The sequence below is a fragment of the Pseudomonas sp. Fl5BN2 genome (assembly GCF_009908205.1).
Taxonomy (GTDB): domain Bacteria; phylum Pseudomonadota; class Gammaproteobacteria; order Pseudomonadales; family Pseudomonadaceae; genus Aquipseudomonas.
Genome location: NZ_JAAARL010000008.1, coordinates 1 through 115343 on the forward strand (window position 1 = coordinate 1; position 115343 = coordinate 115343).

Annotated in this window: 101 protein-coding genes and 1 pseudogene (1 of these 102 running past the window's edge); 48 read left to right on the forward strand and 54 right to left on the reverse strand. The window is 61.1% G+C overall.

Going from position 1 to position 115343, the window contains the following annotated elements; translation table 11 throughout:
• Positions 1–162: 162 nt before the first annotated feature.
• Positions 163–432, forward strand: a complete 270-nt coding sequence (locus tag GV819_RS12655) for a PA4570 family protein (protein ID WP_025129186.1) — start codon at positions 163–165, stop codon at positions 430–432.
• A 90-nt stretch (positions 433–522) separates the two neighbouring features.
• Here GV819_RS12655 and GV819_RS12660 read toward each other — a convergent pair whose 3' ends face one another.
• The 3 genes from GV819_RS12660 to GV819_RS12670 form a co-directional block, all read right to left on the reverse strand.
• Positions 523–1140, reverse strand: coding sequence for an FKBP-type peptidyl-prolyl cis-trans isomerase (locus GV819_RS12660; RefSeq protein ID WP_161756428.1), 618 nt, complete (start codon positions 1138–1140; stop codon positions 523–525).
• A gap of 127 nt (positions 1141–1267) precedes the next feature.
• Positions 1268–1573 (reverse strand): DUF6482 family protein, encoded by a 306-nt coding sequence (locus GV819_RS12665; protein ID WP_161756429.1) that lies wholly within the window; start codon positions 1571–1573, stop codon positions 1268–1270.
• Between the two features lie 133 nt (positions 1574–1706).
• On the reverse strand, positions 1707–2195 hold the full coding sequence (locus GV819_RS12670; RefSeq protein WP_015637095.1) for a TIGR00645 family protein: 489 nt from the start codon (positions 2193–2195) through the stop codon (positions 1707–1709).
• A gap of 162 nt (positions 2196–2357) precedes the next feature.
• Here GV819_RS12670 and GV819_RS12675 point away from each other — a divergent pair, with 162 nt between their 5' ends.
• Positions 2358–4190 carry a hypothetical protein gene (locus tag GV819_RS12675; RefSeq protein WP_161756430.1) on the forward strand — a complete coding sequence of 611 codons (1833 nt, stop codon included), beginning with the start codon at positions 2358–2360 and terminating at the stop codon, positions 4188–4190.
• Between the two features lie 59 nt (positions 4191–4249).
• Here GV819_RS12675 and GV819_RS12680 read toward each other — a convergent pair whose 3' ends face one another.
• Positions 4250–4582, reverse strand: coding sequence for a hypothetical protein (locus GV819_RS12680; protein ID WP_161756431.1), 333 nt, complete (start codon positions 4580–4582; stop codon positions 4250–4252).
• A gap of 213 nt (positions 4583–4795) precedes the next feature.
• Complete coding sequence (locus tag GV819_RS12685; RefSeq protein ID WP_161756432.1) at positions 4796–7234, reverse strand: Lon protease family protein; 2439 nt, start codon at positions 7232–7234, stop codon at positions 4796–4798.
• 276 nt (positions 7235–7510) lie between these two features.
• Between GV819_RS12685 and GV819_RS12690 the strand changes: the two genes are divergently transcribed.
• The 4 genes from GV819_RS12690 to GV819_RS12705 all read left to right on the forward strand — a co-directional run bounded on the left by GV819_RS12690 (position 7511) and on the right by GV819_RS12705 (position 10999).
• Positions 7511–7999, forward strand: coding sequence for a DUF3015 domain-containing protein (locus GV819_RS12690; protein WP_161756433.1), 489 nt, complete (start codon positions 7511–7513; stop codon positions 7997–7999).
• Between the two features lie 92 nt (positions 8000–8091).
• A complete protein-coding gene (locus GV819_RS12695) occupies positions 8092–9945 on the forward strand; it encodes an Lnb N-terminal periplasmic domain-containing protein (RefSeq protein WP_161756434.1) in 1854 nt (617 codons plus the stop codon).
• A gap of 131 nt (positions 9946–10076) precedes the next feature.
• Positions 10077–10433, forward strand: coding sequence for a hypothetical protein (locus tag GV819_RS12700; protein ID WP_161756436.1), 357 nt, complete (start codon positions 10077–10079; stop codon positions 10431–10433).
• A 71-nt stretch (positions 10434–10504) separates the two neighbouring features.
• Positions 10505–10999, forward strand: coding sequence for a GreA/GreB family elongation factor (locus GV819_RS12705; RefSeq protein ID WP_161756437.1), 495 nt, complete (start codon positions 10505–10507; stop codon positions 10997–10999).
• A gap of 6 nt (positions 11000–11005) precedes the next feature.
• Here GV819_RS12705 and gdhA read toward each other — a convergent pair whose 3' ends face one another.
• Both gdhA and ettA read right to left on the reverse strand, forming a co-directional pair.
• Positions 11006–12343 (reverse strand): NADP-specific glutamate dehydrogenase, encoded by a 1338-nt coding sequence (gdhA, locus tag GV819_RS12710; RefSeq protein ID WP_161756439.1) that lies wholly within the window; start codon positions 12341–12343, stop codon positions 11006–11008.
• A gap of 287 nt (positions 12344–12630) precedes the next feature.
• A complete protein-coding gene (gene ettA / locus GV819_RS12715) occupies positions 12631–14295 on the reverse strand; it encodes an energy-dependent translational throttle protein EttA (protein WP_161756440.1) in 1665 nt (554 codons plus the stop codon).
• A gap of 282 nt (positions 14296–14577) precedes the next feature.
• On the opposite strand from ettA, the gene GV819_RS12720 reads away from it, so the two are divergent.
• The 5 genes from GV819_RS12720 to GV819_RS12740 all read left to right on the forward strand — a co-directional run bounded on the left by GV819_RS12720 (position 14578) and on the right by GV819_RS12740 (position 23005).
• The gene (locus tag GV819_RS12720) at positions 14578–18426 is read left to right on the forward strand and encodes a sensor domain-containing protein (RefSeq protein WP_161756441.1); all 3849 of its coding nucleotides are present in this window, start codon (positions 14578–14580) and stop codon (positions 18424–18426) included.
• Between the two features lie 195 nt (positions 18427–18621).
• Complete coding sequence (glyA, locus tag GV819_RS12725) at positions 18622–19875, forward strand: serine hydroxymethyltransferase (protein ID WP_161756442.1); 1254 nt, start codon at positions 18622–18624, stop codon at positions 19873–19875.
• A 290-nt stretch (positions 19876–20165) separates the two neighbouring features.
• A complete protein-coding gene (locus GV819_RS12730; RefSeq protein ID WP_161756443.1) occupies positions 20166–21479 on the forward strand; it encodes a C4-dicarboxylate transporter DctA in 1314 nt (437 codons plus the stop codon).
• 79 nt (positions 21480–21558) lie between these two features.
• Positions 21559–22272 (forward strand): FadR/GntR family transcriptional regulator, encoded by a 714-nt coding sequence (locus GV819_RS12735; protein ID WP_161756444.1) that lies wholly within the window; start codon positions 21559–21561, stop codon positions 22270–22272.
• A 37-nt stretch (positions 22273–22309) separates the two neighbouring features.
• Complete coding sequence (locus GV819_RS12740; RefSeq protein WP_161756445.1) at positions 22310–23005, forward strand: GntR family transcriptional regulator; 696 nt, start codon at positions 22310–22312, stop codon at positions 23003–23005.
• 32 nt (positions 23006–23037) lie between these two features.
• Here GV819_RS12740 and yjiA read toward each other — a convergent pair whose 3' ends face one another.
• The 3 genes from yjiA to GV819_RS12755 all read right to left on the reverse strand — a co-directional run bounded on the left by yjiA (position 23038) and on the right by GV819_RS12755 (position 26403).
• On the reverse strand, positions 23038–24009 hold the full coding sequence (gene yjiA, locus GV819_RS12745; RefSeq protein WP_161756446.1) for a GTPase: 972 nt from the start codon (positions 24007–24009) through the stop codon (positions 23038–23040).
• 114 nt (positions 24010–24123) lie between these two features.
• A complete protein-coding gene (locus GV819_RS12750) occupies positions 24124–24321 on the reverse strand; it encodes a YbdD/YjiX family protein (protein ID WP_007937254.1) in 198 nt (65 codons plus the stop codon).
• 15 nt (positions 24322–24336) lie between these two features.
• A complete protein-coding gene (locus tag GV819_RS12755; RefSeq protein WP_161756447.1) occupies positions 24337–26403 on the reverse strand; it encodes a carbon starvation CstA family protein in 2067 nt (688 codons plus the stop codon).
• Between the two features lie 286 nt (positions 26404–26689).
• Between GV819_RS12755 and GV819_RS12760 the strand changes: the two genes are divergently transcribed.
• Complete coding sequence (locus GV819_RS12760) at positions 26690–27058, forward strand: PilZ domain-containing protein (protein WP_161756636.1); 369 nt, start codon at positions 26690–26692, stop codon at positions 27056–27058.
• Positions 27059–27072: 14 nt separating this feature from the next.
• On the opposite strand, the gene GV819_RS12765 is transcribed toward GV819_RS12760, so the two are convergent.
• The 4 genes from GV819_RS12765 to katB all read right to left on the reverse strand — a co-directional run bounded on the left by GV819_RS12765 (position 27073) and on the right by katB (position 31446).
• The gene (locus tag GV819_RS12765; RefSeq protein WP_434738428.1) at positions 27073–27801 is read right to left on the reverse strand and encodes a hypothetical protein; all 729 of its coding nucleotides are present in this window, start codon (positions 27799–27801) and stop codon (positions 27073–27075) included.
• A 35-nt stretch (positions 27802–27836) separates the two neighbouring features.
• Entirely contained in the window at positions 27837–29204 is a 1368-nt protein-coding gene (radA, locus tag GV819_RS12770) for a DNA repair protein RadA (RefSeq protein ID WP_161756448.1), read from the reverse strand.
• 45 nt (positions 29205–29249) lie between these two features.
• On the reverse strand, positions 29250–29789 hold the full coding sequence (locus GV819_RS12775) for an ankyrin repeat domain-containing protein (protein WP_161756449.1): 540 nt from the start codon (positions 29787–29789) through the stop codon (positions 29250–29252).
• Positions 29790–29904: 115 nt separating this feature from the next.
• The gene (gene katB / locus GV819_RS12780) at positions 29905–31446 is read right to left on the reverse strand and encodes a catalase KatB (RefSeq protein WP_161756450.1); all 1542 of its coding nucleotides are present in this window, start codon (positions 31444–31446) and stop codon (positions 29905–29907) included.
• Between the two features lie 286 nt (positions 31447–31732).
• Between katB and mscL the strand changes: the two genes are divergently transcribed.
• On the forward strand, positions 31733–32146 hold the full coding sequence (gene mscL / locus GV819_RS12785) for a large-conductance mechanosensitive channel protein MscL (RefSeq protein WP_161756451.1): 414 nt from the start codon (positions 31733–31735) through the stop codon (positions 32144–32146).
• A gap of 48 nt (positions 32147–32194) precedes the next feature.
• On the opposite strand, the gene GV819_RS12790 is transcribed toward mscL, so the two are convergent.
• On the reverse strand, positions 32195–32971 hold the full coding sequence (locus GV819_RS12790; RefSeq protein WP_161756452.1) for a ferredoxin--NADP reductase: 777 nt from the start codon (positions 32969–32971) through the stop codon (positions 32195–32197).
• 224 nt (positions 32972–33195) lie between these two features.
• Here GV819_RS12790 and GV819_RS12795 point away from each other — a divergent pair, with 224 nt between their 5' ends.
• Positions 33196–34320: a methyltransferase gene (locus GV819_RS12795; RefSeq protein ID WP_161756453.1), complete on the forward strand. Its 1125-nt coding sequence runs from the start codon at positions 33196–33198 to the stop codon at positions 34318–34320.
• A gap of 153 nt (positions 34321–34473) precedes the next feature.
• Here GV819_RS12795 and GV819_RS12800 read toward each other — a convergent pair whose 3' ends face one another.
• The 3 genes from GV819_RS12800 to GV819_RS12810 all read right to left on the reverse strand — a co-directional run bounded on the left by GV819_RS12800 (position 34474) and on the right by GV819_RS12810 (position 37207).
• A complete protein-coding gene (locus tag GV819_RS12800) occupies positions 34474–34641 on the reverse strand; it encodes a DUF2474 domain-containing protein (protein ID WP_011063586.1) in 168 nt (55 codons plus the stop codon).
• A gap of 112 nt (positions 34642–34753) precedes the next feature.
• Positions 34754–35761, reverse strand: coding sequence for a cytochrome d ubiquinol oxidase subunit II (cydB, locus tag GV819_RS12805; RefSeq protein WP_161756454.1), 1008 nt, complete (start codon positions 35759–35761; stop codon positions 34754–34756).
• 3 nt (positions 35762–35764) lie between these two features.
• Complete coding sequence (locus GV819_RS12810) at positions 35765–37207, reverse strand: cytochrome ubiquinol oxidase subunit I (protein ID WP_161756455.1); 1443 nt, start codon at positions 37205–37207, stop codon at positions 35765–35767.
• Between the two features lie 513 nt (positions 37208–37720).
• Here GV819_RS12810 and GV819_RS12815 point away from each other — a divergent pair.
• A complete protein-coding gene (locus GV819_RS12815) occupies positions 37721–38959 on the forward strand; it encodes an MFS transporter (RefSeq protein WP_161756456.1) in 1239 nt (412 codons plus the stop codon).
• A 34-nt stretch (positions 38960–38993) separates the two neighbouring features.
• Here the strand turns inward: GV819_RS12815 and GV819_RS12820 are convergent, their stop codons facing one another.
• Positions 38994–39290: a hypothetical protein gene (locus GV819_RS12820; RefSeq protein ID WP_178125039.1), complete on the reverse strand. Its 297-nt coding sequence runs from the start codon at positions 39288–39290 to the stop codon at positions 38994–38996.
• Positions 39291–39727: 437 nt separating this feature from the next.
• On the opposite strand from GV819_RS12820, the gene GV819_RS12825 reads away from it, so the two are divergent.
• Complete coding sequence (locus tag GV819_RS12825) at positions 39728–40006, forward strand: type II toxin-antitoxin system RelE/ParE family toxin (RefSeq protein WP_025129224.1); 279 nt, start codon at positions 39728–39730, stop codon at positions 40004–40006.
• 15 nt (positions 40007–40021) lie between these two features.
• Positions 40022–40312: a HigA family addiction module antitoxin gene (locus GV819_RS12830; protein WP_161756458.1), complete on the forward strand. Its 291-nt coding sequence runs from the start codon at positions 40022–40024 to the stop codon at positions 40310–40312.
• 3 nt (positions 40313–40315) lie between these two features.
• On the opposite strand, the gene GV819_RS12835 is transcribed toward GV819_RS12830, so the two are convergent.
• Both GV819_RS12835 and GV819_RS12840 read right to left on the reverse strand, forming a co-directional pair.
• Entirely contained in the window at positions 40316–40867 is a 552-nt protein-coding gene (locus tag GV819_RS12835; protein ID WP_161756459.1) for a DJ-1 family glyoxalase III, read from the reverse strand.
• 63 nt (positions 40868–40930) lie between these two features.
• The gene (locus GV819_RS12840) at positions 40931–41380 is read right to left on the reverse strand and encodes a DUF4879 domain-containing protein (RefSeq protein ID WP_161756460.1); all 450 of its coding nucleotides are present in this window, start codon (positions 41378–41380) and stop codon (positions 40931–40933) included.
• 207 nt (positions 41381–41587) lie between these two features.
• Here GV819_RS12840 and GV819_RS12845 point away from each other — a divergent pair, with 207 nt between their 5' ends.
• Positions 41588–42880, forward strand: a complete 1293-nt coding sequence (locus GV819_RS12845; protein WP_161756461.1) for an NCS2 family permease — start codon at positions 41588–41590, stop codon at positions 42878–42880.
• The gene (gene trmA, locus GV819_RS12850; RefSeq protein WP_161756462.1) at positions 42877–43956 is read left to right on the forward strand and encodes a tRNA (uridine(54)-C5)-methyltransferase TrmA; all 1080 of its coding nucleotides are present in this window, start codon (positions 42877–42879) and stop codon (positions 43954–43956) included. The genes GV819_RS12845 and trmA overlap by 4 nt, the downstream gene beginning before the upstream one ends.
• 713 nt (positions 43957–44669) lie before the next feature.
• Here the strand turns inward: trmA and GV819_RS12855 are convergent.
• From GV819_RS12855 to GV819_RS12885, 7 genes are all read right to left on the reverse strand, one after another.
• Complete coding sequence (locus GV819_RS12855) at positions 44670–45992, reverse strand: TolC family outer membrane protein (RefSeq protein WP_161756463.1); 1323 nt, start codon at positions 45990–45992, stop codon at positions 44670–44672.
• Positions 45989–47335 (reverse strand): HlyD family type I secretion periplasmic adaptor subunit, encoded by a 1347-nt coding sequence (locus tag GV819_RS12860; RefSeq protein WP_161756464.1) that lies wholly within the window; start codon positions 47333–47335, stop codon positions 45989–45991. Before GV819_RS12860 ends, GV819_RS12855 begins: the two co-directional genes overlap by 4 nt.
• A complete protein-coding gene (locus GV819_RS12865; protein ID WP_161756465.1) occupies positions 47332–49110 on the reverse strand; it encodes a type I secretion system permease/ATPase in 1779 nt (592 codons plus the stop codon). The genes GV819_RS12860 and GV819_RS12865 overlap by 4 nt, the downstream gene beginning before the upstream one ends.
• 217 nt (positions 49111–49327) lie before the next feature.
• A complete protein-coding gene (locus GV819_RS12870; protein ID WP_161756466.1) occupies positions 49328–49951 on the reverse strand; it encodes a heme acquisition protein HasA in 624 nt (207 codons plus the stop codon).
• 107 nt (positions 49952–50058) lie between these two features.
• On the reverse strand, positions 50059–52830 hold the full coding sequence (locus GV819_RS12875; protein WP_161756467.1) for a TonB-dependent receptor: 2772 nt from the start codon (positions 52828–52830) through the stop codon (positions 50059–50061).
• A 142-nt stretch (positions 52831–52972) separates the two neighbouring features.
• Positions 52973–53989 (reverse strand): FecR family protein, encoded by a 1017-nt coding sequence (locus tag GV819_RS12880; protein ID WP_161756468.1) that lies wholly within the window; start codon positions 53987–53989, stop codon positions 52973–52975.
• Between the two features lie 63 nt (positions 53990–54052).
• On the reverse strand, positions 54053–54574 hold the full coding sequence (locus tag GV819_RS12885; RefSeq protein WP_161756469.1) for an RNA polymerase sigma factor: 522 nt from the start codon (positions 54572–54574) through the stop codon (positions 54053–54055).
• A gap of 303 nt (positions 54575–54877) precedes the next feature.
• On the opposite strand from GV819_RS12885, the gene aroQ reads away from it, so the two are divergent.
• Positions 54878–55327 carry a type II 3-dehydroquinate dehydratase gene (aroQ, locus tag GV819_RS12890; RefSeq protein WP_161756470.1) on the forward strand — a complete coding sequence of 150 codons (450 nt, stop codon included), beginning with the start codon at positions 54878–54880 and terminating at the stop codon, positions 55325–55327.
• Positions 55324–56178: a shikimate dehydrogenase gene (locus GV819_RS12895; protein WP_161756471.1), complete on the forward strand. Its 855-nt coding sequence runs from the start codon at positions 55324–55326 to the stop codon at positions 56176–56178. Before aroQ ends, GV819_RS12895 begins: the two co-directional genes overlap by 4 nt.
• 51 nt (positions 56179–56229) lie before the next feature.
• Here GV819_RS12895 and GV819_RS12900 read toward each other — a convergent pair whose 3' ends face one another.
• The 3 genes from GV819_RS12900 to quiC all read right to left on the reverse strand — a co-directional run bounded on the left by GV819_RS12900 (position 56230) and on the right by quiC (position 59260).
• The gene (locus GV819_RS12900) at positions 56230–56454 is read right to left on the reverse strand and encodes a hypothetical protein (RefSeq protein WP_161756472.1); all 225 of its coding nucleotides are present in this window, start codon (positions 56452–56454) and stop codon (positions 56230–56232) included.
• Positions 56455–56567: 113 nt separating this feature from the next.
• Positions 56568–57245: a TetR/AcrR family transcriptional regulator gene (locus GV819_RS12905; RefSeq protein WP_161756473.1), complete on the reverse strand. Its 678-nt coding sequence runs from the start codon at positions 57243–57245 to the stop codon at positions 56568–56570.
• A 104-nt stretch (positions 57246–57349) separates the two neighbouring features.
• Positions 57350–59260, reverse strand: coding sequence for a 3-dehydroshikimate dehydratase QuiC (quiC, locus tag GV819_RS12910; RefSeq protein ID WP_161756474.1), 1911 nt, complete (start codon positions 59258–59260; stop codon positions 57350–57352).
• Between quiC and GV819_RS12915 the strand changes: the two genes are divergently transcribed.
• Together GV819_RS12915 and GV819_RS12920 are read left to right on the forward strand one after the other, a co-directional pair.
• Positions 59259–59402, forward strand: coding sequence for a hypothetical protein (locus tag GV819_RS12915; protein ID WP_161756475.1), 144 nt, complete (start codon positions 59259–59261; stop codon positions 59400–59402). The two genes, quiC and GV819_RS12915, sit on opposite strands and share 2 nt — an antisense overlap.
• Before the next feature lie 385 nt (positions 59403–59787).
• The gene (locus tag GV819_RS12920) at positions 59788–61122 is read left to right on the forward strand and encodes an MFS transporter (protein WP_161756476.1); all 1335 of its coding nucleotides are present in this window, start codon (positions 59788–59790) and stop codon (positions 61120–61122) included.
• Between the two features lie 57 nt (positions 61123–61179).
• Here GV819_RS12920 and GV819_RS12925 read toward each other — a convergent pair whose 3' ends face one another.
• From GV819_RS12925 to GV819_RS12940, 4 genes are all read right to left on the reverse strand, one after another.
• The gene (locus GV819_RS12925) at positions 61180–62058 is read right to left on the reverse strand and encodes a DMT family transporter (RefSeq protein WP_161756477.1); all 879 of its coding nucleotides are present in this window, start codon (positions 62056–62058) and stop codon (positions 61180–61182) included.
• Positions 62059–62169: 111 nt separating this feature from the next.
• On the reverse strand, positions 62170–62985 hold the full coding sequence (locus tag GV819_RS12930; RefSeq protein WP_161756478.1) for a sugar phosphate isomerase/epimerase family protein: 816 nt from the start codon (positions 62983–62985) through the stop codon (positions 62170–62172).
• A 7-nt stretch (positions 62986–62992) separates the two neighbouring features.
• Positions 62993–64045: a Gfo/Idh/MocA family protein gene (locus GV819_RS12935; RefSeq protein ID WP_161756479.1), complete on the reverse strand. Its 1053-nt coding sequence runs from the start codon at positions 64043–64045 to the stop codon at positions 62993–62995.
• Between the two features lie 282 nt (positions 64046–64327).
• A complete protein-coding gene (locus tag GV819_RS12940) occupies positions 64328–65104 on the reverse strand; it encodes an IclR family transcriptional regulator (protein WP_161756480.1) in 777 nt (258 codons plus the stop codon).
• Positions 65105–65410: 306 nt separating this feature from the next.
• On the opposite strand from GV819_RS12940, the gene GV819_RS12945 reads away from it, so the two are divergent.
• Positions 65411–66259 (forward strand): aldo/keto reductase, encoded by an 849-nt coding sequence (locus GV819_RS12945; protein ID WP_161756481.1) that lies wholly within the window; start codon positions 65411–65413, stop codon positions 66257–66259.
• Positions 66260–66407: 148 nt separating this feature from the next.
• On the opposite strand, the gene pcaG is transcribed toward GV819_RS12945, so the two are convergent.
• From pcaG to pcaQ, 3 genes are all read right to left on the reverse strand, one after another.
• On the reverse strand, positions 66408–67013 hold the full coding sequence (gene pcaG, locus GV819_RS12950) for a protocatechuate 3,4-dioxygenase subunit alpha (protein WP_161756482.1): 606 nt from the start codon (positions 67011–67013) through the stop codon (positions 66408–66410).
• Between the two features lie 10 nt (positions 67014–67023).
• Positions 67024–67743, reverse strand: a complete 720-nt coding sequence (gene pcaH / locus GV819_RS12955; RefSeq protein ID WP_161756483.1) for a protocatechuate 3,4-dioxygenase subunit beta — start codon at positions 67741–67743, stop codon at positions 67024–67026.
• Positions 67744–67846: 103 nt separating this feature from the next.
• Positions 67847–68776: a pca operon transcription factor PcaQ gene (gene pcaQ / locus GV819_RS12960; RefSeq protein ID WP_161756484.1), complete on the reverse strand. Its 930-nt coding sequence runs from the start codon at positions 68774–68776 to the stop codon at positions 67847–67849.
• A 138-nt stretch (positions 68777–68914) separates the two neighbouring features.
• On the opposite strand from pcaQ, the gene ypfJ reads away from it, so the two are divergent.
• Positions 68915–69814 carry a KPN_02809 family neutral zinc metallopeptidase gene (gene ypfJ / locus GV819_RS12965; protein ID WP_161756485.1) on the forward strand — a complete coding sequence of 300 codons (900 nt, stop codon included), beginning with the start codon at positions 68915–68917 and terminating at the stop codon, positions 69812–69814.
• On the forward strand, positions 69815–70786 hold the full coding sequence (locus tag GV819_RS12970; protein ID WP_161756486.1) for an alpha/beta hydrolase: 972 nt from the start codon (positions 69815–69817) through the stop codon (positions 70784–70786). It begins immediately after the preceding gene.
• A gap of 24 nt (positions 70787–70810) precedes the next feature.
• Here GV819_RS12970 and GV819_RS12975 read toward each other — a convergent pair whose 3' ends face one another.
• The 3 genes from GV819_RS12975 to GV819_RS12985 form a co-directional block, all read right to left on the reverse strand.
• Positions 70811–71404 (reverse strand): HAD family hydrolase, encoded by a 594-nt coding sequence (locus GV819_RS12975; RefSeq protein ID WP_161756487.1) that lies wholly within the window; start codon positions 71402–71404, stop codon positions 70811–70813.
• Complete coding sequence (gene tesB / locus GV819_RS12980; protein ID WP_161756488.1) at positions 71401–72270, reverse strand: acyl-CoA thioesterase II; 870 nt, start codon at positions 72268–72270, stop codon at positions 71401–71403. The genes GV819_RS12975 and tesB overlap by 4 nt, the downstream gene beginning before the upstream one ends.
• A gap of 103 nt (positions 72271–72373) precedes the next feature.
• A complete protein-coding gene (locus GV819_RS12985; protein WP_161756489.1) occupies positions 72374–72943 on the reverse strand; it encodes a GNAT family N-acetyltransferase in 570 nt (189 codons plus the stop codon).
• Positions 72944–73018: 75 nt separating this feature from the next.
• On the opposite strand from GV819_RS12985, the gene GV819_RS12990 reads away from it, so the two are divergent.
• From GV819_RS12990 to GV819_RS13005, 5 genes and pseudogenes are all read left to right on the forward strand, one after another.
• A complete protein-coding gene (locus tag GV819_RS12990) occupies positions 73019–73939 on the forward strand; it encodes a histone deacetylase family protein (RefSeq protein WP_161756490.1) in 921 nt (306 codons plus the stop codon).
• 303 nt (positions 73940–74242) lie between these two features.
• A pseudogene (locus GV819_RS33180) lies at positions 74243–74694 on the forward strand (hypothetical protein); the annotation flags it as partial.
• Positions 74695–75206: 512 nt separating this feature from the next.
• Positions 75207–76220, forward strand: a complete 1014-nt coding sequence (gene galE, locus GV819_RS12995; RefSeq protein WP_161756491.1) for a UDP-glucose 4-epimerase GalE — start codon at positions 75207–75209, stop codon at positions 76218–76220.
• 17 nt (positions 76221–76237) lie between these two features.
• Positions 76238–76480, forward strand: coding sequence for a glycosyltransferase family 4 protein (locus GV819_RS13000; protein ID WP_161756492.1), 243 nt, complete (start codon positions 76238–76240; stop codon positions 76478–76480).
• A 111-nt stretch (positions 76481–76591) separates the two neighbouring features.
• Positions 76592–77824: a TIGR03862 family flavoprotein gene (locus GV819_RS13005; RefSeq protein ID WP_161756493.1), complete on the forward strand. Its 1233-nt coding sequence runs from the start codon at positions 76592–76594 to the stop codon at positions 77822–77824.
• 45 nt (positions 77825–77869) lie between these two features.
• On the opposite strand, the gene GV819_RS13010 is transcribed toward GV819_RS13005, so the two are convergent.
• Entirely contained in the window at positions 77870–79201 is a 1332-nt protein-coding gene (locus GV819_RS13010; protein WP_161756494.1) for a DEAD/DEAH box helicase, read from the reverse strand.
• A 309-nt stretch (positions 79202–79510) separates the two neighbouring features.
• Here GV819_RS13010 and GV819_RS13015 point away from each other — a divergent pair, with 309 nt between their 5' ends.
• Together GV819_RS13015 and GV819_RS13020 are read left to right on the forward strand one after the other, a co-directional pair.
• The gene (locus GV819_RS13015; protein ID WP_256667481.1) at positions 79511–82732 is read left to right on the forward strand and encodes a discoidin domain-containing protein; all 3222 of its coding nucleotides are present in this window, start codon (positions 79511–79513) and stop codon (positions 82730–82732) included.
• Between the two features lie 287 nt (positions 82733–83019).
• Positions 83020–84060, forward strand: coding sequence for an alpha/beta hydrolase family protein (locus tag GV819_RS13020; protein ID WP_161756495.1), 1041 nt, complete (start codon positions 83020–83022; stop codon positions 84058–84060).
• A 26-nt stretch (positions 84061–84086) separates the two neighbouring features.
• On the opposite strand, the gene yedA is transcribed toward GV819_RS13020, so the two are convergent.
• Entirely contained in the window at positions 84087–84998 is a 912-nt protein-coding gene (gene yedA, locus GV819_RS13025) for a drug/metabolite exporter YedA (protein ID WP_161756496.1), read from the reverse strand.
• A 164-nt stretch (positions 84999–85162) separates the two neighbouring features.
• Here yedA and GV819_RS13030 point away from each other — a divergent pair, with 164 nt between their 5' ends.
• Positions 85163–85615, forward strand: a complete 453-nt coding sequence (locus GV819_RS13030; RefSeq protein ID WP_161756497.1) for an Lrp/AsnC family transcriptional regulator — start codon at positions 85163–85165, stop codon at positions 85613–85615.
• 237 nt (positions 85616–85852) lie between these two features.
• Here GV819_RS13030 and GV819_RS13035 read toward each other — a convergent pair whose 3' ends face one another.
• The 3 genes from GV819_RS13035 to GV819_RS13045 form a co-directional block, all read right to left on the reverse strand.
• On the reverse strand, positions 85853–86464 hold the full coding sequence (locus GV819_RS13035) for a 3'-5' exonuclease (protein ID WP_161756498.1): 612 nt from the start codon (positions 86462–86464) through the stop codon (positions 85853–85855).
• A 27-nt stretch (positions 86465–86491) separates the two neighbouring features.
• Positions 86492–86971 (reverse strand): NYN domain-containing protein, encoded by a 480-nt coding sequence (locus GV819_RS13040; RefSeq protein WP_060841231.1) that lies wholly within the window; start codon positions 86969–86971, stop codon positions 86492–86494.
• A gap of 137 nt (positions 86972–87108) precedes the next feature.
• Positions 87109–87891 (reverse strand): DUF2076 domain-containing protein, encoded by a 783-nt coding sequence (locus GV819_RS13045; protein ID WP_161756499.1) that lies wholly within the window; start codon positions 87889–87891, stop codon positions 87109–87111.
• 179 nt (positions 87892–88070) lie between these two features.
• On the opposite strand from GV819_RS13045, the gene GV819_RS13050 reads away from it, so the two are divergent.
• Together GV819_RS13050 and GV819_RS13055 are read left to right on the forward strand one after the other, a co-directional pair.
• Positions 88071–88733 (forward strand): YciC family protein, encoded by a 663-nt coding sequence (locus GV819_RS13050; RefSeq protein WP_161756500.1) that lies wholly within the window; start codon positions 88071–88073, stop codon positions 88731–88733.
• Positions 88734–88821: 88 nt separating this feature from the next.
• Positions 88822–89898 carry an endonuclease/exonuclease/phosphatase family protein gene (locus tag GV819_RS13055; protein ID WP_161756501.1) on the forward strand — a complete coding sequence of 359 codons (1077 nt, stop codon included), beginning with the start codon at positions 88822–88824 and terminating at the stop codon, positions 89896–89898.
• 213 nt (positions 89899–90111) lie between these two features.
• On the opposite strand, the gene GV819_RS13060 is transcribed toward GV819_RS13055, so the two are convergent.
• On the reverse strand, positions 90112–92157 hold the full coding sequence (locus GV819_RS13060) for a sensor histidine kinase (RefSeq protein WP_161756502.1): 2046 nt from the start codon (positions 92155–92157) through the stop codon (positions 90112–90114).
• Between the two features lie 77 nt (positions 92158–92234).
• Between GV819_RS13060 and GV819_RS13065 the strand changes: the two genes are divergently transcribed.
• The 3 genes from GV819_RS13065 to GV819_RS13075 all read left to right on the forward strand — a co-directional run bounded on the left by GV819_RS13065 (position 92235) and on the right by GV819_RS13075 (position 97137).
• Complete coding sequence (locus tag GV819_RS13065) at positions 92235–92915, forward strand: response regulator transcription factor (protein WP_161756503.1); 681 nt, start codon at positions 92235–92237, stop codon at positions 92913–92915.
• Positions 92916–93180: 265 nt separating this feature from the next.
• Entirely contained in the window at positions 93181–96060 is a 2880-nt protein-coding gene (locus GV819_RS13070; protein WP_161756638.1) for an autotransporter domain-containing protein, read from the forward strand.
• Between the two features lie 234 nt (positions 96061–96294).
• The gene (locus tag GV819_RS13075; RefSeq protein ID WP_256667482.1) at positions 96295–97137 is read left to right on the forward strand and encodes an alpha/beta hydrolase; all 843 of its coding nucleotides are present in this window, start codon (positions 96295–96297) and stop codon (positions 97135–97137) included.
• 89 nt (positions 97138–97226) lie between these two features.
• Here the strand turns inward: GV819_RS13075 and hrpB are convergent, their stop codons facing one another.
• Positions 97227–99749: an ATP-dependent helicase HrpB gene (gene hrpB / locus GV819_RS13080; protein ID WP_161756504.1), complete on the reverse strand. Its 2523-nt coding sequence runs from the start codon at positions 99747–99749 to the stop codon at positions 97227–97229.
• Between the two features lie 130 nt (positions 99750–99879).
• On the opposite strand from hrpB, the gene GV819_RS13085 reads away from it, so the two are divergent.
• Both GV819_RS13085 and GV819_RS13090 read left to right on the forward strand, forming a co-directional pair.
• Positions 99880–100299 carry a polyribonucleotide nucleotidyltransferase gene (locus GV819_RS13085; RefSeq protein ID WP_161756505.1) on the forward strand — a complete coding sequence of 140 codons (420 nt, stop codon included), beginning with the start codon at positions 99880–99882 and terminating at the stop codon, positions 100297–100299.
• 27 nt (positions 100300–100326) lie between these two features.
• A complete protein-coding gene (locus GV819_RS13090; protein ID WP_161756506.1) occupies positions 100327–101223 on the forward strand; it encodes a cation diffusion facilitator family transporter in 897 nt (298 codons plus the stop codon).
• On the opposite strand, the gene GV819_RS13095 is transcribed toward GV819_RS13090, so the two are convergent.
• Positions 101217–102305 (reverse strand): DUF6515 family protein, encoded by a 1089-nt coding sequence (locus GV819_RS13095; protein ID WP_161756507.1) that lies wholly within the window; start codon positions 102303–102305, stop codon positions 101217–101219. The two genes, GV819_RS13090 and GV819_RS13095, sit on opposite strands and share 7 nt — an antisense overlap.
• A 413-nt stretch (positions 102306–102718) precedes the next feature.
• On the opposite strand from GV819_RS13095, the gene GV819_RS13100 reads away from it, so the two are divergent.
• Both GV819_RS13100 and GV819_RS13105 read left to right on the forward strand, forming a co-directional pair.
• Positions 102719–103198, forward strand: a complete 480-nt coding sequence (locus GV819_RS13100; RefSeq protein ID WP_161756508.1) for an Lrp/AsnC family transcriptional regulator — start codon at positions 102719–102721, stop codon at positions 103196–103198.
• 193 nt (positions 103199–103391) lie between these two features.
• On the forward strand, positions 103392–103601 hold the full coding sequence (locus GV819_RS13105) for a DUF2788 domain-containing protein (RefSeq protein ID WP_161756509.1): 210 nt from the start codon (positions 103392–103394) through the stop codon (positions 103599–103601).
• On the opposite strand, the gene GV819_RS13110 is transcribed toward GV819_RS13105, so the two are convergent.
• The 4 genes from GV819_RS13110 to GV819_RS13125 form a co-directional block, all read right to left on the reverse strand.
• Positions 103596–104162 (reverse strand): pseudouridine synthase, encoded by a 567-nt coding sequence (locus GV819_RS13110; protein WP_368668895.1) that lies wholly within the window; start codon positions 104160–104162, stop codon positions 103596–103598. The genes GV819_RS13105 and GV819_RS13110 overlap by 6 nt on opposite strands.
• A 147-nt stretch (positions 104163–104309) precedes the next feature.
• Positions 104310–105782, reverse strand: coding sequence for an AMP nucleosidase (gene amn, locus GV819_RS13115; RefSeq protein ID WP_178124864.1), 1473 nt, complete (start codon positions 105780–105782; stop codon positions 104310–104312).
• Positions 105783–105855: 73 nt separating this feature from the next.
• Complete coding sequence (locus GV819_RS13120) at positions 105856–107508, reverse strand: acyl-CoA dehydrogenase family protein (RefSeq protein WP_161756512.1); 1653 nt, start codon at positions 107506–107508, stop codon at positions 105856–105858.
• 74 nt (positions 107509–107582) lie between these two features.
• Positions 107583–109949 (reverse strand): hybrid sensor histidine kinase/response regulator, encoded by a 2367-nt coding sequence (locus tag GV819_RS13125; protein WP_161756640.1) that lies wholly within the window; start codon positions 109947–109949, stop codon positions 107583–107585.
• A 290-nt stretch (positions 109950–110239) separates the two neighbouring features.
• Between GV819_RS13125 and GV819_RS13130 the strand changes: the two genes are divergently transcribed.
• The 4 genes from GV819_RS13130 (at position 110240) to GV819_RS13145 (ending at position 113772) form a co-directional block, all read left to right on the forward strand.
• Entirely contained in the window at positions 110240–111037 is a 798-nt protein-coding gene (locus GV819_RS13130) for a hydroxymethylpyrimidine/phosphomethylpyrimidine kinase (RefSeq protein WP_161756513.1), read from the forward strand.
• An 18-nt stretch (positions 111038–111055) separates the two neighbouring features.
• Positions 111056–111679, forward strand: a complete 624-nt coding sequence (thiE, locus tag GV819_RS13135; protein WP_161756514.1) for a thiamine phosphate synthase — start codon at positions 111056–111058, stop codon at positions 111677–111679.
• Between the two features lie 33 nt (positions 111680–111712).
• Complete coding sequence (gene hemL, locus GV819_RS13140; protein WP_161756515.1) at positions 111713–112996, forward strand: glutamate-1-semialdehyde 2,1-aminomutase; 1284 nt, start codon at positions 111713–111715, stop codon at positions 112994–112996.
• Between the two features lie 221 nt (positions 112997–113217).
• A complete protein-coding gene (locus tag GV819_RS13145; protein WP_161756516.1) occupies positions 113218–113772 on the forward strand; it encodes a tetratricopeptide repeat protein in 555 nt (184 codons plus the stop codon).
• A gap of 57 nt (positions 113773–113829) precedes the next feature.
• On the opposite strand, the gene GV819_RS13150 is transcribed toward GV819_RS13145, so the two are convergent.
• Positions 113830–114156 (reverse strand): DUF1820 family protein, encoded by a 327-nt coding sequence (locus GV819_RS13150; protein WP_007927079.1) that lies wholly within the window; start codon positions 114154–114156, stop codon positions 113830–113832.
• A 134-nt stretch (positions 114157–114290) separates the two neighbouring features.
• Here GV819_RS13150 and miaB point away from each other — a divergent pair, with 134 nt between their 5' ends.
• Positions 114291–115343, forward strand: partial view of a tRNA (N6-isopentenyl adenosine(37)-C2)-methylthiotransferase MiaB gene (miaB, locus tag GV819_RS13155; RefSeq protein WP_178125994.1) — the 5' portion only. The gene runs 276 nt beyond the window's last position; the window shows 1053 of its 1329 coding nt (coding positions 1–1053); its start codon is at positions 114291–114293; its stop codon lies off the right edge, out of view.

Below are 115343 nucleotides of genomic sequence, written 5' to 3' on the forward strand. Positions count from 1 at the left end.
TCGCTGCCCCCCCCGCCTGATCCGAACACTTGCTAGCAAAAAGCCAGTCGGTTTGACCAAAAACAATTTCTGCACAGAAAAAAGCAGAAACCGCCAATAGGCACTTGCTATTCATTGAATAAGAATTATTCTCATTGAATCCCATTCAAGGAGACGAGAACCATGACTTATTTGATTGATGCCTGGCTGGACCGCCCACACCCTTACCTGCGAATCCTGCATCGGGAAACCGGGGAAGTCTGTGCGGTATTGGAAGAAGAAGCCCTGAGCGAGCTGCAGGACCAGGGAGATCTGGACCTGAATGGTTTGAGCTCCAGCGAGCCGCTGGTACTCAAGGAATTGGTGCGCAACCTGTTTTTGTTCTGCTACGCCAGAGCCTTACGGCCGACCGGCACCGATGGCCAAGGCCTGAGCGCAAAAATCCGTCTATGAAACCTAAACCGATCAAGGGGCAAGCTTGCTTGCGATGAACAGACCGCCGATGCGGCCTCCTCACCACCAGCAAGCTGGCTCCTGCACCGGTTACAGAACGTCCAGCAGCTCGACGTCGAACACCAGAACGCTGTGCGGCGGGATGCTGCCCACACCTTGTGCGCCGTAAGCCAGTTCGCTCGGCACGTACAGACGCCATTTGCTACCGGCGTTCATCAGTTGCAGCGCTTCGGTCCAGCCAGCGATCACGCCACCTACCGGGAACTCAGCAGGTTGGCCGCGCTCGTAGGAGCTGTCGAACACAGTGCCGTCGATCAGAGTGCCGTGGTAGTGAGTGCGCACACTGTCTTCACGGGATGGCTTGGCGCCGTCGCCCTGAGTCAGTACTTCGAATTGCAAGCCGGAAGCCAGAGTAGTGATGCCTTCACGCTTGGCGTTATCAGCCAGGAATGCCAGGCCGGCACCTGCTGCCGCTTCGGCCTTGGCAGCTGCTTCAGCCTGCATGATTTCGCGGATGACTTTAAAGCTGGCGGACATTTCTTCCTGATCCACACGGCTTGGCTTGCCGGCGAAAGCGTCGGTCAGACCAGCCAGGATCGCATCCAGGCTCACACCCGGTGGCGGGTTGTCGCGCAGTTGGTCGCCCAACTGACGGCCAATGCCGTAGCTGACGCGGGTTTCGTCGGTGGACAGATTTACTTCGGACATGACACTGCTCCGCTGTGCGGACGGCTCGGGAAAGGCCGTGGAAACACAGGGCCTTCCGGAGCGCCCGGAACCAAAAGGGCGAGCAGACTAGCACAGAAGTTCGGCGATAATCAGCGCAACCCCGGCACTACCAGCCGGAGCGCAGGGTGATCGGTACCTTCAGGCTTTCTTCGGCGCTGGCGGACAAACCACACATCTCGTCATGCACCGAAGTGTGAATCAGGTTGAACGGCAGCTTGGGGAAGGACTGCAGCACTTCACGGGCATGCTCCACCGAACGCAGATGAAACATTTGTCCACGAGCATCACTCAGCGGGTACGCCGCCCCGTGCATGCGTGCCTCAAGCAGATAGATCCCGCCTTCAAGGGAGATCAGGTTCAACTCGTCGACTTTTCCAGCAATGGCGTAGGCATTCATTTCCTGCAGGTTCATGAGTGCACCTCGTGCAATTGGAGCCCGTGACAGCTACAGGGATATGCCCCGCCCAGGAAAAGCACAAGCCGTAAACAACGCCGCCCGTCCGTTTTGCAACGGCCGGGCGGCGCTCGCTTCATCAAAAAAGCAATCAGTGCTTGGTCAGTTTATCCAGGTAACCCATGGCGAACGCCGAAATCACAAAAGTCATGTGAATCACCACGTACCACAACAGGTACTCGGTGGGGGTGTTCTTGGCGTCCATGAACACTCGCAACAGGTGGATCGAGGAGATTGCCACGATAGAGGCCGCCACCTTCATCTTCAACGAAGAGGAATCCATCTTGCCCAGCCAGCTGAGTTTTTCCTTGTCTTCATCGATGTCCAGTTGCGACACGAAATTCTCGTAGCCGGAAATCATCACCATCACCAGCAAACCGCCGACCAGCGCCATGTCGATCAACGACAACAGAACCAGGATCAGGTCGGACTCGGCCATGGAGAACACATTGGGGATAACGTGGAAGACTTCCTGGAAGAACTTCAGTGCCAATGCCAACAGCCCCAGGGACAAACCGAAGTAGATCGGCGCCAGCAGCCAGCGCGAGGCATACATCGCATTCTCGATAAAACGTTCCATTGAATCTCGTACCAGGATAAAAAACGGCAGCGAGTATATCAGCGCTCCAAAAGGCCATAAACCACAGATAAGCGCCTGATCCACGGGTTTTTCCCAGCGTTTTTTCTGCTAGTGTCGAAGTCATTCATACCGCTCACTGACATTGGACAGGAAGACTGGAAAATGGATTTGCGATTGCCTTTGGCGAGCCTCGCCCTTTGTGTGGCGCTGCTGAGCAGCAGCGGCTGTTCGCCCAGCGACGAAAAGAAACAGGCCAGCCTAGAAGAACGCACCACGCAATTTGAAAAATCCCTGGATGCCATCCAGGACCCCAAGCTCAAAGAAGCCATTACCGACCTTGGCGGCTCGCTGCTGCTGCTTGAGCGTGCACAGGTCAAGCTTGCCAACAAGCCGATCGACACCGAATACGGCGACGACAGCCTGGTCCTGCTCAAGCACTACCCCACGCCACAAGCCCTGGTGGACACCTACGTCAATGGCCTGTTCGTGCTGCGCAAGCCTTCCAGCTCGGACTACCTGACCGATCTGCAGCCGGTGTTTCCCTTCAGTTTCGAAATGCCGGCACAGTTTCCCTTCCCTCACGGGCTGGAGTGGCAATCAGTCACCCTGAGCAACAAGAAGGTCATCCCGTTCCAACCTGAGTGGTCAGAGACCGACCCCGGAATTCAACTGAGCCCTTCAAGCTCCAACCTGACCAATCCGGATGACCTGACCATAACCTACCCCTTCATCGAGGGCCTGGAGGTCGACAACAAGAACCAGCCGCAACCAGTCTCCTTGCTCGGCAAGCTCGAAGTGATTGCCCCCAGTCGCGTGCTCAACTTCGAACTGACCAAGGCCGATATCGGCAAACCTCGCCAAGACGGCAACATCAGCCTGACCCTGCTGTCGCTGGAGAAAAACGTCGCTGAAATCGAACTGAACAACAGCACTCCGCTGCCTGAAGAGGCCAATGACGCTTCGCTCAATCCTTTTTTGGCACAGGCCCGTGACAGCACTGGGCAGATCCTCTCCCGCGCGGGCTCGATCAACGAAAGCGCCCCGCAAATCGCCTTCTACAGACAGCAACTGGCCGAGATGCAAAAGCAGAAAAGCTGGAGCAATGAATTCGAGAAACAATTGGAGGACGAGCAAAAAGCCTTCGATCAACAACACACCACTCATTACGCCAAGGTGTATTTCAACGGCCTGGTGGACAAACTGGAGGTTGCCGTACTCGACTTTGCCCAGGCCAGCGTAACGCTCAAGGACTTGGACCTGCCGGTACATCGCTTTGACCGGAGCACCACCGACAAGACGATCCAGCCGCTACCCATGCCAGTGATGGTCTATGACGATCAAGCCGCCAACTACCTCAAAGGGGCGGAGCTTGACGAAGATACATTGAAAAAAACCGTGACCATCAGCCAATCGGTGGAAGACGCCAGTGCCGCGCGTATCGAGTTCAGTCACCCACGGACCTTCAATGACGAACTGCTGGGATCGGAGTTCAGTGCCGGCGACACCCCGCTGACTTTCTTCACCGAGAACGACAAGGGCCAACGCGGCGAACCTATCGAACTACCGGACGAGGCGTTCGAAATCGACCCCATACGTGGCGTCATCACCTACGACCTGAACCTGTTCCCGGAAACCCCAGCGTACGCCGTTGGCTCCATTCCGCTGTTCCTGGCCAGCATCGAGAAAAAAACCATCAGCACCCAACAGCTGCCCAAAGGCCTGGAGTTCAAGGGCAACGCGCTGATTGTCGACCAGAAACTTTTTCCCGCGGACGCGTGGCGCTTTTACGCCAAGGATGACAGCGGCCAGTATCTGAAGGAGATTCTTGCGGTCAGCCATGGCGCCCCGAACAACGGCCACGCACTGTTCGACGTGCACTACTTCTACGGTCAGCCCAGCCAACTGGAAAGCTACGAACGCAGCGAACTCAATACCGTCGAATACGGCTTCGAAGTCAAACTGGACAAGACCGAATCGACGCCCCCTGCCCCTTAAGGACGGTGATGACCCGCGGTGCTGCTGGCCACACATCAACAGCCCATAGGGGTCAGCGTTCAAGGGAACTGGAAGTCACCGGCGCTGCGTCCGCGCTCGCCGTTGATCTGACGCAGCTGGGCCTGCAAATGCAGGCACCAGATCTGTGGATCATCGGCTAACCGGTAACCGTGAGTCGTCAGGCTTTCAACGATCGAATCAAGAATGGACTCCGCCACCACAGGACCGCAGAACGGGCCCTGTGACTTGATTGCTGAGGGTTGTTCACCGGCCATTCCGGCGGCGAAGAGCAGGGTCCACATACCGTTGTCTCCCGCCAGCGGGCGGACGATGCATTCGATACGAGTAACCAGGCCAAGACATTGGCGAGTGAGACAAAGGTTGCGCGACATGGCGGCGACCCTCGGTAGATCCACTATTCAGCCTTCAGCAGAAGGCTGTTTCGATCCAGCGACGACTGTCGTTCTCCTTGCCCTGAGAATAGAAGAAAAGCCTGATAAGCAAAGTTGACCGATTCAACAGGCGCCGAATGGTCTATCTTGAAAAATTGACGTCATCCGGCTGACACCAATGGCGAGGTTCAACGTCCTCGCCAATGGCTGGCGTCATGCCGGCTTGATTTCCGTTAGCGCCTCTTGTGCCAGCTCCTTTTCCGCCTCTTTCAAGTCCTCTTCACTGATCATCTCGGCAATCACCCGCAGGCGCTCCACCACCCGTGCGTTGACGCTGCCCTCTGGGAACTGTCCTTCGGCATCCGGTTCTCCGGCCGGCTCCCCCACCAGCAGGCTCAGGGCCTCATCGGCCTGACGCACCGCATACACGTGGAACTTCCCGGCACGCACTGCCTGCAGCACCTTCTCGTCGAGCATCAAGGTGGCGACGTTGGCCTGGGGAATGATCGCGCCCTGCTCTCCGGTCAAGCCACGAGCTTCGCACAGACGGAAGAAGCCCTCGATTTTCTCGTTGACCCCACCCACAGCCTGCACCTCACCGAACTGATTGATCGAGCCGGTGATGGCGAAACACTGCTTGAGCGGCGTCTTCGACAGCGCCGAAATCAAAGTACAGGCTTCACCCAGCGAAGCACTGTCGCCGTCCACATAACCGTAGGACTGCTCCAGGGCGATACTTGCGGAGATCGCCAGGGGGAATTCCTGGGCATAACGACTGCCCAGGTAACCGGTGAGGATCATCACCCCCTTGGAGTGAATCGGCTGGCCAAGATTGACCTCACGCTCAATGTCGACAATGCCGCTGCCACCGGGATAGACCGTGGCGGAGATCCGCGCCGGCACGCCAAACGCCGAGTCCCCCACTTCCAGCACCGTCAGGCCGTTGCACTTGCCCACGGCCGCACCGTCGGTGTCGATCAGGATGATACCCGCCAGCATGTCATCGAGAATCCGTGCCGAGACCCGCCCGGTACGAGTGGCCTTGGCCTTCAGCGCACGCTCGATATGCCCGGCGTCGGTCATCTCGTCCGAAGCCAGATGACGGATGAAGTCAGCCTCGCTGACCAACTGGAACAGATCGCCGATCCGAGCCGACAGACGTCCCTGGTGCTCCGCCAAGCGCGCACTGTAGGTGGCCAACCGCGCAACCGCATCAGCAGTCAACGGAGCCATGCCCTCCTCCGAGGTCCGGGTTTTCAGCAACTGAGCAAACTGCTCCAGGCTCTCATCCACCATCGGGATGTCTTCGTCGAAATCCACCAGCACCCGGAACATCTCCTGGAAGTCCGGATCCAGGTCCTGCAGCGTGTAATACAGCTGGCGGGCGCCAATGATGACCACCTTGACCTGCAACGGGATCATCTGCGGCGTCAAGGTCACGGTGGCCAGGCGTCCCATCTCGCCCAGGGGCGACTCCATCTTCAGCTTGCGCGACTGCAAGGCGCGTTTGAGGGCGTCCCAGACAAAAGGCTCACTGAGCATCTTCTCGGCTTCCAGGATCAGGAAGCCGCCATTGGCCCGGTGTAGCGCGCCCGGACGCAGTTGCCGATAAGTGGTGTAGAGCGCGCCCTGGTCGGTGCTGTACTCGATCCGACCGAACAGGTTGTCATAGGTCGGATGGGGCTCAAATACCACCGGAGCGCCGCCGTTGGCCGGGTGACCGACCACCAGGCTCGGGCAGTACTGCTCCTCCAGCAGCTTGCGCGCCACCGCGTCGGTCTTGCTGTCATCCACCAGTTGCTCGACCACGGTTTTCAGCAAGTAGACCTGCATGGCCTGCAAATACCCGCAGACCGCGGCGTTCTCTGCGTACTTCTCCGACAAAGGCGCCAGCAATGGCTGCAAGGCCAAGGTGATGGTTTCCTCGTTGAGCTGACGCAACTGATTGCTCGACTCGCGCTTCCACTGTGGCAGGCTTGCCAGCTCTTCGTTGAGGCGCTCTTCCAGGACAGAAATGTCCTCATGGAAGCGCTCGCGATCAACCTCCGGCAACTGGGCGAACTCGGCCTCGTCCAGGGCCTTGCCTTCGAACATAGGGGTAAAGGCGATGTTGCTGCTGTCGCGGTACAGCGCCACATCCTTTTCCAGGGCCAAACGTTCGATCACATCCAGAGCACGGTCGTAACGCTGGTTGAAGGCTCGATCAATGGCGCTCTTCTTCTGCTGATAGGACGGGTGCTCGAACACCGCCGGAAAGGTCGCCAGCAGGTTATCGATCAGCCCGTTGATGTCGGTGATGAAACTCCCCGCGGCAGCGGCCGGCAGTTCCAGCGCCCGAGGCTCCCGAGGCTCGTCGAAGTTGTTGACGTAGACCCAGTCCGATGGGGTCTGCAGGCGTTTGCCTTCGGCCTTCAAATAGCGTTTGACGAAGGAGAAGCGACCGGTTCCCGGCTCGCCCATGACAAATACGTTGTAACCGGGGCGCGGCATCGCCACGCCGAACTGCAAGGCTTCAACCGCACGCTCTTGGCCAAGCACACCGCGAAAGGGCTCCAAATCATTGGTTGTCGAGAAGCTGAACTGTTCAGCAGAGAAAGGACGGGTCAGCGCTTCAGGCGCTAGACGCAAGCTGGCAGCAACAGGATCAGGCATCGGGCTTCCTTACATCAGGCGGGGCAGATGGCGGCATTCTGGCGCCGGGTATGCCCGGCTGGCAAGGCGCGCCTCAGGGGAAAGCATAGCCAAGCCATGCACCGCCACTCAAGCCAAGTAAAACCTGCTGTGTCAGGCATTGTTTTGTAAAAAAGTACGGAACCCAGCGAACCTGCCTAAACTCCAAACTGCGAGGCTGGATAGATAACCGGCCCACTGGTGCCTGCACGGACCAGTCTCCCTGTCCATTGGTATGCACACAAAGAGATCAACGCTATGAAACGGATTCTTCTCGGTACTCTTTTCACCGCTGTGTCCCTCAACGCCATGGCTCAAGCGCCAGGCGGCCCGGATTGCGGCTGGGGCAACATGCTGTTCCAAGGCCAGCGCGGCACTCCAGCGCACTTCATGGCCTCCACCACCAACGGCACCTCCGGCAACGCGACATTTGGCATGACCTCCGGCACCAACGGTTGCGCCACCAATGCCTCCCTGACTTACGGTGGCAAGTCCTGGTTCGCCATGAACGGCATGATGAACGAACTCTCCGAAGACATGGCCAAGGGGCAAGGCGAAGCCCTGACCACCTACGCCGTGGTACTCGGTGTAGCCCCTGAAGACCGTGCGCACTTTGCTGCGGTCACCCATGAACACTTCCAACAGATCTTCAGCAAGGCTGACGTGACCGCGGAAGACGTGCATACCAATACCCTGGCGGTACTGAAGAACGACCCACGCCTGGCCAAATACGCAACCCAAGCTTAAGCTCGACCCACCCGCTCCTTCCGGGGAGCGGGTTTTATCTTCTGGACCTTGCCCATCTTGGGTCTTTGTATTTCCGACTTAAGTTGCTCACCATGCTCAAACGCCTTGCCTACCTGGCGCTCTGTGTCTGCGCCCCGCTGTATGCCGCGCCCCACATCGACCAACAACGTTTGCAGCAACTGGCCAATGATCCGTTCTGGATTTCCATTGGCCACTATGAAACCGCCAAGCTTGGCGGCTGGCGCAGTTACGTCAGTGATCCGAAGTTCTTTCTCGACCGCGACGGTGCCCACCATCCCGACGCCGAGCTGGCCGCGACCCTGAACGCGCTTTATGCACCGGCCAGCACCAGCGAACGACATGCCCAATGCGTCTACCCGGCCCGCGCCCGCTGGCTCAAGGCACAGCTGGGCCTGAACGACTTGCCCCAGATCGAGTGCGCCGAGTTCAAACAGTGGTTCAAGGATGTGTCGCCGCACAGCACTGTGATGATCTTCCCCGCGGCCTATCTGAACAGCCCGTCATCGATGTTCGGCCATACCTTGCTGCGCATCGACCAAGCCGATGTACAAAGCAACCACACCGCCCTGCTCAGCTACGCAATCAACTTCGGCGCCTACATCGAAGGTTCGGACAACAGCATCCTCTACGCCTGGAAAGGCCTGATGGGCGGCTATCCCGGACTTTTCGCCCTGGTGCCCTACCAGGAAAAGCTCGCGGAATACCGTAGCCTGGAAAACCGTGACTTGTGGGAATACCGGCTGAACCTGACGCAAGTTGAAACCGAGCGCATGGTCGAGCATGTCTGGGAGCTGAAGCAGATCAAGTTCGACTACTTCTTCTTCGATGAAAACTGCTCCTACCGGCTGCTGGAGCTGCTACAAGTGGCTCGTCCCAGCTTGCGTCTGACCGAGCAATTCCCTCTGACCGCCATCCCCACCGACACGGTCAAGGCGGTCAAGGATGCCGGATTGGTGGAGAGGATCGACTATCGCCCGTCCAGAGAGCGCGAGCTGCTCAGCCGCGCCCAGCCCCTGAGCCACGAAGAGCAGCAGTGGGTACTCAACGTCAGCACCGATCAGAAACAGTTGCAGACTGCCGGGTTCAAAGCCCTGCCCCGGGATCGCCAGGCCTTGATCGTCGATGCCGCCTACCGTCTTGAGCGTTATCGAGCCAACGGCCTGGAGCGCGATACCGAGCGCTCCCAGCGCAGCTTCGAACTGCTACGGGCAATCAACCAGAATCCCCCACCGGAACTGCAGATCGAACGCCCTAGCCTACCGGAAGACGGCCACCAGTCCCGTACCTGGCAACTGGGCGTCGGTACCCGGGATGACAAGGCTTTTGCCGAGTATGGCCTGCGCATGGCCTATCACGACTTGAATGACAACGCCGAGGGTTTCCCCCTGGGTGCACAAATCGAGATCCTGCAGATGAAGCTACGCCAGTACGAGGGCAATCACTGGCAGCTGCAACAGCTGGACCTGGCGACCATTCGCTCCCTGACACCGCGCAACGAACTGCTACAGCCCTGGTCCTGGCAAGTCACCGGCGGCCTGGAACGGGTGCCGGGCAAGCATGACGATGAAACCCTGGTCAGCCACGTCAACGGCGGTGCCGGTGGCACCTGGCAACTGGGCCAAGATACCCTGGGCTTTGTCCTGGGCACCGTACGGGTTGAGCACAATGCCGACTTTGCCGGCTTCATCGCCCCGGCTGCGGGCTTCAATTCCGGGCTATTGTGGAAAAATCCACTGGGCAATTTCAGCCTCGAAGCCAAGGGCGACTACTTCACCAATGGCGAAGTCCGCCGCAGCCTGAGCCTTAACCAACAGTGGGAGCTGTCGCGCAACCTGGGCCTGCGCCTGAGTGCACAGCGGGAGTTCAGCCAACTGGCCACTCCGGTCAACGAAGTCATGCTCGAACTCAAGTGGTATCACTATTAGACGTAGCGGCGAGTATCAAGCCTGATCCACTCTTGAGGCCCGATGGCAATCACGCAAGGCTTATCCGTCTTTCACAGATCGCTGACAAACACCCTTCTAGACTTCACTCACACCAAGCTTGGGAGTCGAAAATGTGGCGTTACGGGTGGGCATTGCCGTTGCTGGTGCTGATCAGCGGTTGTGAATCGACCCACGAGCATTTGCTCAGGCTGGGCTATCCGCCGGCGTTTGCCGACGGCTTCGATGATGGCTGCATCAGTGGTCGCCAGGCGGCAGGGGCCATGACCGGAGAGTTTCGCAAGGACGTTCTCCGCGACCTCAAGGATCGTCAATACGCGACAGGCTGGAGCGATGGCTTTCGGCAATGCCAGGCCATGCTGGAGAACCAGGACCGCAACGACTACCGGGATCACCATTGGGATGAGCGCGAGCGTGCCTGGCAACAGGAAAAGGAGCGCGACGCAGCCCGGGCCTATCGCTCGCAGTAAGTCGTTTTCAGGTAACCGTCGAAGTCAAAAGCCTGCAACCATGGCCCAACCCTCCACTCAAGGAGAAAACCATGAGCCGCGCTTTCGTCAATGAAGATCAGGCCGCCGCCCAGGCCGAGCAGCCGGTGGAGCGCCAGATTAGCACTCAACCCAATTACGTCACGCCTCAGGGGCTCGCCGAGCTGCAGGCCAGAGTTGCCCACCTGCATAGCCAGCACATAGAGCAAACCGACTCGGGTGATGCCGCCGATCCACAACGACTGGCAGAGTTGGAGCGCGACCTGCGCTACTTCTCCCAACGCCTGCACAGCGCCATGGTGGTCACTGCAGCAACCTCCACCGACAAGGTGCAGATCGGCAGCCGGGTCACCTTCGCCGATGATCAGAATCACCAGCAAAGCGTGCAATTGGTCGGAGAGGATCAAGCGGATGCGGCCAGGGGCCTGATCAACTGGGCGTCGCCCCTGGGTCGTGCCCTGCTGGGGGCACAACCCGGTGACGAAGTCCTGTGGCAGCGACCGGTGGGGGATCAGGTGATCGAAATCATCCGCATCGAACCGGCCTGAGGCAACTCAAACCACGCCTTGGGCGAGCATGGCATCGGCAACTTTGACAAAACCGGCGATGTTCGCGCCCTTGACGTAGTTGATCCGGCCATTCTCTTCACCGTAGTGCACGCATGCATGGTGGATCGACTGCATGATGTTGTGCAGCTTGCTGTCCACCTCACCGGCGGTCCACAGCAAGCGCATGGCGTTCTGCGACATCTCCAGCCCACTCACGGCCACGCCGCCAGCGTTGGACGCCTTGCCCGGGGCGAACAGGATGCCCGCGTCGATAAAGATATCCACAGCCTCCAGGGTGGTAGGCATGTTGGCGCCTTCGGCGACACAGGTACAACCATTGCGCAACAAGGTATGGGCGGCGGCGGCGTCCAGCTCGTTCTGCGTGGCACAAGGCAGCGCAATGTCGCAGACCAGGTCCCACGGCGTCTTGCCGGCGCGGAACTCCAGGCCGAAGCGACTCGCCAGTTCGCTGATGCGCCCACGCGTGATGTTTTTCAACTCCAGTACCGCCAGCCACTGCTCTTCGCTCAGGCCAGACTCGCAGTACAGGGTGCCTTCGGAGTCCGACAAGGAAATCACCTTGCCTCCCAGATCCATGACCTTGCGAGCCGCGTACTGCGCCACATTGCCGGAACCGGAAATCGCCACGCGCTTGCCTTCGACACGATCACCGCGACGCTTAAGCATTTCCTCAGCGAAGTACACACAGCCAAAACCTGTGGCTTCCGGACGAATCAGGCTGCCGCCATAGCTCATGCCCTTGCCGGTCAGCACCGACGTGAACTGGTTGCTCAGGCGTTTGTATTGGCCGAAAAGGAAACCGATCTCCCGGGCACCGACGCCGATATCACCCGCCGGAACGTCCACATCGGCACCAATATGGCGATACAGCTCGGTCATGAAAGCCTGGCAGAAGCGCATGACTTCGGCGTCGCTCTTACCTTTGGGGTTGAAGTCAGAGCCGCCTTTGCCGCCGCCCATGGGCAGGGAGGTCAGGGAGTTCTTGAACGTCTGCTCGAAGGCGAGGAATTTCAGCACCCCCATGTTGACCGATGGATGGAAGCGCAGGCCGCCCTTGTAGGGACCAATGGCGCTGTTCATCTGGATGCGGAAGCCACGATTGACCCGGACCTTGCCCTGATCGTCGACCCAGGAAACGCGAAACACCACGGTGCGTTCCGGCTCACAAATGCGCTCGAGAATGCCGGAGCTCAGATAGTGCGGATTGGCTTCGAGAAAGGGCCAGAGGCTACGCAGCACCTCTTCCACTGCCTGGTGAAACTCAGGCTGGTCCGGGTCGCGCTTTTTCAGGCGGGCGAGGAAGTCTTCGACGGATTCGATCATGGGAAGTCTCGGCAAATTTATTGTCGTTAAGGGGAGATTTGCCCGGGACTTTATCAACTCAGTCCGCACCGCGACAGCGCAAAATGTCGCAGTTCTGAATTTAAATGGTGCAATAAATATAAATACGCTGGTTTTTCAGGTTTTTTACGCACCGAATTGGTGACAAAAATTGACGGATTTGCACCCACTTTGTACGCCAACAACCCATGGAGAATAGATCGGAAACTGTTGTACCGGGCATAAAAAACGGAGCCCGAAGGCTCCGTTCTTTTCAAGCAGCGACCCGATCAGGCCAGCTTCTTGTGACGCACACGATGCGGTTGTGCCGCGGCTTCGCCCAGGCGCTTCTTGCGATCGGCTTCGTACTCGGTGTAGTTGCCTTCGAAGAACACCGCTTGGGAGTCATCTTCGTACGCCAGGATGTGAGTGGCCACCCGGTCCAGGAACCACCGATCGTGAGAGATCACAATGGCAGCGCCCGGGAAGTCCAGCAGGGCTTCTTCCAGGGAACGCAGGGTTTCAACGTCGAGGTCGTTGGACGGTTCGTCGAGCAGCAGGACGTTGCCGCCCTCTTTCAGGGTCAGGGCCAAGTGCAGACGACCGCGCTCACCACCGGACAGGTCCTTGACGAACTTCTGCTGGTCGCCGCCCTTGAAGTTGAAACGACCAACGTAAGTGCGCGACGGGATCTCGTAGTTACCGATACGGATCTGGTCGGAACCGTCGGAGATCTGCTGGAACACGGTCTTGCTGCCGTCCAGGTCTTCGCGGCTCTGATCCACACAGGCTAGCTGCACGGTTTCGCCGACTTCGATGGTGCCGGAGTCCGGTGTTTCCTTGCCCATCAGCATGCGGAACAGGGTCGACTTACCGGCACCGTTACCGCCGATCACGCCAACGATGGCGCCTTTAGGCATGGAGAACGACAGGTTGTCGATCAATACGCGATCGCCGTAGCCCTTGGTGACGTTCTTGAACTCGATGACCTTGTCACCCAGGCGCGGACCAGCCGGGATGTAGATCTCGTTGGTTTCGCTGCGCTTCTGGAATTCCTGCGATTGCATTTCTTCGAAGCGTTGCAGACGAGCCTTGGACTTCGACTGGCGGGCCTTGGCGCCTTTGCGCACCCACTCCAGTTCTTCCTTCATGGCTTTTTCGTGGGCCGACTGCTGCTTGGACTCGGCAGCCAGACGATCGGACTTGGCTTCCAGCCAACCCGAGTAGTTGCCCTCGTAAGGAATACCGGCGCCGCGGTCGAGTTCGAGAATCCAGCCAGCAACGTTGTCCAGGAAGTAACGGTCGTGCGTGATCGCAACCACAGTGCCCGGGAAGTCGTGCAGGAAGTGCTCCAGCCAAGCGACGGAGTCGGCGTCCAAGTGGTTGGTTGGTTCGTCGAGCAGCAGCATGTCGGGGGCGGACAGCAGCAGGCGGCACAGGGCCACACGACGCTTTTCACCACCGGACAGGAATTCGACCTTGGCGTCCCAGGCCGGCAGACGCAGCGCATCGGCAGCGACTTCCAGCTGACGCTCCAGATTATGACCATCGCTGGCTTGCAGAATCGCTTCCAGCTTGGCCTGCTCGGCCGCCAGCTTGTCGAAGTCGGCATCCGGCTCGGCGTAGGCCGCGTAGACCTCGTCCAGGCGCGCTTGGGCGTCCTTGATCACGCTGACCGCTTCCTCGACCACTTCACGCACGGTCTTGGTCGGATCCAACTGCGGCTCCTGGGGCAGATAGCCGATGTTCAGATCCGGCATCGGACGGGCTTCGCCTTCGAATTCGGTGTCGACGCCTGCCATGATTTTCAGCAGCGTGGACTTACCCGAACCGTTGAGGCCCAATACGCCGATCTTGGCGCCGGGAAAGAATGACAGGGAGATATTTTTCAGGATTTCCCGCTTCGGCGGAACAACTTTGCCCAGCCGATGCATGGTGAAGACGTATTGAGCCATGGTGAACCTAGCGTCAGTGACTGATGAATAGAACGGGCGAGGCCCGTGCCAGGCCATGCGCTGCGCCGACATTGACCATGATCAATACCGGCGGGCGGAAAAAGCCTGATTGTCTGGAGCTGGAACGCTCCCGCGTAACCGGCAAAACTACCTCAATGCACGATCCAGGTCCAGCCAAGCAGGCCTGGCACTTTGCCACAACTCCAGGCATGCTAGCCGCCCTTCGGGCGTCCGGCTTATAGTGCACGTCGCGCCAGCCCAGCCAAACCGCAGGATCACAGCTTGCCCAATGTCTCTTCGCCACAGCCCGCGCGCGTCAATGCCTCTGCGTTGGCTTATCCTTTGCGGGGCACACTCAAGGGAGCACTGGCGACGCTGGTGCTGCTGCTCCTGGCCCTGTTGTTCTGGCAGCTGCTGGATCAACTGCAGCAGACCCGCAAGGACCAGCATCAGCACGCCATCGACTATAGCGCCGACCTGGCCGACCACTTGAGCCTGAACCTGGCGCTCAATGCGCAGATCGCCCTCAATCTGCTGCCGATCGTCGCAGCCCCCGAAGATAGCCAGCAACAGCAGCAACTGCTGCAGAAACTCCGGCGCTCGCTACCCGATGTACGCAGCTTCGCCCTGCTGGATTCCCAGGGACAGATCCTCAGCGACAGCGCTACCAACAGCCAGGACGCGCTCTGGCTGGCTGAGCTAGTGCAACGCAGTCACTCGCAACGTTATTACTACAGCAATGCTGCTGACGGCTCAGTGGTGTATGTGCTGCTGCATCAAACCAGCGGTTCGACCCGCAGCTACTGGATCCTGCGCATAGCGCCCAGCTTCCTCCAGACCCTGGTCCGGCAGAGTGAAGAAGGCTTCAAACCCACCTGGGCAATCGAAAACCGCCTGACCCACCAGGTAATCAAACGCGATGACCGCAGCAGCCCGACTCCGGGCATGCTCGCCCCCGACGAAATGGCCAGCAGCATCCTGCTGGCTCCCCTGAGCAACAGCGACTGGCAACTGCGTGGCCTGTTTGACCAGCGCGCGGTGATCGAAGAACTGCTGCCGGCCTTTATTGGCAAGTGCCTGCTGGGCCTGGCCTTCTCCCTGCTACCGGTGATTGCCCTGCTAGGCATGCGCCGGCGCCAGCGCCAACTGCACGAAGGTCGGCGCCGCTATCAGGATATTTTCGAGGGCACTGGCGTGGCCCTGTGCGTACTGGATATCTCCGGGCTTCCGGGGTTCCTTGAAAAGCACCACTTGCACACCAGCGACCAACTCAAACACTGGCAGAACAGCCACCCGGAGCAGCGGCAACAACTGCTGCAGGAATTGCGCATCACCGAGGTCAACCAGGTTGCCTTGCGCCTGCTCAATGTCGAGTCCAGCGAGCAGGCCTGGCAGTTACTGATCGACGGCTGTCCAAAAAACGGCAGCTCCATCGGCAGCCAGTTGCTGGAGACCGTGATCAACCAGCAGAAACAGCTGGAGCTGGAGATCAAGCTCAGTGACGCCCACGGCAACGACCAGCATCTGTGGCTCGTATTGCGCCTGCCGGAGCGGACCCAGGACTACAACGCGGTCATCCTCAGTATCAGCGATATCACCAGCCGCAAGCTGATCGAACTGTCGCTGCTGGAGCGCGAGGGCTTCTGGTCGGATGTGGTGCGTACCGTACCCGATCACCTGTACGTTCAGGACGTGATCAGCCAGCGGATGATCTTCAGCAACCACCACCTGGGCCAGACCCTCGGCTACAACAAGACCGAACTGCACCAGATGGGCGAGTACTTCTGGGAAATTCTCCTGCATCCGGAAGACGCCGACCTCTATCACCGCCTGCGCCAGGAACAACGACACACGGCCTACGCCCAACTCCTGCAGTGCCAGTTGCGCTTTCGCCACCGCAGCGGCGATTGGCGGCGCTTCGAGATCCGTGAGCAAGCCCTGGCCCGAGATCGCTACGACCAGGTGACACGGATCATCGGCGTGGCCAAGGACATCACCGACCAGATCGAAGCCAGCGAATCCCTGCGTGACAGCGAACAGCGCTACCGCATGCTGGCTGAAAGCATCAGCGATGTGATTTTCTCCACCGACAGCAAACTCTCGCTGAACTACGTCAGCCCTTCGGTACACGCGGTGCTGGGCTACGACGTGGAGTGGATCTTCCAGAATGGCTGGCAGTCGACCATTGCCAACCCGCAGCAATTGAGTGGCATCTATGCCCTGATGGATCGGGTCAGCAAGGCCCTGGACAAACCCGAACAGCTGGCGCAACTGCGCAGCCAGGTGCAGACCCAACTGTTCCTGTTCGACTGCCTGCGGGCCGACGGCCGCAAGATCCCCATCGAATTGCGCCTGGTGCTGGTCTGGGACGAGCATGGCGTATTCGAAGGCGTGCTCGGGGTTGGGCGCGACATCAGCCAGCAACGCCGGGCGGAAAAAGACCTGCGCATGGCGGCCACGGTATTCGAACACTCGACCTCGGCCATCCTGATCACCGACCCCGCCGGCTACATCGTCCAGGCCAACGAAGCCTTCAGCCGGGTCAGCGGCTACGCCGTGTCCCAAGTGCTCGACCAACTGCCGAATATGCTCACCGTCGACGACCAGCAGGAAGCCCATCTGCGCTACGTGCTCAAACAGTTGAACCAGCACAGTACCTGGGAAGGCGAAGTCTGGCTCAAACGGCGCAATGGCGAGCACTACCCGGCCTGGGTCGGGATCACGGCAGTGCTCGACGATGAAGGCGACCTGGCCAGTTACGTGTGTTTCTTCAGTGACATCAGCGAGCGCAAGGCCAGCGAACAGCGGATTCATCGCCTGGCCTACTACGACGCCCTGACTCACCTGCCCAACCGCACACTGTTCCAGGACCGCCTGCACACGGCCTTGCAATCAGCGGAGCGACAAAAGTCCTGGGTAGTGCTGATGTTCCTCGATCTGGACCGTTTCAAACCGATCAACGATTCTCTGGGCCACGCCGCCGGCGACCGCATGCTCAAGGAAATGGCCACCCGCCTGCTGGGCTGCGTCGACAATGACGACACCGTGGCGCGCATGGGCGGCGACGAATTCACCCTGCTCCTGCAACCCCGATCCAGCCGGGAAATGGCTCTGAACCGGGCGATTAATGTGGCCGAGCAGATCCTTGCCAGCCTGGTCAGACCCTTTGTCCTGGAAGGTCGGGAGTTCTTCGTCACCGCCAGCATCGGCATTGCCCTGAGCCCTCAGGACGGCAATGAACTGAGCCAGTTGATGAAGAACGCCGACACCGCGATGTACCACGCCAAGGAGCGCGGCAAGAACAACTTCCAGTTCTACCAGGCGGACATGAACGCCAGCGCCCTGGAACGTCTGGAACTGGAAAGCGACCTGCGCCACGCCCTGGAGCAGGAAGAATTCGTGCTGTATTACCAACCGCAATTCAGCGGTGACGGCAAACGCCTGACCGGTGCCGAGGCGCTGCTGCGCTGGCGCCATCCACGACGCGGGCTGGTGCCGCCGGGGGACTTCATTCCGGTACTGGAAGAGCTGGGCCTGGTGGTGGATGTGGGCGACTGGGTAATCAGTGAAGCCTGCCGTCAACTCAAGGTCTGGCATCAAGCCAAGGTGCGGGTGCCGAAGGTCTCGGTGAACATCTCGGCCCGGCAGTTCTCCGATGGCCAGTTGGGCACGCGTATCGCCACCATCCTCAAGGACACCGGCCTGCCGCCGGCGTGCCTGGAACTGGAACTGACCGAAAGTATCCTGATGCGCGAAGTCAGCGAAGCCATGCAGATCCTCGACGGCCTGAAGAACCTCGGCCTGAGCATCGCGGTGGACGACTTCGGCACCGGTTACTCATCACTGAACTACCTCAAGCAGTTCCCCATCGACGTGCTGAAGATCGACCGTACCTTCGTCGACGGCCTGCCGTCCGGCGAACAGGATGCGCAGATCGCCCGCGCCATCATCGCCATGGCCCACAGCCTGAACCTGGCGGTGATCGCCGAGGGCGTGGAAACCCACGAGCAATTGGACTTCCTCCGTGAGCATGGCTGCGACGAAGTCCAGGGCTACCTGTTCGGCCGGCCGATGCCGGCCAACCGCTTCGAGGCGCAGTTCAGCAACGACGCCCTGTTCATGTTCGATTGACCCCGACCCGCTGTAGGAGCCGGCTTGCCGGCGAAGGCGCTCTCAGGGGCCTCTTCGCTGGCAAGCCAGCTCCTACGGGAGCTAAGCCGTGACGTGAAGGCCACTTGTCTGCGACATGATGTCCTTTCATATGCCATCTAAAACCCATTGGGGTAGAATGCCTCCCTTTTCTGCCCCCGATCCTTGAGGACCGCCATGTTCAGCCGTGATTTGACTATTGCCAAGTACGACGCAGATCTCTTTGCCGCCATGGAGCAAGAAGCTCAGCGTCAGGAAGAGCACATTGAGCTGATCGCTTCGGAAAACTACACCAGCCCAGCGGTGATGGAAGCTCAAGGCTCGGTGTTGACCAACAAATACGCCGAAGGTTACCCAGGCAAGCGCTACTACGGCGGCTGCGAATACGTCGACGTGGTTGAACAGCTGGCCATCGATCGCGCCAAGGAACTGTTCGGCGCCGATTACGCCAACGTCCAGCCGCACGCCGGCTCCCAAGCCAACAGCGCCGTGTACCTGGCCCTGCTGCAAGGCGGCGACACCATCCTGGGCATGAGCCTGGCCCACGGCGGTCACCTGACCCACGGCGCCAGCGTTTCGTCCTCCGGCAAGCTGTACAACGCCGTTCAATACGGCATCGACGCTAACGGCCTGATCGACTACGACGAAGTCGAGCGCCTGGCAGTCGAGCACAAGCCGAAAATGATCGTGGCCGGTTTCTCTGCCTACTCGCAGATCCTCGACTTCCCGCGCTTCCGCGAAATCGCTGACAAAGTCGGCGCCTACCTGTTTGTCGACATGGCCCACGTGGCCGGTCTGGTTGCCGCAGGCATCTATCCGAACCCGGTGCCATTCGCTGACGTGGTGACCACCACCACCCACAAGACCCTGCGCGGTCCACGTGGCGGCCTGATCCTGGCTCGCGCCAACGCCGACATCGAGAAGAAACTCAACTCCGCAGTATTCCCGGGCGCCCAGGGCGGCCCACTGGAGCACGTGATCGCGGCCAAGGCGATCTGCTTCAAGGAAGCCCTGCAGCCTGAGTTCAAGACCTACCAGCAGCAAGTGCTGAAGAACGCCAAGGCCATGGCCGGCGTGTTCATCGAGCGCGGTTTTGACGTGGTTTCCGGCGGTACTGAAAACCACCTGTTCCTGCTCTCGCTGATCAAGCAGGACATTTCCGGTAAAGACGCCGACGCCGCTCTGGGCGCCGCCTTCATCACCGTGAACAAGAACTCGGTACCAAACGACCCACGCTCCCCGTTCGTCACCTCCGGCCTGCGCTTCGGCACTCCAGCCGTGACCACTCGCGGCTTCAAAGAGGCCGAGTGCAAAGAGCTGGCTGGCTGGATCTGCGACATCCTGGCTGATCTGAACAACCAGTCGGTCATCGACGCGGTTCGCGAGAAAGTCAAAGCCATCTGCAAGAAGCTGCCGGTGTACGGCGCTTAATCAGCCCGCAGATCGCAGTACGAGAAGCCCGGCCCTGCGCCGGGCTTTTTTACGCCTGCAAAATCCCCCCCGACCACACCCGCCTGTTTTTCGCAGGTCATGACTGACCAGAGGATTCCAACTGGTAAGACCGGTCATGCCAATTTGCGACACCCCTCTTGTAAACCCATAAAACCCGAGCGTAGACTGCGCCTGCACTGGACATACCGGTAAGACCACAATAATTAAGTCCTCCATCCGCTGCGCCTAGATAGCGCACGGCAGACAGGACACCGACCAGGATTCTCCCCATGCTCAGATGGTGCTCGCGTTCGATTTTCCTCCAGGTTGTGCTCGGATTGATGCTCGGCATCGTCTGCGGACTCACCCTCCCCGAATACTCTTCACAACTCAAACCACTGGGCGATGGCTTCATCAAGCTGATCAAGATGCTGATCGGCCTGATCGTGTTCTGCGTCGTGGTCAGCGGCATCTCCGGCGCTGGTGACCTGAAGAAGGTCGGCCGCATCGGCCTCAAGTCAGTGATCTACTTTGAAGTACTCACCACCATTGCCCTGGTGATCGGCCTGATCATGGCCTTCAGCACCGGTATCGGCAGCGGCGCCAACATCCACCTGGAGCAGCTGTCCCCTGCGGACATGAGCGATATCGCCCAGCGCAGCCAGCACATGCACACCACCACCCAGTTCCTCATGGACCTGATTCCGACCTCGGTAATCGGCGCCTTTGCTGAAAACAATATCCTCCAGGTGCTGCTGTTCTCGGTGCTGTTCGGTAGCGCCTTGAACCTGGTGGGCGAAGCCGCTTCCGGTATCTCCCGGCTGATCAATGAGCTGAGCCACGTGATTTTCCGCATCATGGGCATGATCGTGCGCCTGGCGCCCATCGGCGTGTTTGGCGCCATCGCCTTCACCACCAGCAAATACGGCCTGGACTCGCTGCAGCACCTGGGCAGTTTGGTGGGCCTGTTCTACCTGACCTGCTTCGCCTTTGTCGCAGTGGTCCTCGGGCTGGTGATGCGCCTGTCGGGCCTGCGCATGCTGCCCTTCATCAAATACCTGCGGGAAGAATTGCTGATCGTCCTCGGTACCGCCTCCTCCGACGTGGTCCTGCCGCAGATCATGCGCAAGCTGGAGCACCTGGGGATTGGCAGCTCCACCGTGGGCCTGGTGATTCCCACCGGTTACTCGTTCAACCTGGACGGTTTCTCCATCTACCTGACCCTGGCCATCGTGTTCATCGCCAACGCCACCGGCACGCCCTTGTCCATCTCGGACCTGCTGACCATCCTCCTGGTGTCGCTGATCACCTCCAAAGGCGCCCACGGTATTCCCGGTTCGGCCCTGGTGATTCTGGCGGCGACCCTGACCGCGATTCCGGCGATTCCGGTGGTGGGCCTGGTGCTGGTGCTGGCAGTGGACTGGTTCATGGGTATCGGTCGCGCGCTGACCAACCTGATCGGCAACTGCGTGGCCACCGTGGCCATCGCCCGCTGGGAAAAGGACATCGACGTACAACGCGCCAATAAGGTCCTGAGCGGGCAGCAGGGTTATACCTTCCAGGCACGAAAACCGATTGCTGGTGCCCATCAGCAGGAATTTTGATCCGACCTTGTGCCAGCCGCAGGCAGGCACAACAATCAGCGCAGGAACATCGCGCTATCGATAGCTCATGGAGTCAACAGTGATCAGCTCGTCAACGGTTGTGAATTCAGTGGTAGAAAAGCTCCGGGCCGCCCTGGCCCGAGGCCAGTGGCGCTCCGGCGACATGCTGCCAGGGCAACGTGAATTGGCCGAGCAACTGGGCATCAGCCGCCCGAGCCTGCGCGAAGCAGTGATTGTCCTGGAAACCCTGGGCCTGGTGCGCTCGATGCCCGGCAAAGGCGTGGTGGTGCTGGACGCGCCCCTGGGCGAAGCCCAGCACGCCGACAGCGCAGTGGCCGGCGCCAGCCTCGAAGACGTGCTGCAACTGCGCTATACCCTGGAGCCGTTCATCGTCGGGCTGGTGGCGCAATCCATCAGCAGCAAGGAGGTTGGCCAACTGCGCCTGACCTTGATGGACATGCGTGAGGCCCTGGAGGCCAATGACAGCGAAGCCGGGGTCAACGCCTATGTTGCCTTCCACGAGGAGCTGTTCACCCTGACCTCCAACCCGATCTTCCAGAACGTAGTGCAACAGACCAGCAATGCCCTCAAGCAAAGTGCGCAGATCCTGCGCAATTCGCCGCAGCACCTGGCCGAGCGCCTGGAGGAAAATGAAGCCGTGGTGCGGGCGATCCGCAACAAGAACAGTGCCCTGGCCAGCGCCGAGATGCGCCGGCACATTCTCCAGGAAGGCCTGCGCATGGGCATCGAACTGAATATTCCGGACGATCACCTAGGCTCGAACGCCTCGTAATCTCCCCCTGTGTCAGCAACTGGACTGGAGACAGGCCATGGTCAGCTACGCCCTGAAAAATAATCCCTTCACCCTGGTAGCCAGCCTGCCGCGGCGCCAGTGCGGCGAGAAAACGCTGCTGGTGGACGATGTCTACCCGCAGATTTTCGACGCCATTCTCGAACAACGCATCGCCCCCGGCAGCCGCTTCACCGAGGACAGCCTGGGCCAGGCCTTTGGCGTCAGCCGCAGCATTATCCGCCAGGTGCTGGCGCGCCTGTCGCACCAGCAGGTGATCATCCTGCGGCCCAATCACCGGCCCCAGGTCGCCGCCCCGGACCTGGAACAGACCCGGCAGATCCTGCATGCCCGACGCCTGACGGAAATCACCCTGGTGCGCCTGGCCTGCCAGCAACCCCGACGCCAGCTGCAGCCCCTACGACAGTTGATCGCCCAGGAACGCGAAGCCATCGAGCGCAACCAGCGCGGCACGGCAATCCGGCTTTCCGGGGAGTTCCACCTGCAACTGGCGCACATCGCCGGCAACGGGCCACTGGCACACTTCCTCGGCAGCCTGGTGCCGCTGACCTCCCTGGCGATTGCCCAGATCGAAGGCCAGGCTCGCAACTACTGCGCCTGGCAAGAACACTCAGCCATTATCGATGCACTGCAGGATGCCGATGCGGCAGCGGCCGAGGCCCTGATGAACCGGCACCTCGAACACCTGGAGCAGCGACTGCTAGGCAACCTCTAGGAAGGGTGGAGCTCCGCCGGCTGACGACAGCCTCAGCCGGCCAGCATCCGCTCAAAGCCCTGGCGGATCTTCTGCTCCGGCAAATCGTCGGCAATGAACACCATCACGCTTTCCCGCGCCTCGCCCTCGGCCCACTCGGTATCCCAATCGAAGCCATACAACTTGAGCACGCCCTGGAACACCATCCGCCGGGGTTCGTCGATGATGTTCAACACGCCCTTGTAGCGCAGCAATTGCTTGCCATGGTCCTCCAGCAGTTCATTCATGAACCCGCTGAGACGATCCAAGTCCAGTGCCTGCCCAGTACGCAACACCAGGCTGGAAATCCGATCCAGCGACGGCGCAGTGTTCACCGGCCGCAGGCTGATGCCGCCGCCCAGGTCGGCATTGAGGTTGAATCCCCGGACATCCAGCATCTGCGCCAGGTCGATCTGGCCGTGCTCGACCACATGGATCGGTGCCCGGCGATTGATCCGCGTCAGGCGCTGGCTGAGGGCATCGAACGCGGCGTCATCCACCAGGTCACGCTTGCTCACCAGCAGGCGGTCGGCAAAGCCGATCTGCGCCTGGGCGATGGTCTGGGTCAGGTGGAATTCGGCGTGCTTGGCGTCCACCAACGTGATGATGCCATCGAGGATATAGCGCTCACGCAGTTCCTCATCGATGAAGAAGGTCTGCGCCACTGGCGCCGGATCCGCCAGCCCGGTGCACTCGATCACCAACCGGTCGAAGGCGATCTCACCGCTGTCCAGGCGCTCCAGCAGCAGGTACAGGGCCTTGGTCAGATCAGTGTGGATGGTGCAGCAGACGCAACCATTGGACAGGGTCATGACCTGGACCGGCTCGTCGCCCAGCAACTGGGTGTCGATAGCGGCATCGCTGAATTCGTTTTCGATCACGGCAATCTTCAAGCCGTGTTCGGCCTTGAGCAGGTAGCGCAGCAAGGTGGTCTTGCCGGCACCAAGAAAACCACTGAGCACGGTGACGGGAATAGGACTTTGCAAAACAGGATCTCCCACGCATAAAAACGTAGGAGCCGGCTGGCCGGCGATGGCGTCGATGAGATCGCTATCGCCGGCCAGCCGGCTCCTACATGGGTGTGGCTTAAACGCAGTGCTTCAACAGCACTTCGGACCGCCCTTGCCGCCGTACCGCGCTTCCTGGCGTTCACGGAAGAACGCCTCGTACGACATCACCGGCTTGTCCGGGTGCTTGGTTTGCATATGCTCGACGTAGTTGTCGTAGTCGGGCATGCCGACCATCAAGCGCGCGGCCTGACCGAGGTACTTACCGAGGCGACTCAGGTCATTGAACATATTTGCAATCCTCAGTTACGCGTCCGGCAAAGCCTGATAGGGCGACTCTTTATCCGTACGCTCCTTGCTGCCCCAGGCCGCGATACCGACCTTGAGCGCGTAGAACAGGATGCTGAACACCACCAGCAGGAACAATGCCGTCAGGGTCGCGTTGGTGTAGGCATTGAAGATCACGTGCTGCATCTGCGTGATGTCCTTGGCCGGAGCGAGGATCTGGCCACTGGCCAAAGCATCGCTGTATTTCTTCGCCAGCGACAGGAAGCCGATCGCCGGGTTGGCATCGAACAGCTTGATGAAGCCCGCGGTGGTGGTGCAGATCAGCAGCCAGACAGCTGGCAACAGAGTGACCCAGATGTAGCGGTGACGCTTCATCTTGATCAGGACCACGGTGCCAAGCATCAGGGCGATACCGGCGAGCATCTGGTTGGAGATGCCGAACAGTGGCCACAGGGTATTGATACCGCCCAGCGGATCGATCACGCCCTGGTACAGCAGGTAGCCCCACATGGCCACGCAGCCTGCAGTGGCGATCAGGTTGGCGGTCCAGGACTCGGTGCGTTTGAGCGCCGGAACGAAAGACCCCAGCAAATCCTGCAACATGAAACGCCCGGCACGGGTACCGGCGTCCACCGCCGTCAGGATGAACAGCGCTTCGAACAGGATTGCGAAGTGGTACCAGAACGCCATGGTGTTCTCGCCCGGCAGCACATGGTGAAGGATCTGCGCGATCCCCACCGCCAGGGTCGGCGCACCGCCGGCACGAGCCAGGATGGTGTTTTCACCGATGTCCCTGGCCACCGCCTGCAACTGCTCGGGGCTGATGATAAAGCCCCAGCTGCTGACGGTCTGGGCCACAGAGACCACATCAGCGCCGACAATTGCCGCCGGGCTGTTCATCGCGAAGTACACACCGGGCTCAATTACCGAGGCCGCAACCATGGCCATGATCGCCACGAAGGACTCCATGAGCATGCCGCCGTAACCGATGTAACGAGCGTTGGCTTCGTTATCCAGCAGCTTGGGCGTGGTCCCCGAAGCGATCAGCGCATGGAAGCCGGACACCGCGCCGCAGGCAATGGTGATGAACAGGAACGGGAACAGGCCGCCCTTCCACACCGGGCCGGTGCCGTCGGTGAACTGGGTCAGGGCCGGCATTTTCAGCTCGGGCATGGTGATCAGGATGCCGATCGCCAGGGCGATGATGGTACCGATCTTGAGGAAGGTCGACAGGTAGTCGCGAGGGGCCAGGATCAACCACACCGGCAGCACCGCAGCGACGAAACCGTAGCCGATCAACATCCAGGTGATCTGGATGCCGGTAAAGGTGAACATCTTGCCCCACACCGGATCGGCCGCTATTTGGCCCCCCAGCCAGATGGAGCCGAGCAGCAGCAGCACGCCGATCAGCGAGATCTCGCCGATCCGGCCCGGGCGGATGTAACGCATGTAGACGCCCATGAACACGGCAATCGGGATGGTCGCCATCACCGTGAAGATGCCCCACGGGCTCTCGGCCAGGGCCTTGACCACGATCAGCGCCAGCACCGCGAGGATGATGATCATGATCAGGAAGCAGCCGAACAGCGCAATGGTCCCCGGGATACGGCCCATTTCCTCACGGACCATGTCGCCTAGGGAGCGGCCGTTACGCCGGGTGGAAAGGAACAGCACCATGAAGTCCTGAACCGCACCAGCCAGGACCACACCGGCAATCAGCCACAGGGTTCCGGGCAGGTAGCCCATCTGCGCCGCCAGGACCGGGCCCACCAGGGGGCCGGCACCAGCAATGGCCGCGAAATGGTGACCGAAGAGAATATGTTTGTTGGTCGGCACATAGTCCAGACCATCATTGTTGACTACGGCGGGGGTGGCTCGACGCGGGTCCAGCTGCATCACATTGTTGGCGATGAACAGACTGTAATACCGGTACGCCACCAGATAGATGGCCACTGCAGCCACCACAATCCATAAGGCGTTAATTGCTTCTCCGCGACGTAATGCAACGACGCCGAGGGCGCACGCTCCTACGATTGCCAGCAGCAGCCAGGGAATATGGCGTGCCAGGCTATTATTGTTTTTCATTTTTATATTCCAGCCAGGTTGGACACAAAGACCGCGTCTGCGAGTGTAGCGCTACTGCTACCAAAGACCACCCCCACGTTGGTCTAGAGCCTTCTTTTAGCTTATGAGCAGGTTTTTTCGGAACATTTTCAGCTGAACCGCCTTACGCGAGAAACCTCGGTCAGGACTTTCAGTTGCAGATGCCTCGGCAAGGGTTCTGACGACTATCGCCCAAGGTGCGGTGCGGGTTGTAGCGACAGTCATAAACCGGAGTCTATAGTCAGTGCACCACTCAGAGGGCCTGTCCATGAGCGAGCAATACACCAACCGCCGACGCTTCAAACGCATCGCCTTCGATGCAAAGACCGAACTGAGCCAGGGCCCCCACCGCTGGCCGGTGCGACTGCTGGACCTGTCCCTCAAGGGCTTGCTGATCGAGCGCCCCGATCCCTGGCTGGGAGATCCCGAGCGTGCCTTTGAAGCGGACATCCATCTGGGTCCTGATGCCGACGTGCACATGGATGTGCGACTGGCCCATGATGATCATGGTCAGTTGGGATTCGTCTGCCTGCACATCGACCTGGACTCGATCGAACACCTCAGAAGGCTGATCGAGCTGAACCTGGGAGATCCCGAGGAACTGGAGCGTGAGCTGGGGGCGCTGATCGAGATCTGATCAGCTGCGCCTTTTCAAGGAAACAGTGCTGGCTCGGGAAACTCGCTTTCGGTATCCCAGTAACCTGCCTGCTGCCGCGAGGCGGCGGTCCATTGGCCGTCGACATAACGGAAGGTGCGATAGGTAGTGATGAACTCTTCGTTCTCCACCGACGAAGCCGACGAGACCTGCTGGATACTTTCAGTCCCGCCGTTAACGGATGGCACGATCTGCCAGGTGGCCTTGCCGGTCTGGGCGAACACCAGCGGCAGCTTCTCCCCACCCTCTTCCAGGCACAACACCGGGTCCAACTGGCTCTGCTCCGGCATCAGCACTTCGGTGGCCGGACCACTGTAGCTGCCCATGGGCGCGGTCTGGTCGATGGTCAGGAAGAATGCCGGGGACGGCAGGCCGTTCAGTGGTGCTTTTTCCACCGTGGCCATCGGGTAACCCAGGGACTTCTGCGCCAGCACCTCGCCGTTGTCGGACACCAGGCGCGCCTGGGCGCCCAGTGGCGCGACCGGACGCTCATCCTCGGACGGGGCAAAACTGTCGGCGTCCAGGCCATTGCCCCAGCTGTTGGCATGCAGTTCAGGGGTGATCCGCAGATCCTCCAGCACTTCCAGCACCGATCCGTCTCCCACCAGCACCTGCTGCGCGATCCGATACCCTTCAGGCACCTCGGCCTGCTGCGCCACGGCGAACCCGCTGCCGCACAACAGACTCAAGCCAAGCATCCAGCCATTCAACCTTGTCCTGCCCATATCATCTGCTTCCTTTCACAAGAGCCCGGCTCTGATTATTCGAAAAGTGCATCCAATGCCTGTTCCAGACGGGTCACGGCAATGATCTTCAAGCCCGGCGGCGACTCTTTCGGAGCGTTGCCCTTGGGCACGATAGCCCGTTTGAATCCGTGCTTGGCCGCTTCTTTAAGACGTTCCTGACCGCTAGGCACCGGACGCACTTCACCCGACAGCCCCACTTCACCGAACACCAGCAAGTCATGGGGCAACGGGCGGTTGCGCAGGCTCGACATCACCGCCGCCATCAAGGCCAGGTCGGAGGCGGTCTCCAGCACCTTGACCCCACCCACCACGTTGAGGAATACGTCCTGGTCATGGGTCGGAATCCCGCCGTGGCGGTGCAGCACCGCCAGCAACATCGCCAAGCGGTTCTGGTCCAGGCCCAGGGTCACCCGGCGCGGGTTGGCCAGGTGGCTGTCATCCACCAGCGCCTGGACTTCCACCAGCATCGGCCGCGTGCCTTCCCAGGTGGCCATGACCACACTGCCCGGAACCTCTTCCTGAGCACGGGTAAGGAAAATCGCCGAAGGGTTGGAGACCTCCTTCAGTCCACGGTCGGTCATGCCAAACACCCCCAACTCGTTGACCGCGCCAAAACGGTTCTTCACCGCCCGCAGCAAACGCAAGCGGCCATCGGACTCGCCTTCGAAATACAGCACCGTATCGACCATGTGTTCCAGTACCCGCGGCCCGGCCAAGGAGCCTTCCTTGGTTACATGGCCGACCAGGAAGATCGCCGTGCCGCTCTGCTTGGCGTAGCGCACCAGCAAGGCCGCGCTCTCGCGCACCTGGGATACGCCGCCCGGTGCCGATTGCAATTGCTCGGTGAAGATCGTCTGGATGGAGTCGATCACCATGACCTTGGGCTTTTCCGCCCGGGCCGTGGCAATGATGGTTTCGATACAGGTCTCGGTCATCACCCGCAGTTGATCCTGGGGCAGGCCCAGGCGCCGGGCACGCATTGCCACCTGTTGCTGGGATTCCTCACCGGTGACATACAACGCCGGCATGCGTGTGGCGATATTGCACAGGGTCTGTAACAGGATGGTCGACTTGCCGATCCCCGGATCACCGCCAATCAGCACTACCGAGCCGTCCACCAAACCGCCGCCCAGCACCCGGTCGAGCTCGCCGGACGCGGTGGAGAAACGTGGGATCTCCTCGACGCTGACTTCCGCCAGGGTCTTGATCTGTGCCTGCTGTCCGGTCCAGCCGGTGCGCCCGGCAGGCGCCGCGGCACCGCCGCTCTCGATCATAGTCTCGGTCAGGGTGTTCCAGGCCCCACACTCGCCGCATTGCCCGGCCCATTTGGGAAAGGTAGAGCCGCACTCGGTGCAGCCGTACATGCGCTTGGCCTTGGCCATCTGAACCCCCGACAAAAACCGCGATGATAGCTCAGACAGAGCGGATCAGCGCTGCACGGCAGTGCGTATTTGCCCGCTGGCCAGACGCGTGGCGCTGTTGCCCAGGGGATCCTCGGCATTCAGGTCAGCGCCTTTGGCCGCCAGGGCATCCAGCAACTCGACCCGTTTGAACAGGCCGGCGTACATGGCCGCCGTCTGCCCGGCGCCATTGCGCTGGTCGGGGCTGCAGTCGGCCGCCAGCAGACGTCGGGCGATCTGCACCTCGCCCTTGAAGATAGCCCCCATCAAGGCCGTGTTGCCGCGTTTGTCCTGGGCGCAGGCGTTGGCCCCAGCGGCCAGCAGGCGCTCCACCGCCGTAGCCTGGCCGTGATAGGCGGCGAGGATCAGCGCGGTATAACCCTTTTCATCCTGGGTATCGAGGGAATAACCGGCCTCGATAAAGGTGTTGAGCATCTCCACATCGCCACGGCGGGCGGCATCGAAATAGTAGTTTTCCAGCTGGACCTTGACCGCCACCGGGTCGGCGGGCTGGGCCTGGGCAGCCAGGGCCCAGGCCAAGGTCAGCAGCGTAATGAACAGGCGCATGGCGCACCTCCGTCTGTCTTGAAAGCGTAGGAGCCGGCTTGCCGGCGAAGAGGCCGCCCGATACCGCGCGGTGTCCGTGTTCGCCGGCAAGCCAGCTCCTACAAGGGGTGAAACATCAGTCGTTGAGTTTGGCCGCCAGAGCCTTGACCCGGGCCAGGTCGCCCTTGGCCACCTTGGTCACGCCAGTGCCGTATTCAGGGTCGGCCTTGTAAAGGAACGACAGCACGATGTGCTTGCTCTCATCATCGGTGGTGGCCAGCGAGCCGCCAAAGCTGTCGATCAGGTCCTGGCGCTCCTTCTTGCTGAGCGAGCGATACAGATCGCCGGTCTGCTTGAAGTTCTGCTCACGCTGGATCTTTGCCTGCTGGGTGCTACCCGACACAGCCATCTGGCTGTAACGCGCGCTCTGCGGCTCTTCGCGGGGCAGCAGGCGGCTCGGCTGGTAGTTGACCCCGGTGCTGGTGTGACCCAGATTCATGGCACCATCCTGGTTGCCGTTGTTCGCCGGGTTCTTCGGTGCGTTGATCGGCAGTTGCAAGGCGTTGGCGCCAATGCGGTACATCTGGGTATCGGCGTAGGAGAACACTCGGCCTTGCAGCAGGCGATCTTCCGACGGCTCGATCCCCGGCACCAGGTTGGACGGCGCCATGGCGACTTGCTCGGTTTCCTGGAAAACGTTGGCCGGGTTGCGGTTCAACACCATCTGCCCGACTTTGCGCTCGGCAACATCCGGCCAGATCTTCGTCGCATCCAGCGGGTCGAAATCAAACTTTGCCAAGTCCTCGGGTTTCAATACCTGGACATACAAGTCCCACTTGGGAAAGTCCCCTTTATTAATGTGGGTTACCAAGTCATTAGTCATATGGCTGTAATCACGCCCCTGTACCTCGACCACCTGTTTCGGGTCGAGGTTCTTCAGGCCTTGCAGACTCTTCCAGTGAAACTTTACGTAATGCACTTCGCCCTTGGCATTGATCAACTTGTAGGCATGCACCCCATTACCGTCCATTTCCCGGTAACTGGCTGGAGTACCGGAGTTGGAGTACAGCTCGGTCAAAGTACGGGTGGCTTCGGGAACATGGGAGAAGAAATCGAAACGCCGCGAGTCATCATCGAGGTTGGTGCGCGGGTCGGGTTTGAACGCGTGCACCATATCCGGGAACTTGATGGCATCACGAATGAAGAAGGTCGGGAAGTTGTTGCCCACCAGGTCCCAGTTACCGTCTGCGGTATAGAACTTGGTGGCGAAACCCCGTGGGTCGCGCAGGGTTTCCGGGGAATGGTTGCCGTGCACCACCGCCGAGAAACGCACGAATACCGGGGTCACTTCACCGGCAGCGAACACCTTGGCGCGGGTCAGGTCGCTGAGGTTGTCGGTGACCGTGAAGCTACCGTGGGCGCCGGTGCCGCGGGCGTGTACCACGCGCTCAGGAATGCGCTCACGATCGAAACGCTGGAGCTTCTGGATCAGTTGCACATCCTGCAGCATCACCGGCCCGCTGGCACCCGCAGTCTGTGAGTTCTGGTTGTCGCCCACCGCCGCGCCATTATCGCGGGTCAGCGTTGCAGCCTGTACGGAAAGGGAAAACATACTGGCGGCAAGCACACCCAGTACGCGTCGTTGGGAAAAACTCCCGAGGCCAAGAGAAGCGGTCATGTTGTATTCCTCTAGTTATATAAGGCGCATCTCGATGCGCCTGCTAGAGGCTAGTGGCTAACTATTTGAAAGATAAATAGTAAGGCTGTAACCGTCTGATTGACAGAATGTACTGGTTATAGCGTCGGAGGCGGGGTATATCGCGCGCGATTTGATGGCACTGTAATAAACTATTTGCCTCTTTGTCGGTCGATAACCCCGCTAGCTGTAAAAAGTTGTGTCGGCAAAATGCATTTTGCTGAATTACACTGCCATCACCAACCTCATCAGCCACAAGGAATAACCTATGGGCGTGCTAAGTGAATTCAAGGCCTTCGCGGTCAAAGGTAATGTGGTCGACATGGCCGTCGGTATTATCATCGGCGCCGCGTTCGGTAAGGTCGTTTCATCCTTTGTCGGTGACGTGGTCATGCCACCCATCGGACTGCTGATTGGTGGGGTGAACTTCGGGGATCTGGCGGTCACGTTGAAGGCGGCTGCGGGCGATGTGCCGGCGGTGGTACTGGCCTATGGCAAATTCATCCAGAGCATCATCGACTTCATCATCATCGCCTTCGCCATCTTCATGGGCATCAAGGTCATCAACCGCCTGAAGCGCGAAGAGGCCGTGGCCCCTACCGTGCCACCGGTACCGACTAAAGAAGAAGAGTTGCTGGGCGAGATCCGCGACCTGCTCAAGGCCCAGAACAACAAGCCTTGAACACTGCTTTCGCGACAAGACAACGGCGCCCCTGAGGCGCCGTTTTCGTTACCAGTAATTCTCCACCGCCACCTGTCCCGGTCGCCGGGTCAGGCTCAGGTGCATGTCCCGCGCTTTGAGCAGGGCACGGGTATCGTCGATCATCTGCGGGTTGCCGCAGAGCATCACCCGCGAGTGCTCGGGTGTCAGCTCGACGCCGGCGGCGCGCTCCAACTGGCCGTTCTCGATCAGCTCGGTGATGCGCCCGTTGAGGCTGCCCGGATGCTGTTCCCGGGTCACGGTGCTGATGAACTGCAACTTGTGCGCAACTTCCGCCAGGTATTCACGCTGGGGCAGTTCGGCGAGCAGTTGCTGGTAAGCCAGCTCCTTGGCCTCACGCACGCTATAGACCAGGATGATCCGCTCGAATTTCTCCCACACTTCAAAGTCCTGGAGGATCGACAGGAACGGCGCAATACCCGTGCCTGTGGATAACAGCCAGAGATCACGACCGTCGACAAAGCGGTCCAGGGTCAGATAGCCAAACGCCTGGCGATCCACCAGCAGGCTGTCCCCCACTTCCAGGCGGCTCAGTTCGCTGGTGAACTCGCCACCGGGCACGACAATCGAAAAGAACTCGAGATACTCATCGAACGGCGACGACACCATGGAATAGGCGCGCCACACGGTGCTGCCGTCGGCCTTGGTCACGCCGAGACGGGCGAACTGCCCGGCACGAAAGCGGAAGCCTGCATCCCGGGTGGTACGCAAGGTGAACAGGCTTGAAGTCAGTGGCTGGACATCGAGCAGGGTCTGACGGGTGTACTTTTCTTCACTGGCAGTCATGACGGACTCCACAAAAGCGATGCTCTAGTGTCCCGCAAAGCGCCGAACAGAAACACCGGCGGTTTGTAGTGACATAGATCGCGGGCAATCAGCAGCAAAAAAACGTACCATTTACCCCCACTTTGAACAGCCATCCTGCAGCCTGCGCCGCTTCTGCTCGAAGGTTCCTGTCCGCTGCAGATCCTCGCCGACAGGACATTCACCGATTACCTAGAGTCCGCCCCATGCCCCTGCTTGCAAGCCCCTTCGCCCAGCTCGACCTGATCCGCCAGCCCGAACAGCAGAACGAGCCGCTGCAAGCCTTCGACGCAGCGGATGAGTACCTGCTCAATCACCTGGCCGAACAACACCCGGGCAGCGACACCCGGGTGCTGGTGCTCAACGACAGCTTCGGTGCACTGGCCGCCAGCCTGCTGGGTAAGGTCCAGGTCAGTAGCAGCGGCGACTCCTACCTCGGCGCCCTGGCCCTGGAAAAGAACCTGGTGCGCAACGGCCTGCCCTTTGACGCCATTCGCATGGTGCCCGCCAGTGAAACCTTGAGCGGGCCATTCGACCAGGTGCTGATCCGCGTGCCCAAGACCCTGGCCCTGCTGGAGGAGCAGTTGATCCGCCTGCAAGGACAACTGGCCCCCGGCGCCCAAGTGGTGGCGGCCGCCATGGTCAAGCACCTGCCTCGCGCCGCCGGGGATTTGCTGGAGCGCTATATCGGCCCGGTACAAGCTTCCCTGGCAGTGAAGAAGGCCCGCTTGCTGATTGCCACCCCGGAACACAAGCAGCCCGCCGTGTCGCCCTACCCGACCCGCTATCGCCTGGATCAACCGGCCATCGAGCTACTCAACCATGCCAACGTGTTCTGCCGTGAAGGCCTGGACATCGGCACACGCGCCTTCCTCCCGCACCTGCCAAAAAACCTCGGCAATGCCCGGGTCGCGGACCTGGGCTGCGGCAACGGCGTGCTGGCCATTGCCAGCGCCCTGGACAACCCGCAAGCCCACTACACCCTGGTGGACGAGTCCTTCATGGCGGTGCAATCGGCCCGGGAAAACTGGCAGGCGGTGCTCGGTGAACGGCCAGCAGAAATGCGCGCCGGTGATGGCCTGGCTGGCCAGGAAGCACAGTCCCTGGATGTGGTGCTGTGCAACCCGCCCTTCCACCAGCAGCAGGTGGTCGGCGATTTCCTCGCCTGGCGGATGTTCCAGCAAGCCCGGGAAGCCCTGGTAGTAGGCGGCGCGCTGTATATCGTCGGCAACCGCCACCTGGGGTATCACAGCAAGCTGGCGCGACTGTTCCGCGGCGTGGATCAGGTGGCGGCAACCCCCAAGTTCGTGATCCTCAAAGCCCGCAAGTAAACACACTGGGTACGGCGTGTGGCGAGCGAGCAGTCGCCCTCGCCACAACAGCCCCTGGCACAAGCGTCATTTACGACAGGCAAAAAAAGCCCTCCAAACGGAGGGCTATAAACCGTGCCGCAAGGCAACGGGATGGGATGATCGGTGAGTGTTTCAGTGGGTGGTCAAGCCGGCCGCATTCATGAACATGCGCATCAGGCTGGCCACCACGAACAGGGCCAGGACGCTGCCGCCCCAGATCATCACTAGCCAGCCTAGACGCTGCCACAGCGGTTTCTTTTCCGCCTGCTCGATTTCCTGCAAAGAGTGTTTACCGCTCATGACTTCAACTCCTGCCTAACCCGAATTTCCGTAGGAGCTGGCTTGCCAGCGAAAGCGACGGCAAGCCGGGCACAAGGCTCAAGGGCCTCTTCGCCGGCAAGCCGGCTCCTACCTAGTGATAACCGTCTTCGTGGGTGACCTTGCCGCGGAACACGTAGTAGCTCCAGAAGGTGTAACCCAGGATGAACGGGATGATGAACAGCGTGCCCACCAGCATGAAGCCCTGGCTCTGCGGCGGCGCGGCGGCGTCCCAGATAGAGATCGACGGCGGCACGATGTTCGGCCACAAGCTGATGCCCAGGCCGCTGTAACCGAGGAAGATCAGCACCAGGGTCAACAGGAACGGCGTGTAGTGAGCGTTACGGGCCACGGCACGCAACAGGCCGTACATGGTCACCAGCACCAGGATCGGCACCGGCAGGAACCAGAACAGATTTGGCAAGGTGAACCAGCGTGCAGCAATCTCGGCGTGCGCCAGCGGGGTCCAGATACTGACGATGCCGATCACTGCCAGCACGACATAGGCCAGGGGCCGAGCAATGTCATGCATCTGCTGCTGCAGCTTGCCTTCGGTCTTCATGATCAGCCAGGTGCAGCCGAGCAAGGCATACGCCACCACCAGCGCCAGGCCGCAGAACAGGGTGAACGGTGTCAGCCAGTCCAGGGAACCGCCGGCGAACTGACGGTTGACCACCGGCAGGCCGTCGATAAAGGCCCCCAGGGCCACGCCCTGGAAGAAGGTCGCAGCCAGGGAGCCGCCGATGAACGCCTTGTCCCAGATATGACGCTTGTCGTCCCTGGCCTTGAAGCGGAACTCGAAGGCCACGCCGCGAAAGATCAGCCCCACCAACATCAGGATCAGCGGCAGGTAGAGCGCCGACAGCACCACCGAGTAGGCCAGCGGGAAGGCGCCGAACAGCGCCGCACCACCCAGCACCAGCCAGGTTTCATTGCCGTCCCAGACGGGAGCGACGGTATTCATCATCACGTCACGGTCGCGCTCGTCCTTGACGAACGGGAAGAGAATCCCGATGCCCAGGTCGAAGCCGTCCATGACCACGTACATCATGATGCCGAAGATGATTATCACGGCCCAGATCAGCGGAAGATCGATACCCATGACTCAATTCCCCTTGTTCAGGCGGCTGCTGTGGTGGTCATCGTCGTTGTCATCGTCGGCTGCAGACAGCGGACGCGCCGGGGTGCGTTGTTGCCCGGGACCACCGTGGCTGGTTTCGGCACCTTCGTTGGTGATCGGGCCTTTGCGCACCAGGCGCATCATGTAGCCAATACCCACGCCGAACAGCGAGAAGTACACCACCACGAACAGCGCCAGGGTGATGCTCATCTGCACGAAGCTGTGTCCGGAAGACGCATCCGCCGTGCGCATCAGGCCGTAGACCACCCACGGCTGACGGCCGATCTCGGTGGTGAACCAGCCGGCAAGGATCGCGATCAGCCCGGACGGGCCCATCCACAAGGTCAGGTACAGGAACGGTCGCGAGGTGTAGAGGGTGTCGCGCTTGCGCAGCCAGACGCTCCACAGGCCGGTGAAGATCATCAGCATGCCCAGGCCCACCATGATCCGGAACGACCAGAACACGATGGTCGAGTTGGGCCGATCCTCAGGCGGGAATTCCTTGAGCGCCGGCACCTGCTTGTCCAGGGAGTGGGTGAGGATCAGGCTGCCCAGGTAGGGAATTTCCACCGCGAACCTGGTTTTCTCGGCTTTCATGTCCGGCCAGCCGAAGAGGATCAGCGGGGTCGGTTCATTACCGACGTTCTCCCAGTGGCCTTCAATGGCGGCGATTTTCGCCGGCTGGTGCTTGAGGGTGTTGAGACCGTGGAAGTCACCGATCACCGCCTGTACCGGGGCGACGATCAGGGCCATCCACATGGCCATCGAGAGCATGCGACGAATGGCCGGATTGTCCCGCCCCCGCAGCAAGTGCCAAGCTGCCGACGAACCGACGAAGAACGCCGTGGCGACAAACGCAGCCACCGCCATGTGCGCCAGGCGATAGGGGAACGACGGGTTGAAGATCACCGCCAGCCAATCCACCGGAATCACCTGACCGTTGACGATTTCATACCCTTGGGGTGTCTGCATCCAGCTGTTGGACGAAAGAATCCAGAAGGTCGAGATCAGGGTGCCGATGGCCACCATGACGGTGGCGAAGAAATGCAGCTTGCGTCCGACCTTGTTCCAGCCGAACAGCATGACCCCAAGGAAACCGGCCTCAAGGAAGAACGCCGTAAGCACTTCATAGGTGAGCAAGGGACCGGTGACAGAACCGGCAAAATCGGAGAACCGGCTCCAGTTGGTGCCGAACTGGTAAGCCATCACCAGGCCGGAGACCACGCCCATGCCGAAGTTGACGGCAAAGATCTTCGACCAGAAGTGGTACAGGTCACGGTAGGTATCGTCACGGGTCTTCAGCCACAGGCCTTCGAGTACCGCCAGGTAGCTCGCCAGACCAATGGTGATTGCCGGGAACAGGATATGGAACGAGATGGTGAACGCGAACTGAATTCGGGCGAGATCAAGAGCCTCTAAACCGAACATAAGCTTTCCTCTGTCAGGTAATACCGGCTGCCGGCCAGAGGCCTGCACCCACTGCCCCCACGGATATGGAGTGCGGCGAATTCGAATTCGTTCTTTTTGAAACCATCGCACGCAGGGATTCTGGTACTTTTGCCACCACATCAGCCTTGGGAAAGGTTTTGATCTGGGTCAAGCAACGTTGAAAGAGTAGTCCTAATTTGCTCGCGCAAGCGTGTGGTTATTTGCCGCGTGACAGCTTGCCCCACCCTCTCAAGCCCGGGGGTTTCCCAGATATTTTTCCCTGTGGCCACTGTCGCGAGCGGCGCTCAGGCTCGCAGGAGCTTCAGCAACAGCAAAGCACCGCCCCCCACTTCAGGCCGATCACAGCCAGCGGTCGCGACAGCAGGGATTGCGAGAAGTATTTCACCGCCCAAAGCAGATAGATGCGCGGCTAACGATTTTTCCGCAGGCTGCAACCTTCGGTTACATCTTGGTGATAATCTCGTTTCACTCCCCGCTCAGATCTGCCGCCAGATGCCCAGCCAAGACCCTCTGCTGCTCCGTCACCACCGCCCGTTCATCGCCTTCTGGCTAGCTCGAATCTTCACCGCCAGCGGGTTCCAGATGCTCACCGTGGCCATCGGCTGGAACCTCTATCAACTGACCGGCAACGTGCTCGACCTGGGCCTGGTAGGGCTGGTGGAATTCGCGCCACGGGTGCTGTTCATGCTGCACACCGGGCATGTGGCCGACCGCTACGACCGGCGCCGCGTGGCGGCAATCTGTCAGTCACTGCAGGCCTTGATTGCCCTGGCGCTGGCCATCGGCAGCCTGACCGACAATGTCACCCGGGAGATGATCTTCATCCTGGCCTTCCTGCTCGGTGGCGCCCGCTCGTTCGAAATGCCCACCACCCAGGCCTTGCTGCCGAGCCTTGTGCCCAGTGCACTGTTTCCCCGGGCGGTGGCCGCGGCGCAATCGGCGCAACAGTCAGCGACCATCGTCGCCCCGGCACTGGGCGGATTGCTGTATGCCTTCGGCAGCGTCTGGGTCTACGGCCCGACCGTGGCGCTCTATGTGATTGCCTGCCTGCTGATGCTCAACCTGCCGGCCCGGCAGACTCCACTGAGCAAGGGCAAGGCCACCCTGGATTCATTGCTGGCGGGGGTTCGCTTCATCCGCAGCCGCCCGGACATCCTCGGCGCCATTTCCCTGGACCTGTTCGCCGTGTTGCTGGGGGGCGCCACTGCACTCTTGCCGGTGTTCGCCAAGGACATCCTGTTGACCGGGCCCTGGGGCCTGGGGCTGCTGCGTTCGGCGCCGGCAGTAGGCGCCTTGCTGATGTCACTGTGGCTGGCGCGTTTCAGCGTCGAGCGCAAGGTCGGGCGGGTGATGTTCACTGCGGTCGGGGTGTTTGGCGTCGCCACCATCGCCTTCGGCCTGTCCACCTCGTTCTGGTTTTCCCTGGCAGTGCTGGTGGTGCTGGGGGCGGCGGACATGATCAGCATGGTGATCCGCGCCTCCTTCGTGCAGCTGGAAACCCCGGACGAAATGCGCGGCCGGGTCAGTGCGGTGAACGGCCTGTTCGTCGGCGCTTCGAATCAGCTGGGGGAATTTGAATCCGGGCTGACCGCCCACTGGTTCGGCACGGTGCCGGCGGTGGTGCTGGGCGGGGTCGGTACGCTGCTGGTGACCGGGGTCTGGATCAAGCTGTTCCCGACCCTGGCCCAGCGTGACCGGATGATCGAGCGGGTCGAGCAATCCAAGGCCTGAAGCCGCGCCGGGCAGGCGCGGCCAGGTTCAAGCGTCAGTGGCTGGGCTGAGCCTCAGCACAGGCTCGCCATTTCGCCGCCTCCAGCAGGTCGCAACCATCCTGGGTCAGTACATAGAGCACGTCGATGATGTGCGGGATGTCCTTCACATCGCCGTGGCTGAAGTTCAGGCAGCAGAGGGTTTCCAGCAGGTTGGCAGCCGTGCGCATGCGTTGCTCGGCGGCTTCGTGCAGTGCCTCAGGGGACGCATTGGCGTTGATAAAAAACACACCTGGCCGGCTTATGTTGGATTTAAGCGGCACATAGTGAGCAGCAGTTTTCGGGGTATTCATCATTAGATCCTTCTTTATGAATGACCGCCCCAATCGTGACCAAACGATGGGTGGCGGACTGTGCACAGGTTGGTCAACCGGGAAGAAGGCACCCGGCACACCCGAAGGTGTCCCGCGCACAGCCCACCATTAAGCGTGCGGACACGAAAAAGTGCCTGCAAACCAGGGTGGCGCGTGCGCCTTCTAATTTCGGGTGACCAAACCCGGCCGCTGAATTGGCAGCGACGGCGCGAACTATAGGGGTGATGGGACGGGCGGTGCAAGGAGCGGCTGGTTAGGCTTTGTTACCCGCTCACAAGCTCCGTGCCCGACTCCTTGCCGAACCGAGCTGCGACAGAGAAACGCCCCGCGGGGGGCCTCGTAACAGGTTGTTGATCATTCTCTGCAATACAAAACCGCTACGAAGCATGTAAGGTATCACCTTACACTCGCACCCCATGATCAAGTCCTTTCAGCACAAAGGCCTGCGCGCCTTCTATGAAACCGGATCGACTCGTGGAATACGGGCTGAGCATGCACGCCGGCTGGCCCGCCAGCTGTCGTTCATGGATCACGCCAGCGAACCGGCCGGGCTCGACCTGCCGGGCTGGCGGCTGCACCCGCTCAAGGGCGACCTGCACGGCTATTGGTCCCTGGTGGTGTCCGGCAACTGGCGAGTGATCTTTCGTTTCGTAGGTTCGGATATCGAACTGGTCGACTATCTGGACTACCACTGAACAGGAGGCAGGATCATGCCCATCCACAACCCGCCCCACCCCGGCGACACCCTGCGCCTGGATGTCTTGCCCGAGCTGGGCATCAGCGTGACGGAGCTGGCGCGGCATATCGGCTACGCCCGCCCGCACCTGTCCAAGGTGTTGAATGGCCATGCACCGATCCGCGCGGAACTGGCGGTCCGCCTGGAACGCGCCGGAATCGGCAAGGCCAAGGTCTGGCTGGCGGTGCAGGCCGACTACGACATCTGGCACACCGAACAGGAGTTGCAACCGGTGATCGAGCCCATCTCGGCTCATGTCGGCTGAGCCCTAGACCAGCAACTCGGCAGCTACCTGGGCGCGCTTGGCGCGGCCGCACAGCGCTTCCACCAGGGCCAGGGCAAACGCCAGGGCCGCGGCGGACCCCTGGGCGGTGATGCAGTTGCCGTCCACCACCACCGGCTGGTCGACAAAGGTGCAGCCCTGCAGATGATGGCTGGCGCTGGGCAGGCAGGTCATGCGCCGCTGGCGCAGCACCCCGAAGGCTTGCAAGGCCAAAGCCGGTGCTTCGGCGATCCCGGCGAACAGGCGCCCTGCCGCGGCCTGATCCTTGACCAACTGCAGCAACGGTTGGTGAGCCGCCAAATGCTGGCCCCCCACCGCGCCGCCGGGCAACACGATCAGGTCGAAGTGTTGGGCCAGCACATCCACCAGCATGGCGTCGGCAGTCAGCCGGGTGCCCCGGGCGCAGGTGAGCATGCGCCGGCCTTCGACGCTGGCCGTCAGCACTTCGATTTCGGCACGGCGCAACACATCGATCAAGGTCACGCTTTGCAGGTCATCGATGCCTTCGGCAAGGGTGACCAAGGCTCTGAAGGTCATGGGGATGACTCCACAAGGAAGGTCTTTAGAGCTTAGCCAGCTTTGCCGGGCGCCGTTCGAGGGCTACTTGATGTAGATCTGCGCGCCCAGGGTGTTACCCGGCGCATTGAGCGAGGTGTTGCGGAAACTGAAGGTGCCTTCCTGCTTGCCCGCCAGATCGAAGACATAGATGTAGCCGACGGTGATCCCCGAGTTGCCGCACGGCACATAGCTGGAGCCGTCCTCGCACACCGGCGAACGGGTGCCGTCGACCTCGAAACCGTCCAGGTTCACGTGAGGCTCGCGACCGTAGCCGATTTCCAGCACATAGACCTTGATGTTCGGACCACGGTGATCGCACTCGGTCCGCTCACGACCGTCGGAGACATCCTCAAGCCCGCAGGACGGCGACAGCACCTTGAGAATCTCCACCCGGCTCAACGGCGGTGCCGAGCGCGCCAGGGCCGGAGTCGCCAGCCAGCAAGCCACGGCGCCCACAAACGCCAACGCGGTCATTTTCATTGTGCTGCGCATAAATCCCCCCTTAAAAGCAGGGCGCAGTATGCGCTACTTGCCAGCAGGGCAAAACATCGCCGACGATCGCAGCCATTGGCCCACGCTGCTGGTATGATGCGCGGCTTTTTCCGACCCAAGGCAAATCCACAGGCGCATCAGGCAGTCTGTGCTTTGCTGTTGGAGTCGATACATTCACGGCGCCGGGCGGCGCCACGGGGAGCAGACATGCTGGAAAGGCTGTTTCAACTCAAGGCACATAACACCAACGTGCGCACCGAGATTCTTGCGGGCGTTACCACCTTCCTGGCCATGGCCTACATTCTCTTCGTCAACCCGAGCATCCTCGGCGAGACGGGCATGGACAAGGGTGCGGTGTTTGTCGCTACCTGCCTGGCAGCCGCCATCGGCTCCACGGTCATGGGGCTGATCGCCAACTACCCGATCGCCCTCGCGCCGGGCATGGGCCTCAATGCCTTCTTCACCTACACCGTGGTCCTGCACATGGGCCACACCTGGCAAGTAGCGCTGGGTGCGGTCTTCATCTCGGCGGTGCTGTTCTTCCTGCTGTCGATCTTCAAGATCCGTGAATGGATCATCAACAGTATCCCGCTGCCGCTGCGCTCTGCGATTGCCGCCGGGATTGGCCTGTTCCTGGCATTGATCGCCTTGCACAACGCCGGGATCGTGGTAGGCAACCAATCGACCCTGGTCGGCCTCGGCGACCTGAGCAAGCCCGCGCCTATCCTTGCAGCCCTGGGCTTTGCCCTGATCGTTGCCCTGGAAGCGCTGAAAGTGCGCGGCGCAGTGCTGATCGGCATCCTCGCGGTGACTATCGTCTCCATCCTCCTGGGCGTCACCCAGTTCGGCGGCGTGATCTCGATGCCACCGTCCCTGGCCCCGACTTTCCTGCAACTGGACATCAAGGGCGCCCTGGACATCGGCCTGATCAGCGTGATCTTCGCCTTCCTGTTCGTCGACCTGTTCGACAACTCCGGCACCCTGATCGGCGTCGCCAAGCGCGCCGGGCTGATGGGCAAGGACGGCCACATGCCGAAAATGGGCCGGGCACTGATCGCCGACAGCACCGCGGCCATGGCCGGTTCGCTGCTGGGCACCTCGACCACCACCAGCTACATCGAATCGGCAGCGGGCGTCAGCGCCGGCGGCCGCACCGGCCTGACCGCCATCGTGGTGGCGATCATGTTCCTGCTGGCGCTGTTTTTCTCGCCCCTGGCAGCCAGCGTACCGGCCTTCGCTACCGCTCCTGCCCTGCTGTTCGTCGCGGTGCTGATGACCTCGGGCCTGGCGGAAATCGACTGGGACGACATCACCGTCGCCGCCCCCGTGGTCGTCACCGCCTTGGCGATGCCCTTCACTTACTCCATTGCCAACGGCATCGCCTTCGGCTTTATCGCCTGGACCGTGATCAAGCTGCTGTCGGGCCGCGCCCGTGAGCTGAACGCGCCGCTGGTGATCCTGTCGATCCTGTTCGTGATCAAGCTGGGTTACCCCGCATGACTTTTGACGCCCCCTCCTACGCGGTACAACTGCAAGACAAGGTCGCGCGCCTGCGTGACCTGCTGGCGCCTTTCGACGCGCCCGAGCCCCAGGTCTTCGACTCGCCCTTGCAGAACTTCCGCCTGCGCGCCGAGTTCCGCCTGTGGCGTGAAGCCGGTGATCGGCACTACGCGATGTTCTCCCAGGACGACAAGCGCACGCCGATCCTGATCGAGGAGTTCCCCATCGCCAGCCAGCGCATCAACCAGTTGATGCCGCAGCTCAAGGCCGCCTGGCAAGCCAGCAGCGCCCTGAGCCACAAGCTGTTCCAGGTGGAGTTCCTCACCACCCTGGCCGGCGACGCGATGATCACCCTGTGCTACCACCGTCCCCTGGACGAGCACTGGCACAAGGCCGCGAGCCAGCTGGCTGCCGACCTCAAGGTCAGCGTGATCGGCCGCTCCAAGGGCAAGCGCGAAGTCATCGGCCAGGACTATGTGGTGGAAAAGCTCGAAGTGGGCCCACGCACCTTCAGCTATCGGCAACCCGAAGGCGCCTTCACCCAGCCCAACGGCACGGTGAACCAGAAGATGCTCAATTGGGCCTATGAAGCCCTGGGCGAGCGCAGCGACGACCTGCTGGAACTCTACTGCGGCAACGGTAACTTCACCCTGCCCCTGGCCACTCGGGTGCGCAAGGTACTGGCCACCGAGATCAGCAAGACCTCGGTGAATGCCGCCTTGAGCAACCTCAGCGAAAACGCTGTGGATAACGTCACCCTGGTGCGTTTGTCTGCCGAAGAGCTGACCGAAGCCTTGAATGAAGTGCGGCCGTTCCGCCGCCTGCAGGGCGTGGACCTGAAGAGCTACGAGTTCGGCAGCGTGTTCGTCGACCCGCCCCGGGCCGGCATGGACCCGGACACCTGCGAGCTGACCCGGCGCTTCGACAACATCCTGTACATCTCCTGCAACCCGGAAACCCTGGCGGCCAACATCGCCCAGTTGCACGACACCCACCGCATTACCCGTTGCGCGCTGTTCGACCAGTTCCCCTGGACCCACCACATGGAATCCGGGGTCTTGCTGACCCGTCGCTGATCCGCCCTGCGCCACCCAACAGCCGTCCTCGTGACGGCTGTTTGCATTCTGCCACCCTCCCCCTCCGTAGGAGCCGGCTTGCCGGCGAAGAGGCCCCTGAGACCTGCGCCAATCTGGCCGACGCCATCGCTGGCAAGCCAGCTCCTACAAGGCCAAGCCTGCCGCCCTCCCCCTCCGTAGGAGCCGGCTTGCCGGCGAAGAGGCCCTTGAGCCTTGCGCCAACCCGGCCGGCGCCTTCGCTGGCAAGCCAACTCCTACAAGGCCAGCCTGACGCCCCCCTCTCCGTAGGAGCCGGCTTGCCGGCGAAGAGGCCCTTGAGACTTGCGCCAATCTGGCCGACGCCATCGCTGGCAAGCCAGCTCCTACAAGGCCAAGCCTGACACCCCCTCTCCGTAGGAGCCGGCTTGCCGGCGAAGAGGCCCTTGAGACTTGCGCCAACCCGGCCGGCGCCTTCGCTGGCAAGCCAGCTCCTACAAGGCCAGCCTGACACCCCCCCCTCCGTAGGAGCCGGGTTGCCGGCGAAGAGGCCCTTGAGCCTTGCGCCAACCCGGCCGACGCCATCGCTGGCAAGCCAGCTCCTACAAGGCCAAGCCTGACACCCCCTCTCCGTAGGAGCCGGCTTGCCGGCGAAGAGGCCCTTGAGACTTGCGCCAATCTGGCCGGCGCCTTCGCTGGCAAGCCAGCTCCTACAGGGGTCGGTACGGCATTGGGGTTCAGCCCAGGGGGCGGAAGTAGCCGGCCAGTTGCTGCAGGTCCTGTTCGTTGAGCAGGCCGGCGTAGTACTTGAGCTGGATCCGCGCCAACAGGTAGGCATGCCGGGCATCCGCCATGTCGCGACGGGCGCTGAACAGTTGCTGCTCGGCGTCCAGCACATCGAGGTTGACCCGCTCGCCGCCGTGCACGCTTTTCTGGGTCGCGGTCACCAGGGCCTCGGCCGAGCTGACGGCCATTGCATAGGCCCTAACCTTGGCCGCCGCGCTGGTATTGAGGTTGAACTGCTTGCGCAGCTCGTTGAGGGTGGTGGCGGTCTGCGCGTCCAGCTCGAACTGCGCCTGGGACAACTGGCTGGCCGCCTGGCGGGTCGAGGCCGACACCGAGCCGCCAGCAAACAACGGCAGGCTGACCTGGATACCCACCGTATTGGTGTCGTATTTCTGCTTGTAGGAGCTCTCCGAGTCGGAGCTGGTCTGGCGGCTGCTGGCGTACAGGCTGACCTTGGGCAGGTGCCCGGCACGCTTGCGCTCAACCTCATACTCAGCCACCCGCAGGGCCTGGTGCTGAGAAGCCAGTTCCGGGTTGTTGGCCATGGCAAGCTCGCGCCAGCTGTCAAAGCGGTTGGGCAGCAGCGGCTGGGTTTCGAACTGCCGGGTCAGCGGGTCCAGTTCGTCGATCTGCAACGGCTCGCCGACTATCGCTTGCAGCTCGCGCAAGGCCGCGTCCTGCTGATCCTGGGACTCGATCTCTTCGGCCAGTGACAGGCTCAAGCGGGCCTGGGTCTCCAGCACATCGGTGCGCGTGCCCTCGCCCCCCTTGAGCAGGCGCTCGTTGAGCTGCAGGCGTTCGGCATAGGCACGCTTCTGCGCGCGGCTCAGCTCGATCCGTTCCTGGGCCAGCAACGCCTGGCTGTAGGCACTGAGCAGGCGCACTGCCAGCTCCTGGCTCTTGCCGCGAAAGCGTTCGTCGGCAAACAGTGCCTGGGCCGCGCCCTGGCGAAAACGCGCATAGGCTTCGTAGTCCAGCAAGGGCTGCTGCAACGTCAGGGTTGAGGCATAGCTGCGGTAGTCACGATCGGTGGTGGTGTTCTGGGTCACCTCGGACTGGTTGCGCGAGTTGTTGTAGCTCCAGGACAGGTTCGGCAGCAGTCCGGCGCGGCCGATCACTTGGTTTTCCTCGCCGGCATCACGTTCCTTGATCGCCGCCTGAAAGGTCGGATCGTTGCGCAAGGCCAGGTCGTAAGCATCCAGCAGCCCCAACGCCTGGGCCCCGGAAGAGGCCAGCAGACACAGCAGGGGCAAACAGCGCCAGGTTCGAATCATTCTTCCACCAACGCCATATGAGTGCGGTCCAGCAACGGCTTGAACAGGTAATTGAGCATCGAGCGCTCACCAGTACGGACAAAGGCTTCCACCGGCATGCCCGGACGAATCTGCAAGCCATGCAACTGCTGCATGCCCTCGGCGCTGACCGTGGCGCGCAGGGTGTAATACGGCTCGTCGGTGCGCTCATCGACTTGGCGATCCGCCGACACCAGGGTCACTTCGCCGGGAATCCGCGGCGTGGTGCTCTGGTTGAACGCCGGGAACATCAACTCCACCGCCAGCCCCGGATGCACCTTGTCCACCAGTTGCACTGGCACCCGCGCCTCCACCAGCAGCGGCTCGCCCTGGGGCACGATGTCCATCAGCGGCTGTCCCGGCTTGATCACCCCGCCCTCGGTGTACACCTCCATACCCACCACCACCCCGGCGGCCGGCGCCCGCACCTGGCTGTTGGCCAGTTCGAACTCGGCAGAGGCCAGGCGGTTACGCAAATCCTCGGTACGGATCCGGGTGTCGGCCAATTGGCTGCGCAGGTCTTTCTGGAAGTCCTCGGTGGACTGACGGATGCGCAAGCGCAGTTCGAGGATCTGCCGCTGCAACTGGCCGATGCGGCCGAAGTCCTCGGCAATCGAACCATCGATCTGGGCATACAGGCGTTCACTGTCCAGCAGGCGGTTACGGGGAATGTAACCGTCCCGCGCCAGCTCCCGCAGTCCCAGCAATTGCTCGCTCAACGCCTGGCGCTGCAGCACCTTGCTGGCCTGGGAGTCCCGGGTGCCACGCAGTTGTGCCTCGGACCCGGCAATGGTTTCGCCGATCCCCTGCTGCTCCATGCTCAGGGCCTGGTGCCGGCTGCTGAACAACTGCCGTTGCAGGCTCATGCTGGCGGCCACATCCGGCTCAGCCGCCAAGGCCTGGAGCTGGGGATCGAAAACAATGCCCGAGGCGCCGTCGCGCTCGGCATTCAGCCGGGCCTCGCTGGCCAGGGAGCCCAGGTACTGGCTGCGCAAGGATTGCATCTGGGTACGCAACGGCGTTTCGTTGAGCCGCAACAGCACCTGACCGGCGCTGACCCGGTCACCTTCCTTGACCTCGATCCGCTCGACGATACCGCCGCTCTGGTGCTGCACGGTCTTGCGGTGACCCGACACCATGACCTTGCCCGACACCGCCACGCCCTTGTCCAGCGGCGCCAGGGCGGCCCAGCCGAGAAAGCCGGCAAAGCCTCCCAGCACCAGCAACCAACCCAGTCGCGAGTATTTCTTGTCGTCCAGGGCCAGGACGTTGTTCGGGGTGTTGCTGGGGGCCGGCATGGGCCCCAGGGAATGCACTTGGCTCATGCGGGCTTTCCTTCACCGGCGACAGCCCCGAGCCGGTAGCTCAGGTTGAGGTTGGACACGGGTTTGCCAGCGGGGGCGGGCGGCGGCGCCTTGGCTTTCTGGCTGGCCTCAAGCACCCGCGCCGTCGGGCCGAAGGCTTGCAGTTGGCCATCCCGCAGAATCATCAACTGATCGGTGAGGGTCAGCACATTAGGCTTGTGGGTAATCAGCACCAGGGTGCGTTTGTGCTCCTTGAGCTGGGCGATAGCCCGCAACAGGGCTTGCTCACCGGCCTCGTCGAGGTTGGCATTGGGCTCATCGAGCACAATCAGCGCCGGCAGGTCGTACAGCGCCCGCGCCAGGGCGATGCGTTGCTTCTGCCCACCGGACAGCCCGGCACCGCCCTCCCCCAGTTGCGTGTCATAACCTTGCGGCCATTGCAGGATCAGCTCATGCACCCCAGCCATCTGCGCCGCCGCCAGGACCTTGTTGGAGTCCAGCGGGCCGAAGCGTGCGATGTTCTCGGCGATGCTGCCGGCAAACAGCTGGATATCCTGGGGCAGGTAGCCAATGTGCGGTCCCAGTTGCTGCTTGTCCCATTGGGCCAGGTCGGCACCGTCCAGGCGCACCTTGCCGGTAACCGGCAGCCAAGCCCCTACCAGCAGACGGGCCAGGGTCGACTTGCCACAACCGGAAGGGCCGATCACCCCCAGTACCTGCCCCGCCGCCAGGCTGAAGCCGAGGTTGGCCAGGGCCGGCCGGCGACTGCCAGGGGCACAGGCGCTGAGCTGCTCCACCAACAGATCCCCGCGCGGGGTGGGCAAGCTCATGCGATGCGGTCGCGGCGGATTGGCCTGCAACAGGGCCGACAAACGCCCATAGGCCAGGCGCGCCGAACTCCACTGTTTCCACACGGCGATCAGTTGATCGATAGGGCTCAACACCCGACCCATGAGAATCGACCCGGCAATCATCATCCCCGGGGTGATCTCGTTCTGGACCGCCAGCCATGCCCCCAGACCCAGCACCAATGACTGCAAGGCCAAGCGCACGCCCTTGGACCAGGCACTGACCGTGGCGGTCTTCTCGCTGGCCAGGTTTTGCTGGGCGAGGAACTGCTGGTGCCCGGCGAACCAGCGCTCGCGCAAGGTGCCAAGCATGCCCATGGCCTCGATGGTTTCGGCGTTGCGCAAATTGGCCGTGGCCTGCTGGCTGGTGCTGATGGACAAGCGCCCGGCCTCAGCCAAAGGCGCCTGGCACAGGTGATGATTGACCCAGGCCAGGACCACCAGCAGCACCGCACCGCCCAGGGCCAAGAGCCCGAGCCAGGGATGGAAGAGGAAGATCACCAACAGATAGATGGGAAACCACGGCGCGTCGAAAAACGCGAACAGCGCGTTGCCGGTGGCGAACTGGCGCAGCGCAGTCAGGTCATTCAGAGCCTGCCCCGCCGCCTGGGTGCCGCCCTTGAGCTGCGCCTCGAATGCAGCGTCATACACCCGCTGGTTCAAGCGCATGTCCATCTGTGTGCCGAGGCGGATTACCACCTGGCTGCGCACCCACTCCAGGGCCCCCATCAGGCCGAACAGGCCGATGATCATCAGGGTCAGCATCAACAGGGTCATCTGATTGCCCGAAGCCAGTACCCGGTCATAGACCTGGAGCATGTACAGGGCCGGCGCCAGCATCAGCAGGTTGATCACCGCCGAGAACAGACCGATGTTGAAAAAGCCGCTTTTATAGGCCGTCAGCGCGGCCAGCGTCTCGGAACCGGCGCAAGGGTTTGGCCTGCTCATGAAGGTTTCCCGTTGGAGGTTGAAAGTCATGCGCAACGACCCATTCAGCAGGAACGGTATCGCCAGCGGCTCGCCGCGTGCGTTGACAGGCAGCACGGCGCTCCGCAGAATTTGTCGCCAGCGTCGCCCTGGCCGTCGAAAACTCGGGCGACGCTGACGCTGTACCCAGCGAATACGCGAGCAATCACGTATTCGCTTTTTTATGCGCTTAGCGCACTCAGGCCGCCAGGGCCCAGTCTTGAGCCACGTCCTGCACACCCACCAGGGCCACGTCGGTGGCGAACGAATCGACCGCATGTCCGATACCGGCAGCAGCCAGTTGGTCGAAGGTCGATGCGGTGGACAGGCCGTAGTCGTCCAGCAGGTCGTTGAGCACGCTGGTCAGCGCCGCGGTGTTGCCCTGCATCAGGCCGTAGATCACTTCCTGCACGGCGTTGCCAACGCGGCCAGCGCCTTCGGCAGACGACAGGTCGAGGCCATTGAACGCCACTTTGTAGGTATCCAGGGTGAAGTCGCTGCCGCTACCGCCGCCCAGTTCCTGGCCCAGTTGCACGTTGTCCAGCTCGCCCCACAGGTAGTGGTTGAGGTTGCTGCTGGCTGGCTGCTTCGGATCGAACACATAGTGCAGGCCGTTGCTGGTGTCGCTGTCAGCGATGAAGGCGTAGTCGGAGCCTTTGGCACCGTGGGTCGCATACTGGTCGCCGCTCAGGCTGCCATTGCTGAAACCGCCAGTGTTGCTGGTACCGTGGCCAGCGGTTTTGAAACCCAGAGCCCAGTCGGTCAGGTAATCATTGATCGAGACAGAACCGGCCAAAGAGTCGTAGCTAACAGAAATAGTCATTACTGAACCTCGTTATCAAAACGCTGTTGATCAGCCCGCAATCAGATGCGTGCTTTTTGCCCACCCTTGGGCAAAATCGGTGATGAAGAACCTGCAGGCAGAGCCCTTCAAAATTTGTACTCAAGCATTCCACTCAGGGTCCGGCCACGGGCCAGGCTGAGGTTATTGATGTCGCCCATGGCGACGAAATAAGCCTCGTCGGTGGCGTTCTCCAGAGCCAGGGCAATGTTGAACTGATCGGTCATCCAGTAGCTGGCATACAGGTCGTAGACGGTGTATTTCGGCCAGGCCGCCTGGTCCAGCAACTGATAGTTCTGGCTGTTGAGGTTTTCACCGTTGCCGGAGCTGTAGCGCACCCGTACCCCGGTATCCAGACGGCGCTCCAGAAAGCGCGCGCCCAGGGTCAGGGAGCCACGGTCCGCTGGCATGTAGGTGGCGTTGCCCATAATCCGGTTGCAACTTTCCCGGGCGTTGGCCGCATCGTCGTCCAGCCACTCATAAGTGGTCACCACCCGCTGGCCGATGGAGCCGTCGGGCCGCGTGTAACGTTCAAGTACACGCCCCAGATTGCGTCCGCGCTTCTTTGCGCCGCCCAGGTAGTAGTCCTTGGAGCAGAACTCGTTGCTGCCAATCATGTGGGTGTAACTGAGGTTGGCGTAGGCGCGCCCCATGTCGTAGTTGAGCTGGTACTCCAGGCCCCGAAAACGCGTCGGCTGGGTGTTGTTGACATAGGCCATGGTGCCCATGCCCCCGCCGGCAGCGGTCTGCGGCAAGTTCACGCTATGGTTGAGGAAGGAGAAATTCTCGATCCGGGTATCGAAGTAGGCGACCTTGACCCCCAGCCGATCGCTATGGAACAGCAACGACTCCTTGAGCACGTTCACGCCCAGCTCCCAGTCCCGGGACTCCTCGGGCTTGAGAAACGGGTTGGGGAAGACCCGCTCGCCCGATCCACCACCGTGAGGGCGGCCAGTCATGAAGGTCTCGGTCACTGCCGGCGGGCGCCAGCCCTTGCCCCAGCGGGCAAACAACTGAACATCGTCCAGGCCAGGCTTGATCCCGATGCCGAAGGTCGGCGAGAAACGTCCCTCCTCACGATCGATATCGAATACATCCTCGACCCGTTTGATCGCAGTGGTAGTGGTCACCGGGTCACGCTTGTACAAGGTCATGCCGGTCTGCCCTTCAAGGCGATAACGGTCATAGCGCAGGCCGGCATCCAGGGTCAGCCAGTCGCCGTAGTCGTATTGCAGAGTGTTGAATAGGCTGGCGATGGTGCGCTTGCCCGCCGGGTCTGCGCCCTCCACATAAGGCAAGGAGCCCTCGTTGGCCGCCGCGAGTTTTCCGGTGCTGGGCTTGAACTGGTCCTGATAGACCTCCACCCCATAGTTCCAGCTGAAACGGCCATAGGCATCCAGGTCGAAGCGTGAGGTGTTCTCACCCTGCATGCCCCAGGTATCGGTCTGGAAATGATCGGTGTAGGCCGCGTAATAGTTGCCAGAGTCCAGGCTGACAGGGTTTTCACTGTTGGCCCGATCCTGCTGGGTACTGACGTAGTACACCTTGGCCTTGACGTCGATCAGTGGGTTATCCGGGCTGTAGCTGTAGTCCAGGGCGATGTTCTGCGCTGTCAGGTTGTTCTTGCTGTGGCGCCGATAATAGGTGCTCTGCTGATCAAAGGAGGTATAGGCCCAGGCGTCGTTGCTGTCGCTGTCGCTTTGCAGGTAGCTGAGTTGCACGCGCTGATCGTAGGGCAGGTTCAAGCCGAACTTGACGATCTGCGAGCGGGTCACGCTGCCGGAATCGCCGACTTCGCTGTGCAACCAGTCATTCCAGGCCGCGGGCATGTACTTCTTGGCCCCTATGTTGCTGCCCAGGTTATCGGCGTTGTTGGTCCCGCCTCGGTAGTCACCAAAATGTCGCTCGCTGTAACCCAGCAACACATCCCCACGCTCATCACCAAAGGCAAATACGCCGCTGCCGTTGAAGTAGGTGCCATTGGCCAACCCACCGATGCCGCTACCGGCGCGAAAACGGCCACCGTATTCCTTGCCGTCAGCGAGAAACTCACGGGCTTCCAAGGTCTTGAAACTGGCGATACCACCCAGCACCGCCGCGCCGCCCATCCCCGACTGGCTGCCCTTGTCGATCTCGATGCTGGAGATGAACTCAGGGTCGATCAGCATGGTGCCGTTGCGTTGCTGGTGGCCGTTGACGTTGAAATTCTGGCGCATGCCGTCGATGTTCATATTGACCCGGCCGTAGTCCTGCACGCCGCGGATGTTTACCGACAGGCCCGGATCTCGCTGGTTGACCGCGGTGTAGACCCCGGCGGTTTCTTCGAGCATGTCGGCGGCATGCCGGGGTGGGCGCTTGTCGATCTGTTCGCGGGTGATTACGGCTACCGAGCTGGGGGTCTGGTAGACCCAGTCGCTGGCGCGGCCTTCGGAGTGAGCGGAAATGGTGGTGGTACTTAAGGCCAGGGCTCCGTCACGTTCGGTCGCGATCCGGTTCAGGGTCACTTGGCGCTCGCCGGTGAAGCGGTATTCCACCGGGGTGTCACCGAGCATCCGCGCCAGACCGTCCTGCACGCCATAGCTGCCCTTCAGCAGGCTGCTGCGCAGGCCGTACAGGCGCTGACTGTCGAACAGCACTTGCAGCCCCGCCTGCTCGGCAAACTGCAGGACCGCAGTACCCAGGGGTTGCGCGGGGATGTCGAAGCTCAATAGTTGCTGCTGGTTGCTGCCCGCCGCCCGATTGCTCTCGGCTTCGGTGGCATGCGCCAAGCCGCTGCTCGTCATCGCTGCGACACCGCCCAGATGGATAACAAGGGCCAGCCGGCTCGCGGCATAGATTCCCTTGCAACTGCTTCCACTCATGCCCGCGTTCCCCAGGTTGCTATTTTTGTGTATGCGAATGCATCTCACTAGCAAGACGTATCAGGCGGGGAAACTCAGTAAGGTTTTTTGCAGTTTTTTTTCGACGGCCGGGAAACGGCCGTCGGCGGGACTTCCGGAAGGCCTAGTAGATCAGGCTGACCCCGGCCAGATCAAAGCGCTGGACCCGCAGCTCATGGGTCAGGGTCGACAGCGCGGCATCGAGCATGTCCAGGCGGAACACGCCACTAACCTGACGCAGGGCCAGGTCATGACTGCCCAGCATCACCCGACCTGGACGATAGCGATTGAGCTGCTCGACCACCGTGGCCAAGGGTACCCGGTCGAACACCAACACCCCGCGACTCCAACCAGTGGCTCGTTGCAAGTCCGGAAGATCGAGGGCCACGACGCCGGTCAACGGGTTGTAGCGGGCACTCTGCCCTTCCTCCAGTACCCGCTGCGACGGACCGCTGTGGGCTGGCGCCTGCAGGTTCACCGCTACGCTGTGCTGCAACACACCGACCCAGGCCTGCTGAGCGCCCTCACGACCGACCACGAACCTGGTACCCAGGGCTCGGGTGGTACCGCCGGCACTCTCCACTACAAAAGGGCGGGATTCCTGCTCCCCCATCGGCGCCACATCGAATACAGCAGAACCGGCCAGCAAGCGCACATGTCGCTGGTTTTCATCGAAGTCCAGGGCAATGGCGCTGTCCGTGTCCAGTTGCACACGACTGCCATCCATCAACTGCACGCTGCGTACCTCACCCTTGCTGGTGAAGTAGTCGGCCTGCGCACGCAACCAAAGGTGAGGTCCTTGCACGCCGGCCACGCCCACCGCCAGCAGTAACAACGCCACGCTGGCAGCTCGGCGCCAGATGCGCCGACGGCGGGGGCGCTGCGACAGGGGCGGGGGCGGAGCAAGCACACGATGGGGGGCATGAAGCGCCACCGGCTCGATATCCTGCGCAGCTAAATCCCCCAGCACCGCCCAGGTCTGCCGGGCGAAACCCAGGGCCTCGACATGACGCGGGTCCTCGGCCTGCCACTGTTGCAGTTCGGCCTGCTCGGCGGCGCTCAAAGGCGCGGCATGCAAACGCACCGCCCAGTCGGCGGCGGCCTCAGTGATACTGCGCTCTTGCGGACCCTGGCTATTCACGTGTGAATCTCGATTTCTCGTTATGTATAAGCAGTGACGTCTGAACCCGACTTTTACCGTAATTCATTCGTCGGCCGCTGGGCCTTCTGCGCCCTGCAGGCGTTGCATGACATACGCCAAGGCCTTGGCCAAGTGCTTCTGCACTGAACTGTCAGAGATGTTCAAATGCCGCGCCACCTCGGCATGAGTCATGCCCTCGAGGCGGTTCAGGCGGAAGATCTCCCGAGTGCGCTCCGGCAACTCGGCCACTGCCTGTTTCAATGCCATGCGCTGTTGCTGCGCCATCGCCTGAGCCTCCAGCCCGGCCACATCATCCTCGATCTCGGCCAGCACTTCATGGGGCACGGTTTCGGTCTTGCGCCGTGCTTCCTGTCGGACATGGTCGATCAGAAGATTGTTCGCCGTGCGGTAGAGATAGCCCTGGGAGTTGTCGATACGTTCGCCACGGGTCTGCTCCGCCAGGCGCAGGAAACTCTCCTGGACCAGATCAGCCGCCAACTGAGGGTCCCGTACCCGGCGCGCCAGGTACCCACGCAGGGCAGCGGCATGCTTGAGAAACAGTCCCTTGAGATCCATGTCCGACAAACCGACTCCCTGGAGCATGAAGGAAATTGCCGGGCATCTTACGGCCAGTCGAGAATGATTTTCAATTGATATAAGCGCTCAATATCTCCTGGAACCTTCAACCCCGCGGCCAGCCTTGCACTGCCACGGACGGACCGGCCCCTCAACGTACTCAACCGGCCCGTTCGATTACCGAACACTTATTGACCTATCCCGCTGTTGCTCGAGGGTCGCCAATTGACCAAATTAACCAGTTGGTACAATTTACCCGTAACGCCTCGTACCTTCTCCCGAGGCTCACAATAACAACGGAGATCTACCCTCATGCGCCCTATCGTTCTGGTGCTCAACGGCCCGAACCTGAACTTGCTCGGCACCCGTGAACCTGCCACCTACGGCCACCAAACCCTGGCTGATATCTCCGCCCTGTGCGGCCGTACCGCCGAGGAGCTGAACCTTGGCGTGGAATTTCGCCAGACCAACCACGAAGGCGAGTTGCTCGACTGGATTCACGCCGCCCGTGGGCGCTGTGCCGGTATCGTGATCAACCCGGCAGCCTGGACTCACACCTCGGTGGCGATCCGCGATGCGCTGGTGGCCAGCGAGCTGCCGGTAATCGAAGTACACCTGTCCAATGTCCACGCCCGCGAACCGTTCCGGCATCACTCGTTTGTCTCGGGCATCGCCCTGGCGGTGATGTGCGGCTTTGGCAGCCACGGCTACCGCCTGGCGCTGGAACACTTCAGCCTGCGGTTCAAGGAGCAAGGCGCATGACGGGGCACACTGGCGTACTCGCCGGGCTGATTGGCGCCGGCATCCAGGCTTCACGGACCCCGGCCCTGCATGAACATGAGGGAGATGCCCAGGGTCTGCGTTACCTGTACCGACTGATCGACCTGGACCCGTTGGGCCTGGATAGCAGTGCCCTGCCCGAGCTACTGAGCGCCGCCGAACGGATGAGCTTCACCGGCCTGAACATCACCTTCCCCTGCAAGCAGAGCATTCTGCCACTGCTCGACGAACTGTCCCCGGAGGCCCGCGGCATCGGCGCGGTCAACACCGTGGTGCTCAAGGATGGCAAGCGCGTCGGCCACAACACCGACTGCCTGGGTTTTGCCGAGGGCTTTCGTCGCGGCCTGCAAGGCGTCGCACGACGCCACGTAGTGCAGATGGGCGCTGGCGGCGCCGGGGCGGCTGTGGCTCACGCGCTGCTCAGTGAAGGCGTGGAGCAACTGAGTATTTTCGATGTGGAAAACCTGCGCGCGCAGAGCCTGGCGGACAACCTCAACCAGCATTTCGGTGCCGGCCGGGCCAAGGCCGGGGGCGACCTGCCCAGCACGCTGGCAGATGCCGACGGCCTGGTGAACACCACGCCCATGGGCATGGCCAAGCTGCCGGGCATGCCGGTGCCGGTGGAGTTGCTGCGGGCGGACCTGTGGGTCGCCGAGATCGTCTATTTCCCGCTGGAAACCGAGCTGCTGCGCAACGCCCGCGCCCTGGGTTGCCGGACCCTGGATGGCGGCACCATGGCGGTATTCCAGGCGGTCAAGGCGTTCGAGCTGTTCAGCGGCCAGCGTGCCGACCCGCAGCGCATGCTGGCGCATTTTCAGCGCATGAACGGCTGAAACGCGGATGCCTGTAGCCGCTGTCATAGACAGCGGCTACAGGAGGCGCGGTTACTCGGACTTGAGCTGCAAACGCGAGAGCAAGCCGATCAACAGCACGTTGAACAGGATCATCAACAAGCTGCCAAGGATCCCTACCACGCTGATCAGCGAAGACGGCAACCAATCGAACAGGCTCAAGCCGGTCAGGGACAGCAGGCGTTCGCCGAACCAGAACGTGTCTACCACGATCATCAGGATCAGGATGATTTTCAGCGTTGGAACCGGGTTGCCCATGGTGCCTTCCTTGTCGTGTGTGGGGGATAGAAGCTGGAGGGTAGCGAGGCGATCTTACGGGTGCTTTCACAGGCAAGCCAGCGCCCACACACCAGGGCCTGCTACCAGCAGGCTCAGGCTTGCAGGTAGCGCAACACCGATTCGCAGATCATTTCCCGATGCCGCTGCTTGATGCTTTCGTCCGGCAGGTCGATCTGGAAGATCTCGCCAAAGGTGTGCCGATTCGACACCCGATAGAAACAGAACGAACTGATCAGCAAATGCACATCCAGAGGGTCCAGGCCGCTACGGAACACGCCATCCTGCGCGCCGCGCTCAAGAATCTCGCCCAGGGCATCGAGGATCGTGTTGTTCATGGCCTTGATCACGCTGGACTGCTTCACGTACTCGGCCTTGTGGATATTTTCGATGCTGACGATACGCACGAAATCCACGTTGCGGTCGTGGTGATCGAAGGTGAATTCCACCAATCGGCGAATCGCCTCCCGCGGTCTCAGCTCCGCCAGGTGCAAGCGGCTCTCGGTGCTGCGAATGTCACCGTAGAGTTTCTCCAGGACTTCGACGTACAGCTGCTCCTTGCTGCCGAAGTAGTAATAGATCATGCGTTTGGAGGTATGGATACGCTCGGCGATCGCATCCACCCGCGCACCGGACAAGCCCTGCTGGACGAACTCGACAATGGCTTCTTGAAGGATGTTCTCGCGGGTCTTTTCCGGGTTGTTCTTGCGACTTTTGCGCGGCTCGAGAGCTGGCTCATCGGGCGCAATCGAGCGTTCACTGGTCATTGTCATTATGGGCTCACGGCCATCACTGCACACGCGGGCGATTATGGGCCGCGTCCTGTAGCGAAAGAAAGTACAGAGGCGCTGGATTGCCGCCTCCCTTTACCAATCCGCTACAACTTGGCCTGGCGCACCGCGCCGCTGCGGGACTTGGCCATGGCTGCCAGCCGTACAGCGACGTTGGCCGCGCCATAACCGGCATAGCCATTCTTGCGCTGGATGATCTCGAAGAAGAACCGCCCCTCGAACGCTTCGGTGTAGACGTGAAACAGCTCGCCACCCTGGGTATCGCGGTCATACAGGACGTTGTAGTAGGCCAGTTCGCTGAGGAACTCATCGTCGAAATCAAAACGCGCCGCCAGGTCATCGTAGTAGTTGAGCGGGATATCCAGCAGCGGAACGCCCGCCTCCTTGGCACGGCTGACTTCGGCGAAGATGTCGTCGCAATCAAAAGCGATGTGGTGCACCCCCGAGCCGCGATAGCTGGACAGCGCATGGGAGATCGCGGTGTTGCGATTCTCCGAGATGTTCAAGGGCAAGCGGATCGAGCTGCAGCGACTGCGCAAGGCGCGGCTCTTCACCAGGCCATAAGGGTCGGGCAACACCACTTCGTCATCGGCCTCGAAGTCCAGCAGGCTCTTGTAGAACAGCACCCAGCTGTCGAGGCTGTCCGCCGGCAAGGCCATCGCCATGTGATCGATGCGCTTGAGGCCGCCCTGGGCCATGACATCACCGTGCATGTTGAAATCGATGTCGTACAGGTGCTGGCCGCCCTGCTGCTGGTCCACCAGGTAGATCAGGCTGCCATCGGGTTCGCGCACCGCCGCCAGTTCCAACTCGTTGGGCCCCACCAGACCGCGATAGGGCTGGCCCTTGTAGGCCACTGCCCGCTCCAGGGCCTTGGCACTGTCCTTGACCCGGATTGCCGTGGCACACACCGAAGGACCGTGAGCCTCGAAGAAGCTGTGGGCAAAGGAATAGGGTTCGGAGTTGAGGATCAGGTTGATGTCCCCCTGGCGCATCAGGCTGACGCTCTTCGAGCGGTGCTGCCCGACCTTGGCAAAGCCCAGGCGCTCCAGCCAGCCACCAAGCTTGGCTCCCAGGGCGTCGTCCACGGCAAACTCGAGGAACTCGGTACCGCCATAGGCCTCTATGGCCGGCGGAGCGAACAGGATATCCAGGTTGGCCACCGGTTGCGCCTCCTGCAGCAGGCGCTCGCGGGTCTTCTCTTCCAGGTACAGCAACGAGCGCAGACCGTCGGCAGCGTTGGCCCGGGGCGGGGCGGCGCGAAAGCCGTCGTTGAAAACCTCCAGGGACAGCGGGCCGGTGTAACCGCTCTTGATGATCGGCGCCAGGAACCCCGGCAGATCGAACTCGCCCTGACCGGGGAAACAACGAAAATGCCGACTCCACTCCAGGACGTCCATGGCCAGGATCGGTGCATCGGCCATCTGCACAAAGAAGATCTTGTCTCCCGGAATCTGCGCTATCGCCGAAGGGTCGCCCTTGAGCGACAGAGTGTGGAAACTGTCCAGCAACACCCCGAGGTTCGGGTGGTTGGCACTGCGAACGATGTCCCAGACCTGTTGATAAGTATTGACGTGGCGTCCCCAGGCCAGGGCTTCGTAGCCAATGCGCAAACCACGCACGGCGGCGCGTTCGGCCAACTGGTGCAAATCGTCGATGAGGATCTGCCGATCACCCAGGCTGTCTGCCGAGGCGTTGCTGCACACCAGCACCAGGTCGGTGCCCAACTCCTGCATCAGGTCGAATTTTCGCTCGGCGCGCTCCAGGTTGCGCGGCAGGCGGTCGCGGCGACAGCCTTCAAAATCCCGGAACGGCTGGAACAGGGTGATGGCGATGCCCAGGTCGGCGCACATCTGTCTGATTTCACGAGGGCTGCCGTCGTAGTAGAGCAGGTCGTTCTCGAAAATCTCCACCCCATCGAACCCGGCGGCGGCAATGGCTTCGAGCTTTTCCGGCAGGGTGCCGCTCAAGGACACGGTGGCAATGGAACGCTGCATGATTCAACTCCCGGATAATGATGGCCGGTTGCGCCCGCGCCTTTTATTGGATGCAGCGGATTATTCCACACAGCCGTTTAAAGTGTACGAACCAGTTAGTTTTGTGTTCGATTATCGAACAAAAAGCGGAATGGCGAATTGACGATTTTTCAGCCACTGCGCACCATCGACAGCACATTGAGCCTGCCCACAAACCCAAGGCTTCAATCACCCAGACCCAGAACACACCATAAAAATTTCAAAAATCGGGTACACCCTCATGCTTGCACTCAACGCCCCGCACCGCTGCACATCCCTTTGGCTCACACCTGGAACGGCCTCAATCGGCACTCGGGATCACGACGCGCTACACCCCTGAGTTGCATGTCGTACCTATGGCGTTCGCCTGCCCGAGATCAACGGCACGACGAACCTACCCAGCCGATCAATCACCCAGTCCAGGGCTGCCACGCCCCCACTGACGATTGATCACGCGCCCTTGAGTTTCGACGACCCCTGGTTCGTCAGTCACTGAACGGATGGCTTACATGATTCCTTCCCAAAGCTCTCGCATCGCCCCGAGCCTCAGCGTCGCCGGCGGTATCGGCGACAAGATCCGCGGCGCACTGGCCGTCGGCAAGACGCGCTGGAGCATGCTCGCCCTGGTGTTTTTCGCCACCACCCTGAACTACATCGATCGCGCCGCACTGGGCGTGATGCAGCCGATCCTGGCCAAGGAAATGAGCTGGACGGCGATGGACTACGCCAACATCAACTTCTGGTTCCAAGTCGGATACGCCGTGGGCTTCGTGCTCCAGGGACGCCTGATCGACCGCGTCGGGGTCAAGCGGGTGTTCTTCTTCGCCGTGCTGCTGTGGAGCCTGGCCACTGGCGCCCATGGCCTGGCCACTTCGGCGGCGGGGTTCATGGTCTGCCGCTTCATTCTCGGGCTCACCGAAGCGGCCAACTACCCGGCCTGCGTGAAGACCACGCGCCTGTGGTTCCCGGCCGGCGAGCGGGCCGTGGCCACCGGCATCTTCAACGCCGGGACCAACGTCGGCGCGATGTTCACGCCGATGCTGCTGCCGTTGATCCTGCACGCCTGGGGCTGGCAGGCCGCGTTCCTGTGCATGGCGGCACTGGGCGGTGTGTGGCTGCTGTTCTGGGGCCTGAAGTACTTCAACCCGGAAGATCACCCCAGCGTCAAAGCCTCGGAGTTGGCGTACATCCAGCAGCAAGTCGAGCCCGAAGAAACCCGCGTGCCCTTCAGCCGCATCCTGCGCATGCGTGGCACCTGGGCCTTCGCCATCGCCTACTCGCTTACCGCACCGGTGTTCTGGTTCTACCTGTACTGGCTGCCACCGTTCCTCAATCAGCAGTACAACCTGGGGATCAACGTGACCCAGATGGGCATCCCGCTGATCATCATCTACCTGACGGCCGACTTCGGCAGTGTCGGTGGCGGCATCCTCTCCTCGTTCCTCATCGGTCGCGGGATGAATCCGATCAAGGCCCGACTGCTGTCGATGTTCCTGTTCGCCTGCTGCATCATCGGCGTGATCATGGCTGCCGGTACCGCCAACCTGTGGCTCGCGGTGTTTGCCATCTCCCTGGGAATCGGCGCACACCAGGCCTGGACCGCCAACATCTGGAGCCTGGTAATGGATTACACGCCTAAGCACATGATGAGTACGGTGTTCGGCTTCGGTGGCATGTGCGCGGCCATTGGCGGCATGTTCATGACCCAGATCGTCGGCCACATCCTCACTGCCACCAACAACAACTACACCATTTTGTTCACCCTGATCCCGGCGATGTACTTCATCGCCCTGACCTGGATGTACTTCATGGCCCCGCGCAAGATTCCCAACGTCGAAGACTGATGCTCCCCTCGCGCAGGTCCGGTCCCGGGCCTGCGCTTTTTTTCGTCACCCAGCCCTTCACGCACGGCGCTGTTGCCAGGCTGCCGCCAGACCACTGAGGCAGATCACGGCAATCCCCACCTGGGTAATCAGCGGCGGCATGTGACCAAACAGCAGCCAGCCCAGCAGCCCGGCGAAGACGATCTGGCAATAACCGAAAGGCGCCAGCAGGGCCGGTGCCGCCTGACGAAAGGCCTGGGTCAGGAACAGGTGCGCACTCATGCCGCACGCGCCCAGCGCCAACATCAGCAAGCCATGGACAACCCCCGGCGTCTGCCAGAAGAACGGCACCAGCGCACTCATCACCAGGGTGTTGCACAGCCCGGCGAAGAAGTTGCTGGTGGTCGGGCTGTCATGCTCGGCGAGCTTGCGGGTGAGTAGTTGATAGAAACAGAAGCACAGCGCCGAGCAGAACGGCAGCAACACCGCCGGGGTAAAGAGTTCACCGCCCGGGTGGACGATGATCAGCACGCCGATGAAGCCGCAGATGACTGCCAGCCATTGGCCCCGAGTCACCTGTTCACCCAACAGCGGCACCGACAACGCGGTGACCAGCACCGGCGCGAGAAAGTTGACGGCCGTGGCCTCGGCCAGCGGAATGAACAACAGTGCCGAAGTGAACAGCAGGCTGGTACCCAACAGACACAGGGCCCGCGCCAACTGCAGCAGCGGCCGTTTGCTGCGCAGCACCCGCAAGCCCGATTGCGGGAGGAAGATCCCGGCCATCAGCAAGGTATGGATCAGGTAGCGCGCCCAGACCACCATGATCACCGGGTAGAACCCCGAGAGGTATTTGGACAGGGCATCGTGGCTGGCGAACAGCAACGTCGCCAGGACGATCAGCAGAATGCCCTTGAAGGGCTGGTTGATCCCGGAGAGGGGCGTGCTGAGGGTCATGGTGTTCCTTGGGTGATGAGCGGATAAACCGCTTCGCCGACAAGCCGGCGTCTACAGGATGATACGCAACCTATAGGAGTCGGCTTGCCTACGAAAGGGTCCCATGCGGGTTCAGATACGAGCCAACAACACCTGGGTTTTGTCCAGGGCCATCTGTGCCCGCTGCAAGGCGGTGACACCCCGCTCCAGCAATTGCAGCGTGGGAATTTCCAGGCTCAGCGGCAGATTATGCGGCAAGCACTGGAGCAGTCCCGCCAGATCACAATCACCCTCCCCCGGGAAACGCCGTTCATTACGCGCCTGGCGCAGGATCTCCTGCATGTCAGCGGGGCAAGGCCCGGCCACATCGCACAACTGTGCATAACGCAGTCGTGCCGGATCAACCTTGGCCAGCGCCTGCAGGCTCGACCGTGAACGATCGAAATGAAAGGCATCCACCAGCACACAGCCATTGTCACGGCCAGCGCTCTCCACCACCCGCACCGCCTGCTCCAGGTTGCACGCATCGGTCCAGGGCATGAACTCCAGATGTGGATGCAGCCCATACGGCACCGCCAGATCGCACAGCGCGGCAAAGTTGTCGGTCATGCGTGCTTCATCGGGATCGTTGCCCGCCACCAGCAACTCGCTGGCGGCGAACTCGGCGCCCACCGCCAGCACCGCCTCGAAATCGCTGATCCGAGTCTGCGGTTTAAGCCGCAGGATCTCCACATCCAGCACCCGTATCCCCGTATCCCGCAGGCGGGCCAGGGTCTGACGGCGCAAACCGGCATCGGCCACCAGCGCAAAGTGGTGTTCTTCCGGGGTCGCCGGTACCAGGCGCAGGCCGACATGGCTGTAGCCGACGCGGGCGGCCACCTCGACCATTTCCGGCGGGGATAGCTCCAGCACGGTCAGGCTCGCCAGGGAAAATATCCGCTCACTCATCAACGTCTCACTCAATCAGGGTTGGGCTGCAGGCACATCCCGTAACGGCGGCCTGGCGAATGGCTTCGATCAAGGCCAGGGTGCGTGCGGCATCGGCGGCGCTGACCAGGGGCTCGACTTCACCCCGCGCTACTTTGACAAAGTGCTGCAGTTGCAGGCGCAGGGCTTCATCCGGGGCGAAGGCCTCCTGCTGCATCAGCAAGGGCTGATGCCAACCGGCGCCGGCTTCGGCGTAGTGCCAGCGCTGGAGTTGAGGAATGCTCAAGGCGCCCTCGGTACCGGCCAGCAGGTAACACGGCTGGTCCGCCTGGCGCGGATACACCGGGTTCTCCCCGGAATCCAGCTCCCAGCTCCAAGGCGCCGCCACCGCATCGGATCCGGTGAGGCTGCCCAGGGCACCATTGTCGAACTGCAACAACACCGCCGCGCAATCCTCGTTGGCGTAACCGCGCACTGCGTTGCTGGTCATGGCCTGGACCTGACGCACCTCACCGCACAGGTGGCGTAGCAGGTCGAGGTCGTGGATCAGATTGGTCAGCAACATCCCCGCACCGGCCTCGCGGCGCCAGGGGATATCGAAGTAGCTGGCGGGTTTCTGCAACTGCCAGAGCGCAGTGACCGTGGTCAGTCGACCAAGGGCACCGCTGTGCACCAACTGATGGGCGCGGGCGATCAACGGGTTGTGTCGCCGGTGATGGCCGACCAGCACCGGCACACCGCTGCGCCGCGATGCGGCCACCAACTCACGCACTTCATTCAGATGCACGCCCACGGGTTTCTCCAGCAACACCGGCACACCGGCGGCCAGGCAGTCCAACGCGGTGCGGACATGCAGGTTATTCGGGTTGGCGATGATCACCGCATCAGGGCGCACTTCCTTGAGCAGGGTCTGATGATCGGTGAAATGTGGCACCTGCCATTGAGCGACCATCGTGGCGGCCTGGGGCCCAGGATCGGCCACGGCACAGAGCCGGGCCTCACTCAGGGTCTGGAGGTGCTGATAATGCTGCTGCCCCATATTGCCAACGCCGATCAGGGCAATGCGCAGTGGCGGGTTCAATGGCGAATCCTCTTGTGATTGTTATCGGGACACTGAATTCCAAATATTTAGAACTTAGTTCCAATTTCACACAAGAGACATAAAAAATACTGTCCGGTTACCGAACAGCTTTGTATTCAGCCAATGTTGACACCGCAGCCCCTGAGCCCAATCCGCTCACCACCGTCACACGCTACTGGCGACTCGCAGGGCGGCAGCGATCTCAAGTTCGCTGCCGCCCTGCAGGTCCGTTGCCGTCTGCGGCAACAGCGCCATGGGAAATGTGTCGAGAGACGCGCAGGCTCAGTTGAACAGTTCAGACGCCTGGCTGGCGGCCGACAGCTCTTCGGCAAACTGCAGCAGCAACGGCGCCAGTTCATGCAACCGTGCCAGGGGCAGCCGCGCGCTGGGGCCGGCCACGCTGAGCACGCCCACTACCCGACCATCGATGGGGTGACGCACTACCGCGGCAATCGCCGAGGTGCCCACCGCGGAGCTTTCCTCGACCCAGGCATAACCCTGCTCCCGGGCCAGGCGCAAGCGCTCCAGCAGCTCGATGTTCGAGCGCGGTGCGTTGGGCCCCGGGTCCGGCGGCGTCTCGATAGTCTGGCGTTCGACCAGCGACAAGGCCTCGGCATCGCTCAGGGTGGCGAGCCAGGCATGCCCGGAAGCGGTATAGAACAATGGCGCCTCGCGCCCCATGTCAGGGTCGTAGCGCAGGCCGGAACGGGCGCCCTGGGACTTGGCGATCCAGGTCTGCCGCTCGCCTTCGATCACCCCCAGGCGCACCAGTTCGCCGCACTCCTGGGCCAACCGGTCGAGCACCGGCTGGACAATGTCCGCACCGCTGACGGACAGGTAGCGAAACCCCATGGCCACCAACCGGGTGGACAGTTGGTAGCGCAAGGTGTCCGGGTTCTGCCGCACGTAGCCCAGGCGGACCAGCTCTGCCAACAGGCGATGGGTCGCACTCTTGGGAATCTCCAGCTGCTCCGCCAGGGTCTGCAGTGGCAGCCCGCGGGGATCACCGGTAAGACGTTCGAGAACGCTGAAGACGCGTTCGATTTGACTGCCAGCCATGGTCGGGTCCCGACAAAATTTGGCCGATTCTAGAGGCAACCGACCGGTTGGGGAACTGGTGCAGCGCTGTTCGATTACCGCCCAGAATCAGTGCAACCCGAGCTAAGCACCCTGCACAACACCTTGTGGCAAGGTAGCCGAGCTCGTATATTTTTTGGAATTGCTTTCCACAAAAAAGCAAACGCGACTGACGCCCGAACGCAATTCGCCGGGCATTTTCTGCCCGGCGGCGCTGCCCCCCCACAGCCCGGATCGCCACCTGCTCATTGACTGGGTCGAGCTGTTTCATCCACAGGGAGATTGCCCATGCCGCACGCCATAGATTGCCCCGTTCTGACCCACAGCGGCCTGCACATGCCAAAGCTCGGCCTGGGTACCTGGCCGATGCTCGATAAGGAATGCACCCACGCCGTGGAACAGGCACTGGACCTGGGTTACCGGCACATCGATAGCGCTCAGGCCTACAACAACGAAGATGCCGTAGGCCAGGCCCTGGCCAATACCGGCGTGCCCCGGGAACAGATCCACGTCACCACCAAGGTCTGGTGGGATCAGCTGCAACCCGCAGCCATGCGCCACTCCCTGGAGCGCAGCCTGAAAGCCTTGCGCTGCGACTACGTCGACCTGTTCCACATTCACTGGCCCAGCAGCGACTGGGAGCTGGAACGCAGCATCGAAACCCTGGTCTCGTTCAAGGAACAGGGGCTGGTGCGGCACATTGGCGTGGCCAACTTTCCCCTGGCCCTGCTCCGTCGTGTAACCGAGGGATTGGGTGCACCGCTGTCGGCGATTCAGGTGGAGTACCACGTGCTGCTGGGGCAAAGCGGCCTGCTGGACTACGCCCGCAGCCACGACATGGTGCTGACCGCCTATACGCCGCTGGCGCGAAACAAGGTTTCCCAGGTGGCTGAAATCCAACAGATCGCCGCCAAGCATGGCGTGTTGCCAACCCAGGTGGCGTTGAAATGGTTATTGGACCAGGACCATGTGGCAGCGATTCCCAAGGCCAGCAGCCGGGCCAACCAGCAGGCCAACCTGGAGTCCCTCAAACTGCAACTGGACGATGAGGACCGGGCGTTGATCGCCGGCCTGCCCAAGGACCAGCGCCAGGTCAGCCCGGACTTCGCCCCCGCCTGGGACCATTTCCAGCACTGATCCGACCTGCTGCCTTGCACTCCCCGCAGCCGCTTCTCAGGCGATAGCCGTATCACTGCAGGTTGCTCGGGGTTTATCGCCGCCTGTGCTAGCGACCGCTGGGGCCATGCAGCCCCAGGGAAGTTGCCATCCATGGCCTGGCGCGGGTTCAGAAATCGAAGAACACCGTCTCGCCTTCGCCCTGAATACGGATATCAAAACGATAGGCGCGCTGGCCATTCACTTCGCAAGGAAGGGCCAGCAAGGTCTCCCGACGCGGCGCCTGCTCGATCAGGTTCAGTACTGGACACTGGGCATTGGCCTCCGGCTCATCGGCAAAGTACAAGCGCGTGTGCAGGTGAATGTTGATCCCCCGGGCAAACAGCGACAGGTTGATGTGCGGCGCCATCGGCACCCCGGCGGCGTTGTTCACCACCCCAGGCTTGACGGTGTTCAAGGTCCACTCGCCGGCATCGAAGGTGGTCGCGGTGCGGCCAAAACAGTTGAACGGCTTTTGCGTATCGAACACCGGGTCGTAGACCCCGGCATGGTCGGCCTGCCAGAACTCCAGGAACGAGTCCCGCACCAGGTGGCCATTGCCATCGTAGACGTGGCCCAGCAACAAAATCCGCTCACCCGGCGCCTCGGGCTTGGCCATCTGGTTCCAGATCTCCTCGGGACGGGACGGGTTTCCCGCCGCCGCCAGGGCCAGGCCGATGTGCACGTATGGGCCGGCCGTTTGCGAGGGGGTTTCAGGCAACAATTGAACAGGCATGGCAGGCTCCTCAGCAATTCTCGAAGTGGGTCTTGCGCTGGCCGCGCAGCACGATGTCGAAGCGATAGGCCAGGCAATCCATGGGGTTGGCGTGGCCCATGTCCAGGCGCGCGATCAGGCTCTGTACCGCGTCCGGATTGGCGATGGACTTGACGATCGGGCACAGCGGAATCAGCGGGTCGCCTTCGAAATACAGCTGGGTGATCAGGCGCGTGGCAATCGATGGACCGCTGATGGAGAAGTGAATGTGCGCCGGGCGCCAGTCATTCGGGCCGTTGCGCCATGGGTAGGGACCGGGCTTGACGGTGCGGAAGCTGTAGTAGCCGTCACGGTCGGTGAGGGCCCGGCCGACCCCGCCGAAGTTCGGGTCCAGGGGCGCCAGGTAGCGGTCGTTCTTGTGCCGATAGCGGCCGCCGGCGTTGGCCTGCCACATCTCCACCAGAGTGTGGGGAATCGGCTTGCCGTACTGATCACAGACCCGTCCGGAGACGATGATCCGCTCCCCCACCGGCAAACCGCCGTTGTTGAAGTTGAGCAGCAGGTCGTTATCGAAACGCCCGGTACGCAGGTGGGAAAAATCCGGGCCGCTGGTTTCGCTCGGCGACTGTGGAATGCTCACCAGCGCCTGGCTCGGGGAACGGGCAACGGAGGTCTTGTAGTCGGGGGTCAGGGCCTTGGGGTGCCAATTACGGTCACGAATCACGAAACGACTGCTGTCTGCATCAGACATGTCGATCTCCTGTTGTTTGATTTATGGAGCGCAGCCCGCACAGTTTCAAACAAACCAGGAGGGTGGAAAATTGAAAAGCCACCCAACACACATAACCAAAAGGTTATGGATAGCTGCCCTCGCGATAGGCCAATCCCACTTCCCTGAGCACCTCTACCGCCCATTGTGCTGCCAGGGACAACGGCAGGCTGGCGTTGCTGGAGATGCCCACCGAGCCCCCGGGTTCGCGCAGGCCCAGCTCCAGTTCCAGCAGTTCGCCGTTGGCCAGGTCCAGGCGCACCGCATCCAGGGGAGCGATCCACAGCGCATCGCTGGACAAGGTGTAACGTCGGCTCAGGGCCACCGACAGGGTTTCCAGGCGCTGTCGCGACGGGGCGATGCCACATTGCACGAACAGGCTGTCGGCATGTTTGCGGATACTGGTGCCGGCCAGGGGCAGCACCAGGGGATAGGTACTCACGGCCTCACGATCCAGTGGCCCAACCGCCAGCGGATGCTCGGGGCGAGCGACCAGGGTCAGGGATTCGCTGTACAAATGCTCGAAGCTCAGGCCCTGGATCTCCGGGCTCTCGGTCATGCGCCCCACTACCAGGTCGAGATCGCCGACCCGCAGTTGCGAGAGCAGATAGGCACTGGGACCGGTCACCACACTCACCGTCAGCGCCGAATGCCGCTGGTGCAGGCGCCGCATGACTTCCGGCAGCAACAGGCTTTCCACGGTGGACAACACTCCGATGCGCACCAGCCCGGCCGCATACTCGCCACCACGCAGGCTGCTCACGCCTTCGCGCAGGGCCTGCACCGAGGGCCCGGCATAACGCAGGAACGCCCGGCCGGCCTCGGTCAGGCTGAGCCCGGACTTGCTGCGCACGAACAACCGGGTGTCCAGCAACGCCTCCAGTTCCTTGAGGGTTTTCGACATCGCCGGCTGGCTCACCGCCAACACATCAGCGGCACGGGCCAGACTGCCCTGGCGGGCCATTTCAAGAAAACACACCAAGTGACGGAATTTGATGCGGGTATCGATGTTCAATAGGAGGCCCCGAATGTGTCTGGACCGGATCGATCCGGTGCCGGGCCATGGTAGCGTGCGAAAAAATCCCTGACGACCGGACTGGCGCCGGTCTGAGCCACCAGCAACACTGACCAGCAGAAAAAACGAGGACTCCCCATGCTTTGGAAAAAAGGCCGGCGCAGCGACAACGTCGTGGATGCGCGAGATGACAGTGGCGGCGGTGGCGGCGGCATGCGTTTCGGCGGCGGCAAGGGCTTGAGCCTGACTGCGATCATCCTGATCGTCGGCATTGGCTGGGCTACCGGCCAGGACCCGCTGCAGATCCTCGGGCAACTGATCGGCAAGAGCGGACAGAGCAGCCAGACTTCGGCCCCGGCCACCACCCAGGCGCGCAAGGTACCGCCGGCCGACGACCAACAGGCCGAGTTCGTCCGCGCGATCCTCGGCGACACCGAAGACACCTGGGGCCAGATCTTCCAGCAGGCCGGCAAGCAGTATCAGCCACCCAAGCTGATTCTGTTCCGCGGCCGGGTCAACTCCGCCTGTGGCGCCGCGACTTCGGCCAGCGGGCCCTTCTACTGTCCGGCCGACCGCCAGGTGTATCTGGACATGGACTTCTTCCGGGAAATGGCCCAGCGCTTTTCCGCCGCCGGGGACTTCGCCCAGGCCTATGTGATTGCCCACGAAGTCGGGCACCACGTACAGACCCTGCTAGGGGTCTCGGCGAAAATCCAGGCCGCGCGCCAGCAAGGCCAGAAAATGCAAGGCGATGGCGGCCTGTTGGTGCGTCAGGAATTGCAGGCCGACTGCCTGGCCGGAGTCTGGGCCTATCACGCCCAGCAACGCCTGAACTGGCTGGAGCCCGGGGATGTGGAAGAGGCCCTGAATGCTGCCAATGCCATCGGCGATGACCGCTTGCAGCAGCAAGGCCAGGGCCGAGTGGTGCCGGACTCCTTCACCCATGGCACCTCGGCGCAACGCGTGCGCTGGTTCAAGACTGGCTTCAGCCAGGGCCAGGTCAGCCAGTGCGACACCTTTGCCACCAAGAATCTGTAGATGCGCCGGTTGCTTGCGGTGCTGCTGTGCCTGGGAAGCTTTGCGACCCAGGCCGCGGATCATGGGGTCAAGGTCGTCAGCCCTGAACAAATGGCCCTGGACGCTGGGCAACTGTCGCTGGGCCTGAGCCAGGATTGGCGCCAGCCGCTGCCCGAAGTGCAGCGAGCCTTGATCATCGTCCATGGCCGGCTGCGCAATGCCCAGACTTATCTGCACAGTGGCGAAAGCGCCGCCGAACAGGCTGGGCAAACCGCCACGACGCTGGTGATTGCCCCACAGTTCCTCAATCAGAGCGACATTGCCCGCCATCATTTGCCGGACACACTGCTGCGCTGGAAAGGCAACGACTGGATGGCCGGTGAAGCGGCCACTGGCCCTGTCGCCTTGAGCTCCTATGCTGCGCTGGACGCCATCCTGCAACGGTTGAGCGAGCGCAAACGCTTTCCTGCACTCAAGGAAGTGGTGATTGCCGGTCACTCCGGCGGTGCCCAGGTGGTACAGCGCTATGCCCTGACCACAGGCGCGCATGCCGAGCTGAAACACGCCGGGATCGGCCTGCGCTACGTGATAGCCAATCCTTCGTCGTATGCCTACTTCGATGCCTGGCGGCCGGAGCCCGTCGACCCGACAGCCTGCCCACGCCTCAATGATTGGAAATATGGCCTGAAGCAACTCCCGGCCTATGCCGCCGAGCGCTCACCAGAACGGCTCGAACAAGACTATGCACAACAGGACATCACCTATCTGCTGGGCCAGCAGGACATCGACCCCCATCATCCGGCCCTGGACCGCAGCTGCGCCGCCGAGACCCAGGGCGCCTATCGACTGATTCGTGGTCACAACTACTTCGACTACCTCAAGCGACGTCACCCTCAAGGCTTGCCACAACGCCTGGTGGAGGTGCCTGGGGTTGGGCATGACGGCGACCGGATGTTCACCTCGCCCGAAGGGCAGGCAGCACTGTTCCAGTAGGAGCCGGCTTGCCGGCGAAAGCCCTCAGGCCGAAAGCAACCCACGCAACTGCGCGCAATCCTGCGCATGCCAGTCGGTCAGCTCCGGCCATGGATTGTCCGGCAGGTTCACCAGCACGGTACGGGTTCCCGCTGCACGCCCGCAGTCCAGGTCAAAACGATAATCACCGACCATGACCATTCGCTCCGGTGCCACATCCCAGGCTTGGGCCAACTTCAACAAACCACCGGGATGGGGTTTGGGCGGTGCCTCGTCACGCCCCAGTACATCCGCCTCGGCAAAGCAGTCTGCCAGGCCGATGGCCTCCAGGGTTACGTGGGCCAACTCCCGAGCATTGCGGGTCAGGATGCCCAGCCGATAACCGCGTCCGGCCAGGTCACGTACCAGCTCTACCGCACCCGGCGCCGGGCGTGAACCCAGCGCCAGTTCGCGCTCATGCTGCAACAGCCAGGCGTGCTTGGCCGCGGACTCAGCCGCCGGTAACGCCGCCAGATGCGTGAGGATGTCCTCCTCAGGAGGAATCGACAGTGCCTGACGAATCGCCGCGAAGTCATGCACGGCAATGGTCAGGGTGCCGTCCATGTCGAACACCCAATGTTCTATGTCTGAAAGACTCATGCCCAATCCTTGCGATGACGGATCAACCCTTCCTGAGTCACCGAGGCTACCAGCTGACCGGCACGGTTGAACACGCTGCCCCGGGAAAAGCCTCGGGAATTACCAGCCCAGGGACTGTCCATGGCGTACAGCAGCCAGTCGTCGGCGCGCAGGTTACCGTGGAACCACAGGGCGTGGTCGAGGCTGGCGACTTGCATATCCTTCTGCCACACCGACTTGCCATGCGGCAGCATCGAAGTGGTCAGCAGGCCGAAGTCTGAGGCGTAGGCCAACAGGTACTTGTGCAAAGCCGGACTATCGGCCAAGGCACCATCGGCGCGAAACCAGACGTACTTCACCGGGTCCATCGGCTGTGGGTTGTAGGGATCCTTCTCGGTCACCGGGCGCACTTCGATGGGTTTGGGGCACAGCAGTTTTTCACGCATGTGCTCGGGAATCAGGTGCGCGCGCTGGGTGGTGATTTCCAGCTCGGAAGGCAGGTTTTCCGGCCCCACTACCTGCGGCATGCTGTTCTGGTGCTCGAAGCCTTGTTCGTCGTACTGGAAAGAGGCGCTGCAAGTGAAGATCGGGTTGCCCTTCTGGATCGCCGTCACCCGCCGGGTACTGAAACTGCCACCGTCGCGCACCCGGTCCACCTGGTACACCACCGGCAAGGCGGCATCCCCCGGACGCAGGAAATAACCGTGCATGGAGTGCACATGGCGCGCCTCCTCCACCGTCTGACTGGCCGCGGACAACGACTGGCCGAGCACCTGGCCGCCAAACAGCTGGCGAAAACCGAGGTCCTGGCTGCGACCACGGAACAGGTTTTCTTCGATGGCTTCCAGGGTCAACAGATCGACCAGGTCATCCAACACATGACTCATTCAGACTCTCCTCACACAGAGCAAAACCGCGCAATCTCGGCTGCGGCGGTGACTTCAATTGGGGCCAGCTATCTCGTCGGCACATTCTAAACGTGCGCGCCTGCTATCCATGCAAGGTTTCCAGCCATTGTTCACGGGTAATTCGGTACAGCACATGCTCGCGCAGCGGATGATCGCTGGCGAGGTTCGGATGGGCGAAATCCTCCTCGGCGGCGTGGTGCATGCCGATGGCCTGCATGACCTTCTGCGACGGCAGATTGGCCCGGGTGGTAAAGGCCACTACCTCGTCCAGGGCCAGGCGGTCGAAGCCGCAACGCAAGGCAGTCCAGGCCGCCTCGCTGGCATAACCCAGGCCCCAGTGCTCGCGAGCCAGGCGCCAGGCGATTTCCACTGCCGGGGTGAACGACGCCTCGAAACCGACGACGCCCAGGCCGGTAAAACCGATGAAAGCACCAGTGTCCTTACGCTCGAGGGCCCAGACCCCGAAGCCGTGCTCGGCAAAATGCCCGCGTACCCGCCCGATCAGCGCGGCACTTTCCAGACGACTCAAGGGCGCGGGAAAGTAGCGCATCACCTGTGGATCGGCACACATTGCCGCAAATGCCGGCAAATCGTCGTCGCGCCATTGGCGCAGCAACAGGCGCGCGCTCTCGAGTTGCAATATCGGCTCCATCGGTGCCCTCCGTTTCCATGGGTGCAAGTCTACATCGCTGGTAGGATCGTTTACGGGTTCATCTAAGAAAATGCCATGCCATTGCCACTGATTTATCACGACGACTACAGCCCCGAATTTCCGCCGGAACACCGCTTCCCCATGGATAAGTTCCGCTTGCTGCGCGATCACCTGGTGGACAGCGGCCTGACCCGGGACGCCGACCTGCTGCGCCCGCAACTCTGCCCTCCGGAGGTCCTGGCCCTGGCTCACGACCCCGGCTATATCGAACGCTACATGAGTGGCGAGTTATCCCGGGAAGACCAACGGCGCCTCGGCCTGCCCTGGAGCGAAGCCCTGGCCCGGCGCACCGTGCGCGCCGTCGGCGGTTCACTACTGGCCGCCGAACAGGCACTGGAACATGGCCTGGCCTGCCACTTGGCCGGCGGCACCCATCACGCCCATTACGACTATCCGGCGGGGTTCTGCATCTTCAACGACCTGGCGGTGATCAGCCATTACCTGCTGCAAAGCGGGCGCGTAGGACGAGTGCTGATATTCGACTGCGACGTGCATCAAGGCGATGGCACCGCGCGGATCCTGCAACATACCCCTGATGCGGTGACCGTCTCGTTGCACTGCGAAAAGAACTTCCCTGCGCGCAAGGCCCAGAGCGATTGGGACATCCCTCTGCCGATGGGCATGGGCGACGCCGAATACCTCAACGTGGTGGATGACACCCTCAACTACCTGCTACCCCTGTACCAACCGGACCTGGTGCTGTACGACGCCGGGGTCGACGTGCATCAGGATGATGCCCTGGGCTACCTCAAACTTACCGATGCCGGCGTAGCCGAGCGCGACGAAAGAGTCATGCGCCATTGCCTGGGCCGCGATATCCCGGTGGTCGGCGTGATCGGCGGCGGCTACAGCAAGGACCGCCAGGCCCTGGCCCGTCGCCACGGCATCCTTCACCACAGTGCACAGCGGGTCTGGGAAACGTCAGGGTGCTACTGAGCGCCCTCATCCTTACCCACATCCACTGTGGAACCGCTTGTGGATAACCTGGGAGAAAGCTTCTACAGCCTTTGTTCCACGGGGCCCCGAGGCTATCGCCTGTTTTTTGATCAGTGACATCAGACGGTCATGGAGTTGTGGATCGCTTACCCCCAATCCCTGTGGAACCGCCTGTGGATAACCTGCGTGAAAGGCTCTGGAGCCGTTGTTCTGCAAGGCCTGCAGAACGGTGGATGTTTTTTGATCAGGGGGGCGACGCACCTCCCTAGTGTTTTTCGACACCCACACTGGTTGCCAGATAACGGTTTGCTCGATAAGCCAGGCTGGGGCCGTCAACCTTTTTTGCCCCTCGAAGCTGCGCGTCGTGTCCTTGAGCAAGTCGCTCAACCGCACATCGGTAAACCTCGATGGATCGGCAGGAGCATGACCCAGTCGCACGATCATGTACGTCATGGCACCGTGACGCTGCTCACGACCCTGGACTCTCTTCAGAGACCGTCGACCAGGAATATTGAAATCAACATTGGCATCAGCAGCGGCTGGAGTTTCTCAAGAGGATCCATCGAGAAACACCCAAGCCTCTCCAACTGCACTGGTTCGCCAAAAACTACGCCCCTCACAAGCACCCCACTATGAGAGCGTCGCTGGAAAAACATAAACGCTTGCACATGCATTCCACCCCAACTTCCAGCTAGTGGATGAACATGATCGGGCACTTTTTCCGGAATATCACTGTGTATCTACGTGAGGCTACGGGCTTACAGGCCAATGGGTAAATCATTTAGAGAAATAACACTAGTGATGGGGTAAAAGCCCGCCGGCCTAGACGAAATATCCCCCAAGGCACCATTATGGGAATCTTGATCTATACCAAGGGCGCCAGGCGCCAACATAGACAAGTTACTCAGATATAAAAACCACTCCCCCCCACAACGCCATGATTTATCGAAAATAATTAATTATTAAACCCAACGAATATAACGCCAGTTTCAAGTCTGAGATTACGGCTTGCGGCCAAGATTAAAACACTTGGGAGTCAAGTGGAAAAACATAGACGTAGTGCTGTTCGACTACAGAACACACAGCGGAGCCTCACACAAAAACTGTTGGGTTATGCCGAAGCGATAGGATTGACAGCACTAGATTTTTCTGAATAAAAGCATTAAAAACCCATTGGCAGTGTTGTATCATTTTTCAAAATCCACCATCAGATCCAGATAATACTGCGACCGGATTGTCAGTACTCACTTGAAGCAGGCTCATAACTATGCGGTTCTTAATAACTGGCGGTGCAGGGTATATTGGTTCACACACGTTGCTGGAGTTGCTTCAGGCAGGCCACGAGGCGGTGGTTCTGGATAACCTGTGCAATAGTTCAATGCTCTCGCTACAGCGCGTTCAACAAATAACCGGTGGCACCCCTGTATTTGTTCAAGGTGATGTTTGCGACCGCGCCCTCCTCGATCGTATTTTTTCCCAGTACGAGATTGATGTGGTATTGCACTTCGCTGGTCTGAAAGCCGTCGGAGAGAGCGTAAAACAACCCTTGTCCTACTATCAGAACAACGTTAGTGGCAGCATCACCTTGTGCCAGGCCATGGCCGCAGCAGGCATCTACCGCCTGGTGTTCAGCTCCTCCGCCACAGTGTACGGCGACCCAGTGCAGATACCGATTGTCGAGAGCTGCCCGCTGGGAACACCTACCAACCCCTATGGCACCTCCAAGTTAATGGTAGAGAAGATGCTGCAGGATATGGCAGCCGCTGACCCACGCTGGTCAGTTGCCCTGTTGCGCTACTTCAATCCGGTGGGTGCACACCAGAGTGGACTTCTGGGCGAGGACCCAAACGGCCTGCCGGAAAACCTATTGCCCTACATAAGCCGTGTCGCAGTGGGAAAACTCGAAAGACTTTCCATCTATGGCAACGACTATCCGACCCCCGATGGCACCGGTGTTCGGGACTACATTCATGTAGTTGATCTTGCCAAAGGGCACATAGCAGCCGTGAACTACATTTCCCAGCACACCGGTATCAATGTCTGGAACCTCGGGACCGGGGTGGGTTACTCAGTACTGGAAATGATCCGAGCATTCGAGGAAGCCTCTGGCTGCAGCATTCCCTACACACTCTCCCCACGTCGCCAGGGCGACATTGCACAATGCTGGTCAACCCCGTCCAAGGCACTTCACGATCTGGGCTGGAAGGCAGAACTCGGGTTGAAGGAGATGATGGAGGATACGTGGCGTTGGCAGTCGAATAACCCAGATGGGTACCGGTAGCTTTAAATGAAAAACAGTTGGTTGAAGATGGGCCGGTGGTGCACCCAGGACATGTCTCCAATGTCGTGGGTAGCGCTGTGATTACCACAGACGTGCCAGATTGCGGTTCAGCAGTCATTGATCTCGCAGAAAAGATGCTCTTCATCATCGAGCACCCCGAGCGTCTGGAAAGAATGGGCCAGGAAAGCTATCGCATCGCACAGGAAAAATTTGATGCACAAGAGGTCAATCAACGACTGCTGAACCTGTTGGATATCTGATGATGAATCCCATCGCATGCGTCTCACGCCAATGGCCGACAACTCATCCAGCAGACGCTGTTCCCGAGCATTGCTTACAATAGCCACCCCTCCCATTCTCTAGGCTTTCTGATGTCCCCCTCCTCTACTTCCCACGTCGCGGTTATCGGTGGCGGCCCCGCTGGTCTGATGGCCGCCGAGGTACTGAGCCAGGCTGGAATCCGGGTTGACCTGTACGACGCCATGCCTTCGGTGGGCCGTAAATTCCTCCTGGCCGGAGTCGGTGGCATGAACATCACCCACTCCGAAGCCTACCCGGCCTTTCTCGCCCACTACGCCGAACGGGCACCGTACATCGCCCCGCTGCTGCGCGAATTCGGTGCCGAGGCGCTGTGCCAGTGGATTCATGACCTGGGCATCGAAACCTTTGTCGGCAGCTCCGGGCGGGTGTTTCCCACCGATATGAAGGCTGCGCCGCTGCTGCGCGCCTGGCTCAAGCGCCTGCGAGATACCGGCGTGGTGATCCACACCCGTCACCGCTGGCTGGGCTGGGATGCCGACGGCAGCCTGCGCATCCAGCACGCCGAGGGTGAAAGCGCGATACAGGCAGATGGGGTTCTGCTGGCATTGGGCGGCGGCAGTTGGGCACGCCTGGGTTCCGACGGGGCCTGGCTGCCCTTGCTGGAACAGCGCGGTGTGCAGGTTGCGCCGTTGCAACCGAGCAACTGTGGTTTTGAGGTCAGCGCCTGGAGCGAGTTGCTACGCAGCAAATTCGCCGGGGCTCCACTGAAGAACGTGGCCATCGGCCTTGGCGACGACGTGCCGCGGCTGGGTGAGTGCGTGATCACCGCCAGTGGCATCGAGGGCAGCCTGATCTATGCGCTGTCGGCGCCGATTCGCGATGCGATCAATCAACATGGCCAGGCGACTATTCATATCGACCTGCTGCCGAGCAAACCCCAGGACAAGGTCCTGGCCGCCCTAGCCAAACCTCGCGGCTCACGGTCGATGGCCAAGCACTTGCAGAGCCAGTTAGGTATCGAAGGCGTGAAAGCCGCGTTGCTGCGTGAGCTGACGCCAGCAGCAACCTTCAACGATCCGGCGCTCCTGGCAGCGGCGATCAAGGCACTGCCCTTGACGCTGGTAAAGACCCGCCCGCTGGACGAGGCCATCAGTAGCGCTGGTGGCGTGCCTTTTGAGGCTCTCGACGAAGGCCTGATGCTCCAGCAACTGCCAGGCGTATTTTGCGCGGGGGAAATGCTCGACTGGGAAGCGCCGACCGGCGGCTACCTGCTGACCGCCTGCTTTGCCAGTGGGCGCCGGGCCGGGCTGGGGATGCTGCAGTGGTTGCGCCATAGGCCATAAACAGCTTCGCCGGCAAGCCGGCGAAGGGTTCAACGGGATTTCAGATCAAGGCTTGCGCTTGCGCGGCCCGGTGTTGAACACCGGGACCTTGCGCACCGGCTTCACCGCAGGCGCTTCGGCCACTTCACCGCTGTCCACCCACTTGCCCAGGTTGCGCTTGCCGCCACCAGAGGTTTTCGGCTTCTTGGGTTTCTTCGGCTTCTTGAGTACCTGACCACTGGCGTCGGTTTCCGGTACCCGGTGCTCGGGTTCGAAATCCTGTTCTTCGTGGCGCGTCAGGGTCTGGCGAGTGAGCATCTCGATCGCCGACAGCAGGTTGACCTCGTCAGCACAGACCAGGGAAATCGCCTCGCCGGTGGACCCGGCACGCCCGGTACGACCAATGCGGTGGATGTAGTCCTCGGCCACGATCGGCAAATCGAAGTTGACCACCAGCGGCAGGTCTTCGATGTCCAGGCCGCGGGCCGCCACATCGGTGGCCACCAGGATCTGGATCTCGCTGGCCTTGAACCGGTCCAGGGCGCGCTGGCGAGTGGCCTGGGGCTTGTCGCCGTGGATGCCGTCGGCATTCACGCCCTGGCCCTGGAGTTTTTCTACCAGTGCATCCACGCCGTTACGGGTCTTGGCGAACACCAACACCTGTTTCCAGCGGTTCTTACGCAGCAGGTGACTGAACAGCTCCGGCTTGCGCTTCTTGTCCACCGTCACCACCCATTGCTTGACCGTATTGGCGGCCACGTTGCGCGGGCTGACTTCGATGCTCAGGGGGTCATTGAGCATTTGCCCGGCCAACAGGCGGATGGCATCGGAGAAGGTTGCGGAGAACAGCAGGGTCTGACGCTTTTTCGGCAGGGCGGCATAGATATCCTTGAGCTCCTCGGAGAAGCCCAGGTCGAGCATGCGGTCGGCTTCATCCAGCACCAGAGTCTGTAGCTGGCTGAATTTCACCGCGTTCTGCCGGTACAGGTCCAGCAGGCGGCCCGGAGTTGCCACCAGCAGGTCAATGCCTTTGCGCAGCTTCATCATCTGCGGGTTGATGCTGACCCCGCCGTACACCGCATAGGTGCGCAGCGGCAGGTGCTCGGCGTACTGGCGTACGCTTTCGTGAACCTGCTCGGCCAGCTCGCGGGTCGGCACCAGGATCAGTGCACGCACCGAATTGCTCTCGACCTTCGGCCCTTCCATGGTCAGCAATTGCAACAGCGGCAGGGCGAAACCCGCGGTCTTGCCAGTACCGGTCTGGGCTGCGGCCATCAGGTCGCGACCGGCCAACACCGCTGGAATGGCCTGGGCCTGGACCGGCGTCGGGGTCTGGTAGCCGAGGGTTTCAAGGGCACGCAGCAAGGGTTCGATCAGGCCAAGAGTGGCGAATGTCATGGGGGTACCGTAGGAAAGATTCAGCGCAGGGACGCAATGGGCGGCAGTTTACCTGAATTTCTCGAGGTTGCTCCGACCCTCGCGTTGCCACCCATCCGCGTCAGGAGCCCCTATATCTGCGGTATTGGGCTCGATAAAAACAAGTTCCCTAGGACCGGTACGAAAAGCCCGGCCTGCGATGTACGACGTCGATTCCCCTGCCTATGATCCCCCCGCCGGCACAACTCCTTATCCACATCATCAACGCGGACGCTTCAATGCGCCTGTTCGTAAGGTCTTGCGCCGCGTTGCAACAATCCAGGAATGGTTATGCCGAGCTTCAGATTGAACGCCCTGTCCCGTGCCACCCGCCTTTGGGTCGCCGGCCTGGGGACTGCTGTATTACTGCCACTGAGCGGTCTGGCACTGGCCAGCGAAGAGTCTGCCAATGCCACGCAATCGCGCAGTGAAAACGTGATCAGCGGGCACTTCATCAACATCCAGGCGCTAAACAACAACCCCAACCAGCGCAGCACCAGCGAAGTCGGGACCGAGTTGCTATTGCAGGAAACCGGGATGCGCATTCGCAGCCTGATCCCAGAGCAGAACGACACCTTCAAGGATCTCAAGGTCATGACCGGCCAGCTCGAGGGTCGTGCCCGCTCGCTCAACGCACCGGGAGAAATGATCCTGGTCACCCGTGGCGATGGCAGTTTTATCGCCCTTCTGCCAGACGCCGGCGCGATCATTCGTGGCCACGCCAGTGGCGAACAGTCGATGATCCGCTCTGAAGATCGCCTGGGCCAGCCTGGAGGCGGCAGCGATTCTGAAGAAATCAGCATCGAGGAGACCGTCCACGAGCTGGAAACCCTGAGCGGCCAACGCAGCCTGCAGCTCAACCGCAACGCCCAGGGTGAGACCGTCATCGACGTGTTGGCCGGTTTCTCACAAGTAGCGGTCAACTACATCGGCGATCACGAAGCCTATGCCCTGGGCCAGATCGCGACGGTCAACAGGGCCTTGAAACAATCCCAGGTTCAAGGCGTGCGCCTGCGCCTGGTGGGCACCCAGGTGATTCCCGGCGACTACCCGATTACCGCAAGCTCCGACGGAACCCTGGGCCAGGTCAGCACCCTGTTCGCCGAAGGCATGAAGCGGTACAGCCCGGATCTTGTGGCCGCCTTCGTCAAAGGTACCCCAGGGGTGGACACCGCCTTGGCCTGGGGCTATGTCGGTGGACGCTATACCGTCAATGCCATTAGCTCATCCGCGGCCTTCCGCCACGAGATCGGCCACAACGCCGGGGGCCATCACTGCTCCGATGGCAGCAGCTATAAATTCGGCCACAACAACGGCACCGTCGGCAGCATCTTGTGCGGTAACCACATCGGCTATTACTCCAACCCCGATGTGAAAGACATCCGCGGCGTGCCTGTAGGGGATGCGCGCACCGCCAATATGGCCCGGGTATGGCGCGAAAACGCAGCGAAGATGTCCGCCTATAGCCCTGCCGTCGTGCCCCTGGGCGAAGAGCAGGCGAGCAAGATCCTCGAGCAGAAGATCGACCTGGAGGCAAAACAGTGGCGCTACTTCCCGATCGATGTTGCGCCCGGCACCGAGCGCCTGGTGTTCATGGTCACCAATGGCCAACGTACCGAATACACGGGGAACACCCAGCTGCTGATCAAGTACGGAACCCAACCGAGCCTCAGCGCCTACGACTATCGCTCCCAGGAAAACTCAGGCCCGTCCTTGGCGGTCAACACTCCTCGTGCCGGCCGCTGGTACCTGGCCCTGCGCACGAACAACAATAAAACCGCCTCCGACCTGGTTCTGGAAGGCTTCAGCTATGCGCAGCGGAGTGAAACCGCCCAGGCCCGCTACCTGAAACTGGTAGCCACTTCCTCGGTCGATGGCAAGGACAATGCCAGCGTGGCGGAATTGCTACTGGCCGACGCCAAGGGCCAATCGCTGCCGCGTGACAGCTGGCGCATCCACTCCACCAGCAGTGCCGGAACCGGCCTGGTCATGGGCGACCAGGCCATCGACGGCAACCCCAAGACCTACTGGAGCTCGGCCGCGAACGCACGCTATCCCCATGAAATAATCATTGATCTGGGGGCCGAACGCCGCTTCTCGCAACTGCATTACCTGCCTCGCCAGGACGCGGGCCAAACGGGCAACATCAAGGGCTACCAGGTCTACGGCAGCAACAGCCCGAGCGGCGCCTGGGACTTGCTCGCCGACGGCGAGTTCAACGCTGACAACGAGGTCAAGGCTGCTTCGCTGAAACCTGTGGAAGCGGGTAAATCACCGATAGCCGTAATCAGTGGCAAGACCGAGGCCAATGCCGGCGACAAGATCGTCCTGGACGCCTCCGCCTCCAGCGATCCGCAAGGCAATGCCCTGAGCTTCGCCTGGGAAGCGTCGCCCAAGCTGGACTTCAGCTTCGACGGTTCAAGCGTGTCGTTTATCGCGCCAGAGCTGGCTGAAGATACTCGCTATCGTTTCACCCTGACCCTGAGCAACGGCAAGCTGAGCAGTACCCGGACCCACGAAATACGGGTCAAGGGCAAGGCCGCCACCAGCAGCTGCAAGGCTGAGTGGAAAGTCGGCGGAATCTACGTGACCAACGATGTGGTGCAGTGGAAAAGTCGTCAGTACCAGGCTCGTTGGTGGACTTCAGGCAGCGAACCGGGCAACCCAGCCTTCACCGGCCCTGATGGCGGCGGCAAGGTTTGGCGCGACCTCGGCCCCTGCCAGGGCGGCGGGGATAAACCGACCGAGCCACCGGTGGAAACGCTCAAGCCTCCCGTAGCGATCATTGGCGGCGCAACCGAGGCCAAGCCTGGTGAGATGGTCTACCTCAACGCGACGGCCTCCAGTGACCCGGCCGGCCTGAACCTGAGCTACAGCTGGAAAGTCAGCCCCAGCGTCGGTTTCGAAGCCGCGGGCACCCTGATGAAGTTCGTCGCCCCGAAAGTCGACCAGGACGTCATCTACCGGGTCAGCCTAACGGTGAGCAACGGCAAGCAGAGTGCGACTCGCGAGCATAACGTCAAGGTCATGGCCGATGCCCCCGCAGTGGTCAAGCCACCCGTGGCGGCCATCAGCGGTGCTGTCCAGGCCAAGGGCGGCGAGTCGGTCATCCTGGACGCCTCCGGTTCCAGCGATCCGGCCGGGCTGGCCTTGAGCTACCGCTGGAGCGTGACCCCCAACGTGGCCTTCCAGGCTTCGGGAGCCAAGCTGAGTTTCATCGCCCCCAAGCAGGACAAGGACACCAGCTACCGCTTCAGCCTGACCCTGGACAACGGCAAGCACAGCGTGATCCGGGACCACAGCGTAATGGTGCTGGCCGAAGAGCCGATTCCGCCAGCGGGATGCCAGGGTCCCTGGAGCGCAGGCGCGATCTATGTGACAGGTAACAAGGTCAGCCACGACGGGCGCTACTACATCGCACGCTGGTGGACCCGTGGCACTCAACCGAACAGCAGCACCGTCGGCCCGGACAACAGCGGCAAGGTCTGGCGCGACGGCGGTCCTTGCAACTGAAGACACCTGACGAGCGATCCCAGGATCGCTCGCCAGTCCCGAAAACCTGACGCTGAGGCAAGGGGCCGGAACACTGGCACGCCCACTTGACTGCTGCTGGCAATTGATCCGCCCTCCTCAAGGCGCGCCAGGCATGGCGCGCCCCTTCTTCAGCAGCCCCTGGCAAACAGGCTGCGGCTCGCCAAGATAAACCTCGCTCGCCTCCAACCCTGATTCGCATTAATCTCACGCTCGCCACCCCGGCACGTTCGCCAGCGGCGCACGAATACTTTCCGACGGAGATTTCAATGCTCAAGACTGCCCTGTCCGCATGGATGCTAGCGGGCCTTTCAATCGCCAGTGCGCAGGCCGCCGAGAGCATCGGTTTCCGCGAAATCGAGCTGGCCCAGTCACCCGACAACCGAGCACTGCATGTCGCCCTCTGGTACCCGACGGCCACCACTGAGCCCGTTGTCTCGACCGGGGAAAACCAGGTGTTCTATGGGGTACCGGCCATCCGCGATGCACCGCTTACCCAGCAGCCACATCCTTTAGTGGTCCTGTCCCATGGTTATCGCGGCAATTGGCGAAACCTCAGCTGGCTGGCGGCGGACCTGGTGCGCCAGGGATATGTGGTCGCCGCCCCCAACCACCCGGGCACAACCACGTTCGACACACGCCCGGAAGAGGCGGCAAGACTCTGGGAACGCCCCCGCGATCTCAGCCGAGTCATCGACCAGTTGACCCAGAACCCAGCCCTGGCTGGCCCTGTCCAAGGTGATCGGATCGCGGCCATCGGCCACTCGCTGGGAGGCTGGACCGTCACCGCGCTGGCCGGCGCACGCTACAGTGCGCAACGTTTGCAGGAGGAATGCCAGCTGCACCCGAACCCGAGGATCTGCGGCTTGGCCCCCGAAATGGGCATAGTCCCTGAACAGCAATCGCTCCTTGGCCAGGACCTGCGGGATCCACGGGTCAAGGCCTTCGTCTCGCTCGACCTGGGGTTCGCCCGTGGCTTCACTGCACAGAGCCTGGCGAGCATCGAGCACCCGCTACTGGTCCTGGGTGCAGGGGTTGATATCAATGGTGACCTGCCGTTCCAGATGGAGTCGGCCCACCTGGCCGCCCAGCTCCCTCAGGACCGGGTGAACAGTGAGAAAATCGCCGACGCCAGCCACTTCAGCTTCATGCAGAACTGCAAGCCGGGGGCCGTCGCTCTTCTCAAGAAAGAGGCGCCGGGTGACGAAATCATCTGCCAGGACGGTGACGGGCGCAGCCGCGAGGCGATTCACCAGCAGGTCGCCGACACCGTCAGCGCCTTCCTGGCCAAGGCAATCCCGCCGCAATAATCGGCCCAGCACCTGACCCGAGCGGGTCAGGCGCTTTCCTGGACTACCACTTTCGACTTGGACTTGCGCCACTGGGGCAGGCCGATCAGCACCACCGCGCTGATGATCACCACCATGGCCACGGCCTCTTCGATGCCGATGGTTTCGCCGATAAACACGATGCCCAGCAGCACCGCGACAGCCGGGTTGACGTAGGCGTAGCTGGTAGCCGCGGCCGGACGCACATGCTTGAGCAGGTACATGTAGGCATTGAATGCGATGATCGAGCCGAAGCCGATCAGGTAGAACAGGGCCAACCAGCCTTCCAGCGGCGGTACCGCTTCCAGGCGCTCACCACTCAGGGCGCTGCCAATCAGCAGCACCACGCCACCCACCAGCATCTCCGCGGCGCTGGCCATGGCGCCCTGGGGCAGTGGCAGGTGCTTGCTCCATACCGAACCGAAGGCCCAGGCTGCCGCGGCGAACAGCAACAAGCCCGCGCCCAGTGGACTGGACTGCAGGTTGGAACCCAGGTTGAGCATGCCGATGCCAATCATCCCGAGCATGATCCCGGCCCACTCCAGGCGGGTGTTGCGTGCGCCCCAGAAATAACCACAGAGCAAGGTGAACAAAGGCACGGTGGCCACTGCCAATGCGGCGACCCCGGAGGTGACACCGCTGTGCTCAGCCACGGTCACTGCACCATTGCCGCAGCTAAGCAGCAAAATGCCAATCATGCCCGCCGCCTTCCACTGCGCCCAGGTCGGTGCCGGTACTCCGCGCCAGCGCAGGAAGGCGTACATCAGGCCACCGGCGATCACGAAACGGATGCCCCCCAGCATCAACGGAGGCCAGTACTCGACACCAATCCGGATCACCAGGTAGGTCGAGCCCCAGATCACGTACAGAGCAAAGAAGGCAGCAATCAGGGGCAGCGGAAAACGACTTTGGCCAGGCATGGGAACGGCTCGAAGGCAGGCATGAGGGGAGATCTATTCTAAAAAGCCGGTCAACGGAAATTAAGTTACAAAACCTGTTTATAAGACCCATACACTTTTCAAAACATGGAGATCAAGGCTATATACCGTGCTTTCGAAAGTCAGCCTGGGTTTGGGAGTTTTCCATGGACAAGTACGACCGCATGCTCCTCGCCGCGCTGCTGGAAAACGGCCGGGCGAGTTATGCCGAGCTGGCCCGCAAGGTCAATCTTTCGGCGCCGGCGGTGGCCGAGCGCGTGGCCAAGCTCGAAGCCGGCGGAGTGATCACCGGCTACCAGGCCAAGGTCGACATGAGCAAGCTGGGGCTGCCGATCCAGTGCGTGATAGAACTGCGCCTGGCCCAGCATGGCAACCAGAAGGCCTATGACGAACTGGTTCGGATTCCACAGCTCACCGAATGCCACCGGGTCACCGGCGATCCCTGCGTAATCATGCAAGCGGCGGTGGGCTCGATGCCGGAACTGGAGGAGTTGATCAACCGTGTGGCCCAGTTCGGTTTCAGCAAGACCTCTATCGTGCTGTCCAGTGCCATCGAGCGGCGCGTGCCCTTGGGACAGCTGGAGAACCTCGATAAATGATCCGCCCCGGCTCACCACCGGCGCCCCTCTTACCCCCAATCCTTGGGGAGCCGCCTGTGGATAACCTGAGCAAAAGCCTCTGCAGCCTTGAGCACGCAAGACCTCCAGAGAACTGGCTATTTTTTGATCAGCCGTAACCGTAGAAACCTGACGACTGCAGACACACCGAAACCTTGTGGACCAGACACCCCAAAAACAAGGCTCAAGCCAGCGACAAAGGCTACCGTGGGAAAGCGTTCAACAACCGCGATGGCGCTTGAGGTGCTCGGGCACCTTGGCCGCCGGGACTTTCTGCAGCTTGCACAGAAAATCATGGGACAGCGCCTGCATGCCATGCTTGTGCCTTAGCTCTGTCGCCAGGTGCGCCACCAGGTTGGCGGCCATTTCGGCATCGGCCATGGCCCGGTGAGCCTGGCCGGTGTGAGGCAAGCCGGCATAGGAGGTCAAGGTGCCGAGCTTGTGGTTCGGCGCCGCCGGCATCAGGCGCCGGGCCAGCAGCAGGGAACAGGCAAAATTTTGCAGGCGGGTGCGCTTGATCCGTCCCAGTTCGAAATCCCAGAACTTCTGGTCGAAGGCCGCGTTGTGCGCCAGCAAGGGCGTGGTGCCGACAAACTCGTTGACCTCGTTCATCACCTGTTCTGCAGGTGGGGCGCTGCGCAGCATGGCATTGCTGATACCGGTCAACTGTTCGATGAACCCCGGCACACGCACGCCGGCATTCATCAGGCTCTGGTAACGCTCGACGATGCGCCCCTGTTCAAGGATCACCACGGCGATTTCCGTGGCCCGGCAACTGCTGCTCGGGGAAATCCCGGTGGTTTCAAAGTCGATGACCGCAATGCGTTCCAAACCTGTCCTGCTCCGTATAAATATTGATCAGCTTTTCAGCAGCAAGGCGCCTTCGATCGGCACATAGCGAGTGGCCGCGCGAATCAGTGAATTGGCCGTCAGGCCCGGCACCCCGTAGGCCACCGCGCTGACCCCGTGCTTGTGGATGATGCGCTCCAGCAGCAGGTCGAAATCACCGTCGCCGGAGGCCAGCACCACTTCGTCGACCTGGGCGGCGGCGTCCATGATGTCGATGGTGATGCCCACGTCCCAGTCACCCTTGGCCGAACCATCGCTGCGCTGGATGTAGGGCTTGAGCTTTACCGTGAAGCCCAGGTTGCGCAGGATCTGCTGAAACTGCTGCTGCTTGCTGTCACCGCGATCGATGGCATAGGCATAGGCTTCGACAATCTGCCCCTGTTTGCTGATATCCGCCCACAGGGCTGCGTAGTTGAAGTGACAACCATAAGCCTGGCGGACGGTGTAATAGAGGTTCTGGACATCGGCGAACACAGCGATTTTTTTCACCGCTAATCCTCATGGCGCAGCAGCGCAGGGGCTGGATCGGGCCTCAGGCCCCGAAAAGTCGCCCAGTATGCCAGTCACAAGGATTGTTCCGCGAATAATCGGTCCGGAGCAGGCAACTGCCCCGGACCGACGGTGCGTCAGACGAAGGAGTCGTCGTCGGAGAACAGCGAGCTGTCGTCGTTGTCGTAGTCGGCGTTATTGAAGCTGCCCTGATCGTTGTTGCCCCAGGAGTCGTTGTTGGCCAGGCGCTGATCGTCATTGCCCCAGCCGCTGTTGTCGCTGGCCGGAGCCGGTTCTTCCTTGATGACTTCGACGACTTCCTGGGGTTGCTGGTTGCTGTGGAACAGGCTGCTGATACCCTGCGCCAGCATCACCCCACCGGCGACTCCGGCAGCGGTTTTCAACGCGCCGCCGAGGAAGCCACCGCCTGCTGCGGCTGGCGCCTGCTGAGGCGCATAGTTCTGTTGTGGGGCGCCATAGTTCTGCTGTGGCGCCGCGAAGTTCTGCTGCGGTGGCACACCAAAGGACGGCCGCGCGGGTTCGCGCCAGCCACCGCCGGAGGATGGCGCAGCGCTCGGGGCAGGAGCCGGCTGCGACTCGCGGGAACCACCGAAGATGCTCGACAGGAAATCGCCCCCCGAAGCCGGCGCCGGCGTCGCGGCCTGGGACCTGGCCTGTTGCAGTTCTGCCTGCAGTTGCTGGACTTGCTGACTCAGTTGCTTGTTCTGCTCGTCGAGGCTCTTGAGAGCAGCCTCTTGCACCAGGATCGCCTGGGTCATGAAATACCCGGCGGCGGGCTGGCGGGTCAGGTGCTCCTTGATCCGCGCCTCGGCCTGGGCATCACGCGGGGCTGAATCCGTTTCGGCTTGCTGCAACCGTGAAAACAGTCCATCGATCAGGCTTTGCTCTTCGTTGTTCATGGCGACCTCTTTAGATTGCCGGTAGAAATCTGGTCCGCGGCCCCAAGAAGCTGCGGTACGCACCAGTTATGGGGCTGATGCGACGACTTTCAATGGTCTTTACCCAAGGTTTACGTTTGCTCCAAAGGCGCCGGCATCGGTTAAAGTGTGCAACCGCTTCGTCAACTGCGATCCCATCGATGAATCCGTTAGCTGTTCTCCGCGACTCCCTGTATTTCTTCCAGCGCAACCTCGGCCGGATCGCCCAGCTGTGCCTGCCGCTGGTGATCCTTGAGGCGCTGCTGCAACAAGGGCTGAGCAGTGCCCTGGGCGCGGATGCCTTTCCCGGCTACAACGTGGTGGTGGGCCTGCTGGTGTATCCGCTGTACACCGGCGCCCTGATCCTGTTTCTCGATGCCCGCACCCGGGGTGAATCGCCACGTACCCGCGACCTGCTGGCCATGGCCCTGACCTTGTGGCCGCGTTTTGCACTGCTGACGGCGGTCAGCACCCTGCTGATCCTGCTGGGACTGTCGCTGTATTTCCTGCCGGGGCTGTTTCTGATGGTGGTGCTGGCCTTCTCCGAGTACCTGCTGGTACTCAAGGGCATGGCGCCCCTGGCCGCCATCGGTGAGAGCCTGCGCCTCAGCCGTGGGCATTTCCTGCGGATCCTGGTGTGCATCCTCTGTGTGATGACGCCGTTGTGGCTGCTCAAAGGCGTCAGCGAAGCGGCCTATCCCGAGCCACTCAACCCGCTCCTGTCCCTGGCCATGGACAGCACCTACAGCTTCCTGCAGCTGTTCACCAGCGTGGTGCTGTTCCGCCTGTTCATGCTTATCAGCGAGCAGCCGGACAAGCGCTGACTCAGCCTGCGGCCGCTCTGCCCCTTGGGTGACGGCCGCGCTCTCGGTTATGCTCCGGTGCAATCCTGCAACGCCATAAGCCGAGCCGATGATCCGTCTACTTCGCGTTACCCTGCTGAGCCTGCTGCTGATCGGTGCACTGCTGAGCGGCCTGATCTACAGCCTGACCTGGCGCCCGGAAGCCAAGGAAAGCCTGACCGTCAGTTGCAGCGCCAAGGCCGCGCCCCTGGTACCCGGGCAGGCGCTGAAAGTGCTGACCTGGAACCTGCAATACCTGGCGGGCAAGCGCTACGTGTTCTGGAACGACCAGCTCCAGGGTGAGGATGAACGTCCGACCCTCGAAGACATGGCCTTCAGCCTCGACGAAGTGGCCCGGGTGATCCGTGACGAACAGCCGGACCTGGTCCTGCTGCAGGAAGTCGACAACGGCGCCAAGGCCAGCGCCTACCAGGATCAGTTCAAGCTCCTGCAGGAACGTCTCGCCGATCTCTACCCCTGCAGCACCCAGGCTTATGACTGGAAAGCCGATTTCGTGCCCTCCCCGCACATTTTTGGCAGCGTCGGCCGGCAACTGGCGACCCTCAGCCGCTACCGCATCGAACACGCCGAGCGCCTGCAACTGCCTGTGACTCCGGGCCACCTCATCAGCCGTCAGTTCCAGCCCAAGGACGCCTTGTTGCTGAGTTACTTGCCGTTGAGCGATGGCGGCCAACTGGTGGTGGTGAACACCCACCTGGAGCGCGCGCGCAAGGTCGAAGACACCCAACAGAAACAAGTTGCGGCCATCATCAAGGTGCTGGACAAACTGGAAAGCCGCGGCACGCCCTGGGTGATTGGCGGCGATTTCAACCTGCTGCCCCTGGGCCAGTATCAGCGTCTGAGCGAAGTACATCGCGCGCCCTACAGCGCCGACAGCCCGCTGCACCTGCTGTGGGACAAGTACCCGATGATCCCCAGCAACACCCAGGCCAGTGGCGTCGACCGCGCCCGCTGGCTGACCCACTACCCCAACGACCCAAGCCTCGACGGCCCGGACCGCACGGTGGACTACCTGTTCTACAGCCCACTCGTGAAGCGGGTTGAATCCCGGGTGCGCCAGGACGACACCTTGCGCATCTCCGACCACTTGCCGGTGCTCGCGCGCTTCCTGCTACCGGCCCTGTAGCGGCTGCCGAGCCCGCGAGGAAACAGCCAGCCAGCACAGGCCTACTTGCGCGGCTTGGCCCGAACCGTCGCCTCGGCGCTCAACGGACCATCCGGCCAATAGTGCTTTTATCACCTAGCCCGAATCGCATTGACACCTCCATACAGCTCGGAATAGCTGATGCCAACGCCAACGCCGGCCTTCGCTGAGAATCCCGACCTTGGTCGGGCTCGATCAAAGTGCCGCTAGCGCAGCAGAACGAGCTTCTTCCTTAGCCAGAGCCCGGGACAGACACAGGCTCAAGCGGAAGCAGATATCGGCTTCACCGCCATAACCGATCAACGCGATCTCGCCTGCATGCAGCTCAGCTATCCGCTGAACCATATAAAGCCCCAGGCCTGCACCGACGCTTGTCTGAGCCTGAGCCCCACGATAGTACTTGTTAAATAGCCGAACACGTTCGTCTTCAGGAATCAGCGGCCCAGGATGACTCACTGTCAGACAGATACGCCCCTCCTCCTCCCACACAACCAGCCGAAGAGAGGATTGCGCTGGCGCATGGCGGTTGGCATTGGCCAGCAGATTGCGTACTGCCACATGTAACAGACCGGCATCACACCAGTAGTTGCCTGCAGCCAAGCGATAGTCGAAGGCAATGCGCCCAGGCGACCAATCAGTCAGCAGCCCTTTCAGCAGTGCGGCCAAGTCGCAGGCGACGAATCGGGTAGTCGGTTGTGCATCAGCCATGTGGTCGTGAGTCAGATAGTCGTCCACCAGCACCAACAGGCGGGTGCCGGCTTCGCGAATGTTCTGGCAGCGACGCAAATTTTTCTCCGCCGGTGCATCGAGGTGTCGGGCCAATTGCTGCGCCAGGGTATTGATGATCGCCAAGGGGGTACGGAACTCATGAGAGACCATGGCCACGAAGTCGCTCTGCTGTTCGCGTATATCCTGCTCCCGCAGCAGAGCGACACGCAGTTCCTGTTCAAGCAGCTCGCGACACCGTAGCTCCTCGTTCAGCTCGCAAGTGCGGGCCAACACCTGAGCTTCCAGATACGCATTCTGCTGCTGTATCAGCTCGGTGGCCTGCCGCTGGGCGTGCACTTTGTCTCGTTTAAGCTGGTTGTAGTGGCTGATGATGCGACAACTCATGATCCCCATGTGCAGCAGGGTGCCCAGGGCTACTGCGTTGTCGGTCCAGAAGGTCGCCGGCAGAACGCCGAAATTGCGCAAAAATGCGATGCTTACCCCGGCGTAGTAGATGCCGAAGGCCAATAGATAGAAGCGCGCCGGCCGATGACCACGCAGTAGCAGCCAGATCGCCAGGCAAAGAAATATCGGAATCATCACCAAGGAGAAAGCCAGCACAACAGGCACGGCATCGCGGTAATAACCGAACAGTACAAAAATGGCCGCAACGACACCTACCAGCCAAGTCAGGCATATGAGTAGCGCTGCAAACCGTTGGTAAACCTGTGCCAGTGCCAACTGACGGCTGGCGAACACCACGCCGATCGGCAACCCAAGTGCCAGTGCCGCGCCTAACAAGGGGTCGCTCAGCCCAACGGGAATACTCAAAAGCTGTTGTGGCAAGCCGACAGTCAGTGCCTCGATCCACACGCAGCAGCCGACATACAGCAGGTACCAGCCGCTTTCCGGTGCCTGGGTCAGTCGCCAGAATACCGAATGGAAGCCGATCAGCATCAAGTAGACGCCAAAGTACAAGCCATAACCGAGAAATTCGCGGCGAGTGGATTCGGAAAATTGCTGCCTTGTTGAAAATTCGAGACCAACGGACAGCGCGTTCTTGGTGTGCAGACGCAGCAACAGCACCTCGCTCTTCCCCCCCTGCAACGTCAGAGGCAAGACCGGCGATCGGTAGTCCACTGGCCATTGCTCGCGTGGCAAGTCCTCACCGGAGCGCTGCTCTTGCCAGTTGCCCTGGGCATCACGCTGGTACAAGCGCACGTCGTCGAGCACCGCATTGCTCAGACGCAGCGCCCAGTTCTGCTTGCCCTCTCCTGGCGCCCGCACTTGCACACGCAGCCAGATATGCACGGAGGTGAATCCGGCATTGAGGCTAGACGGCAGGGACTGCCAGTCGCCGGCCTGCAATGCCTGCGTGGGCGTGAGCATGCCGCCGGGATCGTCCAGTCTCTGCAAGTATCCGGTAGCCGGAGTCGTCCCCGCCTCCGGCATCAGTTGCAGAGTGGCGGCTTGTAGCCAGCTGGCAAAGCCGAAAAGTGTTAGAAAAAAGAATAAAAGGCGGGTAGTTTTCATGGCGCGGAACGATATCATGGCAATTTGATCCCCCCCCATCTCTCTCGTTACCCGAGCCTCGCCCACTCCCCCTTTCAATGACCGACCTAATCCTCCTAGAAGACGACCCCATACTGCGCGAGGAACTGTGCGAGTTCCTCAACGAAAGCGGCTTTGCCACCGAATCGGCAGCTGACTTGAAAGAGTTCCACCACCTGTTCAACCCTCAGCGCCACCGCCTGGCTCTGCTCGACCTGGGACTGCCCGACGGTGACGCTCTGCAATTAGTCAGCAACCTGCACCAGTCCGGCCACCACTTAGGCATAGTGGTGCTAACCGCCCGCAGTGGCAGCACTGCACGTATTTTGGGCCTGGACCTTGGCGCCGACCACTACGTGACCAAGGGTGGCGACCTGGATGAACTGGTCGCGGTCCTGACCTCGCTGGAGCGTCGCCTGGGTTACCAACACAAAGACCAGCCCTGGTTACTGGAAACCGGCCCGCGACGCTTGGTGCCCCCGGGCGCTCCACCCGTAGCTCTGTCGCAACAGGACCTGCTGGTACTGCGCTGCCTAATGACAGAGGCGGGGCAGGAAGTCAGCCGACAGCGAATAGTCGAAGCCTTGGGTGAAGAATACCTGCACTACGACCAGCGACGCCTGGACACGCAAATGCACCGCCTGCGTCGTAATGTCGAGCAGGCCAGCGGCCAGACTCTTCCAGTCAAGACCTTGCGCAACGCTGGTTACTGCTTCTACGCGCGCCAGCAGATCCAATGAACCATTACCAACGAAAAGGGGGGAGAAGTACACCGATGCCCCTGCACGAATAACAGGACGACAAGCATGCTCGGCCTGCAACAAAGATGGTCGAGTAGCGCAATGACGCTGCCTGGTTGAATCCCAACGCGCTATCACGAGCGCTACTGCAGAGCGCCCCCTCGCTCGAGCAGTGCTCAGATTTGCTCAGTTTTAAACCCTGCCCTATCGATTAGATTCCCGCGGTCATTTCTCACACGGCTGCGAAGCCACATCGAGGAGCAGTATGAACCGTGCATTTCGCATTATCTGGAGTCACACCCGCCAAGCGTTTGTGGTCGCGGATAAGCTCGCCAGCGCACACGGTAACCACAGTAGCGCACGCCTGCTTCTGATCGCAGCAGGCACCAGCTGTTTGGCCTTGGCGAACTCAGGCATGGTGCTGGCTCAAGAGCGTTGCACAACCATGGAAGTGGAGATTTCCGACAATGGCTCCGGGAACGACAGCTGCAAACTCCACTCATCCGGACAAGGTAGTGTTGAGGTCAATGCCACACTGATGAAAATCGGTGGTGATGCCATCACCGCTCCCAACGGCTTCAACGTCATCACCAATAACGGCACGGTATTGGGTAACGGAATCGGTTCCGGCATCAACCTGACGGGTAATAGCACTGGCTACAAAATCGTAAACCAGCAGGACTCGACAATCCAAGGTGGAAAAAACGGCATAGCCCTCTCCAATGGCTACCGTCTGAGGTCGTTGATTAACGCAGGCCAAATCGTCAGCTACAACATCAAGGGGGCAGGCGTATCGATCGATAATGCGTCCATAGGCTCCCTCCACAATCAGGCGACAGGCAGCATTTCCAACGCCGATTCTGGCAACGCCATATACCTGATTAATAACGCCTTGATCCTCGACAGCTTGGTCAACGACGGAGAAATCAGCAGCAATGGCGGCCACGCGGCGATCTATGGCAGTTCGAGTGGCATCGGTCATGACCTGCTCAACAATGGGCGCATTACCAACCTTGGCGATGGCAACCAATCCGCGATCGAGCTTAACGGCTTCACTATTGGCGGCAATCTGGTCAATGCCAAGAATGCCGTGATCGATGGCGGAGAAGGCGCGATCCGGCTTACAGGCAGCACCATTACCGGCACTCTGGACAACCAGGGATTGCTCAATAGCCGTGGTGCGACTGCGAGTGTTTCCCTTGATAAAAGCCATGTCGACAGCATCCGCAACACAGGAACCATTCAAGGTCTAGTGACGGGTCTGCGCCTTGAAAGCAGCACCACAAACAGCATCACCAACGAGTCAGGCGCCACCATTAACGGCGGCTATTCCGGCTTGCTGATCAACAGCGGCTCCAGCGTTGGCTCGCTCACCAACAGCGGTCGCATTGAAGGCAGTGTCTACGCGGTCTACGTCGGGTCCGAAAAGGCTACCACCCTGAGCAATATTGACATTGGGGGTATCGACACCGCCGCCTTCCTGGGCGATGTGCAGGCCAAGGGGACCGATGTCACGATCAAGTCCGGCGCGGTGTTCAGTAACCACAATGCCTTCGAGGTGCAGAGATTCACGGTGGAAAAGGGAGCCACCTTCAACCTGGGTGCCAGCACATCCACGAGCGGAATGGCTGAGGGTATTTACGTCAGCAATGGCTTGCAAAACAATGGCACTCTCGCCCTCGCCAGCGGCGTGACCGGTACCGTACATGGCGCCTATACCCAGACCTCCGACGGCACCCTGAAAATTGGTGTAGCCAACGAAAAAACCTATGGCAGGCTGGTGGTGGATGGCATCGCGACCCTGCCCAGCAACGCCAGAATTGCGGTCGATGTTAGCAACCCTGGCTACAGCTTCAGTGCCAAGACCCTGCAGGACGTCCTCAGCGCCGGAACACTGGTCAGCGATGGCACCTTCTCCGTCACCGATAACTCCCTGTTGTTCAACTTCGGCGCTGTCAAAGACGCCAACACGGTCGACTTGACCCTGGTCGCCGCAGGAGGCACAAGTGACCCGAGCGGAGCAAACCGCACCGGGCTTGTGGAGGAAATCGTCCGTAACCGGGGTAACAGCCCTGCAGTCGGTGCCGCCCGGGTGCTTGACCACGCCTTCACCAGCAATCCCACTGGCGAACTGGCCAAGCACTTCGTCGGCTTGACCAACGCACGGGACGTCTCCGACGCCGTCACTCAAACCCTGCCCACCGTCGCCGGAAACGCCAACAATGCCACCCGGGGTACCTTGGCCAGCATCAACCGCGTGGTCCAGGCACGTCAGGAAAGTAACAGCGGCCTCTCCTCCGGCGACGCAGTACAGGCCGAGAACAATCTGTGGATCAAGCCTTTCGGTTCCTGGGCCGAACAGGACGAGCGCAGTGGTATCTCCGGTTACAGCGCCAGCACTCAGGGAATGGCCATCGGCGCCGATGCCGCCGTATCCGAGTTCGCGCGCCTAGGCTTGGCCTTCGCCTATGCTCGGACCGACCTGGACAACCACTCGCACGTCGCCCCCCAAGACGCGAAGATCGATACTTACCAGTTGATCGGTTACGCCAGCTACGCCCTGACGCCCGAAACCGAGTTGAACTTCCAGCTCGATGGCGGCCAGAACCGCTCCGAGGGCAAGCGCCACATGCCGTTCGCGGACGCCACCGCCACAGCAGACTACAACGGCTACAACGTCCACGCCGGACTTGGCATTGGTCGTACCCTTCGCCTCTCAGAACAACTGACCTTCGTACCTTCGGCACGCGCCGACTACACCTGGATCGGCACCGAGGCATACCGTGAAAAGGGTGCCGGCGCGCTGAACCTGAACGTCGACAGCAACGACAGCGAAGAACTGCTGCTTGGCGTCGACGGCAAGTTCAACTATTTACTCAGCGATGCCACCGTACTCAACGCCAACCTGGGCGCCGGTTACGATGTGATCGACGCAGGTAGTTCCATCACCTCGGCCTACGCCGGGGCTCCAGGTGCGGCCTTCCACACCAAGGGCATGGACATCGAACCTTGGCTGGCCCGCGCCGGCCTGGGCCTGACTCACACCCTGGACAACGGCACCGAAGTCAGCCTGCGCTATGATGCCGAGGCGCGTAGCGGCTTCACCAACCAGGGCGCTTCGATCAAGGCCCGATGGGCCCTCTGATTCGCTCAAGCGCAAAGAAAGAGGCCACACCCCATGGAGTGGCCTTTTTCTTTGGCAACACGCACCGGATGCGCTCGAAGTTCATCGGGTAGGAGAGCGAACGTTGATGGGGACGGTGCAATCCGCCCCCAGTCAAAGCACTCGAGCAGCGCTGGACTATCCCTTCACACTCGATTTCAACTGCAGTGCGGGCAGCATCCCTTGAGGCAGCGGCGGCAAGTTCGAGGAGTTCCTATGCACCTGCGACTCAAATACCTATTACCGCTGTCCATCACAACGTGCCTCGCGGCCTGCGCCGTGTTTCCATCGCCGAATGAGCGTCGAGAGCAGGTCGACGCCTTGGCACGAGCGCATCACTGGCAGGGTCTGAAATTGAACGCCGGAGCTTTCCAGCTGCAATCCTATGGACCACCGACCTACACGGTAAACCCTGTACTCACGCTCTACCTTGAGGGCGACGGTTTTGCGTGGATCAACTCCCGACAGCCTTCCCCTGACCCGACCCCGTTAGATCCTTTAGCGCTCAAGCTGGCAATGACACAGCCAACAGGCAATGCCGCCTACCTGGGTCGTCCCTGCCAATATCTGGGGGCCACGCGACCGCCCTGCCAGAAGCGTTACTGGACTGGAGCGCGGTTTGCTGAAGACGTGGTGCTGAGCCTGGACCAGGCCGCTGAACAGTTGAAGGCGCGAGCGGGCGCACAGCGCCTGATCCTGGTCGGCTATTCCGGCGGTGGAACTCTGGCCCTGCTGCTGGCGGCGCGGCGGAGTGACGTGGCGCTAGTCGTTACGGTAGCCGGCAATCTCGACCACGCTTCCTGGACGCGCCGCCACATGGTCACGCCGCTGAAGGACTCACTCAACCCGGCCAATCTCCGCCCATCCCTGGCCAATCTAAGGCAGGTGCACCTGGTAGGCGACGCTGACTCGGTAATGCCTGCGGATTTGGCCAAAGGGTTCATCGCGAGCTATCCAGCGGGGAGCCGCGCTATCGTCAGGGTGATACCTGGCTATGACCACCACTGCTGCTGGGCACAGAACTGGGCGGAACTTTGGCAGAAAAATGTCGCAGACTAACCACCGCGCAACGTCTGTAGTTCGCAATTCGACTTCGGCGTTGCGCGCGTCAAGTCGATCAGGCTCTGAATAGCGATTAAAGGTTCAGGTCAGGTGCCCCTGGGTTTCACTCGAGCAGTCGCCTGCGCCACCAAGGGATCATCAGGCCAGTAATGCTTGGGGTATCTCCCTTTAAGGTCTTTCTTCACGTCGCTATAGGTCGTACGCCAAAAATTGGCTAAATCCTGGGTAACCTGTACCGGCCGACGAGCCGGTGACAGCAAGTGAAGCTTGAGCACTTGCTTGCCACTGGCAATACGCGGGGTATCGGACAGACCGAACAACTCCTGCAACCTGACGGCCAACACGGGCGGCTGTTCACTGTAATCGATTCGGATGTTCGAGCCGGAAGGCACGACGATGGTCTGCGGCGCTTGCAAATCCAGTTGCTGTGGAAGCGGCCAAGGCAGGAGGTTGCGCAGAATCGCAGGCAAATCAAGTTGTCCGAAATGGCTCAGGCGGGTGACATTCGCCACGTAAGGAGCAAGCCAGTCCTCTAGTGTCGCCCTAAGCATCTGATCACTGAGGTCAGGCCATTCACTCTCTGCGGCGCGATCAAGATCCAGCCTTCGCAGAAGCTCCACGCGCGCCTGCCACTGGCGCAACTCCGGGGTCCAGGGCAAGAGCTCCAGCCCTTTACGCCGCACGTAACTCACCAACGCACGGGCACGGCTTTCGTCATCGAGGTCAGACAGGGGTGATGTCGATAGTACAAGCTCTCCTACCTTGAGCTGTCGCTCAGCTCGAAGCACTCCCTCGCGCTCATCCCAATCAAGCTCATCCACCTGACTCACCTGCTCACGCAGAACAGTGTTGAACAAGCCTGGATCAAGCTCGGCCGCCAGATAGATACGCTCTTCACGCTGTCCCTGACGACTTCCCAGATCAGCGATCACCAGCCAGTCATGCTTCATGAGCACGTCCGGCTCAGTGAACAGCGCAGCCCGGCCATTGGCGAGTCGGTAACCCGAACCACCCGCCTGGCGGCGCTGTGCAACACGGTCGGGATAGGCCAATGCAAGCAAGCACCCCACCCACTTGGGATGATCGCCATCCAGTACGGCATCCGTGGCCGTTCCACGCAGGAAGGAACGATACTGCCTGGCGAGCTGGCGTGACCGCTGTGCGGCACCTTGCTCACCGCGCTGTGCACGCTGCTCACCTGACAAGATCGCCAATCGGCTGTGCAGGTCAGCTCCTGCTCCGCGCTGAATGTCTCGCTCTCCCAGCAATGCAGCAATGTCGCTGGCAAGATTTGCCAAGCCCAGCGCATGACCGCGCAGGAGTAGATGAGCAATCCGAGGATGGGCGGGCAATCCTGCCATGGCCTGTCCGTGCGGGGTCAGTTGATCGTTTGGTTGCAGAGCACCGAGTCGACGCAACAGATCACACGCTTGAGAAAAAGCAGCAGGTGGTGGTACGTCGAGCCACTTCAGTTGACTCGGCTGGACGCCCCAACGCGCGAGCTGAAGCGCCAAACCCGCAAGGTCGGCCTGCTGAATCTCCGGACTGTTGAAGCCAGCCAGTTGTTCATGCTGAGCTTCAGACCACAATCGATAGCAGACACCAGGCTCCAGGCGCCCTGCTCGACCTGCACGCTGAGTGGCACTGGCTTTGGAGATGCGCTGAGTGTCGAGCCTAGTCATACCGCTACGAGGGTCAAAGCGAGGTACTCGCTCAAGGCCTGCATCGATCACCACACACACGCCGTTTATGGTGATACTGGTTTCCGCGATGTTGGTGGCCAGCACCACCTTGCGCTTTCCAGGAGCAGCAGGATCGATCGCCGCACGTTGTGCACTCAGGTCGAGTTCGCCGTGCAATGGACAAAGCAGGATGTCCTGGCGCTGTTGCAAATGTTCTTGTAGCCCCTGATGAACGCGACGGATCTCCGCTTGGCCGGGCAGGAAGACCAGGAGACTTCCGCGTTGATCATCCAAAGCTTCTAGACAGGTCGCGACAACGCGAGGCTCGATGAAATCACCCTGTTGATACGGCTTGCCCCAGATCGTTGTCACTGGATACATCCGCCCTGCACTTGTCACGATGGGTGCATCGTCCAGCAATCGAGAAAGCCGCTCGCCTTCCAAGGTAGCGGACATCAACAGGACCTTCATGGGCAAATCATCACGAAACAGCTCTCGACCATTGAGAGCAAGCGCCAAGGCCAGATCAGCGTCCATGTTCCGCAGGTGAAACTCATCGAAAATAACCAGTCCAACGCCATCCAGCGAAGGATCATCCTGTAGCCGCCTGGCCAGAATACCTTCAGTGACCACCTCAATCCGCGTGCTTGGTCCAACCTTGCTTTCGAGCCGAATACGGTAGCCCACCGTCTCACCAACACGCTCGCCAAGTTCCGCCGCCATGCGTTCAGCTGCCGCGCGTGCAGCCAAGCGTCTAGGCTCAAGCATGAGAATGGTCTGCCCGGCCAGCCAGTCCTGATCCAGAAGCGCCAGAGGCACGCGGGTGGTCTTGCCGGCACCGGGCGGGGCTTCGAGCACCACTTCGTGGCGTGCCGCCAGGGCGGCACGCAGTGCAGGCAAAACTTCATCAATTGGCAAAGAATTCATGCTGGCTCCAAAACAGAGGCGCGAGTATAACGGCGAACTGCCTGGGGTTAATCATGGTCTGAGTGCTGACCGACAAGACTCAACACCCCGCTCCATTCCTTTATGCTTTCGTACTTGCCAGGAGATATCCATGCGTATTCCCCACCGTGTCATTGGCGGCGTTCTGGTGACCGCTCTGCTGACCCAACTCACCGCCTGCGGTTCGATCTTCTTTCCCGACCGGCGTGGCCAGATCGACGGCAAGATCGATCCACTAATCGTGGTGCTGGATGCCGTGGGCTTGCTGTTCTATGTGATTCCGGGGCTGATTGCCTTTGGCGTCGACTTCGCCACCGGAGCGATCTACCTGGAGCCGGGCAAGACCGCGCAGATCGCTCCGGAGAAACTCCAGCAGGCCATCGGCGCCGACGGTAAAGTCGACAACCGCAAACTGCAGGTGATTCTTGAGCGTGAACTGGGAGGCAGCTTCCCACTGGATGACCCACGCCTCATCCAACACAAAGGCAGCGTGCAACAACTGGCGCTGTATGGTCTGCAACCTGCAGCCTGATAACCCGGCTCAAGGAAACCGCCGTCGATGATCGGAAACCCGGAACACGCTCGCCTATTGCGCCTGGCCACTCGTGCCTCAGTCACCGTGGCGAGCATCCTGATTGTGACCAAGGCCATTGCCTGGTGGCTCAGCGGCTCGGTGAGCATGTTGGCGGGGCTCACTGACTCGGTGCTCGACGGCTTCACTTCCTTGCTCAACCTGCTGGCGGTGCACTATGCCCTGCGCCCAGCCGATGACGATCACCGTTATGGCCACGGCAAGGCGGAATCCCTGGCGGGCATGGCCCAGGCCCTGTTCATTGCCGGCAGTGCAATCCTGATTGCCTTCCAGGCGAGCGAGCGCCTGAACCATCCAGAACCGGTCGGGGCGCCATGGCTGAGCATCGGCGTGATTGTGCTGTCGCTGGCACTGACGGCAGCGCTGCTGACCCTGCAGCATCGGGTGATCCGCATCACCGGCTCCAATGCGGTGCGAGCCGACTCACTGCACTACCGCTCCGACATGCTGCTCAACGGCAGCATTCTGCTGGCCCTGGTGCTGGCCGCCTTCGGCTGGCACCAAGTGGATGCCTGGTTCGGCCTGGGGATTGCCGTCTATATCCTCTGGAGCGCCATCCAGATTGCCCGGGAGAGTTTCTCGGTGCTGATGGACGAGGAACTGCCAGTGGACGTCAGCCAACACATGCTCGAGCTGGCGTGCAGTGTGCCGGGGGTACTTGGCGCTCATGACCTGCGCACACGGATTTCCGGCAGCCACTGGTTTGTCCAGCTGCATCTGGAATTACCCGGTGATCTGACGCTGTCGGTGGCCCACAGCATCAGCGATCAGGCTGCCGATGCGATCCATCAGGCCTACCCGCGGGCCGAAGTGCTGGTGCACGCCGACCCGCAGGAAGTGGTCAAAGCCGCCAGGGCTCAGTAAGTCACCTGATAGCCCCGCGAGCTCAGACAGTTGCCCTGAGCCTGACGATAGGCCTGGACCACTTCGGGGGCCGGCTGGTAGGACACGTTGGCCGGATCGAAGCCACTCTGCTGTACGGCCCAGCGATAACAGTCGTAGCGATCCTGATCGATCTGCTGCGGCGACTGACCATTGACCGGATAGGCCAGCACATCGTAGCCATTACCGCTCTGCTGCTGGTCCGGTGGTGGCATCCCCTGCGGTGGCTGCACCACCAAGTACTGCTGGGTATCGGCCTCATAGGTGTAGTAGGCCCCAGCAGCGAGGAAGAACAGCGCGCTACCGATCCAGATTTCCCGTGCGTAATCGGGCAGGTAACCGACTCGAATCCCATAGGGTGGATGCACCACCACATAGCGAGTGCCTTGTGGGCGATACCAGTAGCCACCGGAGAAGAAGTAATCCTGGCCACGATAGGGAACACGGTAGTTACGCTCGGGGAAACGATCGATCACATAACCCGGACGGTACTGCGGGCCCGGACCCCAGCCATTGCCATGGCCGTCAGGCCGACCGGGCCAACGATGGTCGTCTGGGCGTAAACCAGGACCACCGGCCTGCCAATGCTGGTTGTAGTCGTTGCGCCGAGGAATGTCCTGATAGTAGCCACGCTGGGGCTCCTGAGTCTGGCGCACGGTGTCGGGCCGGCCCTGGATCGGCAGGCTTGGCGAAGGTTGCGGCTGTTGCTGCGGTGCCGGTCGGCTCTGCTGATTGGCATCGTGCTGGGGGCGATTCTGCCATTGCCCTCCCGGATTCTGCCCATTGTGTTCGAACTGACGGCTGTTCTCGCCACGAATGATTTCATTCTGCGGACGCGGCGGTGCAGGTGCAGGTGCAGGGGCGGGTTGCGGACGATTGGGGACATTCGCTGGATGGCCTTGATTGTGCTCTCCCCGTCCCTCGGAGGGATGCTCTCGCTGCCCGTCGGAAGGCGCTCCCTGCTGGGGAGGTCGTCTCTCGTCCCGATCCTCGGCAAGCGCTTGGGCCGTGACGCTTACGCACAACAAACCAACACCTGCCAAACGCCAGATGCGCGACTTCATGCTATTCCTCACTACGGATTGGGGCCTGTACATAAGACTGAAAAAGCCCGGGACGGTTCTGCTAGAGATTATCAGTCACGAGACTTATTTCGCAGGCAATAAAAAAGGGCGGCCCGTCGGCCACCCTTTGAGATTTTGTCCGTGCTCGACGCTTTTGACGCCGGCTCACCTCACTCCGTCTTCTGGACAGTGTGTAGCCCGGGGGCCGGCTCAACCCTGTGGGGTTGGCGGCCGCGGCAGGCCTGATTCGGCGGGCCGCAGTGGACTCTATGTCCGGGCAGTGATTCTGGTGATAAGAATAGGCCTGGGGCGGCGACAGAGGATTGCGAAGATTGCTTGCAAAAACACCTCTTGCGCAATTTTTAACTCAAGATAGATAATTAACCGCAATAGTTATGACAAAGGCCTGATTGATGAGCAAACTCGACCGCTATGACCTGAGTATTTTGGCGGAACTGCAACGCGACGCCCGCATCTCCAACCAGGAGCTGGCCGAACGTATCGGCCTGTCCCCGTCGCCGTGTTCACGTCGGGTCAAGCAACTGGAGGACGATGGTTACATTTCCCGCCAGGTCGCCTTGCTGGACCGCAAAATGCTCGGCCTGAGCCTGACCGCCTACGTGCTGATCGGCATGGACCGACACACGCCGGAGCGTTTCGAGAACTTCGAAGCGGCGATCCGCAACCTGCCCCAAGTGCTGGAATGCAGCCTGGTAACCGGGGTCGATGCCGACTACCAGCTCAAGGTTGTGGTACCGGACATGGACCACTACCAGAAGCTCCTGCTCGGCCATCTGACCCGTATCGACGGCGTGACCAGCGTACGCTCGAGCTTCGTGCTCAATCAGGTGCTCAATAGCACCGAACTGCCACTGACCCACCTGCGTAACTGAACCCCCTCTCCTGTAGGAGCCGGCTTGCCGGCGAAGAGACGCACAAGCTCTGTGTTGCTCATCAGGGTACTTTCACTGACCAGCCAGTTCCTTGGGCTGTGGCGACGTAACGCACGCAGATCAATGCTTGGCAAGGGTCGCTTGGCGTATACTCGCCCGGCATTTTTTACCCTGCCTGCACTGGAGATGAACGATGGACCCAGCAGTACTCGAAGAGTGGATGATGACCGGCCTGGTCAGCATCCTGATCCTGTTCATGGGCTTCATCGTCTGGGACTTGGCCAAGAAGTCCAAGGCTGGGCGTTTCGGCTCGTTCATCCTGTTCTTCGTGCTGGGCCTGGGCGTGGCCGCCTTCATCATCAAGAGCGTGGTGATTGGCCTGATCGAATCCGGCGCCCTATAAACGCGCCGGAACTTCCTTCCACTGGCCCTGATCCAGACCGTCCAGGGTCCAGTCGCCGATCCTGACCCGCACCAGTCGCAGGGTCGGCAAGCCCACCGCCGCCGTCATGCGCCGCACCTGCCGATTGCGTCCCTCGCGAATCACCAACTCCAGCCAACTGGTGGGTACGCTCTTGCGAAATCGCACCGGCGGGTTGCGTGGCCACAGCTCAGGCTCATCAAGCTGCCGAGCCTGAGCCGGCAAGGTCATGCCGTCATTCAGCTCCACCCCCTCACGCAAACGCTGCAACTGCTCAGCGCTGGGTTCACCTTCGACTTGCACCCAGTAAGTTTTGGCCAGCTTGTGCTTGGGATCGGCGATGCGCGCCTGCAACTGCCCATCATTGGTTAACAACAGCAGCCCTTCGCTGTCGCGGTCCAGGCGACCGGCCGGGTAGACGCCGGGGATCGCAATGAAGTCCTTGAGCGTCGCCCGGCCTTCGCCATCACTGAACTGAGTCAGCACATCGAAGGGTTTGTTGAACAGGATCAGCTTCGGCTCCGCCGGTGGCGCCTTGGCCACGCGCTTGGAGGGAGATGCGGAAAACGGCTTCGCGCCGGGACGACGGGAAGCGGGATGGGACGGACGGGACATGGGAGCCAGGAACATTCAGCGATCAGGACCGACAATGCTAGTGGCCTGATCGCCAAATGACCATGGATTAAACACTTAGCGGAAAGGTGGTTCGTCGAAGCTGCGCAATTTGCGCGAGTGCAGGGAGTTGAGTTCGCTGCGCATCAGGTCCACCGCCTCGATGCCGATCTTCAAGTGCTGGCTGACGGCCCGCTCATAGAAGGCATTGGCGGCGCCCGGCAACTTGATTTCACTGTGCAGGGGCTTGTCCGAAACGCACAGCAAGGTGCCATAGGGTACTCGCAGGCGATAACCCTGGGCAGCGACGGTGCCACTTTCCATGTCCACCGCCACAGCCCGCGACAGGTTGATCAGCGGACGCTCCTCGGCCCAGCGCAACTCCCAGTTACGATCGTCGTAGGTCAGGACCGTACCGGTGCGCAGACGCTTCTTCAGTTGCTCGCCTTTTTCTCCGGTCACGTTGGCCGCCGCCTGCTGCAACGCAAGCTGGACTTCGGCCAACGCCGGGATCGGAATGTTCGGCGGCACCACGCGATCGAGAATGCCATCACGACGCATGTAGGCGTGGGCCAGTACGTAGTCGCCGATAGTCTGCGATTGCCGCAGACCACCACAGTGGCCGATCATCAGCCAGCAGTGGGGACGCAACACCGCCAGGTGATCGGTGATGTTCTTAGCATTGGACGGGCCGACGCCGATGTTCACCAAGGTTACGCCGTGGCCATCGCTGGCCTGCAGGTGATAGGCCGGCATCTGGTAGCGGTGCCAGACCACACCAGCGGCAATCGCTGAGGCTTCACCGTGATCCATGCTCTTTTCAATGATCACGTTGCCGGGCAGGACCATGCGCACGAAGCGCGGATCGCTGCGTAGTTGCTCCAGGCCATGGACGATGAACTGATCAACGTAGCGGTGATAGTTGGTCAGCAGGATCCACGGCTGCACGTGGCGCCAGTCGCTACCGGTGTAGTGCACCAGCCGGCGCAGGGAGAAATCCACTCGTGCAGCATCGAACAGAGCCAACGGCAGCGGGTGAGTATTTTCCCAATCGTAGAGGCCGTCGGCAATGCCGTCGGTGGCAGCCGACAGGTCAGTGCTCGGGAATACCCGGGCCAGGGCGGCGGCGGTCACGCCGGAACCTGCCAGCTCGTCGCCCTGCTCGACAATATAGGGATAAGGGATGTTCTGTTCACTCACGCCCACCTCCACCGTTACGGTGAAGTCGTGCATCAGGGGAACCAGTTGCTCCAGCAGGTAGTTACGAAAAGCCGCGGGATGCGTGACGGTAACGCTGTAGGTGCCCGGCAACTGGACCTTGGCGTAAGCCCGGGTGGTCTGCGGGACTTCACCGTGGCATTGATAAGTCAAGCGCAGTTCGGGGTAGCGGAACAGCGCTCGCTGCTCGGCATCCGGCTCGACCCGATCCTTGAGATAACGCTTGAGTGCCTGACTCAGCGCCGTGGTGGCCCGCTCATGCAAAGCAGCAAGCCGGTCCACGGCTTGCTCGGCGGTTTGAACGACAATAAAAGCTTCGGTCACGATAAGCATCCTGTGTTCTGATCTTGCAGACGTTCATCTTGCCTGCAACGCCGTCCCACGGGAACAGCGGATTCATCAAGGATCAGAAGCCTTGGGGGGTGGATCGAGCGACGATAGCGGCAACATCCAACCCGCGAGGCAAGGTGCCGTAGACCCGTCCGCCCTGGCCACCCAGGCGACTGGCGATAAAGGCGTCGCTGACCAGCGCATTGCCGGCCTCCAGCAGCAGCTTGGCCTGCAGGCCCAGTGCAATGTCCTCGGTCAACTGGCGGGCGCGGTACTGAATGTCGGCGGTGTCTTTGAAGCTGTCTTTCAACGCCACGATATGCGCCGCCAGGCGCAGGTCACCATGACCGTCGCCCAGTTCGGCAAACAAGGCATCCAGCACGCCCGGCTCTTTCGACAGGGCCCGCAATACGTCCAGGCACTGCACATTGCCGGAACCTTCCCAAGTGGAATTCACCGGTGCCTCGCGGTATAGCCGCGGCAGAATACTGTCTTCAACATAACCGGCGCCGCCCATGCATTCGGCGGCCTCGTTGATCATTGCCGGGGCGCGTTTGCAGATCCAGTATTTGCCCACCGCCGTCACCAGCCGGGAGAACTTCGCTTCCTGGGCATCGTCCTGATGATCCAGGGCTCGCCCCATACGCATGCTCAGGGCCAAGGCCGCCTCGCTTTCCAGGGCCAGGTCGGCCAGCACGTTCTGCATCAGCGGCTGCTCGCTGAGCAGACGCCCACCCACCTGCCGATGGGCACAATGATGGCTGGCCTGGCTGAGAGCCTGGCGCATCAGCGAGCTGGAGCCGACCATGCAGTCGAATCGGGTCATGGCCACCATCTCGATGATCGTCGGCACGCCACGCCCCTCCTCACCGATCATCCAGGCCAGGGCACCGCGAAACTCCACCTCGCTGGAAGCATTGGATACGTTGCCGAGCTTGTTCTTCAGGCGCTGGATATAGAACTGGTTGCGAGAGTCATCGGGGCGATGACGGGGCAGGAGGAAGCAGGTCAGGCCCTTTTCGGTCTGGGCCAGGGTCAGGAACGCATCGCACATCGGCGCCGAGCAGAACCATTTGTGCCCCACCAGTTCATACGCCTGCCCCGGCCCAGTAGCCCCTACCGGATAGGCCCGGGTGGTGTTGGCCCGAACATCGGTGCCCCCCTGCTTCTCGGTCATGGCCATGCCGATGGTCAGCCCGGCCTTGTGCTGCATGCCAACGTTGCGCGGGTCGTACTCGGTGGCGAGGATCTTCGGCAACCAGCGTTCGGCAATATCCGGCTGCAGTTTCAACGCTGGCACGCAGGCGAAGGTCATGGTCAGTGGGCAACCACTGCCGGCCTCGGCCTGGCTGTGCAGATAGGTCATGGCGGCGCGGGCCACATGGGCACCCGCTTGCGGATTGGTCCAGGGCAGCGAGGTCAGGCCACCTTCGATGGCCGCCTGCATCAACTGATGATAAGCCGGATGAAACTCCACCAGGTCGATACGGTGCCCAAAACGGTCATGACTGGAAAATACCGGCTTGTTTTGATTGGCCAGGAACCCCGCAGCCATCAATGGCCCCCCCGCCAGTGCGCCATAGGCGTCGACCTGGGATTCGGCCCAGCCGGCATCGAAGCGCCGCATCCACTGTTGCAGCGGCAGGTCGATTCGGTAGAGGTTGGCGCCGTCCAACGCAGGCGGCTGATTGGTGACTTCGTGGGTTTCAGCGAACTGGTGGAGGTTCATTGCGGGGCTCCTTCAGGGTGTGCCAAGACCCCAGTTAAGCACCCGCACTACAACGAACAAAGTGGCATACACGCCTAAATATCGGCGCTTTCGCCCTGCTCGACATAGAGAACACGTTTCGACAGCAGCGCCTGCAACACCTCGAATTTCACCGGTTTGCCGAGATAATCGGCTCCTGCTCCCGCAGTGCCCCCTGACGTTCCGGGAATACAGGCCAACAAGATCGGCAACTGGGCATAACCGGGCATCGCATGAGCCTGAAGGCGAAACGCCTCCAGTTGAGCCGTGGAAATCTCACCATCGACCAGTACCGCACTGACAGGCTCACGTCCCAGTAGTTGCAACGCATCAGTGGAACTGCCGGCGGTGCGCACCCGATAACCCAGCTTGAGCAACATGCCCCGCACCACCAACTGATCAATGTCGTTGTCATCCACCAAGAGCACCGTGCAATCCTGAGGTGCGCGTCGCTGGAGAGCTCCCGGCGACCGCGGAATCGGTTCCTGTGCGTCGAACTCCACCTGCAAGCGGAAACGACTGCCCTGGCCAGGCGTGGACTCATGGGTCAGTTGCCCCCCCAGCAACTCCACCAGCTGCCGACAGATCGCCAGACCGATTCCCAACCCACCATATTCACGCGTCATGGAACCATCGAGCTGGAAGAACCGCTGATAAAGCGTCGCCTCATCCAGATTGACAAAACCTATCCCGCTGTCGATCACCTCAAAAGTCAGACTGACCCGCTCGGCCGAGACCGACCTTGTCACCACCCGCAACACCACTCCACCGGAAGGGGTGAACTTGACGGCGTTATCCAGCAGGCACTCCAGGCAGTGACTGAGCTTGCAGCGATCACCCTGCAAACGGTCGGGCAACCCGGCGCTCAGGTCAATGTGGAAGGACAGGGACTTGGCAGCGGCGCTGGCACCGAACTGGGTCTGCAGCGCGGTCAGCAACGAGCGCAGGCTGAACGGCTGACGCTGAGCGCTGAGCTTGCCGGCCTGCAGCTCGGTCAAGGTGAGAATGCCGTTGACCATGCGCATCATGTCTCGCGCCGAACCCGCCGCCGTCTGCTGGTACTGCTCCAACTCCGGGTCCAGTTCCAAGGTCTGCATCAGTTCCAGAGAACCAATGACACCATTCATCGGTGTACGCAGTTCGTGGGTCAGAGTGGCCAGGAACTCGTCCTTGAGGCGGTTGCTGTGAGCCAATTGCTGGTTCAGCACTTCGAGCTTTTGCCCCGCCTCCAGCAAAGTCTGGGACTGCTGCTCGCGCATCATGTTGATCCGGTCGGCCAGGGCCAAAGACAGCAGCGCCACCTCGATCGCTGAGCCGATCTGGCTGGCGTACATGGTCAGGAACACGTTGGGCAGGTAACCCAGCACCATCAGCGTGTTGATCACCCCTCCGAAGAGAAAGGCCGACCAGGCAATGATGAAATAACGCGCCACCCGTAACCCTCGACACCAGGTCACGATACCGGCCACGTAGATCACCACCGTGAACAACAACGCCAGGGTGGTGGCCAGGCGCAACGCCAGGGCATAGCTGGTCATCAACGACAGAGCCATGACCAGTGCACCGAACACCATCAGCGCCAGCAACACACGGTCAACCCAGGGACTGTGACGGGAAGTCTGTAAAAAACTGCGGGCAAATTGACTGCCAAACAGTCCCGCCGAGCCGATGAAGAATGGCGTCGCGGCATTTGCCCACCAGGGACTGTTCGGCCAGAAGTACTCCACTGCCGCGCCATTCACCGACAGCTGATAAAGGCCAAAGGAGGCGATATAGAAAATGTAGTAGAGGTAGCTGGTGTCGCGCACGCTGAGGTAGATGAACAGGTTGTACACCAGCATCCCCAGCAACACCCCGTAGATCAGCCCCAGCACGTACAACCGCAGGGGTTGGGCTTCCAGATAGGCTGTACTGGACCAGAGACTCACCGGTGCCTGGATCGAGCCTTCGCTGGCCAGCCGCAGGTAGACGGTCTTGTGTTCATGGGGGGAGAAATTCAGGTTGAACAGGTAGTTGTTCTGGCGGATCTGCCGACTGTCGAATGGCAATGCATCGCCGGTACGCGCCGCCAGCCGATAACCACCTACGTCATCAGGGACATACAGGTCCAGGTGGTCCAGCGGCGGATAGGCCAGTTCGAGCAACCAACTGCGCTGCGCTGCCGGATTTGCGGGACGGTAATCGAGGTCGATTTTCAACCAGAACGCCGAACGTGAATAACCGGCATTGAGTGTGTCTTTATCGTGGGGTTTGAAATGCTCAGCCAAAGGCCGCGAACTGACATCGGCGATCGTCGCCTCACCACTCGCATCTTCGAGGACTTGCATCACTCGCCCCAAAGGCAGGCGTTGAGTGAATTCGTCAAACTCGGCGGCGCCAGCCAGCATCGGCAAGCTCAACAGCAACATCAGCAAATAGCGCATAAAGCCCCAGCGTGGCTTGTCCGGTGGTGTCAGGAAGTCCCCCATTTCCTTTGAGTAGACGTAATACCGGCATGACCTGTTATTGATTTGAATGCACTTTAGCATAGCCGCTGATGGCCATTGAGCACCATTGAAAATTTTAGTCTAAAGGCTCTAGAACGGGCCTTTCAGCGCAATCCAGCGAGCTAGAGCTGTTGCCTCGGTCAAGATAATTGTCGAGAGGAAAGCAACACTCGCCACTCCACGCCGGGCGCCGCGAAAAAAAGCGTTTGGTGGTAAGCTCGCCGCCCATGAATATCTACAGCTCTCGCCCCGTTGTCCTCTGTCTCTCCGGCCACGACCCCAGTGGTGGCGCCGGCCTGCAGGCAGATATCGAAGCCCTGCTGGCTCAGGGTTGTCACGCAGCTCCGGCTGTCACCGCCCTGACCGTGCAGGACACGGTCAACGTCAGCGATTTCCGCGTCCTGGATCGCGAGTGGGTATTGGCCCAGGCCAATGCCGTGCTCAACGATTCCACGGTTGCCGCGGTCAAGCTGGGCATGCTCGGCTCGCTGGAAATGGTCGACACCGTGGTCGAGTTGCTCCAGGCACACCCGCACCTACCGTTGGTCTGCGACCCGGTGCTGCGCGCCGGCGGCGGCGGTCGACTGGGCAAGGATGAAGTGGGTTACGCCATGCGCGAACGCCTGCTGCCCCTGGCCACCATTGCCACCCCCAACCTTCCTGAAGCCCGAATTCTTGCGGAACTGCCTGAAGGCAGCGCCGACCAATGCGCCGAAAAACTCTTGCCGTTCGTCAAGCACTTGCTGATCACCGGCGGCCACGGTGATGAACACCAAGTACACAATCGCCTTTACAGCCGTGATGGCCTGCGCGAAACCTACACCTGCCAGCGTCTACCGGGCAGCTACCACGGCTCCGGCTGTACCCTGGCAAGCGCCTTGGCCGGCCGCCTGGCTCAAGGTGAACACCTGGCCAGCGCGGTGAAGTCAGCCCTCGATTACACCTGGCGCACCCTGCGCGATGCCGAGCAACTGGGCCGTGGTCAGTTCGTCCCGCGCCGCTTGCCATTGGATTTCTGCTCGTAATGTCATGAGGTCCACTTAATGAAACTACGTGGTCTATACGCCATCACCGACAGCCAACTGTTGGCCGGCAAGTTTCTGAAGTATGTGGAGGCGGCGCTGGAAGGCGGCGTCACCCTGTTGCAGTACCGCGATAAAAGCGACGACCAGGCTCGCCGCCTGCGGGAAGCCGAAACCCTGCTCAACCTATGCGAGCGCTACAAGACTCGGCTGATCATCAACGATGATGCCGAGTTGGCCGCGCGCATCGGTGCCGGCGTACACCTGGGCCAGACCGACGGCCCCCTGACTCCGGCGCGAGCCCTGCTGGGACGCCAGGCGATCATCGGCGCCACCTGCCATAGCCAGTTGTCGCTGGCCGAGCAGGCGGCGAAGGAAGGCGCCAGCTATGTCGCTTTCGGCCGTTTCTTCAACTCCACGACCAAGCCCGGCGCGCCCACCGCCACCCTTGAGTTACTGGACCAGGCTCGGGCCAGCCTGCACTTGCCGATCTGCGTGATCGGCGGCATCACCCTGGACAACGCCGCCCCCCTGGTCAGCCACGGTGCCGACCTGCTGGCGGTGGTCCACGGCCTGTTCGGGGCCCAGAGCACCGCAGAAGTGACTCGCCGCGCCCGTGCCTTCAACGCCTTGTTCGATCTTTGAATAGCCACCTGCTGATTTTTTGAGAGCCCAATCATGTCTCGTTCCGAAACTCTATTTGCCAATGCTCAGAAACACATCCCCGGCGGCGTCAATTCGCCGGTCAGGGCCTTCAAGAGCGTGGGCGGCACCCCGCTGTTCTTCAAGCATGCAGAAGGTGCCTACGTGACTGACGAAGACGACAAGCGCTATGTCGACTATGTCGGTTCCTGGGGGCCGATGATCCTCGGCCACAGCCATCCGGACGTGCTGGATGCGGTGCGCAAGCAGCTTGAGCATGGCCTTTCCTACGGCGCGCCGACCGCCATGGAAACCGAAATGGCCGACCTGGTGTGCTCCATCGTGCCGTCCATGGAAATGGTGCGCATGGTCAGCTCCGGAACTGAAGCCACCATGAGCGCCATTCGACTGGCCCGTGGTTTCACTGGCCGCGACAGCATCATCAAGTTTGAAGGTTGCTATCACGGCCACTCCGATAGCCTGCTGGTCAAGGCCGGCTCCGGTGCTCTGACTCAAGGCGTCCCGAGCTCCGCCGGAGTGCCCGCGGCCTTCGCCAGACACACCCTGACCCTGCCCTTCAACGACATCGCCGCAGTGGAAAAAATGCTCGCCGAAGTCGGCCAGGAAGTGGCCTGCATCATCGTCGAGCCTGTGGCCGGCAACATGAACTGTGTACCACCAGCTCCAGGTTTCCTCGAAGGCTTGCGTCGCTTGTGCGACCAGCACGGCGTGGTGCTGATCTTCGACGAAGTGATGACTGGTTTCCGCGTGGCCCTCGGCGGCGCCCAGGCTCACTACGGCGTAACTCCGGACCTGTCCACTTTTGGCAAGATCATTGGTGGCGGCATGCCAGTGGGCTGCTTCGGCGGCAAACGCAAGATCATGGAACATATCGCGCCACTGGGCCCGGTCTATCAAGCTGGCACTTTGTCCGGCAACCCGCTGGCCATGGCAGCGGGCCTGACCACCCTGCGCCTGATCAGCCGCCCGGGCTTTCACGCCGAACTGAGCGACTACACCAGCCGACTACTGGAAGGCCTGCAGCAACGCGCTGACGCGGCAGGAATTCCGTTTGTCACTACTCAGGCAGGCGGCATGTTCGGCCTGTACTTCAGCAGCGCCGACGATATCGTCACCTTCGACGACGTGATGTCCAGCGACGCCAACCTGTTCAAGCGCTTCTTCCACTTGATGCTGGAAGGTGGCGTATACCTGGCACCTAGCGCCTTCGAGGCCGGCTTCACTTCCATCGCCCACGGCGAGACTGAATTGCAGCTGACCCTGGATGCCGCAGAGCGCGCGTTTGCCGCTTTGAAGTAAGCACTGTCCGACTGGCGGGGTAATCAACCGCGCCAGTCGTGCTCTTTACTCAAGTTTTTCTACCCTCAAACCAGGAAATGCGGGCTAATCCTACGGATATAGCGCCCACGCAGCAGAAAAACGAGTAAAGACTTTGTAAGGTTGGCCCTGCTTATTTCATAATGCGCGCTTATTGGAACCCTCGCCGGGTTCGCGCGCCCCTCAGAGGTAAGTCGATTCCCATGAACCGCACCGGCCGCGCCCTGACATTGGGCTGCCTGTTGCTCCTTCAGCCCCTGCTCGCGCACGCACAAGCAGGCGGCAACTCGTTGTTGATCCCAGCGCTGGGTCGCTGCACCCTCGATCCTCAGGCACAAGACCAGGCCGAGTCACTCGCGGCCTGCCAGAAAGCGGCTGATGAAGGGGATGCTGAGGCGCAATACGAGTTGGGTGAGTTCTACTACGAAGGCAAAGGTACCGCGCGCGACCTCAATCAGGCCCTGAGCTATTTCGAAAAGGCCTCGTTGCAAGGCCATGCCCAGGCGCAATTCAAACTCGGCACCATGTTCTTCCACGGTGAAGGCGTGCCAGCCAATAACGTTCAGGCTTATATCGTGCTGAAGATGGCTGCGGTCAACGGTGCTGAAGACGCTCTGGACACCGCCGACGAAGTCGCCGAGCACATGCAGCGCGACGAACTGGAAGTCGCTACCCAGGTGCTGGGACAGATTTTCCGTAAATACCTGATGGAACTGCAGAGTGCAGACGGGCGCTCGCCCTTTTCTCCCCTGCCATAACCGACCCTGCAGGGTTCGCTGGTAATGCCAGCACCTACAAGAAAGCGCCAGCCAGGCTTATTTCTCAGGCATCGGCATCGGGAACGGCATGACGTTGCTCACGCCACGCGCTTCGCTGATCTTCGGCGTCCCCAAACGCTCCACCTCATCGATGCGTACAATCGAATGCATCGGCACAAAGCTGCGCACCACGCCTTCGAACTGGGCCTTGAGCTTTTCTTCGCTCGGATCGACGACCACTTGCGTGCGCTCGCCAAAGACGAACTCTTCCACTTCCAGAAAGCCCCACAGATCACTTTGATAGATCTGCTTGGCGTACATTTCGAACACCTGGCCCTGGTTGAGGAAAATCACCTTGTAGATTGGAGCTTCACGTTTGGTCATGGTGGGCGGGTAACACATCGGGAGATAAAAATAGGGCGCGAACTATAGCATAGCTACCTGATGCACAGCGCTAGGAACCTGCGGGCATGGCCCCTATAATGCGCGGTTCTTTGAATCACTTGATGACCCCGTCCATGGCCAAGAAGCTTTACATCGAAACCCACGGTTGCCAGATGAACGAGTACGACAGCTCGCGCATGGTGGATCTGCTGGGTGAACATCAGGCCTTGGAAGTCACCGCTCGCGCCGAAGACGCGGACGTCATCCTGCTCAACACCTGTTCAATACGTGAACGAGCCCAGGACCGGGTGTACTCCCAACTGGGACGCTGGCGCGAACTGAAGCAGGCCAATCCGGAAATGGTGATTGCCGTCGGTGGTTGCGTGGCCAGCCAGGAAGGCGCGGCGATCCGTGACCGTGCCCCTTACGTCGATGTGGTATTTGGCCCGCAGACCCTGCACCGCCTGCCGGAAATGATCGACGCCGCGCGCGTCACCAAACTGCCGCAAGTGGACGTTTCGTTCCCGGAAATCGAAAAATTCGACCACCTGCCAGAGCCTCGTATCGATGGCCCGAGTGCATACGTATCGGTCATGGAAGGCTGCAGCAAGTACTGCACCTTCTGCGTAGTGCCCTACACCCGCGGCGAAGAGGTCAGCCGGCCGTTTGACGACGTGATCGCCGAGATCATCCACCTGGCGGAAAACGGCGTCCGTGAAGTCACCCTGCTGGGCCAGAACGTCAATGGCTACCGCGGCCAGACCCACGATGGGCGCATGGCCGACCTGGCCGAACTGATCCGCGTGGTCGCCGCCGTCGACGGTATCGAACGGATTCGCTACACCACCTCGCACCCACTGGAGTTCTCCGACAGCCTGATCCAGGCCCATGCCGAAGTACCCGAACTGGTGAAGCACCTGCACCTGCCGGTGCAGTCGGGCTCCGACCGCATCCTGGCGGCGATGAAACGTAACCACACCGCCCTGGAATACAAGTCCAAGCTGCGCAAACTGCGAGCCGCGGTACCTGGGATCTGCATCAGCTCGGACTTCATCGTTGGCTTCCCAGGGGAAACGGAGAAAGACTTCCAGCAGACCATGAAGCTGATCGAAGATGTCGGTTTCGACTTTTCCTACTCCTTTGTCTACAGCCAGCGCCCAGGAACCCCGGCCGCCGACCTGACCGAT

Bases quoted from the DNA above. Each gene is read 5' to 3' on its own strand.
- GV819_RS12840 (WP_161756460.1), bottom strand. From the start codon at position 41,380: ATGCGCAGCACAATGAAAATGACCGCGTTGGCGTTTGTGGGCGCCGTG.
- GV819_RS12680 (WP_161756431.1), bottom strand. From the start codon at position 4,582: ATGTCGCGCAACCTTTGTCTCACTCGCCAATGTCTTGGCCTGGTTACT.
- GV819_RS13095 (WP_161756507.1), bottom strand. From the start codon at position 102,305: ATGAAGTCGCGCATCTGGCGTTTGGCAGGTGTTGGTTTGTTGTGCGTA.
- GV819_RS12660 (WP_161756428.1), bottom strand. From the start codon at position 1,140: ATGTCCGAAGTAAATCTGTCCACCGACGAAACCCGCGTCAGCTACGGC.
- GV819_RS12750 (WP_007937254.1), bottom strand. From the start codon at position 24,321: ATGTTCAATGACCTGAGTCGCCTCGGTAAGTACCTCGGTCAGGCCGCG.
- aroQ (WP_161756470.1), top strand. From the start codon at position 54,878: ATGCGCCCTATCGTTCTGGTGCTCAACGGCCCGAACCTGAACTTGCTC.
- radA (WP_161756448.1), bottom strand. From the start codon at position 29,204: ATGGCCAAGGCCAAGCGCATGTACGGCTGCACCGAGTGCGGCTCTACC.
- GV819_RS12765 (WP_434738428.1), bottom strand. From the start codon at position 27,801: ATGGGCAGGACAAGGTTGAATGGCTGGATGCTTGGCTTGAGTCTGTTG.
- GV819_RS12730 (WP_161756443.1), top strand. From the start codon at position 20,166: ATGCTCAGATGGTGCTCGCGTTCGATTTTCCTCCAGGTTGTGCTCGGA.
- GV819_RS12755 (WP_161756447.1), bottom strand. From the start codon at position 26,403: ATGAAAAACAATAATAGCCTGGCACGCCATATTCCCTGGCTGCTGCTG.
- ettA (WP_161756440.1), bottom strand. From the start codon at position 14,295: ATGGCTCAATACGTCTTCACCATGCATCGGCTGGGCAAAGTTGTTCCG.
- GV819_RS13015 (WP_256667481.1), top strand. From the start codon at position 79,511: ATGCCGAGCTTCAGATTGAACGCCCTGTCCCGTGCCACCCGCCTTTGG.
- GV819_RS12860 (WP_161756464.1), bottom strand. From the start codon at position 47,335: ATGAGCCAAGTGCATTCCCTGGGGCCCATGCCGGCCCCCAGCAACACC.
- GV819_RS13030 (WP_161756497.1), top strand. From the start codon at position 85,163: ATGGACAAGTACGACCGCATGCTCCTCGCCGCGCTGCTGGAAAACGGC.
- GV819_RS12900 (WP_161756472.1), bottom strand. From the start codon at position 56,454: ATGGGCAACCCGGTTCCAACGCTGAAAATCATCCTGATCCTGATGATC.
- hrpB (WP_161756504.1), bottom strand. From the start codon at position 99,749: ATGAATTCTTTGCCAATTGATGAAGTTTTGCCTGCACTGCGTGCCGCC.
- GV819_RS12895 (WP_161756471.1), top strand. From the start codon at position 55,324: ATGACGGGGCACACTGGCGTACTCGCCGGGCTGATTGGCGCCGGCATC.
- glyA (WP_161756442.1), top strand. From the start codon at position 18,622: ATGTTCAGCCGTGATTTGACTATTGCCAAGTACGACGCAGATCTCTTT.
- GV819_RS12875 (WP_161756467.1), bottom strand. From the start codon at position 52,830: ATGAGTGGAAGCAGTTGCAAGGGAATCTATGCCGCGAGCCGGCTGGCC.
- GV819_RS13120 (WP_161756512.1), bottom strand. From the start codon at position 107,508: ATGAACCTCCACCAGTTCGCTGAAACCCACGAAGTCACCAATCAGCCG.
- GV819_RS12690 (WP_161756433.1), top strand. From the start codon at position 7,511: ATGAAACGGATTCTTCTCGGTACTCTTTTCACCGCTGTGTCCCTCAAC.
- GV819_RS13105 (WP_161756509.1), top strand. From the start codon at position 103,392: ATGGACCCAGCAGTACTCGAAGAGTGGATGATGACCGGCCTGGTCAGC.
- GV819_RS12870 (WP_161756466.1), bottom strand. From the start codon at position 49,951: ATGACTATTTCTGTTAGCTACGACTCTTTGGCCGGTTCTGTCTCGATC.
- GV819_RS13045 (WP_161756499.1), bottom strand. From the start codon at position 87,891: ATGAACAACGAAGAGCAAAGCCTGATCGATGGACTGTTTTCACGGTTG.
- GV819_RS12830 (WP_161756458.1), top strand. From the start codon at position 40,022: ATGCCCATCCACAACCCGCCCCACCCCGGCGACACCCTGCGCCTGGAT.
- GV819_RS13125 (WP_161756640.1), bottom strand. From the start codon at position 109,949: ATGCGCTATTTGCTGATGTTGCTGTTGAGCTTGCCGATGCTGGCTGGC.
- GV819_RS12990 (WP_161756490.1), top strand. From the start codon at position 73,019: ATGCCATTGCCACTGATTTATCACGACGACTACAGCCCCGAATTTCCG.
- GV819_RS12790 (WP_161756452.1), bottom strand. From the start codon at position 32,971: ATGACTGCCAGTGAAGAAAAGTACACCCGTCAGACCCTGCTCGATGTC.
- GV819_RS13060 (WP_161756502.1), bottom strand. From the start codon at position 92,157: ATGAAAACTACCCGCCTTTTATTCTTTTTTCTAACACTTTTCGGCTTT.
- GV819_RS12970 (WP_161756486.1), top strand. From the start codon at position 69,815: ATGCGCCGGTTGCTTGCGGTGCTGCTGTGCCTGGGAAGCTTTGCGACC.
- GV819_RS12865 (WP_161756465.1), bottom strand. From the start codon at position 49,110: ATGAGCAGGCCAAACCCTTGCGCCGGTTCCGAGACGCTGGCCGCGCTG.
- GV819_RS12925 (WP_161756477.1), bottom strand. From the start codon at position 62,058: ATGACCCTCAGCACGCCCCTCTCCGGGATCAACCAGCCCTTCAAGGGC.
- GV819_RS12855 (WP_161756463.1), bottom strand. From the start codon at position 45,992: ATGATTCGAACCTGGCGCTGTTTGCCCCTGCTGTGTCTGCTGGCCTCT.
- thiE (WP_161756514.1), top strand. From the start codon at position 111,056: ATGAAACTACGTGGTCTATACGCCATCACCGACAGCCAACTGTTGGCC.
- GV819_RS12740 (WP_161756445.1), top strand. From the start codon at position 22,310: ATGGTCAGCTACGCCCTGAAAAATAATCCCTTCACCCTGGTAGCCAGC.
- GV819_RS12675 (WP_161756430.1), top strand. From the start codon at position 2,358: ATGGATTTGCGATTGCCTTTGGCGAGCCTCGCCCTTTGTGTGGCGCTG.
- GV819_RS13065 (WP_161756503.1), top strand. From the start codon at position 92,235: ATGACCGACCTAATCCTCCTAGAAGACGACCCCATACTGCGCGAGGAA.
- GV819_RS12845 (WP_161756461.1), top strand. From the start codon at position 41,588: ATGCTGGAAAGGCTGTTTCAACTCAAGGCACATAACACCAACGTGCGC.
- GV819_RS12825 (WP_025129224.1), top strand. From the start codon at position 39,728: ATGATCAAGTCCTTTCAGCACAAAGGCCTGCGCGCCTTCTATGAAACC.
- GV819_RS12985 (WP_161756489.1), bottom strand. From the start codon at position 72,943: ATGGAGCCGATATTGCAACTCGAGAGCGCGCGCCTGTTGCTGCGCCAA.
- GV819_RS12810 (WP_161756455.1), bottom strand. From the start codon at position 37,207: ATGTTCGGTTTAGAGGCTCTTGATCTCGCCCGAATTCAGTTCGCGTTC.
- galE (WP_161756491.1), top strand. From the start codon at position 75,207: ATGCGGTTCTTAATAACTGGCGGTGCAGGGTATATTGGTTCACACACG.
- hemL (WP_161756515.1), top strand. From the start codon at position 111,713: ATGTCTCGTTCCGAAACTCTATTTGCCAATGCTCAGAAACACATCCCC.
- GV819_RS12815 (WP_161756456.1), top strand. From the start codon at position 37,721: ATGCCCAGCCAAGACCCTCTGCTGCTCCGTCACCACCGCCCGTTCATC.
- GV819_RS13090 (WP_161756506.1), top strand. From the start codon at position 100,327: ATGATCGGAAACCCGGAACACGCTCGCCTATTGCGCCTGGCCACTCGT.
- GV819_RS12905 (WP_161756473.1), bottom strand. From the start codon at position 57,245: ATGACAATGACCAGTGAACGCTCGATTGCGCCCGATGAGCCAGCTCTC.
- GV819_RS13150 (WP_007927079.1), bottom strand. From the start codon at position 114,156: ATGACCAAACGTGAAGCTCCAATCTACAAGGTGATTTTCCTCAACCAG.
- GV819_RS12700 (WP_161756436.1), top strand. From the start codon at position 10,077: ATGTGGCGTTACGGGTGGGCATTGCCGTTGCTGGTGCTGATCAGCGGT.
- GV819_RS12975 (WP_161756487.1), bottom strand. From the start codon at position 71,404: ATGAGTCTTTCAGACATAGAACATTGGGTGTTCGACATGGACGGCACC.
- GV819_RS13055 (WP_161756501.1), top strand. From the start codon at position 88,822: ATGATCCGTCTACTTCGCGTTACCCTGCTGAGCCTGCTGCTGATCGGT.
- ypfJ (WP_161756485.1), top strand. From the start codon at position 68,915: ATGCTTTGGAAAAAAGGCCGGCGCAGCGACAACGTCGTGGATGCGCGA.
- GV819_RS13145 (WP_161756516.1), top strand. From the start codon at position 113,218: ATGAACCGCACCGGCCGCGCCCTGACATTGGGCTGCCTGTTGCTCCTT.
- GV819_RS13020 (WP_161756495.1), top strand. From the start codon at position 83,020: ATGCTCAAGACTGCCCTGTCCGCATGGATGCTAGCGGGCCTTTCAATC.
- GV819_RS12665 (WP_161756429.1), bottom strand. From the start codon at position 1,573: ATGAACCTGCAGGAAATGAATGCCTACGCCATTGCTGGAAAAGTCGAC.
- GV819_RS12945 (WP_161756481.1), top strand. From the start codon at position 65,411: ATGCCGCACGCCATAGATTGCCCCGTTCTGACCCACAGCGGCCTGCAC.
- GV819_RS13085 (WP_161756505.1), top strand. From the start codon at position 99,880: ATGCGTATTCCCCACCGTGTCATTGGCGGCGTTCTGGTGACCGCTCTG.
- amn (WP_178124864.1), bottom strand. From the start codon at position 105,782: ATGCTTATCGTGACCGAAGCTTTTATTGTCGTTCAAACCGCCGAGCAA.
- GV819_RS12920 (WP_161756476.1), top strand. From the start codon at position 59,788: ATGATTCCTTCCCAAAGCTCTCGCATCGCCCCGAGCCTCAGCGTCGCC.
- GV819_RS13005 (WP_161756493.1), top strand. From the start codon at position 76,592: ATGTCCCCCTCCTCTACTTCCCACGTCGCGGTTATCGGTGGCGGCCCC.
- GV819_RS12775 (WP_161756449.1), bottom strand. From the start codon at position 29,789: ATGCGCCTGTTCATTACGCTGCTGACCTTGGCCTGGGCCCTGGCTGCC.
- GV819_RS12930 (WP_161756478.1), bottom strand. From the start codon at position 62,985: ATGAGTGAGCGGATATTTTCCCTGGCGAGCCTGACCGTGCTGGAGCTA.
- GV819_RS13130 (WP_161756513.1), top strand. From the start codon at position 110,240: ATGAATATCTACAGCTCTCGCCCCGTTGTCCTCTGTCTCTCCGGCCAC.
- GV819_RS12915 (WP_161756475.1), top strand. From the start codon at position 59,259: ATGATTCAACTCCCGGATAATGATGGCCGGTTGCGCCCGCGCCTTTTA.
- GV819_RS12800 (WP_011063586.1), bottom strand. From the start codon at position 34,641: ATGAGCGGTAAACACTCTTTGCAGGAAATCGAGCAGGCGGAAAAGAAA.
- GV819_RS12760 (WP_161756636.1), top strand. From the start codon at position 26,690: ATGAGCGAGCAATACACCAACCGCCGACGCTTCAAACGCATCGCCTTC.
- pcaG (WP_161756482.1), bottom strand. From the start codon at position 67,013: ATGCCTGTTCAATTGTTGCCTGAAACCCCCTCGCAAACGGCCGGCCCA.
- cydB (WP_161756454.1), bottom strand. From the start codon at position 35,761: ATGGGTATCGATCTTCCGCTGATCTGGGCCGTGATAATCATCTTCGGC.
- GV819_RS12670 (WP_015637095.1), bottom strand. From the start codon at position 2,195: ATGGAACGTTTTATCGAGAATGCGATGTATGCCTCGCGCTGGCTGCTG.
- GV819_RS12705 (WP_161756437.1), top strand. From the start codon at position 10,505: ATGAGCCGCGCTTTCGTCAATGAAGATCAGGCCGCCGCCCAGGCCGAG.
- tesB (WP_161756488.1), bottom strand. From the start codon at position 72,270: ATGAGTCATGTGTTGGATGACCTGGTCGATCTGTTGACCCTGGAAGCC.
- yedA (WP_161756496.1), bottom strand. From the start codon at position 84,998: ATGCCTGGCCAAAGTCGTTTTCCGCTGCCCCTGATTGCTGCCTTCTTT.
- GV819_RS12940 (WP_161756480.1), bottom strand. From the start codon at position 65,104: ATGGCTGGCAGTCAAATCGAACGCGTCTTCAGCGTTCTCGAACGTCTT.
- trmA (WP_161756462.1), top strand. From the start codon at position 42,877: ATGACTTTTGACGCCCCCTCCTACGCGGTACAACTGCAAGACAAGGTC.
- GV819_RS13050 (WP_161756500.1), top strand. From the start codon at position 88,071: ATGAATCCGTTAGCTGTTCTCCGCGACTCCCTGTATTTCTTCCAGCGC.
- GV819_RS12795 (WP_161756453.1), top strand. From the start codon at position 33,196: ATGCCCCTGCTTGCAAGCCCCTTCGCCCAGCTCGACCTGATCCGCCAG.
- gdhA (WP_161756439.1), bottom strand. From the start codon at position 12,343: ATGATCGAATCCGTCGAAGACTTCCTCGCCCGCCTGAAAAAGCGCGAC.
- mscL (WP_161756451.1), top strand. From the start codon at position 31,733: ATGGGCGTGCTAAGTGAATTCAAGGCCTTCGCGGTCAAAGGTAATGTG.
- GV819_RS13070 (WP_161756638.1), top strand. From the start codon at position 93,181: ATGAACCGTGCATTTCGCATTATCTGGAGTCACACCCGCCAAGCGTTT.
- GV819_RS12820 (WP_178125039.1), bottom strand. From the start codon at position 39,290: ATGAATACCCCGAAAACTGCTGCTCACTATGTGCCGCTTAAATCCAAC.
- GV819_RS13100 (WP_161756508.1), top strand. From the start codon at position 102,719: ATGAGCAAACTCGACCGCTATGACCTGAGTATTTTGGCGGAACTGCAA.
- GV819_RS13010 (WP_161756494.1), bottom strand. From the start codon at position 79,201: ATGACATTCGCCACTCTTGGCCTGATCGAACCCTTGCTGCGTGCCCTT.
- katB (WP_161756450.1), bottom strand. From the start codon at position 31,446: ATGACCGCTTCTCTTGGCCTCGGGAGTTTTTCCCAACGACGCGTACTG.
- GV819_RS13075 (WP_256667482.1), top strand. From the start codon at position 96,295: ATGCACCTGCGACTCAAATACCTATTACCGCTGTCCATCACAACGTGC.
- pcaH (WP_161756483.1), bottom strand. From the start codon at position 67,743: ATGTCTGATGCAGACAGCAGTCGTTTCGTGATTCGTGACCGTAATTGG.
- GV819_RS12695 (WP_161756434.1), top strand. From the start codon at position 8,092: ATGCTCAAACGCCTTGCCTACCTGGCGCTCTGTGTCTGCGCCCCGCTG.
- GV819_RS12655 (WP_025129186.1), top strand. From the start codon at position 163: ATGACTTATTTGATTGATGCCTGGCTGGACCGCCCACACCCTTACCTG.
- GV819_RS12685 (WP_161756432.1), bottom strand. From the start codon at position 7,234: ATGCCTGATCCTGTTGCTGCCAGCTTGCGTCTAGCGCCTGAAGCGCTG.
- GV819_RS12835 (WP_161756459.1), bottom strand. From the start codon at position 40,867: ATGACCTTCAGAGCCTTGGTCACCCTTGCCGAAGGCATCGATGACCTG.
- quiC (WP_161756474.1), bottom strand. From the start codon at position 59,260: ATGCAGCGTTCCATTGCCACCGTGTCCTTGAGCGGCACCCTGCCGGAA.